This is a genomic window from Halomonas sp. DP8Y7-1 (assembly GCF_019801685.1).
Taxonomy (GTDB): Bacteria; Pseudomonadota; Gammaproteobacteria; order Pseudomonadales; family Halomonadaceae; genus Halomonas; species Halomonas litopenaei_A.
The window spans coordinates 115,343-228,198 of sequence record NZ_JAHVIN010000006.1; the positions used below are offsets into that span (position 1 = coordinate 115,343).

Consider the following 112,856-nt stretch of genomic DNA (forward strand, 5'->3'; position numbering starts at 1 on the left):
TCCCGGGTGCAGAGGCTGTCACCATGCATCAACAGCGTCGGTTCACCGCCAAGCTCGATCCGCTGAGGATCACTCAGCAAGGTGGCACCGGCTCGTTCGGCAAAGTCGCTGCCCAGCAGGAAGTCTCGATTGCCGTGCATCAGGTAGATGCGCGTGCCCCGATCGCTGGCTGCCTTGAGCTGGTCGGCGACCTCGCAGGCGAGGCGGGCATGGCCACTGGGGTCAGCATCCCCCAGCAGCATCAGGTCATCGCCGATCCAGGCGTCGAAGATATCGCCAAGCAGATACAGATCGACGTCGGTGCCGCGATTTTCCTCGAGCCACGCCAAAAATCCACGGGTAATGTCAGGGGCACCGGGGTGCAGATGGAGATCCGAGATCAGAAGTGTCGTCTTGCCCATGGCGTAATCCTTGACCCTCCAGGCCAAGCTTGGGCCTGGAGGGGGCTGAGGTGGGTGTTTAGGCGTCGTCCTTGATATAGGCGCGCTGAATGATCACATCCTCGGCCGGGACGTCAGCGTGCATGCCGCGACGAGTGGTGGAGACACCCTTGATGCGATTGACGACTTCCATGCCCTCGACCACGCGGCCGAAGACGCAGTAGCCCCAGCCTTGCATGTTCTTGCCGGTATGATTCAAGAAATCATTGTCGGCAACGTTGATAAAGAACTGCGCAGTGGCAGAGTGGGGGTCCTGGGTCCGCGCCATGGCGAGGGTGCCGGTCACGTTCTTCAAGCCGTTATCGGCTTCATTTTCGATCGGAGCGTGGGTCTGCTTCTGCTCGAAGTTGCTGTCGAAGCCACCGCCCTGGACCATGAAGCCGTCGATCACGCGATGGAACAGGGTGCCATCATAAAAGCCTTCGCGAACGTACTGCTCGAAGTTGGCAGCGGTTTTCGGCGCTTCGTCGTGGTTGAGCTCGATCGTGATGTCGCCGAAATTGGTCTGCAAGATGATCATTGAGTGGTCCTGTTGGGTGTGTTGTGCCTGTCGGCACCTTTCTCGTTCTCTGCACGGCTTGGCGCCGTGCCCTAGCGTGACGCTATAATAGCGGTTTTGCTTCGCAGCGCGAAGTCGGGGGGCGACCGCTAGCCCCTCAACGCCCGTACACCACCAGAGGTTGATCCATCAACATGACCACCGAGACAAGCAGCGCGCCGAATTTCATTCGCAACCAGATTCGCGAGGAAATCGAGAGCGGACAGTCGCAGAAGATCGTGACGCGCTTTCCCCCGGAGCCCAATGGCTTTCTGCATATCGGCCACGCCAAGTCAATCTGTCTCAATTTCGGGCTCGCGGAGCAATTCGGTGGTGACTGTCATCTGCGCTTTGATGACACCAACCCGGCCAAGGAAGAACAGGCCTATATTGACGCCATCAAGGAAGACGTCAGCTGGCTTGGCTTTCAGTGGGCGGGAGACATTCGCTTCGCCTCTGACTACTTCGATCAGCTGTACGCCTGGGCGCAGTATCTGATCCAGGAAGGCAAGGCCTATGTCGACGATCTGTCACCAGACGAGATTCGCGAATACCGCGGTACGCTGACCGAGGCTGGCCGCCCAAGCCCGTATCGCGACCGCAGTGCCGACGAGAATCTTGATCTGCTGGAGCGTATGCGCCAGGGCGAGTTCGCCGAAGGCGAGAAGGTGTTGCGGGCCAAGATCGACATGGCGTCGCCCAACATCAACCTGCGCGATCCGATCCTCTATCGTATTCGGCATGCCCATCACCACCAGACCGGAGACAAGTGGAAGATCTATCCTTCCTATGACTTCACCCACGGTCAGTCCGATGCCATTGAGGGGATTACGCACTCTGTCTGCACCCTCGAGTTCGAGGACCACCGTCCGCTGTACGAGTGGTTCTTGAATCAGCTGCCAGTGCCGACCAAGCCGCGCCAGATCGAGTTCGCTCGACTCAACCTCAACTACACGCTGACCTCCAAGCGTAAGCTCAAGCTGCTGGTGGACAATGGCATCGTCGAGGGCTGGGACGATCCGCGCATGCCGACCATCTCCGGCATGCGTCGGCGGGGCTATACCCCCGCGTCTTTGCGCAAGTTCTGCGAGATGATCGGGGTGACCCGCGCTGACGGCGGCCTGGTCGATATTGCCATGTTGACCCACGCCATCCGCTCGGATCTCGAGGACAATGCACCTCGCGCCATGTGCGTGCTCAACCCGCTCAAGGTGGTGCTGACGAACGTGGACGAGCACCACGAGGAAGTCTACGAGGTGCCTGGCCACCCCGCCCGTGAAGATATGCCGGTGCGCAAGATCCCGTTTAACCGGGAGCTGTGGATCGACCGCGACGACTTCATGGAAGAGCCGCCCAAGAAGTTCTTCCGTCTGGCGCCCGGGAAGGAAGTCCGCCTGCGCAACAGTTACGTCATACGTTGCGATGAGGTTATCAAGAACGCGGAGGGCGAGATCGAGGAACTGCGCTGCAGTGTTGACTTCGATACCTTGGGCAAGAACCCGGAGGGACGTAAGGTCAAGGGCGTCATCCACTGGGTAAGCGCGCGTCATGGCGTTCCTGTGGAAGTTCGCTTGTACGACAACCTGTTCCTGGTCGAGCAGCCAGACAAGGACAAGGACGCGGATTTCCTCGATCACCTGAACCCAGAGTCGCTGGTGACCGTGAAGGGGATTGGTGAACCGAGCTTGGCCAATGCCGACAATGAAGACCGCTACCAGTTCGAGCGAGTGGGGTACTTCTGCGCCGATCGTCACGACAGCCGTCCAGACCACCTGGTGTTTAACCGCACGGTCGGTCTGAAAGACACCTGGGCCAAGATGCAGAAGAAGGGCTGACATGCAGATCTACAACACGCTGACCCGTACCAAGGAAGTCTTTACACCGATTGAGCCCGGCAAGGTTCGGATGTATGTCTGTGGCATGACGGTGTATGACTTCTGCCATCTTGGCCACGCTCGCGTGATGGTGGCCTTTGACGTCATCAGTCGCTACCTGCGTCATCGTGGCTATGATGTCACCTACGTCCGCAATATCACCGATATCGATGACAAGATCCTGCGTCGCGCCGAGGAGAACGGCGAAAGCATCGGCGAGCTGACCGAGCGCATGATCGATGCCATGCATGAGGACGAGGGCCGCCTGTTCGTTCAGCGTCCTGACCAGGAGCCGCGAGCTACCGGCCATGTTGCCGAGATCATTGCCATGATCGAGGTGCTGATCGACAAGGGCTTTGCTTATGCCCCGGGCAACGGTGATGTCTATTACCGGGTACGCAAGTTCGAGAATTACGGCAAGCTCAACAACCGTAATCTGGATGAGATGCGTTCGGGCGCCCGCGTCGAGGTGGACGAGCACAAGGAAGATCCTCTCGACTTCGTGCTATGGAAAGGGGCCAAACCCGGCGAGGCCAGCTGGACGTCGCCGTGGGGCGAAGGTCGTCCCGGCTGGCACATCGAGTGCTCTGCCATGTCCACCTGCTGCCTGGGCAATACCTTCGACATTCATGGTGGGGGGCCGGACCTGACTTTCCCTCATCACGAGAACGAAATCGCGCAGAGCGAGGCAGCAACCGGCCAGCGTTACGTCAACACCTGGATGCATGCCGGGGCGGTCAGGGTCGATAGCGAGAAGATGTCCAAGTCCCTGGGCAACTTCTTCACGATCCGCGAGGTGCTCGAGCAACACGACCCCGAGGTCGTGCGTTTCCTGTTGGTGGCAAGCCATTACCGCAGTGCCATCAACTATGCGCCCGACGCCCTGGGTGACGCGCGCAAGTCCCTCGAGCGCTTTTATACCGCGCTTGATGGCATCAAGCTTCCTGCAGAAATCGAAGTGGGGCCGGGTGACTATGCCGCGCGGTTTACCGCTGCCATGGATGACGATTTCAACACGCCCGAGGCCCTGTCGGTGCTGTTCGAGCTGGTGCGCGAACTCAATCGTGCCCGCAAGGAGGCGGAGCAGAGCGATGCCAGTACCACGAGCGCAGACGTGGCCGGTCTGGCCCTCGAGTTGAAGCGACTGGGGGGAATACTGGGCCTGTTGACGCAGGAGCCGGCTGCGTTCTTGAAAGGGGGGGCTGTCGATCTGTCTGACGATGAGATCAATGCCCGGATCACTGCGCGCGCCGAGGCGAAGAAGGCTCGCGATTTCGCTGAGGCGGATCGTATCCGCGATGAACTGGCGGCTCAGGGGATCATTCTCAAGGACTCCCGTGAAGGCACCCACTGGGTGGTGGATCGCAGCTGACTGTCGGCCTGGCGACAGTGGCGTCAGGCCGGGCTTCGCGGTGGTAGTGGTACCTGGTGAGGCCAGCTGTCGTCGACCACAAAGATGCGTCGTCCGCTCAACGCGGACGGCGCGTTTTTGTAGGCAGCTTGCCCGCCGCCATCGATGGCAAGAATGTCCTGCTCCACACGGGCAGGGTCATCACACAGCATGACCTGCACGGGAAAGGCGTAGGTGGCGAAGTGGGCGGCCAGGGATCGACTCAGGGTGCTGCGCGGCATCCATTGTGTCGGTGGAGGTGGCGCTAACCAATGGGGCTTGGTCAGGCATGCGCCGAAGCGCAGCGTGTCATGCTGGCGGCATAGCTCGCCCCAGTGACGCCAATGACACCAGATACCCTCGAGAACATGATCGTTCGCCTGTCGAGGAGGCGGCATGTGATGCTGCCATGGGTAAAAAAGCACGCCTGGCATGGCCAGACGGGCCTTGATGGTGTCCTCGACGGGGGGTGGGTTCGGAGCACCGCCTGAATGTCCCGTGCTGCTCGCCAGTGCATCATTCAACAGCTGTCGCCGGTGTGGTGTGGACAGTAGCGCAAGTTGATGACGCTCCAGGTGGGTCAGCTTCAGGGCCAGGCTGTCGAGCCCCCCGGGGCCGATCCATCTGCTGGTGTCATCCTGGCGGCCTGGCCCTTCTGGCAGGCCGAGAAAATACTTGATGGCGACCTCCAGATGGATCAGGCCGCCGGCGGTATCACGGTAGAGCAGGTCCAGCTCGCCAAGGGTCCGGCGGTCCTCTCGAATAGGCACATTGTGTGCCACCAGTTCGGTGCCCGGTGCCGTGGCCAGCAAAAACTGCCAAAGCGCTTCATGATATTGTCCAAGCCGAGGTAATGACCCCAAGTGGGTGTCCGTGGTCGCAATGGGCAGCGGGTCAAGTGCCTGCAACAGCAGCTGGTGGCGGGCTTTGCGGGTGTGAAGGCCCAGCTCGTCAAGGGTCGGGCGGCCACCCCAGCGTGAGCGCACCAGGTCTGGTGCTTCCAGCAACCAGGCCAGATCACGGCCGGTCGGCGTCAGCGAGCTGACCGCACCCGGCTGAGGGGAATGCGGCGTTGAGGATTGGCGGGGCGTGTGTCCCGGCCGATTGGCGCTTGCGGTCTGGCGTGGTGGCATGGTGGACTCACGTTGGCAGAACGTCCTGCAGGCGTTGGGTCATCTCCATATACTTCAGCATACATTCACATGGAATCAGGTGAGAATAATGAAGCGTCCCTTAGTGTCGGCCGCAGTGGTGGCCACGATGTTGAGCTCTGCCGTGGCCACGCAGACCTACGCAGACGATGCTCTGGTGGTGTCGTCCAAGATTGATACCGAAGGGTCCGTTCTTGGCCAGATGATCCTGCAGCGTCTGTCGGCGGCAGGCCTCGAGGTCGAGGATCGACTGCAGCTAGGCGGCACCAGCATCGTGCGTGAGGCGCTGCTCAATGGCGAGATCGACATTTACCCGGAATACACCGGCAATGGTGCCTTCTTTCATGACATGACCGACAGCCCCGTGTGGCACGATGCGCAACAAGCCTACGATACAGTGAAGGCCAAGGATGCCGAGTTGGGCCTGGAATGGCTTACCCCCGCGTCGGCCAACAATACCTATGCGATCAGCGTGCGCGGCGACGTCGCCAGGGAAAACGGACTCGAGACCCTGGAGGACATGGCGAGCTTTATCAATGACGGCGGCGACTACAAGCTGGCCGCCAGTACCGACTTCGTAGAATCTGCCTTCGCCTTGCCTGCCTTCGAAGCGGCCTACGGATTCTCCCTCGACGATGACGACCTGCTGGTGCTTTCCGGTGGTAATACCGCTGCCACCATGCGGGCTGCAGCGCAACAGACCAGCGGTGTCAATTCAGCGATGACCTATGGCACCGATGGGGGCCTGCAGGCGCTGGACCTGGTCGTGATGACGGACACCAAGGGGGTGCAGCCGGTGTATCAGCCAGCTCCGGTGATTCGGCGTGCCGTCCTGGATAACCACCCTGAGATCGCCGAAGCTCTGGCACCCGTATTCGAGTCGCTGAGCCTGGAAACCTTGCAGCGCCTGAATGGGGATGTGGCCGTCAATGGCCTCGATCCTGCCAAGGTGGCAGCAGATTATCTGGCGACCCTCGAGGACTGATCCATTATCACGACAGTGGCAAGCCGCCGTGGCGGCAATATCGTGTTGCTGACATTGATGGCGCTGGGCCTGATCGCATGGTGGAGCTTGCCGGTGGCCAGCAGCGCTCCCAACCGCATCGTCCCGGGTGACGCTGTCTATGCCTGGCAAGTGGCGGGGCCGGCGATGGCTGTGCTGGCGAGTCTTCCCATGGCCTTGGCGGGCTGGGTCGCGCGCCAGCCCGATCCTGGATGGCGTTCACTGGGGCTCGTCCTGCTGGCACTGTTGGGCCTGCCGTTATGGCTAGTGTTGTGCGTTCATCAACTTGTCGACCCGCAGCTGCCACAGGCGCGCTTGGGCATCGGGGCGGGAGCCTGGTGCACGCTGTTCGTGCTGTTGCTGGCGCTGTTGGATCTGAGGACTCGCCAGCGCTGGCCTGCAGGGCTCTATATCGCATGCCTCTGCGTACCGCTGGTTGTCACAGCGCTATGTCTTCCTCTTGGTCTCGATCGTCTCGCCCTGTGGCAGGAGTATCGGGGGCGGGCGGACGACTTCTGGCTAGCGGTGGGGGAACACCTGTTGCTGGTCGGGGCGACGGTGGCGCTTAGCCTGGCATTGGGCGCTGCACTGGCCCTGTTGATGCGTCGCCTTCCAGCGCTGCAGCGCACCGGGTTTGGGGTGCTCAATTTCATGCAGACGATTCCCAGCCTGGCCCTGTTTGGACTGCTGTTAGGGCCCCTGGCCTGGGCCGCGCAGCGTTTTCCGTGGCTGGATCAGCTCGGTATCAGTGGCATCGGTTGGGCGCCGGCCTTGGTGGCTCTGGTGACCTATAGCCTGTTGCCGATGGTGCGTAATACCTTTGTGGCGCTGGAGGGTGTCGATCGTGGAGTGATCGAGGCTGCACGAGGCATGGGCATGAGTCGAGGGCAGATGTTCTGGCAGGTGCGTTTGCCATTGGCGCTGCCGGTGCTGCTCGAAGGCGTGCGGATTACCACGGTGCAGGCTATTGGCCTGACGGCGGTGGCTGCGCTGATCGGTGCCGGCGGGCTTGGACGTTTTATTTTCCAGGGATTGGGGCAAGCGGCGATGGACCTGGTGCTGCTCGGAGCACTTCCCATCCTGGTCATGGCCATGCTCGCCGATGGTGTATTGGGTAATCTTTCACGGCGTCTTGGTCGGGGAGTCACACGATGATCGAACTCATTCATATCACTAAGCGGTTCGATCATACCGTGGCGGTCGATGATGTTTCGCTGAAAATAGACGGCGGTGAGTTTTGCTGTCTGGTGGGGACGTCAGGCTGCGGTAAGTCGACCACGTTGAAGATGATCAATCGATTGATTGAACATAGCGAGGGTGAGATTCACATCGACCAAAAGCCCATTCGCAGTTTTCGCGAGGACGTACTCAGGCGCCGTATTGGCTATGCGATTCAGAGCACTGGGCTGTTTCCTCACTGGACGGTCGCTCGCAATATTGGTCTGGTGCCGCGTCTGCTCAAGTGGCCGAAGTCGCGCATCGATGCTCGGGTAGAGGAGTTGATGTCGTTGCTTGGCCTGTCCATGGCCGGCTACGCCGACAAGTATCCGGACCAGCTGTCCGGGGGACAGGCTCAGCGAGTGGGCGTGGCCAGGGCATTGGCAGCGGACCCGGACATTCTGCTGATGGATGAACCCTTTGGCGCCCTGGATCCGATCACCAGGGAGACACTGCAGCTGGAGCTGCGGGATCTCCAGGCGCGGCTGGGCAAGACCATTGTCTTCGTGACTCACGATATGGATGAGGCGCTGCGGCTGGCGGATCGCCTGGTGGTGATGCATGAAGGCCGCATCGTTCAGCAGGGCCATCCGCTGCAGCTACTGCGCGAGCCTGCCAATGACTTTGTCGCTTCGCTGTTGGGTGGGGAAGACCGTGGTCTCAAAGAGGCTGCGCTGTTGCCCGTCAGCGAGCGAATGGTGCCCCTTGGGGCAGGTGGGGTGGCTCGTGAACGCATCGATCAGACCGCTTCGCTTCGCGAGGCTCTGTCGGTCATGCTGTGGCGGCGAGTCGAGCGGCTGGCGGTTGTCGATGACGACGACATCCCGATCGGTGAGCTTAACTTCCGGCGCCTGGTGGGAGCCCGCCTCAATGACTGATGTCCTGACACGACGTTGGCTGATGCCTTTCGTGTGGTGCGCGCTATTGCTGGTCGGCTGTCTGGCCATGTCCTTGTTCGAACCCGTCTTTCGTTGGCTTGAGCCCGACAGCCGAGACGTGGTTTACGCTCGGGTGGACTTTCTCGTCTTGCTGGGCCGTCATTTGTTGGTGGTGACCATCGCAGCTGCGTTGGCCACGCTGTTGGGCGTGCTAGGCGCGATTGCCGTGACTCGCCCGGCCGGGCGAGAGTTCCTGCCACTGGTCGCGCAAGTGGCATCGCTGGGCCAGACGTTCCCCCCCGTAGCGGTGCTGGCGCTGGCGGTACCGGTACTTGGCTTCGGCACCTTGCCCATCGTGGTGGCGCTGTTGCTTTACGGTTTGTTGCCCATCGTGCGTAACACCCTGGCCGGTATCGAGGGTATCTCACCTTCGGTACTGGAGGCGGCCCGGGGGATGGGCATGACCGGTGGCCAAATCCTACGCCAGGTGGAGCTTCCGCTGGCTGCGCCGGTCATCCTGGCGGGTATTCGCACCTCCGTGACGATCAATATCGCGACGGCAGCCCTGGGAGCCACGGTCGGTTCGAGCAACCTCGGTGATCCCATCATCTCTGGCATCGTGAACGGCAATACGGCTTACATCGTGCAGGGTGCCTTGTTGATCGCACTGCTGGCGTTGGCAGTCGATAGCGTGTTCGCACGACTTTCCTCGCGTTAGACGTTCTACGCTCGTTAGACGTTTCCCTACCGTTCGACGTTCTTCTTCTCCCGCTGGCGCACCGACGGCCTGCCTTGCAGGCTGTTTGGACGGTGCGTCTGTTCGTAGGCTGCCGGAGCTATTGCTGAAGGCTGGGTGGTTACCAGCATGATGTTCTGGCTATCACGCTAGTGACCGCTGTTATCGCCTAGATTTTCGACCAAAGTCGTGGCTAGTCACGTGAATCAGTTTACGTTAACGTCAACAACGTGCGTTGACCCCACTATGGGCGATCCCCTGGTAGGGGGAAGAAATAACGACAACACTGCCCCCATAAGGGGCAAAGGAACAGCGCGATGACAACGACCGCACAAACGCACAGCCCGGACTTCCTGGCTGGCGACGAATACTCGATTGCGACCTATGCCGTTCTTTCTCAGGACGGCACCCTGTACGACGGCGCCGAAGGCCCGGCACTGGAGCGTGACCAGGCATTGCGTATCTATCGTGCCATGCTGGCCACGCGGGTTCTGGACGAGCGTATGTTGGCGGCTCAGCGCCAGGGACGCCTCAGCTTCTACATGCAATGCACCGGAGAAGAAGCCGCTGTCATTGGCAGCGCCGCGGCCCTGGATGACGCCGACATGATCATGGCCCAGTACCGTGAGCAGGGCGCCCTGATGTACCGAGGGTTCAGTTTTGATGAGTTCATGAATCAGCTGTTCGGTAACGAGCTGGACTATGGCAAGGGACGCCAGATGCCGATCCACTATGGGTCGCGCAAGCTGCACTACATGACCATCTCGTCGCCGCTGGCGACTCAGATCCCCCAAGCCACGGGTTTTGCCTATGGGCAAAAGTTGGCCGGCGATGGCCTGTGCACCATTGTCTATTTTGGCGAGGGTGCCGCGTCAGAGGGCGACTTCCACGCAGCCCTAAACATGGCTGCAGTGCATGAAGCGCCGGTCATCTTCTTTTGCCGCAATAACGGCTATGCCATCTCTACCCCATCCGTCGAACAGTTTGCCGCCGATGGGGTGGCACCTCGAGCCCTGGGTTATCGCATGCATGTGATCCGGGTCGATGGCAATGATGTGCTGGCGGTCTACCGGGCCACCGAGCTGGCCAGAAAGATCGCGGTGGAAGACAACAAGCCGGTATTGATCGAAGCCATGACCTACCGTCTGGCGGCCCACAGTTCTTCGGATGATCCCTCCGGCTACCGCTCGCGCAAGGAAGAGGACGCCTGGCGCGCCAAGGATCCGATCCGTCGCATGCAGCTGTGGCTCGAAGCCCAGGGCTGGTGGGACGAAGAGCAGGAGAAGGCGCTGCAGGACGAACTGCGGCGTGAGGTGCTCGACACCATGAAGCGCGCCGAGAAGCGGCCGCCACCTCCCATCGACTCGATGGTCACCGATGTATATGCCGATGTGACGCCTGCCTTGCAGCGTCAGCTTGATGAGTTGAAGCGGCACGTCCGTCGCTATCCCGATGCGTACCCCCGGGGAGCGCGTTCCCTGGATCCTGCGTTAGGCCAGGATGATGACAGCCAGGGAGGAGACTGACATGCCTACCATCAACATGCTGCAGGCCATCAACCAGGCACTCGACATTGCTATGGCCGAAGACGACAACGTGTTGTGCTTCGGCGAGGACGTGGGAGGCTTTGGCGGGGTCTTCCGTGCCACCAGTCATTTGCAGGAAAAGTACGGCAAGGCGCGCTGCTTCAACACCCCGCTGGTCGAGCAGGGGATCATCGGCTTTGCCAACGGTCTCGCTGCCCAGGGCTCGGTGCCAGTGGCCGAAATCCAGTTCGCCGACTACATCTTTCCGGCGTTCGACCAGATAGTGAATGAAACGGCCAAGTTTCGCTTTCGTTCAGGGGACCTGTTCAATGTCGGTGGGATGACCATTCGGACTCCCTACGGCGGCGGCATTTCAGGCGGGCTCTATCACTCCCAGTCCCCTGAGGCTTATTTCGCCCACACCCCGGGGTTAAAGATTGTCGTACCCCGTAATCCCTATGAGGCCAAGGGACTGCTGCTGGCTGCGATCCGGGATCCGGATCCTGTGCTGTTCTTCGAGCCCAAGCGCCTGTATCGCGCCTCGACCGGTGACGTGCCTGAAGGCGATTATCAGCTGCCTATCGGGGAGGCTGAGGTAATCAAGGAGGGAGCCGACGTCACAGTGCTGGGCTGGGGCGCCCAGATGGAGGTCATCGAGCGTGCGGTAGAGATGGCAGAGAAGGAAGGCATCTCCTGTGAGGTCATTGACCTGCGCACCATTCTTCCCTGGGATGAGGACACGGTGGTCGAATCCGTGCTCAAGACCGGCCGGCTGGTGATTACCCATGAGGCGCCTCGCACCGGTGGTTTCGCCGGCGAGATTGCGGCGACGATCCAGGAGCGCTGCTTCCTCTATCTGGAGTCGCCGATTCGACGGGTGACCGGGCTGGATACGCCATTTCCGCTGATCCTGGAGAAAGAGTACCTGCCCGATCACTTGAAGATCTATGAAGCCATCACCGCCTCACTTCACTACTGAGACGGCGCCGGGAGAGTCACGAAATGACGGAATTCAAGCTTCCTGACATCGGCGAAGGGATCGTCGAGTGTGAGGTCATGGAGTGGAAGATCGCCGAGGGCGATCGCATCGAAGAGGATCAGCCGGTCGTCGAGGTCATGACCGACAAGGCGCTGGTGGAGATTACCGCTCCCGAGGCTGGCGTGGTCACTCGCCTGCATGTAACCAAGGGGGAAATGGCGCGTGTTCATGCCCCGCTGTTTGCCTATCAGGGTGACTCGGAGGCTGCTGCTGGCGATGCCAACGAGGCGGGCGGTGATGCGCTCAATGGACAGCAGGACGCGGCCTGCTCCGCAGAGACTGCGCCTTCTGCCACAGCGTCGAACAGACGCCGGGTGGACTTTGTGCTGCCGGACATTGGTGAGGGCATCGTCGAATGTGAGGTGGTCGAATGGCACGTGGCTGTCGGTGACTCGATCTGTGAAGACCAGCGCCTGGTCGACGTCATGACCGACAAGGCTATGGTCGAGATCACCGCCCCCGAGGACGGTGTGGTCGAGGCGCTGTATGCAGAGAAGGGCGACATGGCGAAGGTACATGCGCCGCTGTTCGGGTATCTTGCCGATGGCGTGGAAGAAGGGCCCGCTGGGCCAGCCGCGCAGGCAGCTCCCGCTGACAGCGCCGAGTCCCGGCCCACCGCTGAGGGATCGAGCGCATCAGCAACCATAGCTGGCGCGGCCACTCGCGAGCAGCGCGCTCATGAAACGCGGGGTGCTGGGCGCGGAGCCTTCGGCCGAGTGCCGGCCAGTCCGGCAGTGCGCAGGCTGGTGCGGGAGCACCAACTTCGTCTGGAAGAGGTGCCAGGCAGTGGTCGCGACGGTCGCGTGCTCAAGCATGATGTACTGGCCTTCCTGGAGCAGGGGCAGCAGGTGGACGACCAGCAACAGCGTGACGCTTCGCATCAGCCCGTCCAAGCGGACCGCTCTGAGTCGTCGGCGGTGGAGCGCAGCGAGCCATTGCGCGGCGTGCGTGCAGCCATGGCAAAGCAGATGGTCACGGCGGCCAGCACGGTTCCCCATTTTCAGTATGGGGAGGAGATCGATGTCACTGAGCTTCTGGCGCTGCGTGAGAGGTTGAAACCTGTCGCGGAGAAGCAAGAGATACGGCTGACAGTGATGCCATTCTTCATCAAGGCGCTGGCGCTGGCATTGAAGGACTACCCAATTGTGCAGGCGAGACTTGATGATCAGGTCACCCAGATTCTTTACCCCAGCCAGTGCAATGTGGGCATGGCGGTAGATGGCAAGGCCGGCTTGATGGTACCGAACATCAAGGGTTGTGAACGCCTGACGCTGCTCGAGATTGCCGGTGAGGTGCAGCGACTTACCTCCGCGGCGCGGGAAGGGCGCGTGTCCGCGTCAGATCTCAAGGACGGGACCATCAGTATCTCCAATATTGGCGCGATCGGGGGCACCTATGCGGCGCCTATCATCAACGTACCCGAGTCTGCGATTGTTGCCATCGGCAAGACCCAGTGGCTACCGCGTTTTGATGCCGCGGGTAATGTGACGCGGCGCGCCATCATGACGGCGACCTGGGCGGGCGACCATCGCTTGCTTGACGGTGGCACCATTGCACGCTTCTGCAACGCCTGGAAGGGGTATCTTGAAGCCCCTGAAAGCATGTTGCTGCACCTGGCCTGATCAGGTTCACTGTAGGCTCCCTGGGGCCAGGCGTGAGGCGCGCCTGGCGCCTGGGGTAGGGTGGAGGAAGCACCATGGCCCCAGCACCGCTGCAGCAGTTCTACATTCCGGAAGATCAGTCCATCTACCTGTTGAGTCAGGACGATGCACGCAAGCTGAAGGAATGGGTCGCGCTGTGTCAGCAGCAGCTGGAGCAGCTGGGCTATCGACAGATCGAGCTGATCGGCAAGGGCGCCTACGGGTTTGTCTTCGCCGGCATCAGCGCCGAACAGCACCACTACGTCTTCAAGTTCACCCGGGTAACCTTGCCCCAGCACCTGCAGGACAGGCTGGAGGAGGAAGCCTTCATGCTTGAACAGGTGGTCCATCCCCGAGTGCCTGCCCTGGTGGCCTATCAGCGGGTGCGGCATCAGCCCATCCTGGTGATGGAACGTGCACCAGGACTCAATCTCGAAGAAGTCTCGCTGCAACAAGGGCGCCTGTCGCCGCGTCTGGTGGTACGGATTGCCACTCAGCTGGCCGATATCCTGCGTGAGCTGCGACGGGAGACAACTCCCGCGGGGGCGCCACGGCGGCCAGTCGTGCATGGCGATATCAAACCCTCCAACCTGGTCTTCGATGCCCGCGACGAGACGGTGGCGCTGATCGACTGGGGCTCTTCGGTCTTTGCTCAGCTGGATGCCCGACGCCAGTTTGTCAGCGCCAATGTGATGGAACTGATGTCAGACAACCTGCAGCAGACCAATGCCCGTCTAGGCGACGTCTACTTCATCGGTGAAGAGCAGCTGGGAGGGGCCCTGTCATCGCCGCGATTTGACGAGCAGGGTGCCGCCGGGACCCTTTATGCGCTGGCGTCCGCACAATCCTGTCGGTTTGGTCATCGCGCTATTCCGGCGACCTCGTTGGGTCTTCCGATGGAGTTTGCCAGGACCCTGGATGGCATGCTCGACCCTGACCCAGAGGTCAGGCTCAAGGCGGGTGATCACTTTATCGCCGAGATGCCGCGGATGGGACGCCTGGTCATGCTCGAGCTCCCTTTGCCACAGGAATCACCGCTGGTGCCGGTGTGGAGTCGTCCCGCCCGACGGGAGATTGACACGGTGGTCTACAGCTCACGCAAGGCCTTTCTGCGGGAAGAGGGGGTCGAGGAGACCTTGGCCGACGTCAACGACGTCCAGCTTGACCGCTACTACCGTAACTTCATGCAGGGCATGGGGGAGACAGAGAAGGCGTTTCTGGCAGCGGTCAGCCGGCTGGGCAAATACCCTGTCGTGGGAGGACTCGCCGTTCGTTGGGAAGCGGATGGCGTCTACATCGACTCGTCGCTGAACGTACATGACCCGCAGGTGAAAGTGGCGTTCGTGGCCGCCGTCAACAACATGGTCACGCTGGCGCGCGCGATACACCGCCGGGGCATCTTTAAAAGCTGTCTGTTCAACGCGAGAGACACCTTGCATCTGGAACGCAGCTCTCCCGAACATCCTTTCGTGGTGGACCCGGGGCTTGCCCTGTCCTACGAGGTCAGTGCCGTCCCTGAGCTGGAGGATCGCTCTCGCCTGCACAGCTACTTTGAAGATGGTCCCGATCCTGAAGAGCTACTGGTGTTACCCGACGCCATCATCAGTTCGCTGCAAGCGCTCAATGATATTCATCACACCGGAATGATCATCTTCGAGGTGCTGCCTTCACACCTGAAAATTCATCATCACTACCGATTGCTGGATCCGTCGAGAGAGCAGCAGTTCAGGGACTGTCTGGAAGATATTGTGGATGCGGTGAAACTGATAGAAGGGTTGGGCATCTCAGGATTCATGAAGATGCCGTACAAGGATACCCGGTTCTTCCCCCATGTGGCCCGTCAGCCAGAACGCTACTATCCCCGAGACCCCCGTGCCGCTCTGGCGCGAGCACAAGAGTCCCGGGAAAGGACGACGCTGGCGAAGGGTCAGGCGCCTAGCCCGCTTTCTCGCAGCAGTTGATCAATGGAGCGTTCGGCGCGCTCGCTGCCGGCGCCCTGCTGTGCCAGCTCTGCCTCAAGTACCTCGGCGCCCTCGCTGACCAGACGCTCGATCAGAGCCGCCTTGGTCATGCCCGTGCGCTCTGCCAGTAGGTCCAGGCGAGCCTCCAGCTCCCGTGAAAATCTCAGTAAGTGGGGCATGATGTCTCTCCGGTGGCGACGCAAGCGTCATACATGTTCATGGAAAGCATAGGATTACCCGATGACACTGCGGTGACAAGCCCTAAGGAAACAATGAATGCCTGCACCGCCGATTCGCTGCGTTACGCGCTGCTCGAACTCCCCATCTCTACCGCCTAGGCTCCGGATTCTGCGCTGTGGGCGCCTTTCGCCGCTCAGCTGATGCACGCAGCGCGTCCCTAGCGATGATGGACCTTGCAGCCGCCGCTGTCTTCCTCACCTCCGAGGTAACAGCGCCGGCCCAGTGGGGGGAGTCAGGGTTCAGCTCAGTCCACGTTTGGCCATCACGTCGGTGATGATGGGTACCGGGGTCATCAAATGGTCCCGCATCATCTGTCGCGCTTTCTGCGTGTGTCGTGACAGCACTGCCTCGGTCAGTGCTGCGTGCTCATCGCGTTTGGCGGCCAGGGCCTGGCTCGAGAAAACGGTCTCGCGCAGCCACAGGTGTCGATAGCGCTCTACCTGGTCGAACAGTGCTTCGCGCACCTGCATCAGGTGAGGTGAGTTGCAGCCGGCCACAATGGCACTGTGGTACGCCTTGTGGCGCTTGTCCCACAGATCCAGCAGCTCATCAGAGGAGCTGACGCTTTCCACCTTGGCCAGGGTATGGGCGGTGGCAATGATATTGGCTTCCCAGCGATCATCGCCACGCTGAATGGCCAGTTCGAGCATCAGTCCCTCAAGTTGGGCACGGGCGTCGTAGAGATCTGCCAGCTCCGCCAGGGACATGGGGGCTACGCGATAGCCGCGCTGGCTGATCGCCACCACCAGGCGATCAGCGACCAATTGGGAGAGCGCTTCCCGCAAGGGACCGACGCCCAGCTCATAACGCTCCTTGAGTCCCGCCATGAGGAGTTTTTCCCCGGGCGCGAAGGTGCCCCGAATAATGTCTTGCTTCAGCCAGCGGTAGGCGCTGATGGCGAGGTTCTGCTTGGGTGAGTCTTCCATCTCGTGGCCCGTCCATGTATCACGCCGCCATCTTACCTGAATGGCGCAGCGCTCGACATTCGCCTAAGGCCTTGGGTGTGCCGACGGGTTAGCCATCGCCCCGGGTGTCGTTCAGGGGGGCTGGTTCAGAGTGTCTCAGTCTCGCGGGCGCCGCAGTTCGGACCAGGCCGCAAAGGTGCTGAGAAACACTCGCCCGGTCAGGGCATCGAGGAAGTCGGAATGCTTCAGACGGTCCATGACCGGCCCCTTGACCTCGGCGAGGTGCAGCGTGACCCGTGAGTCCTTGAGCCTGGCGTTGATGGCGTCAAGGCTCTCCAGCGCGGAAGCGTCGATCAGGTTGACGGCGGAACAGATCAGCACGACATCGCTGAGCTCCGGGCGTTGGGTCACCAGCGAGTAGAGCGTGTCCTCCAGATAACGTGCGTTGGCGAAGTACAGGCTCTCATCGACGCGAAACAGCGCCAGGTGACTGACAGTCTCGACCTCGTGACGGGTGACCGAGCGAAAATGCTCGCTGCCGGGGATGCGCCCCACGATAGCGCTATGGGGCTTGCTGGTGCGATACAGGAACAAGGCAATGGACAGGCTGACCCCCGCGATGATGCCGGCCTCGACACCTTCCACCAGGGTCAGCAGCATGGTCACCGCCAACGCTGAAAAGTCGCTGCGTGAGTAGCGCCAGGTCTGACGCAGCAGGGGGATATCTACCAAAGTGAGAATCGCCACGGTGATGGTCGCGGCAAGCGTTGCAATCGGCAGGTGCTCGAGCAGCGGGGTCAATGCCAGGGTCACCGTGCCAATGCCAAGCGCCGCAAACAGGCCAGCCATGGGCGTTCGGGCACCGGACTCCTGGTTGATGACCGTGCGTGACAGTCCTCCCGTGACCGGCATGCCCGCACTGAAGGCAGCGGCCAGATTGGCTGCCCCCAGGCCGATCAATTCCTGGTTGGGTGCGATACGCTCACGGCGCTTGGCGGCCAGCATCTGGGCCATGGAGATCGATTCGACGAAGCCCACCACGCTGATCAGCATGGCGGGTACCAGCAACGCGTGCCATAGCGGCAGATCAATGTTCGGCATGGCGAGGGAGGGTAGACCAGCGGGGATCTGACCTACGGTGTCGACCCCGTAGCGGGCCAGGTCAAGCTGCCAGCTGAGGAGCGTCGTCACTACCACCGCCACCACCGGACCCGCCTTGACCAGCAACCTGGCCAGGCCTTCAGGTAGCCGCAGCGCGGTCAGGGCGGCCACGCCGTATCCGCGCATCAGCCATAGCGACAGCAGGGTCGAGGCGCCTACCGCCAGGGTCGGCCAGTTGATGTGATCCAACTGCTGTACCTGATGGGTGATCAGCGCCAATGCGGTGTAGCCGCCGGCATCAATGCCGAGCAAGTGCGACAGCTGGCTGATCGCGATCAGCAGGCCTGACGCCGACAGAAACCCTCCGATGACCGGGTGGCTCAGGAAATTGGCGAAGAAGCCAAGACGCAGAAAGCCCATCAGCGTGAGCATGAGGCCGGACAGCAGGGCCAGGACCAAGGCGGCTTCGATATACGCGGATGTCCCCTGGGTTGCCACATTGGACAGCGCCGCCCCCGTCATCAGAGCGATGATGGCGACCGGGCCAACGGCGAGAGAGCGACTGGTGCCGAGCACGGCGTAGGCCACCGCCGGCAGCAGGCTGGCGTAGAGTCCGACGACCGCGGGAAGTCCAGCCAAGATGGCATAGGCGAGTGACTGGGGAATCACCATGACAGTGACGATGATCCCTGCCAGGAGGTCGCTCCCACACAGTCGCGGCGTATAGTGTGGCAGCCAGGCCAGGATAGGAATGTAGCGCTTGAGCATGGGCAGATTGACGTCCTGGTCTTGGTGAAGTGGCGGCGTAGCGACTTGTCTGATCGGCCCTCATCGTCCATGGATGTAGGTTACGCCGGAACCCTGGTCCGCCGCATGAACCCCATGTCCAGATGCCGCTTCCAGCGACTGGCGAGTCGTCCGCCCCACCAGTATGACCCGTAGAGAGCCAAGGCCTCGCCATGGCACAGGTTGATGATCGATAGTGCCCGCTTTGGGGGATGGTAACGCTTGAGTGGCTCCTCGGCGAGGCTGGCCAGCAGGTTGTGCGCGAGAATGGGTCCTTGTCGCACGCCGTGCACCCCAAGACGTGGCAGCGGCTGGTCGATGATGGCGGCGCAGTCACCCGCGGCGAACTGGGTGGTGCTGCCGTCGATCCTCAGGTCAGCCGCTACCGCGATGCCGCGTCCCGCTAGAGTGGGGAGGCCCAGATGGGCCAGGTTGTGGGGCGGAGCGAGGCCCCTGGCATCGATGATATCGCTGGCCTCGTCATCGACCAGCGGGGGCAGTGAGGTCGTCTCTGCGCGGGGATGGACCCGCAGCGTGATGGCGCGCCGATCGAGACAGTCACGGACATAGCGCTGTGCGCCCGCGGACGCTTGTGCCAGGGGGCCGTTACCGCGATGGTGCAGGTGAATGGGCAGCGCCATGTCGGCTACCCCGTGCCGGCGGGCTAGCGCCCTGGTCGCGCAGGCGACTTCAATGCCGCTGGCGCCAGCGCCGAGCACGTGAAGGCTCAGAGGCAGATGATGAAAGCGCCGCTCCAGACTGCGCCGACACTGCAACAGGCGCGGTATCGGCTTGACTGGCCAGTAGTGAGGTGAATCTTTCGTCGTCGAATGCACTGGCAGAGGAGCGAGAGGAGCCGAGCCCAGGTTAAGGCTGAGGTAGTCAAAGGATAGCCAGGAGCCATTGCTCAGCCTTCCTCGCTGTTGCTCATGGTCAAGTGCCACGAGCCTGGCACGTATGACGTCCACACCGTTCTGGCGGCAAAGCAGCGCGGGGTCGATACGGTCTTGCGAAGGCCTGTGGTCGCCGGCCAGCACCCCGCTGGCGAGACCTGAATACCAAAACCCACCTGGGTCCACCAAGGTGATGCGAAAACGCTTCAGCAGCGCGTTCTGTCTCAGCAGATAAAGGTGCGCGTGGCCGGCACCGACCAGCAGTAAATGGGGTAGGGGCATGGTAGGCAAGACTCCTGAGTGAGCTCAGATGGTGCGCAGTTGTGGGTACGACGTCAAAGTCTGATGCGAATGACGGCGTCACCCTTGGCCTTTCGGCTGACGGCTATCCCCTTTGATGATCAGTGTTACCTCGGATGAGAGTGCGAGATTGGTGGTCGTGGGCCCTAAGCTCATGACAGGGCACCACGAGCCGTCTTGTGTGGCTAGCCCCTCTCTCGCTGATCCTGTCGATGGACCGGCTCTAAGCAGGCCGCTCTGCTGCTTGCAGTGGACTAACGGAGTTTGTCTCCATGTCAGTCACCTCAGCAATGACACGACCAGGGCGACGTCGGATCATGCTGCTGGTTGTCCTGTGGGCGGCCGGGTTGCTGCTGGCGGTAAGTCCTGCCCCGTCACGCGCCAATGAGGCCGCGGGTGACGCCTCGCTGCTGCTGTTGACGTCCTATCATCAGGGGTATCGCTGGAACGACGATATCGTGGCCAGCGTGGAAGCACGCTTTGCTCACGAGACGGCGACGGCCGGCCGGTTCCAGGTGGAGTATCTTGATGCGCTGCGTCTGCCCGGGCACCTGGCCGATGAAGCGCTGTTGGCGAGACTGCAGCAGGCCAGTCTGGATCCCAGGGGGAGTCTGATTCTCACCGACGACCCGGCCATGGCCTTCTATCTTCGCTATAGAGACGCTCTACCATGGCCCGAAAAGGTGGTGGCATTGGGTTTGAACGATGACCTGCTCAGGGTCGAAGCCGAAGCTGCAGGCGTCAAGTCCTTGAAGTCCTATCCCGTCATGGCCCAGTCCCTGAACATGTTGGTGGATACCTTTGGCGCGCCATTGCACCTGATCTTGCTGGGGGAAAATACGGAGCACGCCTACAACGTCATTGATGACATGACCGAGGTGGTCGGCAGTGTGCGCGATGTCCAGCTGGTGGATGTCATCCACGGCTGGACGCCCGAGCTCGTCCTCGAGCGGCTTGCGCGCAGTCCGCCCGGGACACGGCTTTACATGCAGGGCGGGCGTGACTCCGGTTGGAACGAAGGGCCGGGCAGCACGGCGGAGCGGCTTGAGGCGCTGGCCCGACAGAAGGTACCCGTGTTCTGCCATTTTGCCTTTCAGATGGCGGTGGGGTGCGCCGGTGGCGCCATCCTTGATATCGAGTTCCTGGCCCACGCGGCGGTGGAAGTCGCGCTGACGCCAGCGTTTGAGTTGGTGCCCGCCAGCTCCTCGATCATGGCACAGCGCTATCTTATCCATGCACGCTGGTATCAGCTGTTCGATGGTAAGGAACATGTCGCCTTTCAATGGGTCGGTGTCAGGGGGCGTCTGGAACAGCTGACCCGCGGCTATCAGCAGGCGGTCGTGGGAATGGTGGCGGTCACCCTGACCGGCCTGCTGGTGGCGGTCATGCTGCTGCTGTCTCGCTTTTCATCGCTCAGGCGACGTCGCCGCCTGATGGTGGATGATCGTTTCCAGCTGCCCACGCGCATGGCCCTCGAATCAGACTATCAAGGCCCTCGCTGTGCAGAGATCGAATGGCTATTCCTGCTCGCTGCGCCAGAAGTGATCCGCTATCGGCGGCGCCTGGGCAACATGTGTCTCGAGGCACTGTTACGTTCCAGTCTGGATGCTCTTTCTGCGCACCTGCCCAAGGGCTGGCGCCTGTATATCGGAAAGGATGAGCGCATCATCGGTGCCATACCTGCACACGTTCACGGTCCGGACGTTGAGTCACAGCTCGATAGCTATCTGGCGCTGGTGTGCAAGCGACAGCAGGCGGCGAATGAAAAGGTGTTGCATTGGTATGCCTGTGTGACCCTGGTGCCTGCGCATACCAGTAACCTGAACGCCTGCCTGAGCGCCCTCGATGAGGGCATGCAACGGTTGGAAGCAGAAGGCTGGGTGCGCCCGATACTGCGGGTGGTGGCCGCTGGTCCCTACCAGGAAACCCATCTACGCTGGCTGTGCCGCCAGGTCGGTGTCTTGATCGAAGAACCCGACACCCAGTGGCGGCTGGTGGCTCAACCCAAACTGGCCCCGCCCAACCGCTCCCTGGTGGGGGTCGAGATGCTGATTCGGTGGCGACACCCCGAGGCCGGAGACATACCACCAGCGGACTTCTTGCCGGTCATTTTGATGCTGGGCTTGGCCGAGCGATTCGACCGCTGGGTGATCAAGCAAGCGCTGGACTGGCTCGCTTCATTGGTGGCCCCGACGGAGTGGTTGCACTGTGTCTCCGTCAACGTGCATCTCAGCAGCCTGCTGGCTGAAGACTTCCCTGACTACGTGTCACAGCAGCTGGCGCTACGCGGGATTGCACCCGAATGTCTGGAGCTTGAGTTGGTGGAACATGAAAATGTCGACGATGTCGAGCAGGTGCAGCGTCAGATGCTGGCGCTACGGGAGCGTGGCATTGGCATCGCCTTGGACGACTTTGGCTCAGGCTACACCGCGTTCAACTTGTTGCAGCGACTGCCGTTGACGTCGATCAAGCTGGACTACTCCTTGCTGCATGCCGCACGTCGCTTCGATCAAGCCCGTCAGGCCTATGCGGCCCTGGTCGGGCTTTGTCACCGCATGGAATTGTGCGTGGTGGCCGAGGGTGTCGAGACCATTGAAGATGCCAGTTGGCTGGTGATGCTAGGCGTCCAGGAAGGTCAGGGATACTTCTTTGCTCCGCCAATGGAATTGGGGGAAGTGGCAGACGTGTACGGCACCTGCCTGCAGCGTCCCTCGTCGGTCAACAGGCTAGCCTACCTGGTGGATCGACGGGGCTGAAACAGGCTTGAGCACGAGTAGAGCAATAGTGCGATCCAGATTAACGCGAAAGTCGTCAGCTGCGCCGGCACGATGGGTTCATGGAACACCCATAGCGCAATCAGAAACTGAAGCGTTGGGTTCAGGTACATCAAGAAGCCCAGGGTGCTCAGGGTCAGCCGTCTCGCCGCCCCGGCAAACGCCAGCAAGGGTAGGGCGGTCAACACACCGGAGGCGACCAGCAAGGCAGTCGTGTAGGGGGGAGCCGCAATGAGCTCAGGGGTGAAGTGGCTTGGCTGCAGCGGCAGCAGCAGTAGCGCCAACGGCAGCAGCAGCAGGGTCTCGAGAAACAGCCCCGACAGGCCATCAAAGGCCAGCTGCTTGCGCAGCAAGCCATAGGTGCCAAACGAGGCGGCAAGACTCAGGCTCAGCCAGGGCAACGACCCCAACTGGAACAGCTGAAGTGAGATGGCGGCCACGGCCAGGGCGATGGCGACGCCCTGGACCAGCGTGATCCGCTCTTTCAGGACCAGTACCCCGAGCATCACATTGACCAGCGGCGTCATGAAATAGCCCAGGCTGGCCTGGAGGACCCGATGTGTCTCGACCGAGTAGATGTAAAGCCCCCAGTTAAGCCCGATCAACAGCGCGCAGGCCATCGCTGGCAGCCACTGGCGCGGCGCGTGGCGCAGTCGGGCGATGGCCCCCCAGCGCTTTAGCAGGGTAATGACCAGGGCCAGGAACAGGCACGACCAGATCACGCGATGGGCCAGGATCTCCAGCGCGCTGACCCCATCGAACAAGGCGAAGAACAGGGGGAAGGTGCCCCACATGCCGTAGGCGAGAAGCGCAAAACCGACACCCTGGAGTGATCCGGTAGCGGGGGAGAGTCCTTTCATCGAAAGAGCGTCCATAACACAGGATAGGGATCGATGCAGGGCGTGCATCGGCCAGCCACATTAGCACACTCTTGTCGGCGGCATGGTGGCTTTGGTCTCGGCGGCGATGTCGTTTAGTCTAGGCAGACGAACTTCACTGACGAGATCACCATGTCACAGCTGCGTACCACTCTGGTTCAGTGCGACCTGCGCTGGGAAGACCCCTCCAGCAATTGCCGGATGCTCGAAGACACCTTGGCCGATCTGGGTGGCCGGGAAACCGACATGATTGTGCTTCCCGAGATGTTCGCCACCGGGTTTACCATGAATTCCCGCGACATGGCACAGCCCATGGCAACCAGCGAGGTGGTCCAGTGGCTGCGTGAACAGGCCAAGCAGCGTGACTGTGTGATGACCGGCAGCGTCGCAATAGTGGATGAAGGGCGTTATCTCAACCGTCTGATATGGGCGCAACCCGATGGTGGCCTGCACTGGTATGACAAGCGGCATCTGTTCCGTATGGCGGGCGAACATGAGCGCTATGACATGGGCCGTGAGCGGGTCATCGTTGAGCTCAACGGATTTCGTATCTTGCTGAGCGTCTGCTACGACCTGCGATTCCCGGTCTGGTTGCGGCAGCAGGCAACCCAAGGTGCACCTTTCGAATATGATGCCCTGCTGTGTGTGGCCAACTGGCCAGCACCGCGGCGTCACCCATGGCGCGTACTGCTGCAGGCGCGGGCGGTGGAAAACCTGGCTGCGGTGATCGGGGTCAATCGTGTGGGCGAGGACGCCAAGGGGTTAAGCTATGCCGGAGATTCGATGCTGATTGATGCCAAGGGAGATGCGCTGATCGATGAGCCCCGTGATCGAGCCTTCGTCCGGACCGGTGTGCTCGACAGGGAAGCGCTGTCGGCCTTTCGCGAGAAGTTCCCGGCATGGCAAGATGCCGACGATTTTACCCTTGACCATGAGACCTACTGATGCGCCTTGACCGTTTTCTCAGCGAAACCACCGATCTCACTCGCAGCCTTGCCAAGCGTGCGCTGATGCGCGAGGAGGTCACGGTGAACGGGGAAGTAGAGAAGAAGGCCGCGCGCCAGTTAGCGCAGGATGACAGCGTCAGTTGGCAAGGCCAGCCGCTGGCGCTAGTGGGGTTGCGCTACATCATGATGCACAAGCCTGTTGGCGTAGAGTGTACGGCCAGGAGAGGCCTGTACCCGCGAGCGGTGGACGCCATTGATCTACCCAAGGCAGAACGGCTCCAGCCGGTGGGGCGACTGGATGTCGACACCACCGGGCTATTGTTATTGAGTGATGACGGCCAGTGGTCCCACCGCATCACCTCCCCGCGTCACCGCAGTGGCAAGCGCTACCAGGTGACCTTGGCACGAGACCTGGAAGATCCCGAGCAAGCGATCGAGCAGTTTGCCGAAGGGGTGCTGCTGGATGGGGAGGAGCTTCCCACGCGTCCTGCCACTCTGGTATGCCATGGCCCGCGCCAGGTCGAACTGACCATTGTCGAAGGACGCTACCACCAGGTCCGCCGTATGTTCGCCGCGATCGGCAACCACGTCGAAGCGTTACATCGTCACGCTATTGGAGCACTGACGCTGGATCCTGAGCTCGCTCCGGGTGAATGGCGTGAGCTGACTGACGCGGAGCGAGCCCTGTTTTAAGGGCTGTTAAAGCTGGGAGCGCGCTCACTGAGGGGTGGCCAGAGTGATTCTGGCTCGCCCCGCGTTCTTCGCCTGGTACAGGGCCTTGTCGGCGAGTTCCAGTAGTTCATGGGGATCCTGGGTGGTGGCAGGAAAGCTGGCAATGCCACAGGAGACGGACACCGTGCCCAGGCTGTTTCCTTCATGACGGAAGCTGGCGCTGGCCAGTGCCTCACACATTCGGCGCATGCGGTGTTGAGCATCTTCCGCGGCCGCCCCGGGCAGCAGTACCACGAATTCTTCCCCGCCAAACCGGCACACCACGTCAATGTCACGGAAGCTGTTGGCGAGCATCCTTCCGACTCCTTCCAGCACGCTATCGCCCGCGGCATGGCCATGCTGGTCGTTAAACTTCTTGAAGTGGTCGATATCCAGGATGACCACCGCCAGCGGACTTTGCTTACGTAGTGATATGGCGCTCTCGTGGGCGAATAGCTCCTCGAAGTAGCGCCGGTTATTGAGCCCGGTCAGGTCATCCCGGTAGGACAGGGCCGACAGCTCCTCCTGCAAGGCGATGCTCGACAGCACCAGCGCCAGCCGGCTCACCCCAAGCTCGATAAAGTGATAGGTGCGATCCCAGTATTGTGGTCGACGCACGAGAGGGCCCTGGGGTATCACACAGATCACGCCGAGGCGACGGGGCTGTCGTCCCGGACCGGTGACATCCAGGGGAAAGGTCCAGCGTGGCAGCTCATCAACGGAGGTCCCGTTCACCGGCACGGTGCGTTCGCTGCGCATTTGCTGAAGCAGGTCCTCGAAGTCCGGCAGATCGTCGTCCCCACGTGCCTCCAGCGGTGGAATAGTCGAGCCATCCAGACGCGCTGGAGGGCAGTGGCTGGTGGGCCAGAATAGCTCGAGGTGCATGGTGTCGGGTTCGTCCTGGGGCCGATAGAAAGCCCCGCTCATGGGGGCAAGGATGTCCGGCATGGCCCGTTGGGTAAGGTCGAGCGCCTGCTCAAGGGACGTGCAGGCTTGCAGCGAGTCGATCAAGTTGGCAAGGCGATGCGTCTTGCTGTGCTCGTTGGCGAGCAACCTGGCCCGCTGACGCTCACGCTCGGCGTAGGTCTCGAGCTGTCGGGTGCGTGCCGTGACCTCTTGCTCCAGCTGGTTGTTGAGGTGCTCCAGCTTGCGCTGCGAGCGTGCGTAGTGGCGTGCCGCGATGACCACCATGGCGAAGATGAAGGCCAGCGCACCAAGGTGCACAGGAACGCTCACCCAGGACACAAAACCGTGGGCCACGACCATATCGATAACGGTGACCATGCTGAAGATGGCATAGCTGGCGACGATCAGGCGCTGGTTGCCATCGAAGGTCCTGCGGTACCTGAACAGCCAGCGTGACATGTAGGCGAGGGCGGCCAGCAGGAGGATATCGAAGACTGGAAACGTGGTGGGTAGGGTGACGATGTCCAGCATGGCCAGTGCGGGTGCTCCGGCTGCATAGCCGACGAGACACAGCCACAGTCGGCGAAGGCCCCTGCGCGGGATCTGCGGGAACCAGTGCTCCAGGATCAGCGCCATGGCGATTGGCAACGAGAAGTAGGCCAAGGCGGCCACATAATCCCACGCCAGCGGCGCAAATAGCAGTAGCTGGCTGGCATCACTTTCCGCCAGCACCATGGAGCCCGCCGCCAGCGAGAATAGCCCGATACTGCCAAGTCGCCAGCGCTCGGGTTGCGTCAGGATCAGGATCAGCGCGAGCAGAGCAAGGATCAGACAGCTGAGGGCGATGATGATCTCCCCACGTGTCTCCGACAGGATGGTAGGGAGAACATCGGCCCTCTCCATCAACACCACCTTGCCCCACAGGCCGATATCCTTGTAGGTCGACTTGATTCTGAGATACAGCATCTTGTCAGCGACCGGCGTTGGCAGGTCGATGACGTGCCAGGTCCAGCCGGCGAATTCCCCGGCGGCCCCACCCTCCAGTGAGCCATGGCGATAGATCTGCAAGCCGTCGACGTAGGCTTCCCCCACCAGGTTCAAGCTCGAGATGAACAGGACCGGCTGATGCCAGGCACCGTCAGGTAGCTGATGGCGAATCCATAGGCTGTTGTTGTGGCCGCGCCCCGGCGGATTACCGACACCCGACAGGGGTTGCCAGGAGGTATCAGCTTCATCTAGCCAGACGAGGCGTCCGCTGCTGTCTCGAGGAGAGTCGCCCCAACGGTATTCCCATTGGCTATTGAGCGCCAACGCGTCGCTGAGTGCCTGCCCACTGGCGAGCCACCCGACGGCGAAGAGGAGAACAAGACAAAGGCGGCGCATGGCAGGACCTGTAACGGCTGATCCGGCCAGTATAGAACGAGGTATCCTCTGGTTCACTTGATGAGGCTGACATTCCCATTAACGCTTTTTTACGCTTCTAGCTTTTTATACCGTTATCTTGTTTCGTGGCAGCAAACGTAACGGAGCTTTTCCCTTCAAACGTTGGCAAGTCGACCGTTACAGCAAGCGATGATGCTGCGGTCTATCCCAGGATGGAGCAGGGCACTACGCTATCACCGTTGAACGGCCCCCGTGGGGTGGTACGGCGACATCATGGCAAGCGAGTGCCGGCCGTCATTGACGCTCGTTACCGTCCGTTACTGACGTTCGTTACCGTCGGCCGTTCCTGACGCTCGTTACTTAGGGTCGTCACCCGTTGAGAGTCCGGCGGCGTCCACCAGGGCACGAGTATAGGCACTGCTCGGGCGGGAGAGAATGTCGGCACAAGGGCCTTCTTCGACCACCTTTCCCTCCTTGAGTACCATGACGCGATGCGCCATGGCTCGCACTACTGCCAGGTCATGACTGATGAACAGGTAGCTCAAGCCATGTCGCTCCTGAAGTTGTCGCAACAGATCAATCAATTGCTTCTGAACGGTTCGGTCCAGCGCCGACGTGGGTTCATCCAGCACTATCAAACGAGGCTCCAGGATGATGGCTCTGGCCACGGCAATACGCTGGCGCTGGCCTCCCGAGAATTCATGGGGGTAACGTCGCGCTACGTCTTGCGGCAGTTCGACCTCCCGTAGCGTTCGGCGAACCCGCTCGGCAACTTCTGTCGGGGAAAGCTCGGGGTGATGGTAGCGCAGCCCCTCACTGACGATGTCGGCCACCGGCATGCGGGGTGACAGGGAACCATAGGGGTCCTGAAACACCATCTGCAGCTGGCGACGCTGCTTGCGCAGGGCGTTGCCGCTCAGCTGATCAAGCCGCTGGTCATCGAACTGGATGGACCCGCTACTGCGGGTAAGCCTTAGCAGGGCGCTCGCCAGAGTGGTCTTGCCCGAACCCGACTCGCCAACGATGCCCAGGGTTTCACCCTCGGCAATTTCGAGGTCCAGCGGCGCTACCGCCTGAAATCCTGGCCGCGCCCGTTGCAGCAGCCGCCGCGGGCGCTCGAAGGTAACGCTGAGCCCTTCTGCACGCATCAGCAGGCTGGCATCTGCTGCGGTGGGGGCAGGCTGTCCCTCGGGCTCTGCCTCCAGCAGTTCTCTTGCATGTTGGCTACGGGGAGCGCTGAAGACCTCGTCGACATCGCCGGTTTCCTGGGCCACGCCTCGGTGCATGACACAGACGCGATCGGCATGGCGTTTCACCAGATTCAAGTCATGGGTAATGAACAGCATGCCCATGCCATGGCGATCGCGAAGCTCAGCCAACAGTGTAAGGACATCCTGCTGCACGGTGACATCCAGCGCCGTGGTAGGCTCATCGGCAATCAACAGCTGTGGCTCGTTGGCGATGGCCATGGCGATCATCACCCGTTGGCGCTGCCCCCCGGAGAGTTGATGGGGCCAGGCGTCGAGTAGCTCTTCCGCACGGGGCAGCTGTACCTGTTCGAGTAGTTGATGACAGCGAGCACGTGCCGCACGTCCCTTGATGCCCTGGTGCAATCTCAAGGTTTCGGCCAGCTGGCGACCAATCGTGTGCAGCGGATTGAGTGACGTCATCGGCTCCTGGAAGACGAAGCCGACTCTGTTGCCTAGCAGGCCTTGCCATTGCGCCCGTGTAAGCCCGCTGAGATCGGCCTGCTCAAGGAAGCGCCCCCCAGAGACGCTGGCATTATCGGAGAGCAGATTGAAGGCGCCGAGTGCGCTGACCGACTTGCCTGAGCCAGACTCCCCGACCAGCGCCAGGGTTTCCCCGCGCCTGACCTCCAGGGACAGCTCATTGACGACATTATGTCCGTCGAAGTCGATGCTGAGGCGATCGAGGGTCAGTAGCGTATCGCTGCTCATGTCTCGCTTCCTTGGGCTGTTCCGCTGCTTGTCGAAGAGGGCACGTGGCGGGGATCGAAGGCATCACGGATGCCCTCACCGATAAACACCAGCAATGACAGCATGATGGCGAGCGTCAGAAAGGCGGTAATGCCAAGCCAGGGAGCCTGGAGATTGTTCTTACCTTGCGCGACCAGCTCGCCCAGGGAAGGGGAGCCCGGTGGCAAGCCAAAGCCCAGGAAATCCAGTGCTGTCAGGGTGGTGATGGCACCGGTGAACAGGAATGGGATGAAGGTCAGGGTGGCGACCATGGCATTGGGCAGGACATGCCGCCACATGATCAGATGCGACGGTAGCCCCATGGCCTTTGCCGCCCTGACATATTCGAGATTGCGCGCACGCAGGAATTCCGCTCGCACGATATCCACCAGGCCGAGCCACGAGAACAGCAGCATGATCCCCAGCAGCCACCACAGGTTCGGTTCGACCAGGCTCGCCAGGATGATCAACAGGAACAGTACGGGCAGCCCAGACCAGATTTCGGTCAGGCGTTGGCCTACCAGGTCGACCTTGCCTCCAAAGTAGCCCTGCACCCCGCCTGCCAGCACGCCTAGCACCAGGGAGCCCAAGGTCAGCACCAGGGCAAAGATGACCGATAGGCGGAAGCCATAGATGACGCGAGCCAGCACGTCCCGCCCCTGGTCATCGGTGCCTAGCCAGTGGCGGGCATCGGGCGGCGAGGGGGCTGGGTGGGTCAGCGCCATATCCAGGGTGTCATAGGAGTAGGGGATGGGGGCCCACAGGATCCAGCCGTCCGCCTCGATGGCGTCCCGGGTAAACGCATCGCGATAGTCGGCGGGGGTAGGCAGGAAGCCACCAAAGGCAGTGTCGGGGTAATCCACGGCCAACGGGAAATACCATTCCTGCTGGTACTTCACCAGCAACGGCTTGTCATTGGCTACCAACTCCGCGCCAAGGCTCAGGACGAACAGCAATCCAAAGACCCACAGCGACCACCAGGCGCGGCGCTGGTGACGAAATACGCTGAGTCGGCGTCGGGTGATGGGGGATAGCGTCGGCACGGTCAGGACTCCCGAGTGTCGAAGTCGATGCGAGGGTCCACCCAGACATAGGTCAGGTCGGACACCAGCTTTAACAGGAGGCCTATCAGGGTATACAGATACAAGGTGCCGAAGATGACCGGGTAGTCACGTTGCATCACGGCCTCAAAGCCGAGCAGCCCCAGGCCGTTCAAGGAAAAGATCACCTCGATCAGCAGCGAGCCGGTGAAGAAGATGCCAATCAGGGCGGCAGGCATGCCGGCGATGATGATCAGCATGGCGTTACGAAAGACGTGACCGTACAGCACCCTGCGGTCCCCAGCTCCCTTGGCTCTGGCCGTCAGCACGTACTGCCGATGAATCTCATCGAGAAAGCTGTTCTTGGTCAACATGGTCAGGGTGGCAAAGCTGCCGATGGCCGAGGCGCTGACCGGCAGGATAATGTGCCAGAGATAGTCCTTTACCTTGTCCCAGGTTCCCAGCTCCGCGAAATCCGGTGAGGTCAGCCCGCGCAGCGGGAAGACATCGAAGTAGCTGCCGCCCGCGAACAGCACGATCAACAGGATGGCGAACAGGAACCCCGGAATGGCATATCCCACGATGACCAGCCCCGATGTCCAGACATCGAAGGCGGAGCCGTGTTTCAGCGCCTTGCGTACCCCCAGGGGGATGGAAATGAGATAGACCAGCAGCGTCGTCCACAGACCGAGCGATATCGACACCGGCAGACGCTCCAGCATCAGTGTGGTGACCGCTTCGCCGCGGAAGAAGCTCTCGCCGAAGTCGAAGGTGGCGTAGTCCACCATCATGTCGAAGAAGCGCTCATGGGCGGGCTTGTCGAAGCCGAACTGCTGTTCGAGTTGAGCAATGAACTGCTCGGGCACCCCGCGGCTACCGCGTGACTCTCCGCTGGTCAGTGTCTCGCCACCTCCGCCTTGCAGACGTGTGCTGGCCTCGCTGGAGAAGCCCTCGAAACGGGCCAGAATTTGATCGATGGGGCCGCCGGGGGCGGCCTGAACGATCATGAAATTGAGCAGCATGATCCCCAGCAGGGTGGGAATCATCAACAACAGTCGGCGCAGTATGTAGGCACCCACGGCACTTCCTTGCAGAACAGGTTCTCGTCATGCTGCCACGGTGATGCGTTGAGCGTCACTCAGCAACTCGCCCGAATCAACGTCAGCGCCCCCTTTATGCCGCCTTCATGCTGGGCTTCCAGCGGACGGTATCTCGCCAGCCCTTCAGCGGCTGCGTTGGCGGGCCTCGACGGCCTCTTCGCGCTCGCCATCGACCCACCAGGCGCTGAGATCGAGCGTGTACTCGGGAAAGGGCTCCTGCCAGGCGAACTTGTCCCACAGCGCGATACGGTGTGCGGCCAGGTGAAACTGCGGAACCACATAGAACCCCCAGCGCAACACCCGGTCGAGGGCATGCGCGGCCGTATCCAGTGCCTCGCGCGATTCCGCGGCGATAAGACGATCCACGAGGGCATCGATGACCGGATCCTTCAATCCGATGAGGTTGCGACTCTGGGGGCGGTCTGCGTACTCGCTTCCCCAGAACTCGCGCTGTTCATTGCCGGGACTCAGGGACTGTGGATAGCTGCCCACCACCATGTCGAAATCGAAGTTGCGTAGGCGGTTGAGGTACTGATTGACATCCACCGTGCGAATGTTGCCCTGGATGCCCAGCCTTGCAAGATTGCGCAGCAACGGCTGAGCAATGCGCTCGAACTGGGTGCTGTAGAGCAGGATTTCGATGTTGAGAGGTTCCCCGGTCTGCGCATTGATCATCGTGCCATCTCGGGCTTCGAAGCCGGCTTCGGTCAACAGCTGAAGGGCATGAGCGAGACGTGGGCGTAAGGCCTCGGGTTGCTCCATGGGCAATGGCTGGGTGAAGACCTGCTCGGGTAGCTGGTCACGAAAGGGCTCCAGCAAGGCAAGCTCCTGGGCGGAAGGCAGGCCACTGGCTTCCATCTCGGAATTCTCGAAGTAGCTGTCGGTGCGCTCGTATGCCCCATAGAACAGATTCTGATTCAGCCATGGAAAGTCGAAGCCCATGGTGATGGCCTCGCGCACGCGCACGTCCTGAAACTTGTCCTTGCGCAGATTCATCACGTAGGCCTGCATGCCCGCTGGCTGGCCATCGTGCACCTGCAGCTGTTTGACAAACCCTTCCTTGAGCGCAGGAAACTCGTAGGCGGTCGCCCAGTTGCTGGCGGAGTTCTCCAGTCGAAAGTCGAGGTTACCGGCCTTGAAGGCTTCCAGCGCCACCGTCTGGTCGCGATAGTAGTCAAACACCAGTCGCTGGATATTGTGGCGGCCCACGTTGACCGGAACCTGCCACCCCCAGTAGTCATCGACCCGCTCATAGACGATTCGGCGGCCAGGATCTACCTCGGCGATACGATAGGGCCCCGATCCCAGTAAGGCGTCGCGGGTGACGGCCTCGAAATCACGGTCTTGCCAGAAGTGCTCAGGCAGGATCGGCATCTGCCCCAGGATCAGCGGCAGCTCTCGACTCTCGCTGTCTCCAAGTTCAAAGCGGATAGTATCGCGATCAACCGCGGTCACGCTGGTAACGTCGCTGTAGTAGGCGCGATAGAACGGCTGTCCCTGGGTGGTCAGCGTCTGGAAACTGAAGACAACATCGTCGGCATCAACCGGTTCACCGTCATGAAAACGCGCTTCCGGGCGCAAGTCGAATTCGACCCAGCGCCGATCCGGATCGAGCCTGATGCCTTCGGCCAGCAGCCCATACATGGTGAAAGGTTCACCAGGGTTCGACTCCAGCAGGGTGTCATATATCTGGGTAAGCCCCGAGGCGGGAGTGCCGCGCACGATAAAGGGATTGGTCGAGTCGAAGCTGCCCTGAGCAGCACGAACCAGGCTGCCTCCATGGGGAGCATCGGGGTTGGCATGGGGCAGGTGGTCAAAGTCAGCCGGCAGTGCCGGCTCACCGAACAGAGGTAGGGCATGCACCGTGGGAACGGTTGATACGTCTGCGGCCGCACAATGTCCGGCCAGCAGCACGCTCGCGAGGCTCACGCCAATCGCCACCTGTCGCATCGCGCTGAAATCCTTGTCCTGAGGGACGCCAGAATGGCGTCCGCCTTATCTTCCGGAAAGTGTCAGTTGCTGGCCCGGTTGTAAAGCCTGCGGATTATCGATGCCATTCCATTGGGCAAGGTCACGAGGTGACACAGAGTAGAGCATGGCGATGCGCGTGAGGGTCTCGCCGCTCTCGACCACATGGGTGTCTGCCGAGTCTGCGCTGGCCACCTGAACATCGTTGATGTTGGTGAGGGCGCTGCGCAGGGTCGCTGCGCTCTCGGCAGGGACCAGAATTTGACGGGTGTGGCGAGGATTGACGTTGCGTGACTTCAGCCCAGGGTTCAGCTCGGCCAGCTCGCTTGTGGTCACGCCGGCGAGGGCGGCGGCCTTGCTGAGCGAGATGGGAGCTGTCACCGAGACCTTGGCGAAGGCCGCGGAGCCGCTGATGTCAGGTAACGTCACGCCGTAGCGCTCGGGGTTATCGATGATACGAGAAATCGCAATCAGCTTGGGAACGTAGGCCATCGTTTCGGCGGGAAGATTGAGGTCCCAGTAGTCTCCGGCCAGGCCTCTTGCCTGCGCGGCGCGGCGGGCATTGTTGACCGTGCCAGCGCCAGCGTTGTAGGCAGCCAGAGACAGCATCAGATCGCCTTCGTACCACTGATCGGCCTGCATCTCGATGTAGTCCAGGGCGGCGCGAGTCGATGCCACGACGTCGTTGCGGCCATCCCAGGCACCGTTGCGCTTCAGCCCCAGCGCGTCGCCTGTACGCGGCATGATTTGCCACAGTCCAGCGGCGCCAAAGTGGCTGCGTGCCTTGGGATCAAAGGAGCTTTCCACGAACGGGATCAAGGCGATCTCGCCGGGGAGGCCGCGGGATTCCACCTGTTGGGTGATCCAGGCTAGCCACGGACGGGCGCGTTCGGTGATCTCGGCAACGTTGTGGGGACTTTTCTGGTAGTAGTCGATCCACTCCTGCACACGCGCATTGACGGCCACATCGTTCCACTGAAAATCTCCGCGCAGGCTGGTCCAGGCATCCTGCGGTTCCAGTTCCAGCGCGTCCCAGAAGTGGGTGGTCAAATGCTGGTGCGCCGCAGCGCCGCCCTGGGCGGCCGCAGTGCTGCCGGGGCCGCTGTTATAGGGCAGTGCTCCACCGGGTGGGAGCGGTGAGGCTTGCGAGGTATAGGCACCGGCCATCAACGAGCCAAGGAGCGCCAGACTACTGGCCGCACCAAGAAGTCGTCTACGGGTCGTGTGAAATGTCATGCGTAAGAGTTCTCCCGGTTCATGAAAGGGTTCACGAACCTGTCATGGGGCGATGTACATGGAACGCCTAGTTGATGGCGACCTTAGAAGTCATCCTTCCAGGCTCTCAACGTGGCAAAGGTGGCGTCCGTGCTGTCGGTCGACCCATGAGCTGATGCAGCGCGCTTGACATCCTCATCATCGCAACGAAGGAAAGGATTGATACGGCGCTCACGTTCCATCGTTGTTGGCAGCGTGGGTCGGTCCAGTTCACGTGCTTTCTGACAGTCGGTCAGGGCACGGGCAACCTCGGGGTTGCCTGGATTGGCCGCCTGCGCAAAGGCAAGGTTGGCCAGGGTGTATTCGTGGGCCGAGAATACCAGGGTTTCGGCTGGTAGCGTATTCAGCCGCTCGAGGGAGCGCAGCATCTGTTCGGGGGATCCTTCGAACAATCTGCCACAGCCACCGCTGAACAAGGTGTCTCCACAAAACAGCAGAGAGGGGATGCCAGCGGTGAAGAAAGCGATGTGGTCGAGGGTGTGCCCTGGAACCGCCATCACCTCGAACAGGCGCCCCATCACGCGTAGTTCATCACCATCACCGACGATCTCGGTAATGCCCTCGACCGTGGGAGCGTCCGAGTCTGACGCTCTGGGTCCGACCACACTCGGTGAGTAGCGCTCGACCAGTTCGGCGATGCCGCCTGTATGGTCATGGTGGTGATGGGTCACCAGGATGCATCCCAGCGTCAGGTTTTCCCGTTCGAGCAGCTGAATGACGGGCTCGGCGTCGCCTGGATCGACCACGCAGACCTCTTGACTCGAATCCTGGCGCAGTAGCCAGATATAGTTGTCGCTAAAGGCAGGAATCGGTGTCACGCTTAGCATGGTCGTCAGGTTCCTTCGAAAGCCGCAGAGTCGATAGCCACTGGATTTAATGCCGCAGGCGCACACGTCTAGTTAGCTTGCAGGCGCTCTGCTAGTGGCGACAGGCGGCAGCTGATGTCTTCAGTAAACTTCGCTTTTCGCCCTGCAAAATCAGACACTTTGGAGGCACGAGTCCACTATGTCAAATGCGTCGGAGCCGATGGAGCTCGCGCGCCTGATACGGCACGCTCGACGCTACTGGTCCAGTGACAGTGGTCAAGCTGTCCGCCGTTGCGAGAGGGCCTGTCTGGGTCCTCTGGCGGAGCGCTGGTGCGGCCAGCATGGCCTCGAGCTATCTCTGGCCGAACCTTTGGTCGACATGACCGCCGTGCGTCACTGGATACGATGGTCTCCGACCAGGGAGTTGGCGGAAAGTTCCAGCACGCTGATATGCCTGCCCGAGCGCCTCCCGCTACCCGATGGGGCCGTTGATCTAGTAGTGCTCAATCATCTACTCGAGGTCGTGGCCCATCCTCATCAATTGCTGCAGGAGGCCGTGCGTGTATTGGCGCCGCAGGGCAGGCTGGTGCTGCTCGGGTGGTCTCCCTTGTCGGTGTCCGGGCTGATGAGGCTCAGCCCACGGCAGCGACGCCATCTGCCAGGTCAGGGACACTGGCGAACACCGGGTACGCTCAGGGACTGGCTGGAGTTTGTCGATGTCGAGATCGACCGGTTAGACTACTGCCGCTTTCGTCTGCCGGGGTTGTCCGGGCGCAACACCATGCTGGAAACCCTGGGTCGGCGCTATAACCTGCCGATGGGCGACTGCTACATCATTCAGGCGCGCTGTCGCTCTCAGTTGGCGTGCACACAAGGACGGCGGCCGCTGTTTGGCCTGCAGGTCGGTGGTGCTCACCTGGGTACCACCTGTCTGGAGCCTAGCGTCCGACAACATCAGAAGCAGAAAAAAGGGTGAAATGCGTTGACCACACCGGACTCACTCCCTGTCGTCACTATTTATACGGACGGAGGGTGTCGAGGTAACCCAGGGCCAGGAGGGTGGGGCGCGCTGCTCGAGAGTGGCGACCATCGCAAGGAGCTCAAGGGCGCCGAGCATGACACCACCAATAATCGAATGGAGCTGACCGCCGCGATACGCGCCCTCGGCGTGTTGAAGCGGGAATGCCGAGTCGCGCTGTGGACAGACTCAGAATACCTGCGCAAGGGCATTACCGAGTGGATTCACGGGTGGATCAAGCGTGGCTGGAAGACAGCTGCCAAGCAACCGGTCAAGAATGCTGATCTCTGGCGCGAGCTCTACGCCCAAACCCAGCGTCATCAGATCGAGTGGCACTGGGTCAAGGGGCACAGCGGCCACCCAGGCAATGAAGCTGCCGACAGGCTGGTCAACGAAGCCATCGACGACTTGTTGAGCGGCGCCTGACCCCACAGGCGCTGGCGTTACCACATTCAGGAAATCCCCATGCGACAGATAGTGCTGGATACTGAGACCACCGGTATCGAGACCCGCGATGGTCACCGAATGATTGAGATCGGTGCGGTGGAGATGATCAATCGTCGCCTCACCGGTAACACCTATCATCAGTACATCAATCCAGAACGTGATATCGATGCTGAAGCCATCGGGATTCACGGTATCACCAATGAGCGAGTCGCCAACGAGCCGGTCTTCGCCGACGTGGCAGCCGAGTTCTGGGACTTCATACGGGGGGCTGAATTGGTTATCCATAACGCACCCTTCGACGTGGGCTTCATCGATCATGAATTCTCGCTGCTGAAGGCGACTCGGCCCGATCTCTATCCTGGTCCGGTCAGGCAGCATTGCGGCGTGCTGGATACCCTTATGATGGCGCGGGAGCTGCATCCCGGCCAACGCAACAGCCTGGATGCGCTGTGCAAGCGCTATGACATCGACAACGGTCACCGGGTGCTTCACGGCGCCTTGCTTGACGCTGAGATTCTGGCCGACGTCTATCTAGCAATGACGGGCGGCCAGACCGCGCTGACGCTGGATGCCGGAGATGACAAGGATCAGCAGGCGGCAGTTCCGGGTGAGTTGTCAGTGCGCCGCTTGTCACTGGATGCAGGGCGGCTGACGGTGATTCGTCCCGATGAGGATGAGCAGCAGGCGCACCTGGCGAAGCTCGACGCCGTGAGGTCCAAGGCGGGCCAGTGTCATTGGGATCACTTGGCACCGGAGTATGCTGGCCTAGGTCAGCCCAAGGAGGAGAGTCACTGATGCTACGTCGGGAGCTGCCGCAGGGAATAGCGCGCGGCCGAGTGATCAGGCTGTCGGAAGGACGCATCGCCCCTGGCGTCGACGATACGCCACTGGGGCTGGTTCAGGACTGGGACGACCAGGTGCAACCCCTTTGCTGGTGGAACGACGACCCGATTGGACTGCGTCTGGAATCCGAGCCAGGGGATGACTGGATCGACGGCCGTGGATGGTTGGCTCAGTTACCCGAATCATGGTTCGCCCTCGTGTCGACCGCGCTTCAGGTGGGGGCCTGGATGGCCAACCACCGCTACTGCGGGCGCTGCGGCCAGGCCGCCACGCGGCTCGAGCACGAATTTGCGATGCACTGCTACCATTGCGGTCATCGCAACTATCCTCGTATTTCACCGTGTATCATTACCCTGGTGACCCATGGTGAGTCGCTGCTGCTGGCTCGCAGTCCCAGGTTTCCCCCTGGGCGATATTCCACTCTGGCGGGATTCATCGAGCCCGGCGAATCTGCCGAGCAGGCCGTGCATCGTGAAGTGCATGAAGAGGTCGGTATCTCGTTGGGACGGCTACGTTACATTCGCAGTCAGGCGTGGCCATTTCCGCATTCTTTGATGCTTGGCTATCTAGTGGAAGCCTCGACCCGAAGAATCCGGATTGATGGCCATGAAATTCAGGATGCCGCCTGGTTTACACCGCGCACACTACCCCAGCTTCCCCCTCTCTACTCGATTTCCCGCGAACTGATAGAGCTGCACCTGGCTGAGGTGCGCGACGGCCGGGGTGGTTAGGGCCTGAGCCACTTGGCGGATGAACTCATTGAGGGGTGAACGGCTTGAGAAATGAACGGCTTTAGGGATGAGCTGTGTAAGCGCCTGTCAGTCCAGGTCGGCGTCGAAGAACGACAGTCGCGCAGAGCGGCCAGCAGCTTGTCTGCTGGCCGCGGGCTATCAGCTCGGGAACAGGTCGGTAAGCCGTGTCGCCAGCATGATGTTGCCGGTTGCCTTTAGTTTACCGGTCATGAAGGCCGTCATGCCGTTGATGTTGCCTTGCATGATTCCCTTGAGCGTCTCACTGCTCATGCTCAGGCTGACAGAAGGGTCGTCATGCTCGCCTTGCTGGATATCCAGCGCGCCATCATCGATGACCACGTAGTAGTCTTCGACATCGCTGAAATGGAACTGGAAGACTTCGTTCATGCCCTTGGCAGCATCCGGGTTGAAGCGAGAGCGCAGGGACTCGAGGGTGGTTGACATGTTGCATCCTGGGGTCTGGGAATCTGTACGGAAGCGTATTTCAAACGGATGTTTTAATCAAGGTCGAGATTGTCGTTGCCGAGCATGCTGGTGGTTGTAAAGCATGATTCTGTCTGTTCGGCCTCGTCTCACGTTATAAGTGTCGCAGGAGGATGTCATGGAAGAGTGGTTGGGTGAATTGGTGACGTTTTTTGTTCAGTTGCTGCTGGTCGCGCTGGTTGTCATGGGAGCGATTGCGCTTGGATCACGCGGCCAGAGGAGCGAAGGGCGAGAGCAGCTGCAGATTGTCGACTTGGGCCAGCGCCAGCGCCGGCTGCGGGCGAGGCTTGTTCAGGCCATGTCGCCCAAGCGCCGCCGGGGGCTCTGGCCCTTCAAGACGTCATCGGACGAGACGAAAGAGGCAGGCCAAGGTGACGATAGCAGGTCTACTGCCTGGGTCCTGGACTTTCACGGTAATCTCAAGGCCAGTGGGGTCGACCGCCTGGCCAGGGAGGTCTCACTGCTGATCGATACTGCCCGTGAGGGGGATGATGTCATCGTTCGTATCGAGAGCCCTGGCGGAGTGGTCCATGCCTACGGGCAAGCTGCTGCAGAGCTGGACAGGCTCAATGCTGCGGGTCTCAATACCACGGTATGTGTCGACAAGGTGGCCGCCAGTGGCGGGTATCTGATGGCCTGCAACGCCAAGCGCATTATCGTGGCACCTTTCGCCGTCATCGGTTCCATTGGTGTCGTGGCACAGGTTCCTAACGTCCATCGACTGTTGAAGCGCCATGACATCGACGTCGAGCTGTTTACCGCCGGTCGCTACAAAAGAACGGTGACGGTGTTAGGCGAAAATACCGATGAGGGACGAGACAAGCTTCAGCAGGATCTCGAGAATATTCACGAGAGGTTCAAGTCCTACGTAGCTGAGCGTCGTACCCATGTGGATATTGAAGCCGTATCCACTGGCGAGGTCTGGTATGGCGAGGAAGCCGTGGCGAAGGGGTTGGCAGATGAAGTGGCGACCAGCGAAGCCTATCTCGCTCAGGTGATGTCCGAACGGCGGGTCTTTAGCGTCAAGCTGTCGTCAGTGCCGACGCTAGCTCAGCGGCTAGGCTTTTCCTCTTCTGCTGTGGTGGACAAGGCCCTTGATAGAGTAGAAGAGCGCCTGGACGCATCCCGCTGGGAGCATCGTTAAAGGGTATTGCTGGAAGGAGACGAGTAACACCCGCCTGCACAAGGCTTGAGTTTTTCGCCACGCTCTGCGTGACAGCGTTGGTCCTCAAGCCTTGTAGCGATACTCAAGACGGTTGGCATCCTGCCTTTTGTCCGTCTCGATCTGACGGCCATCAATCGTCATTGGCGGCGTTCATCTTGACGATCGCGGCGATCATGATGCTCGCACTTTCACCATTGAGTGAGTAGTAGATGGTCTGAGAGGAGCGCCGCGTAGTGACCAGTTCCGCGCGCCTTAAAATGGCCAGATGTTGCGATAGGGCGGATTGGCTGAGGCTAAGTCGTTGATTAAGCTCCGTGACGGAGAGTTCGTGTCCTTCCAGCAGGCAGAGAATTCGTAACCGGTTGTCGTTGGCAATCGCCTTGAGCAGGCCGCTGGCCCTATCGACCACGGCGTCTCCTCCCTCAAGCAGACGACCGGCAACACGTTGTTGGCTGTTCATCAGCACTCTCCACTGCAATGGTGACTGATCATATCGACACCCGGCGCTGGCTTGCGGTCCAGCAGGTTCTGGACGGGTGGGGCGTTGCAAGAGGTTGCAGTGTTTCGCATAAATGTCTTGTCACCCTGATTAAGTGAGCGCGGATGATCAGCGTTGCCATCCCGCTCCCGCTTGGGGCTGCAACACAAGCCCATAGACGTTTTCGCTGTATGCCTGGGGTGCTCTGAACCTAGGTTGCTTCAGGCCTGGGTTGCTCCAGGCTTATGTCGCTCCAGGACGGCTCGCCTTTCAGTGCGTCAGTGATTAAGAAACTCCTCAATTATAGCGCATTGTAGGAGTAAACGCGTCTTAAACGCTTGTTTGTGACCGCTACAGCAGAATTAGCAAATTATTGTCTCGTTAAGTAACCATAGCCTTCGTGTTGTTACCGATATTGACTAAAGAGAATCGATTCGCAACGGGCGCTAACAGACGCTGTTTCATCGTCGTGTGGTGGGGGCGCAGGCGGCCTCCAGGCTGGCTGCCGCGTGGCATGCATGGCATGGCCATGGCGATGTGCGTATAATCCTGCACCCGGCATAAGAGCGCGCGGCAGGCACTTTTGGGGTGTTTGCGTCTCGGGTCTACCTCGGTTTCCCCGAGCAGGGCCTACGTTTGCTGCCTCTCAACACCCTCATGCGCGACGTCTGTCGTCATGACTCGATCACCAGGGTTCCCTCACCCCTTACCAAAAAGGTTCGCTATGTTGACGCTTACGACCGATCAGCGCCGTCGATTGCTGGCACTTATGGTGGCTTTTCATATTGCCGTCATTGCCGCCAGCAACTACCTCGTGCAGTTGCCCTTCACGGTATTTGGCTTGCATACCACCTGGGGCGCCTTCAGTTTTCCCTTCATCTTTCTCGCCACGGACCTGACGGTAAGGCTGTTCGGTAAGGAGCCCGCTCGGGCGATCATCTTGCGGGTCATGCTGCCAGCCCTGGTGATCTCCTATCTGGTGTCGGTGATTTTTCCCAAGGGAAGCTACGTGGGCATGGCTGCCTTCGATGAGGTCAACCTCCTTGTCGCGCGTATTGCGCTTGCCAGTTTTATGGCATATCTGCTCGGCCAGCTGCTGGACGTGCAGGTGTTTGATCGCTTACGGCGCTTGGGCGCCTGGTGGGTAGCCCCAGCAGCTTCCACGCTGCTCGGTAATCTTGTCGATACGCTGGCGTTTTTCGCCATTGCCTTCCATGCGGGGCCTGATCCCTTCATGGCTTTGCACTGGCCGGAAATTGCGGCAGTGGACTACGCCATCAAGCTGGCCATCAGTCTGGCGTTCTTCCTGCCCCTTTACGGGGTGTTGCTCAAGACGCTGACTCAGCGCCTGATCGTCGCCACGGGCAGTGCCGACCGCTGGCCGGAGCGCGCAGCAGATCGGCGTGGCTAGTGGTACGGCCAAGTCAGCCTTGCGGCGCTGGTGCGACGGGGTAAGCTTTGTGCTTACCCCATTTCTTTCCCCCATCGCGGGTGGGGGCTGATCCTAGAATTGCGCAAGAGAAGGAGTTGCAGACATGGCGGTTGCCCTTGAAGTAGCTGACAGCGGTGGGCCGGGAGTGCCCCTGGTGATTGTGCATGGCCTGCTAGGTAGCGCCGACAACTGGCGCTCCCACGTCAAGCACTGGTCGCAACAGCGCCGTGTCATCGCGGTCGATCTTCGCAACCATGGGCGCTCTCCCCACGCAGACGGCATGAGTTACGAGGACATGGCAGAGGACCTGGCCGACGTCATCACGGGATCAGGGGCCGACAAGGTCCACCTGCTGGGGCATTCCATGGGTGGCAAGGTGGTCATGTCTCTTGCTCGCCTGTATCCGGATCTTGTCGCGTCCCTGATGGTGGCCGATATTGCGCCGGTAGCCTACGAGCACCGACATGACAGTGTGTTCGCGGCGCTACGTGCGGTGGAGGCGTCTGCCCCCAAGGACCGCCGAGAAGCTGATGAGCTGATGGCTGCGCATGTGGAGGACAAGCCAACCCGCATGTTCTTGGCGACCAACCTCGTTCGGGGGGAAGGCAATGTACTTTGCCTAAGGGTCAATCTGGATGCCATCGAGGGAAGTTACGAAGACATCATGGCCGAACCCGCCGGTCAGGGTCCCATTCGAGTGCCTTCCATCGTCATTCGCGGTAGTCGCTCGGACTATGTGGCTGACGCCAGGTTGGCGGCGGTTCGTGAAGTGCTGCCGGAGGCTTCGCTGGAAACCCTTGACGCCGGACATTGGCTGCATACCGAGAAGGCCAAGGAATTCCAGCAGTGCATCGATCGCTTTCTTGAACCATTAGCCTAGTCAGTCTAACAGCGACAGGTGCCGCGATAACGGCCAACGCCAGGCGGATAAAAGGCACTCGGTCATTTCGTGGCGCTTGCGGCCGGGCTTGGGGCTTGGGGCTCGTGGCTTAGGGCTCTGGGCTCTGGGCTCTGACCCAGGTTCAGCCTGGGTCGCGGCCAAGGCGAGACACTGGGGTTATCTCCTTCACTATGCCTTGGTCGTGCAGGTAGCGTTCCACGCGCCGATAGCGACCGTGATCCATGGCCGCCGGGCGGAGGCTGAGTCGGCGCCTGATGTCGGGCCACGCGGCGGCATTTGCTGCGCTGTCCATGGTCGGTTGCTGTTGCACCATGATGTCCCACGCCTCGGTGGGATGTTCGATGATCCAGCGAGTGGCTTCCTCAATCGAGTCAATGAATCTACGAATGGCATCCTGCTGTGACTGATAGTGTTCCTGGTTGGCCACCAGGATGAGCCCATCGTGAATTGGTATGCCCAAGGAGGCTGCCGACATGACTCGCGTCGCCACTCCCAGGTCACCCAATTCGCGTGGTAGCGAGATGCCGTGGCCGCCAACGACCGCATCAACCCAGTTTTCGCTCATGGCGCGAATGATGCTGAAATGCACGTCCTTCGCTTCCACATGTGACAGGTTCAATCCCTCCTGCTGCAGAATGGCTCTAAGCAGGACATCCTTGTCGGATTGCTGGGCGTAGCCGACCCGATGATCGATCAATGACAGCGCTGAGGCGGCGTTGATGTCGTCACGCACGACGAGCGCCGCGAGGGGAAGCTCCACCAGCGTAGCGACCCTCATAATAGGGCGCCCGTCATCGACGGCGGCATGCAGGCTGAGTTGATCTGTCAGGGCAAGATCTGCCTGTGAGGCAGCGACCAGCTTGGCCGCCACGTCCGGATCTGCTGGCGTCTTGAGATGAACGTCAAGTCCGCGGCGCCGGAACAGTCCCTTGTGTTGCGCCACGAGCAGCGCGGCGTGCTGCGGACCCGGGGTCCATTCGAGAATGACGTTGAGAGTGGTCACGGGCGGGGGAGCGATGGGGTCTGCCGGCGCCGCGGTGATCGATGGCGCGATGGCCCGTGACGGCGTATCCACGCTTGGTCCTGTGGGCAGGCCTTCATAGGCTGCCGCGGGATCATGTCGCTCGGCACCGGACGCACTGTTGTTGGCGTGTTCGGCAGCGGGCGGGGTATCCGTGGGGTCGTCCTGAGCGCTGGCGGTGCTCTCGTCGAGCTGTTCTTCCTGCTGCTCTTGCTGCTGCGCTTCCTGCTCCCCAGCATCGTTTTCACCCTGCGGCTGGGTCGCCGTGGCGGCCTCGCTGCTGTCGACTGCGACGGCAGCATCGGTTGAGCCCTGCTCGTCAGCCGGACAGGAAGCGCTAATAAAGCCCAGTGTCAAAGCAGTGGCCATGAGCCAGCCTAGACGATGGCGCCAGGGCATTGACTTCGCCATCAAGTGTCTCCCGTGGATCAGGCGTTCGTACCAGCGGGCTAGTGTATACAACGGTAATTTCACCTACCAGCGGCATCCATCAACATCTTGATGGATCAGCGTTTGACCCGCATGAGATACTGTGGTCGAACTTTGCAAGGGACTCGCATGGACTCCATCAATAGCCTTTTTCTGTTATGTGGCACCTTGATCGCGTTGAGCGTGCTGGCGAGCCGACTCTCCGCGTTGGCGGGGGTGCCTCTTCTGGTGCTCTTTCTTGGGCTGGGCATGCTGGCGGGCGAGGATGGCCTGCTTGGCATCGACTTTGACAACTATTCCCTAGCCTTCGTCATTGGTCACCTGGCGCTGGCGATGATTCTTCTCGATGGCGGTCTTCGCACCCGGCTGAAGACCTTTCGAGTGGGCTTCCGGCCGGCCTTGGGATTGGCCACCGCAGGCGTGTTCATCACCAGCGGTCTGGTGGGGCTGTTGGCGATGTGGGTGTTCGACCTGTCGCTGCTGCAGGGGCTTCTTGTCGGAGCCATCGTCGGGTCGACGGACGCTGCTGCGGTGTTTTCCATGCTCAGCGGGCGTGGCCTGAATCTCAATGAGCGTGTTGGTGCGACCCTTGAGATCGAGTCCGGCACCAACGATCCCATGGCGATCTTTCTGACACTGGTGTTGATCGAAGCGCTGGTGGGGGACCTGGGTGGCCCGCTGGACATGCTGCTGTTCTTTATCCAGCAGTTCGCCGTCGCCATTGCACTGGGTCTCGGCGCGGGCTGGCTGATCGGTAGATTGCTGCGCTACCTTGACCTGGCTCCTGGCCTCTACTCGCTGCTGGCCCTGGCCCTGGGATTCTGTGTCTTCGGCCTGACCAGTGCTCTTGGAGGAAGCGGCTTCCTGGCTATCTATCTGGCGGGCCTGATGATCGGTAATCAGCCCGGTCGTCATCTCAACTTCATCTTGCCAGTACACGACGGGCTGGCATGGTTGAGTCAAATAGGTCTGTTTCTGGTGCTGGGGCTTCTGGTTACGCCGTCGGCGCTGTTCGACGTCCTGTTACCCGCATCGGTAGTGGCGCTGGCGTTGATCTTCGTGGCTCGGCCATTGGCGGTGATTCTCACGCTCAAGCCGTTCTTTCATTTTCGCTGGCGTGAGGTCGGCTTTATCTCCTGGGTGGGGTTGCGCGGCGCGGTGCCTATCGTGCTGGCCATCTTTCCCGTCATTGGCGGCGTCGAGCGGGCGGACCTTTACTTCAATGTGGCCTTTGCGGTGGTATTGCTATCGCTGTTGATTCAGGGTGGGACCTTGCCGTGGATGGCCAAGCGGATGAAGGTCATGGTGCCTGACAGCGCAACGCCCAATCATCGCGGCCCGCTTGGCATCTTGCCGGAAAACGACTTCGAGATGTTTGTCTACAAGGTCGAGAACTCTGATCTTGAAGACATCCCGATTCGCTTGCTGCGCTTTCCCTCGGGCTCATTGATTTCGGCGCTGTTTCGTCAGCACGTGATGTTGCATCCCAAAGGCAGTACCCAGCTGCGCATGGACGACATCATCTGTGTCATCGGCAAGAGCGATGACCTGCCTGCGCTGAATCGTCTGTTCAATGGCGACGCGAAGCATCGCCAGCAGCGAGCCTTTTTCGGGACCTTTACGCTGGATGCTGAGGCGCGCATGGGTGACGTGGCCGACGCTTACGGATTGACCCTGAGCCCTGGCGAAGCGTCGTTGACGCTAGGGGAGTTTCTGGGGCTGCGGTTGGGCGGTCATCCTGTCGTGGGCGATGACGTCGACTGGCACGGTATCCAGTGGGTGGTCAGTGACATGGAGGGAAACCATATCACCAAGGTGGGGCTGCGCCTGTACTAGGGCTTGTACGGAAAGTGCCTGCGCTTGGTGATACGGCGTTAAAACATCGGTCTAAATGCTCATTTACACCTCGTAAACTGCGCTTTCTCACCGATGTTTGCCTTGTTTCACCTTCGCTCGTCGACTTGTCGGACAAAACCTGGCGAATAGCCTGCAGCTGGATGGTGAGCAGGCGTCCGAATCATGTTGTCAGAGCCTTGGAGCAATGGGGCGTCGTCCCTGGGAGGCGTGTGGAGAGATGGTCATGCTCAGACGACTATTGCTGTTGTTGCTGCTGGTGGTGCTGAGCGGCTGCGACGAAACGCCGGCTGGTCGCAGCCAGCTGGCTCTTGTGCCGGGTTTCGTCATGAGCGATATGGGCAGGCAGGCCTTTGATCAGCTTCGCCATGAGCTTCCTCTGGATCAGGACGTGTCGCGTAAGGCGCTGGTCCAGTGCATCAGCGCAGCCCTCATCAAGTCAGCTCGCCTGGAATATCCAGAGGTGGAGACACCCGAGGACTGGCAGGTGGTGATCTTCGACTCCCCTTCACCCAATGCGTTTGCCTTGCCGGGTGGGCGTATTGGGGTCAACACGGGTTTGTTTGAAGTCGCGCAGTCCCCGGACCAGCTGGCCGCCGTCATTGCACATGAAATCGCCCACGTGCTGGCTAAGCATGGTAACGAGCGGTTGACTCAGCAGCTAGGCATCAAGGCGGTGCTGTTGGTGGTGGGTCTGATCAGCGAGGGCGATGTCGGCCAGGAGCCGCTGATGGAAGCTCTGGGGATCGGCAGTCAGCTAGGCATTGCGCTGCCTTTCAGCCGGGTGCATGAGTCAGAAGCAGACCTGATGGGGCTTGCGATCATGGCACGCGCTGGGTTTGATCCTGGCGCCAGCATCACCTTGTGGCGCAATATGGCGGCGCTTGGCGGCAGTCAACCGCCTGAGATCCTGTCCACGCATCCCGGCCATCAGTCCCGCATCAGTGGGCTAAGAGAGCATATGGCCGCTGCCAAGAGACAGTATCAAGAGGCGGTACCATCTCGGTGTTCTGCTCGGCCGCTATAGTGCCACCTCTATATCCTTTCTCTTTGCCTGACAGCTCTGGCATGGGCCCCACGTGGTCTGGCGGGTCTCGTTGCCTGTAGCGATCCTGGGCTGGTCGGCGGTGGCCATACCGCGCCAATAGGGCGCTCTTTACGCTTTATCGTCAGGGCGGTTGGGTAGCCTGTCCTCGAAGGCAAGGGCGGCTGCTGCCGACCGCGCCGCGTCCTGGCTGTCATGGCGTGAGATAACCTGGCGTGTCGCTCCTGGTGATGAGTCGGAGAAGGCGACGACGGCCCACCGGGTACGTTTGAGCGCCTTGGTCTGGTAGCTCTCGACGCGAAAGTGCTTCATGGGAAACTCTGCTCTTTTTGCGAAGGCGCGCAGTCTACGTGCTGTAAGCCATCAGCATGGTCAAAAGTTTACTGAGCCTTCAACGATGATGTCACGCGCCGTATGCTGAGTAATGATTAGGGTATTCATTAAGCGATATCTTATTGAGCAATAAGAGTATGACGGAACGAAAAGGTTCAGTCCGTCCGCATCATTTGCCCCCAGGGGGCGCGGCGCTTCAGCAGTCGGACCGCTCATCCCCTGGCATCTGCTAATGCCTAGTCTGCTAATGATATCACGTCAGTGCGGTTGCCAGGCGCAGCGCTTGGGAGCGCTATAGGCAGCTGCTGCTCAAACGGCGGGCGTCAACCTGAGTGCCGGCTCAATGGTCGAAGATGAGGGCAGAGACACCGACAAGAAACAACAACAATAAGCAAAGTGGGAAGGGATAAGGGAGAAGAGAGATGAGAGTAGCGGTTAAAGACAAAAGAAAAGCGCGGTACACAGCTGAATGCTAGGCGGGTTGGTTCGAGCTTCATCGGTATGGTGAGAGAGGGGTTGATCGTGCTGACGATCCAGGTGGGTATACCATCACGAAAACGCCGAATCTGCAGGACAGATTCGGCGTTTGACAATTCGAGGTGGCGGAGGGACAGGGATTCGAACCCTGGAAGGGCGTTAACCCTTGCCGGTTTTCAAGACCGGTGCATTCAACCGCTCTGCCATCCCTCCGGCTCACGGCGATGTACTTTACCAGCTTTTCTTCTCACGTCAACAGTTGTGTGCGATCAATGTGTTACGGCTTACCCGAGGAGCCCTCGTCAGCCAGGTCATTAATCTTTAGCCCAGGCGATTGGCAAGGGGGAAACTGCGCAAGAAATGTGCAGCTAAGCAATTTTTTGTCGCCAATAGGAAACGCTGTTCGAGCCAAGTGTGGCGGGGATGCAGCGCCATTCAGGTGAATTCCCTTCGTTGAAACCGCGCAGGTGGACGTCTTGCGCCGGGAACCTCCCATGGGCATGCTGTGTCGAATGCATGTCCACAAACAGGGAGCTACGGATACATGGCTTATCAAGAGTCACAGGTGAGTCGTCAGACCCAGACGCAGGTAGCTGCGACCAATAAGGTCTTGCGCAATACCTACGGCTTGCTGGCGATGACACTGCTGTTCTCTGCGGTGACAGCGGGGGCGGCAGTGGCCCTCGGCGTTCAGCAGATGAACATTCTGGTGTTCTTCATTGGCGCATACGGCCTGATGTTCCTGGTTCACAAGACCGCTAACTCCGTCATGGGGCTATTGGCGACGTTCGCCTTCACCGGCTTCATGGGCTTCACCCTTGGTCCTATTCTCAGCGCCTACCTGACGCTGTCGAATGGCCCTGAACTGATCATGACCGCGCTGGGCATGACCGGTTTGACCTTCTTCGGTCTGTCGGCGGTCGCGCTGATCACCCGCAAGGACTTCAGCTTCCTGGCCAACTTCATGATGGCGGGTGCCATCGTGCTGATCCTGGCCATGGTTGCCGCGCTGATCTTCAACATTCCTTCGCTGTCCCTGATGGTCTCTGCGGGCTTTGTCCTGTTCTCCTCGGCAGCGATCCTGTATCAAACCAGCGAGATCGTTCATCGGGCCGGTGAAACCAACTATATCCTCGCTACCATTACCCTGTACGTCTCGATCTACAACCTGTTCATCAGCCTGCTGTCACTGCTGGGCGTCGTCAGCCAGGATTGATCCAGACGGGACGGAATGGCACAAGTATCGTAGAATGGTGGCCCCGCTCATGCGGGGCCATTTTTTTGTGCTGGCTCCGTGTCGCCATAGACCCGATGCCAGTGGTTGATGACGCTGTCCAGGGGTAGAGACATATGCGCTACGCCATCCTGTTGCTGGGTGCGCCTTACAGCTCTCAGGCAGCCCATAGTGCACTGCGTTTCGCCCAGGCGGTGATAGCGCGTGGTCACCGCCTGGAAGCCGTGTTCTTCTACGCTGATGGCGTTCACAATGCGGCGAGCCTGGCGACCCCGCCCCAGGACGAGCCGCAGATTGTCGATGGCTGGGTAGATCTTCAGCGTGACCATGAGGTAAGGCTCGAGGTGTGCATTGCGGCGGCTCTTCGACGCGGCATCATCGATGCCGCTGAGGCGGCGCGACATGGCAAGGACGGGCACAGCCTTGCGCCACCTTTCACGCTCACCGGACTGGGGCAGCTGATCGACCTTGGTGTTGACTGTGACCGTCTGATCACCTTCGGCGCATGACGCGACCGGAGTCACGGCCAGGGACAAACCCGGAGGAGTGGGTATGACGGTAACGACGTCAGTCGACGAGGGGGCAGCGGGAGAACTGCTGGTGATTCTTCGCCATGGTCCTCATTCAGGTATCGCGCTGAAGGAAGGGCTTGATGCTGCTCTGGTGGCTGCCGCCTTTGGGCGCCGTGTATCGCTTCTGTTCATGGGCAGTGGCGTGGCCGCCTTGATGCCAGGTCAGGGCAAAGGCCCGCTGGACCAGAAGGGAACTCTGCCGACGCTGGACATGCTCGAGATGTATGACATCGATCGGTGCTATGCCGACAGTGCCAGTCTGGAAGCCCTCGACATGTCGGCAGACGCGCTGGTCATCGACGTCACCGCTGTCGACAGTGGCGGTGTCGCTCAGTTGATGGCATGCCATTCGCTGGTAATGACGTTCTGAGGCCTGCGAGGCGTTCACTGTCTATGGACGACGGAAGCGATCCTGCTGGTTGAGTCACGGCTCATCTATTGCACCCATCGACTTCACCCATCTATTGCACCATTGCCATTTGTCGCCCGTGTGGAGCAAGAATGATTCTGCATACCCTCAATCGCTCGCCGCTAGATTCGTCAGTCTACCTTCAGGCGTTGGCCGCCATGACCGAGGCAGATTGCCTGTTGCTCATAGAGGATGGTGTCCTGGGGAGCCTGCCAGCCCAGGCTGGGCGCTGGCCTCAGCTCACTGGCAGACTGTTCGCGCTGCAAGAGGATCTGGCGTCGCGAGGTCTCGTCGATGCCTGTTTCGATAGCATCACCGTCATTGATATCCAGGAGTTTGTCGCCTTGACGGAGCAGGCCACCAAGGTGGTGAGCTGGTACTGAGTCAGTAAGCCTGGTGATAACCAGCTGCCATCCCTGGCGATTCGCGGGGTTTATGCTCGCTGTCAGTGCCCCCACCTATTGTTATCTAGCGCCATACAGGCATGGCGTTCAGTATTCACCGTCATCAGCGTCGTCCAGCAGGAGAGCGTCATCATGGCAACGACACAGACCGCTGAGGAACTCAACCTTGGCACGGGCACCATCGGACTCGATCCCGAAGGCTACCTTGTTGATCTTAACGATTGGACCCCTGAAGTCGCCGAGGCGCTGGCAGGGCGGGAGGGCCTGGTGCTTACCGAGGAGCATTGGGAGATCCTCCACGTGCTGCGGGAGTTCTACGGACGCTACGAGCAGTCGCCAGCCATGCGCCCCCTGGTAAAGGCGGTGGGCAAGGCCCTTGGCCAGGACAAGGCTAGCTCGATCTATCTCATGCGGTTATTTCCGGGCAGTCCGCCGAAGCTAGGCGCCCGCCTTGCTGGATTGCCTAAACCGACCAATTGCCTCTAGGCTCGGCTGTGAATTTCCTGGCTCATGGCTGGCTGGCCCGCGAGGGCAGTGACGGTTTTCTCCTCGGCAACTTGATTGCCGACGGCGTCAAGGGGACCGACCTGTCTGCGTGGCCAGCGCCAGTCGCGGAAGGCGTGCTCCATCATCGCCAGGTTGATGCCTTTGTCGATCATCACCCCCGAGTCGCTGCCGCACGGGCTCGTGCGCCAGCAGGTGGGCGTCGCGTTGCCGGTATTGCGCTGGACATGATGTGGGACCACTTTCTCGCTGATGAGCTGGGCGGCGATCAGTGGCGCGAGCGGGATGAGCTGATTGATCGCTGCTACAGACTGTTCGAGCGGCATGGTGCGCCGCAGCGGCTGGCCCAGATGGTGCCCGTGATGGTGCGTGAGGACTGGTTGCGGCGCTATTCCAGCCTGGCGTTCACCACCCGCGCGATTGCCGGCATTGGTACGCGTTTATCGGGTCCCAATCGGCTGGCGGAACTGGTGCCGCACCTGGAGCAGGATTACGACGTCCTGCGGGAAGACTTCGCCATCCTGTGGCGGGATACCCGTCGCCACTGGGAAGTCTCCCCACGTCTCTCATGACGTTCGTAGCCACAGGCACTCGACAGCATCTCCAGGGCTTATCTCGGTGTGCGGTGGAATGACGGCCAAGGCGTCGGCATTGATGCAGGAAGATAGAACGCCTGAGTTCTGGTCGTCGAAGGCTTTCGCCGCAATGCCAGTCTGACGGAAGTCGAGGGAAACCCTCATGTAGTGCTGGCGTGGCCCCGTGCTGGTGCTGAAATCGCTTTGTGCCCAAAGGCGCGGTAGCTCAGCCATTTGCTGGCAACCCTGCATGCTGCCGAGCAGTGGGCGCAAGAATAGCCAGGCACCGACGTAGCTGGAGACTGGATTGCCAGGCAGACCTACAAAGCGTGTCGCATGTCCTGTTGCATTCGGCAACTGGCCCAACGCCAGGGGTTTGCCAGGGCGAATGGCGAGGCGCCATAGATCCAGGTGACCCAGCTGTTCCAGGGCTGCCTTGACATGGTCTTCCTCGCCTACGCTGACCCCACCCGTAGACACCACCAGATCGGCCATCGCGGCAGCTTCAGACAGACACGCGCGAGTACCCTCGGCAGTGTCTGGCACGCTGCGGGTCAGTACCACCTCGGCACCGAACTGCTGCAGCAAGCTGAGTAGCATGGCACGATTGGAGTTGTAGATCTGACCGGGGGCTAGCGTCTTGCCCGGGTCAATGATCTCGTCACCGGTCGACAGCAGGGCGACACGGGGTCGGCGGTGGACAGCCACCTCGACGATGCCTTGGCCTGCCAGGTGCCCCAGGGCAGCGGCATCCAGGCGCGTGCCCGCCGCCAGCAGGGTGTCGCCACTGGTGACATCACGCCCTTGCCTGCGCACGTTGTCGCCGGCAGGAATCGTCGCTGGCATGATCGCGATGTTGCCGTCACGCTCCACCTTTTCCTGCATCACGACGCAGTCCGCGCCCTGTGGCAGCACGCCACCGGTAAAGATGCGTGCACAGGTGCCTCGTTCAAGCTTCGCCGTGGGCGATCCTGCCGCCATCCTCAGCGCCACGGGTAGACGCCGGCCGGCATCCTCATGATGCAGGGCATAGCCGTCCATGGCGCTGTTGTCGAAAGGCGGTACGTCCAGCACGGCCTTGACGTCCCTGGCCAGCACTCGGCCGTCGGCGACGTCGCAGCTGACGGACTCCTCGGGGAGGGCCTTTACGCCCTCCAGCAGGGTGTCCAGGGCGTCCTGCATCGGTGCCAGCCTGCTCGACGGCTCAATGGTCATGCTGTCCGCGCTCCGCAATCACGAGATTGGCAAAATTGCAGGGCTTGTGGCGACTGTCCAGCTGTTCGGCAAGGATGCCATCCCAGGCGGTGCGGCAAGCCCCTGTAGAACCAGGGAGGCAGAAAATGACCGTGCGATTGGCCATGCCGCCCAGGCAGCGGCTCTGGACGGTAGAACTTCCAATCTCCTGCCACGACAGCTGGCGGAAGAGTTCGCCGAAGCCTTCAATTCGCTTGTCGAGCAGTACACTGACGGCCTCTGGCGTCGAATCACGGCCGGTAAACCCGGTGCCGCCCGTGGTCAGCACCACTTGAACCTCCGGGTCCGCGATCCACTGGGACAGCACCGCACGAATACGATAGATATCGTCGATGACGATCTGCTTGTCGGCCAGCTGGTGACCGGCATCTTCCAGGCGCTGGACCAATGCCTGTCCACTGCGATCGGTCGCTTCATCTCGGCTATCGGAGACGGTGAGGACGGCGATCTTCAATCCGATCATGGCATCGTGGCTCATGAGCTCGGGCTCTCCTTGCTCTGCTGCTTGTCACGCTTGGTCTGCTGGCGTGCCTCGAAGGCGGCCATCTGCTCTGGCGTGGCCTTTGCCTGGTAGAGTTCCTTCCATTCGCTGTAGGGCATCCCGTAGACGTACTCGCGGGCGCTTTCATAGTCGATGGTTTCACCGCGCTCATCGGCGGCTGCTACCAGCCACTTGGAAAGGCAGTTGCGACAGAAGTCTGCCAGGATCATCAGATCGATGTTCTGGACGTCCTTGTTGTCATCAAGGTGCTTCAGGAGACGACGGAAGGCTGCCGCTTCCACTTCAGTGCGCGTGTGTTCATCGAGATGTTGCATGAGGTTCTCCAGAAAATATGTCGAGCACAAAGCCGGATGCCATGATGGTAACGCCAAGCCCGCCCGCAAGAAACACGTCGCCCCGAACATGAGTCGGGGCGACGTGTGAAGCGATGTGCAGCTTTGACCGTCACTGCGATGGACAATAGCCCTTGATGATCACGAGGGTGAGGACGAGGAGGGGGCGCTGTCGGCCTGATCGTCGTGGGGCTGTGCCGCTGGTGCTTCACCGGCCTGATCCTTGACCTCCTCGTACCACAAGTTGTGGTGCTGCTTGGCCCATGTCTCGTCGACGTATCCCGTTGTCATGCCTTCCAACGCACCTTCTGTGCCGAGGGTGCCAATGTAGATATGGCCGAAGGAAACGGCGGTCAGAATCAGTGCACCTACGGCGTGAATGATGTTGGCCCACTGCATCGTGTCGCGGCTCTGATCGAAGTTCGGGAAGTCCAGCACCAGTCCGCTGGCAAAGACCACCATGCCCGCCGTCGCCAGCATCCAGAACCACGCCTTCTCCCCGCCATTGGCGAAGCCCGCATCCGGATGCTTGTCCCCGATCATGCCGCCCCCCTGCTTGAACCACTCGATATCATGGCGCTTGATCCAGTTGTGCTTCAGGAATTTCGCCAGCACGAAGATCAGCAGGATGCCGAAGAAGGGGCCGATATAGTTGTGCAGGAACTTGGTGCCACTGATCATGGCCGCCCATACCGCATCCCCGAACAAGGGCTTGAACACAAACTTGCCATACAGAATGTTGAGCCCGGTCAGCGCTAGAATCAGGAACAGGGTGGCCAAGGTCCAATGCAGTGCTCGGCTTAAGACCGACCAGCGCAACAGCTTGCGACCGGTGCGCGGTTCATCGAGCTGGCTGCGCCCCACGATCAGATAGAAGATCGTGATCATGACCAGCATACCGCCCACCGCCACCAGCCCGAATGGCGATACCCATTTGTTGCGCCATTGACGCCAGGTCTCACCACTCTGGTTGATCAGGCTGTAGGTGGAATCATGGCGAGTATCGATGAAGGACTCACCATCCTTCACCTGTCGCCAGGTATCTGCGTCAGCGGCGGGCACGGCGACCGCAATCTCCGCATTGGGGTCGGCAGCCAGTGCAGCGCTACCAAAGGCCAGGGCGACCAGCAGGAGTAAACCGGGCAGGGCTATTCCTGGAAGGGCTATCGCCAGCAGTGGCAAGCGAAACCCCTGGCCCAGCCGGCTCAAGACATCACGCATGTTCATGGGGCCTCCTCACTGGTCTTGAGTCGCATCGTAGGCCATTGCGTCGATCGCCGAGGGCGACCCGTTGCCGATAGCGGACCAGGCGCCGTCCTTGTGGCCGCGACGGACGACCCGCTCGCGGAAGATATCCGCTACGGTCTGGGCATCACCGGCCAGCAGAGCCTTGGTAGAGCACATTTCAGCGCACAGCGGCAGCTTGCCTTCCGCAATACGGTTGGCGCCGTACTTCTCGTACTCTTCTTCCGGGCTGTCCGCGGGACCACCAGCGCAGAACGTGCATTTGTCCATCTTGCCGCGTTCGCCGAAGGCATCCTGCTGAGGGAACTGGGGGGCGCCGAAAGGACAGGCGTAAAGGCAATAGCCGCAGCCGATGCACAGGTCCTTGTCGTGCAGGACGATGCCGTCATCTGTCTTGTAGAAGCAGTCGGTGGGGCAGACGGCCATGCAGGGGGCGTCATCGCAGTGCATGCAGGCCACCGAGATGGAGACTTCGGAGGGTTCACCATCATTCAGGGTGACCACGCGCCGGCGCTGGATTCCCCACTCGACCTCGTTGGCATTCTTGCAGGCGGTAACGCAGCCGTTGCACTCGATGCAGCGCTCTGCGTCACACATGAATTTCATTTGGGCCATCTTGCAACTCCTGGTTTCCCGGAGGTCGGGACGGGCTGTTCACCGGTCCCGATCTCTTGTTCGATTCGACGGTTCAGCTCGCGAGCTCGATACGACACAGCGTGCACTTGGTTTCCTGCATCTGGGTCACCGAGTCATAGCCGTATGTCGTTGCCGTATTCACCGCCTCGCCGATCACGTAGGGGACCGTGCCTTCCGGGTAGCGGTCGGCCAGACTTTCTCCCTGGAACACGCCACCGAAGTGGAACGGCATGAAGACCACTTCCCTGGCCACCCGCGGCGTGACCATGGCCTTGACCTTGATGCGTCCACCTTCTGCACCTTCGACCCAGACCATGTTGCCGTCCTGGATGCCCAGGTCATTGGCCAGGGCAGGGTTGATCTCGACGAACATCTCCTGTTGCAACTCGGCCAGCCACGACATCGAGCGGGTTTCCTCGCCGCCACCTTCGTATTCGACCAGACGTCCAGACGTCATGATGATGGGGTACTTCTGACTGGCGTCGTTTTCCTGAATGCTCTGGTAGAGCGTCGGCAGGCGATAATGGGAGGCCACGTCCTCCCAGGTGGGATAGTCCTTGACCAGGTCACGTCGCGAGGTATAGAGCGGTTCACGATGCTTGGGAATCGGGTCGGGGAAGGTCCACACATTGCAGCGCGCCTTGGCATTGCCGAAGGGGGCGCACTCGTGGGCGATAGCGACACGCTGGATGCCGCCGGACAGATCCGTCTTCCAGTTCCTGCCCTCTGCAGCCTGCTTTTCCTCTGGGGTCAGCTCGTCCCACCAGCCCAGGTCCTTGAGCATGTCGGCACTGAATTCAGGATAGCCATCCTCGAGATCAGACCCGGCGCTGAAGGAGTTGTCAGCCAGAATAGGGGTGCCTTCATGCTCGATACCGAAGCGAGCCCGGAAGGTCAGCCCCCCCTGGGATACCGGCTTGCTGGTGTCATACAGAATCGGAGTGCCTGGATGGCCAAGTTCTGGCGTGCCCCAGCACGGCCAAGGCAGGCCGTAGTAATCGCCGTCAGCCGGCCCACCTTCGGCACGCAAGTCACGGAAACTGAAGGTGTGCCAGTTCTGCTGGTGGGCCTTCAGCCGCTCTGGGCTTTGGCCGGTATAGCCAACGGTCCACATCCCGCGGTTGAATTCTCGGGTGATGTCCTCGATCAGTGGCTCATCGCCGTTGACCTGGATGTTCTTGAACAGCTCGTCGGCAAAGCCAAGACGTTGGCTAAGCAGATACATGATGGCGTGGTCGGGCTTGGCTTCGAACGCGGGTTCCACCACACGGTCACGCCACTGCACAGAGCGGTTGGTGGCCGTCACGCTACCATAGCTTTCGAACTGGGTGGCGGCCGGCAGCAGATAGACACCGTCGGTGCGGTCATGCATGACGCCAGCCACAGTGGGATAAGGATCGACGATGACCATCATCTCCAGCTTCTGCATGGCCTTCTGCATCTCGGTGCCACGCGTCTGGGAGTTGACGGCATGTCCCCAGTAGAACATCGCCTTGAGGCTGGTGCGCTGCGAAATATCGGCATCGTCCTCAAGCACGCCATCAATCCAGCGAGACACCGTGATCCCGCTGGAATTCATCGGGTAGCCGTCGGCGTACTCGGTCTGGTCGAAACGGCTCTTGAGCCACTCGTAGTCCAGCCCCCAGATCTGGGCCCAGTGTTGCCACGCGCCCTCGGCGAGACCGTAGTAGCCGGGCAGCGAGTGGGACATCAGTCCCAGGTCGGTAGCGCCCTGAACATTGTCATGGCCACGGAAAATGTTTGCACCACCACCTGACTTGCCGATATTGCCCAGGGCGAGCTCGAGAATGCAGTAGGCGCGAGTATTGTTGTTGCCGGTGGTGTGCTGGGTGCCTCCCATGCACCAGACGATGCAACCCGGGCGGTTGTCAGCCAATGTCCTTGCGGTATCCCGCATGACATTTTCGGGCACGCCGGTGATTCGCTCTACCTCGCTGGGCGGGAAGTTGGCCACTTCATTGCGCACCTCGTCCATGGCATAGACGCGCTGCTCAATGTACTGACGGTCTTCCCAGCCGTTTTCGAAGATATGCCACAGCAGTCCCCAGATAAAGGCCACGTCAGAGCCGGGACGAATCCGCACGTAGTGATCGGCCTTCGCTGCGGTGCGGGTGAAGCGAGGATCCACCACAATGATTTCGGCCTGGCTGCGCTCCTTGGCGAGCAGCACGTGCTGCATGGCCACGGGATGCGCTTCACTGGGATTGGAGCCGATGAACAGGATCGAACGACTGTTCTGGAGGTCATTGAGCGAGTTGGTCATCGCCCCGTAGCCCCAGGTATTGGCAACGCCCGCCACCGTCGTGGAGTGGCAGATACGGGCCTGGTGATCGGTGTTGTTGGTGCCCGCCAGCGCCGCAAACTTGCGCATCAAGTAGGCTTGTTCATTGCTGAACTTTGCAGATCCCAGCCAGTAGATGCTATCTGGCCCATGCTGATCCGTCAGTTCCAGCACCTTGGCGCCGATCTCGTCGATGGCCTCATCCCAGGACAGCCGCTGCCATTCGCCGGCGACCAGTTTCATGGGGTATTTCAGGCGTCGCGTCGAGTGGCCATGCTGACGCAACGAGGCACCCTTGGCGCAGTGGGCGCCGCGATTGATCGGATGGTCGAAGGCCGGTTCCTGGTGGGTCCAGACGCCTTCCTGAACCTCTGCATAGACGCCGCAGCCGACGGAGCAGTGTGAACATATCGTCCGGCGTGTCTCTACCGGTGCGTCGCTGTACGGGGTTTTCTCGGCGGCTTCGGAGCGACGCATCATCGGGCTGCCAAGTAGACCGAGGCCGGCAACACCGCCGGTGGCGGCTCCACTGCGCTTGAGGAACTGTCGCCGCGAGATACCCAGCCCGGATGCCTTGGGAGTGTGAGAGGTGCGTGTCAGACGCATAGCAGGATCTCCTGGGTATCAGTCGCGTAGAGAGTCATAGAAAGCACGCACGTGCTCTGTCTCCCGGTAATTGCCGGAAGACGCTGGGTCACGCTTGGCCGATGAGGCGTCGGCGTTGTCCTCTGCTGTCGCCTGAGCCGTCTGGCTGACCACGACCGCTGCCCCGGCAGCGGCAATCGTGCCCCCGCCAAGCACCTTCAGGAAGCGACGTCGTTGTGTATCGGGGGTAGCACTCATGCTTGATCTCCTGCTCCTTGGGGCTGGCGACGAACGTCTGGTGTTGCCATGCCGAGGGTCTGGGATGAGGGGTGGGGCGTAGCCTGCAACTGACTGCCTTCGCGTTCGAAGAAGAGTGACGCCAGCGCGCCGATGGCGGCATAGAAGGGCGATGCCACGGCGGCGAGATCCCGTGCACAGTCAGTGGCCCAGGGCGCCAGGTGGCGATGGAAGAAACCGGCCTCGTGGGGATGGCTTTCCGCCACCAGCATGGCCATGACTTCGCACAGGGCGGCCAGGTGGTCCTCGGGCTCACTCACGTCGGGAGAACGTTCCAGGTTAAGCGTGCGCAGCTCCTGGCGCAGGGCGACCAATGGCGCTTCCATCAAGCCGCCTTCACGATAGTAGGAGGCGTAAGGCAGCACATCGCCCTGGATGACGCCGACCAGGTGAACGAAGTGAGCGCGTTTCAGCCCTTCGCTGGTACTGTCCGCGGCGGCATTCGCCAGGCGCTGCCAGGCCTGGGCGAAACGTATGTCGTCTGTCGATGTCTCGAGAGAAGCCAGCCATTCACGCAGTGCGTTGTCGGGTGGCGTTCTCAGCAAGGCGGCGAGCAGGGCATAGATGTCCGCTCTGAGGGCCCGGGCCTCATCGTCCTGCCCGGGCGAGATATCGGTGGGCGAGTGTTGAGCCGTCATACCTTGAGCTGAGCCTCCGGGTTGGTCGCCATCTCCTGCCATACATCCTTGACGCGGCAGTCCTGACACATCTCCAGACGGCGTGCCTGATCACCGCTGAAGTACGGATGCTGGGCGAGCTTTTGCTGAATGGCCTCGATGGTGCCGCGATTGGCGAACGCGGTGCCGCAGGAGATGCAGTGAAAGGGGCTGTCTTCGTGGCACACGCGCCAGTCCGCTCGCGCTGAGCTGGCGAAGAATCCGGGCTGCAGCGTGATGGCAGATTCAGGACAGCTCTTTGCGCATAGACCGCACTGCACACAGTCGGCCTCACGAAAGTCGAGCCTAGGTGTGTCCCCGCCCGCGGCGAGCGCGTCCGTGGGACAGCTGGCGACGCAGCCCATGCACAGGGTGCAGGCATCGCTATTGACGTCGATGCCCCCGAAAGGGCTGCCGCCTGGCATGCTGTGTCGCTGGCCATCCTGCTCGCCATGGAGCGCCAGGTGCTCCAGCACTCGGTTGAGGCGTCGGCGCTTGCCCTGCTCGTCATCGCCGTCACTGTCGGCGTCGTCGTCAAGGCGGCTCAGGCGGGTGGGCAATCCCGCATGGCGGGGCAAAGCATCGCTGCTGAGCGGGTCGCTGGCGGCAAAACGCTGGAGTCGCTGTTCAGAATGTCCAAGTGCCGCGAGCAGTCCGCGAGCCTGAGCCAGCTGATCCTCCAGATGAGCGGCGAGGCGCGGCGGCATGGAGGGGTAGTCGACAATGCGGACTTCACACGCTCCCGCGGCGATCAGCGATAGCCAGTGGTCAGCACCGGCGGCGCCAAGATCTTCCAGGGCCACGTCGATCACGTGAGGCGCGTCAGGTTGTTGATGATCGGTGTAGTCGGCCTGGACGAAGCGCACGACCGGCGACGTGCCGCCAGCGTTGTGATACCCATCGAGCCACGCCAGCAAGGTGTCCTGCTGACGTAGGCTGTGAGGCTGGCGAAACTCGATGGCTCCGGTGGGGCATGCGCTGGAACAGCTACCTACGCCCTGGCACAGCTGAGGGTCAATCTCGATGTGCGCGCCAATCCTTCCAGGAACACTGTGGATAGCATCGGCTGGGCAAACCTCCAGGCAGCGAGTACAGCCTTCAAAGCCACGTGTGGAGTGGGCGCAGCGATCGTTATGAATCTGGAAGTAGCGAGGCTTCTCGAAGTCCCCAACCCAGTCAGCCAGACCATCAATGAGGGTGTCGCGCTGCTCCCCCGCAACAGGGGCGTGAAAGTAGCCGGGAGGAGGAAGCTCTCGAGGCAGGCTGGGCTCTGCACATAGGTCGATGACCAGGTCGTGGCCGTCACGTTCCAGTAGCGCCTTGGCCAGGTTGATAGGCCCATCGGGCGTCGGCAGCCACAACCTGAAGTTGCCCAGGTAGCCCTCGAGGTGCAGGTCCGCAGGGTGTTTGCCCAGCAGTGGTTGCACGAAGACGCGCAGATCGGCATGGGCACGCAGATCAGCATGGGTCGTGAGCGCTTGATGTCCGGCGTCGGTGACGACCAGCGTCAGGCTGGCCAGGGATGATGAGTCTCCCTGGCGGTCCAGCAGGGCGGTCAGGGCACGGCTGTCACCGATGGCCAGCACATGGCCATGACTCTGATAGCCGACGGAGGAGGCTGCCAGGTTGACTGGCCATGAGCTGGCGGCAAGTGCGCGCTCACGGGCTTTCCGGTTGACCTCCTGGTCTACCGGTATCGTCGCAATTCTTTGGTTCATGCTGTTCCACGGTCGAGAACGTATTGGTCGTTATCATTTTTTTCTTATGTGTCTAGGACTCAGTGTGAGCGGTCAATCTCAAATTCGCCAACCGCCCTTGGTCGAAGACGTGGGCCAAACGTTGATGAGGTCAGGGTTGAGGTGTATCTCCCGAGAGGTCCTGGTCGTCGCCCCTCGCTGTGTCTTCGCTGAGCGTCTCGCAGTGAGACTTACTGCATGCTGAGGTAGACTCCTCCCGGCCTGTGCGTGGGCGAGAAGGAGTGGCACCACCCTCGTTGGTAGCTTGGTCCTGCGCATGCCCAGCGGCGTCTTTCTCGGCGATGCCGTGGTCAAAAGCCTGCTGGTCGCCAGCCTCTTGATCAGTTCTGTTCTGACTAGCTCTGTCTTGACCAACGCTGTCGGCATCGGCATCGGCATCGGTATCGAGAGTCCGATCGTCAGTCGCGTCGTCGACGTTATCCCACCAGCGGCGCAAGCGCTGGGCGGTTTCCTTGGCCAGCGGTGTCAGGCGCTGTCGGAAGTCATCGTCGTAGTCGTCCAGACCGTCGCGAATGCCGTAGCGCTCGGCACTGAAAAGCTGCCGCAGGGCACGCTGCTTCAAGGCTTTGTCGATGCCTGGCTCAAGATAGGCGCGTATATCACTGCCTGGAACCAACGTCTCTGGATCGGGCAGGGCGGTGGCGTCAGCGCCAGCAGCAGACTCGCTGGCGTCGCCCTCTGCAGCTTTCGTCGGTTGCGCTTGCGCTGGGCTTGGCACAGCGGCGTGCCCGGGAGCGTGCATACGATCACTGGGGACATCTTCCGGCTCGTTGCCAGCCGCAATGCCGGCCGCCGTGCCGGCCCCAATGGTTCGCTGCGTCTCATCCATGGACGCTGAGTGGTCAGGCGCTGCGTGATCATCCAGCTTGCGCTGAGACCAACGCGACAGGCGGCTCATGCAGAGTTCTCCCGGGCACGGCCTGCGCCCTTGCGCTTCTTCTTGCGCCCCTCTGCCGGCGCTTCGCCATGGGCTGCCAGATAGGCCTCGACCCAGGCTTGCAGGGCCAAGGGCATGGGTGTGGCGAGCACTCGGTGTTCACCGTCCATCCAGTTGGCAGCGACATCCTGGCTCGCGGTGACCGCGTCGGGCTTGGGAGGCAGGTCACTGTGGCCAGCGCGAACGAACAGGCGTGGTGTCTGGGACTCGAGGTTGAAGCGGTAGGCGGCACGCTCGGTCATGCTCAGCACCAGCGTCAGCACCCAGGGACCGCTGTTTCCGGGTTCAAGGCCGGTGATTTCCCAGTTGCGATGGCGAAAGCCTTTGACCATACGGTCGTGGTGACCAAGGTCAAGGCTGAGTTGTCGCCTGTTGGACGTCTCAGTCATGGTGTATTGTCTCCGTGCGGCATCCTTGCCTCTGGGGAACGACAGTATCAGCGAACGCTCATTCAATGATACCCAACATGCATTATGCCGTTAACAGGCATTTGATTCACGCCCTTACGATGGCTGCCACCGACCTCCAGGAGTCTGCATGTCATTCAGCAAGCCCAGCAGCCAGCATCAGGTCCAGCATAAGGTCCAGAGAAGCTACGCGCAGTTGCCTGCGACGCTCGAGATCGAGGTTGTCGATGAATTTGGTCATCCCCGTCGCCAGGCGATCGCCGCAGAGCGAGCCTTGACGGTGTACCTCAATCGACGGGAGATCGTCACCCTGATGTCCCTTGGTGCCGACCCTGAGGCCTTGGTGGTGGGGTATCTACGCAATCAGGGCTTGATACAGCGGCGTGAGGACCTGGACGCTGTCATGGTGGACTGGGAGGTAGAGGCTGCGGCCGTGGTGACGCGAGAGGAGCCTGACGATCTTGAGCAGCGCCTTGGCCAGCGTACCGTTACCACTGGCTGTGGCCAGGGCACGGTGTTCGGCCGCCTGCTGGATCAGACCTCGATGGCAGCACTGTCTCGTGAGCCGGTACGTCAATCGGTGATCTACGCCTTGCTGGAGGCACTAGGGGCCTATAACGACACCTACCGCAGTGCGGGCGCGGTACATGGCTGTGCGGTGTGCCGCCAGCAGGAGGTGCTGGACTTCGTCGAGGATGTGGGGCGCCACAACGCCGTGGATACTCTGGCCGGGCGTGAGTGGTTAACGCCGGGGGATGGGCAGGTACCCGACATCTTCTACACCACCGGGCGACTGACCTCCGAGATGGTGCTCAAAGTGGCGCAGATGGGCATTTCGATACTGGTATCCCGCTCAGGCGTTACCCAGAAAGGCGTCGAGCTTGCCGAGAGGTTTGGGGTGCTGCTGATTGCCCGCGCCAAGGGCCGCAAACTGCAGATCATCCATGGGCGAGAGCGGTTTATCCATGATGCCAAGCCTGCACCCCGCCCTGGGGATCTGCAGCGACGCCAATAGGACGGATGCCCGGAGGCGTTGAGGTCATATTGTCATCTGGTGCCTGGCCATTTCCGCCTAGCTGGTGTTGCTAGCCTACCGCTTCTCGTCGTGTACAGACCGACAGGACCGTGGCGTCTTCCTTGCTGGTAGAGACCAGTGCATGGCCCATGTCGCTGTCAAAGTAGATGCTGTCCCCCTCGGCCAACGCCAGCGGCTCATAGAACTCAGAGTAGAGCAGGACTTCTCCGTCCAGCACCATCAAGAACTCTTCGCCGTCATGACGTACCCACTCGGAAAACTCGTCGAACCGACGCGCCCGCACGATCGTCTTGAACGGGATCATTCGCTTCTGGGCCAGTTCGCAGCTGAGCAGCTCGTGCTCGTAGGTCGGCGTTGGGTGGCGCTGACCATCGCCGCGACGGGTCATATCGCGTCGGCCCATGGTGCGCGACTGCTGGCGTGGGGGTGACAGCAGTTGTGGCAAGTCGATGCCAAGCCCACCGATCAGTTTCTGTACGGCGGTGAAGGTCGGGGATATCTGATCATTTTCGATCTTGGAAAGCGTCGAGCGGGCCAGCCCCGTGCGCTGGCTGACATCTTCCAACGTCCATTGGTTGGCAAGGCGTATTTCCTTGAGCCGCTCACCCAGACGGAGGGGTTCAACGAAGGCCTTGCGGCCGGAGGCAATCTCGAGCGCTGCCTCCTGATCGGTATGTTGCGCCATGGCGGTGTTCACGATAGGAAATCTGATTTCCTTTAGGCTAACACAGCCCCCGCCTGTTTCGCTTCTGCCTGTTGTACCCGTAAGACGCCGTTCTTAAGCCACAGCCTGTAAGTCATAGCCCGTAAGTCATGGCCCCGTGAGAGGGAGGGAGGCGCGCCGTCAGGTGGCGGCGGAAGGTGAGTAGGCCAGTCCCAGCAGGGCGCGCATATGGGCTTCAGCGCATCTGCCGAGAGCGATGAGGTCGTAGCCTCCTTCAAGCACTGAGACGACGCGCCCTTCACAATGTTGGCGCGCTATGGCGAGTATGCCCTGGGTAATCCAGTGGTAATCCTGATCGTCCAGGCATAGCTCGGCCATGGGATCGTCGCGATGGGCGTCAAAGCCCGCCGAGATGATCACCAGTTCGGGCTTGAAACGGTCCAGCGCAGGCCACCAGTCACGCTCTATGGCAGCTCGAAACTCAAGACTCTGTGTGCCGGCAGGCAGTGGCGTGTGCACCACATTGGGGTAGGGAGTGTCGAGATACCGCCAGGGATAGAAGGGCGACTGAAAGCTGGTACAGATCAGGGTATCGGGATCATTCTTGAAGATATCGATAGTGCCATTGCACTGGTGCACGTCGAAATCGAGGATGGCGATGCGCTGCACGCCATGGGCCGCTCGGGCGTGGGCCGCACCGACGGCGACGTTGTTGTAGAAGCAGAAACCCATGGCTTCATCGGCTTCGGCGTGGTGTCCTGGCGGTCGCACCGCGCAGAACACGTTATCAGCCTTGCCCTTGAGGACCTGGTCCACGCCCTTGACGACCGCCCCAGCCGCAAAGCTTGCTGCCTGCAGGCTGTCGGGGTTCATCAAGGTGTCGGCGTCCAGGTGGGCGTGGCCAGCGTCAGGCAGAGCGGCGTCGAGGCGCGCCAGGTAGGCAGTGCCATGCACGCGCTCAAGCTGTTCCCGGGTGACCTCGCGAGCATCGGCCTGCATGGCATGCTGCAGCACACCTGCACGCATCAGCTGAGCTCTGATGGCATCCAGTCGCAGCGGGCTCTCCGGGTGCTCTGGTCCCATGTCGTGGCGCTGGCACTGCGGATGGGTCAAGTAGGCTGTAATCATGCGAGGCTCCGGCGGTCATGGCGCCACCTTAAGGGTGAGACGGCCTGGGAAGACAGTCACCAATGGTCGAACGCGCCCACCGTGGCGACACCCCTTGACGTGACACCCAAGGGTGGACGCGCGGAGGGCACCGCGCCACACTCCACCACTATTGGCTTGGGTGGCACGCCAGGTGCCACCCATCGGGGTACGATTCGCCCAGGAGGTCTTGCCGTGAGCACCCAGTTTTTGCGCCGTTTTTTCGATCCCGCGTCGATAGCCGTCGTGGGCGCCTCCGAGAAGACGCACTCCACGGGAGGCCAGGTCATTCGCAACCTTCTCGATGGGGGATACACCGGTAAACTCTGGGCGGTCAATGCCAAGGGCTACGCCAGCGTGCATGGGGTCACCTGTGTCGCGCGGACATCGCAGTTACCCGAGATCGTCGATCTGGCGATTCTGTGCACTCCGGTCAATAGCTTGCCGAAGCTGCTTTCCCGCCTTGGCGAGAGTGGCGTACGGGCTGCGCTGGTGCTGTCCGGAGGCAGCCAACTGGATGATGAGCATAGCGGCAAGTCCTCGCTTCGCCAGCGCATGCTCGATGCTGCCAGGGCCTCCGGTATTCGCGTGCTGGGACCTGAATGCATGGGGCTGATCGTGCCCGGAAGGCACCTCAATGCCTCCTATTCGAGCCACACGGTTCCCAGGGGCAAGGTCGCCTATCTCGGGCAGTCCGGCATGCTGGCCAACGCCATGATCGACTGGGCTGCGGGGCGAGGTATTGGCTTTTCACACTTGCTGACGCTGGGTGAAAGCATCGATGTGATGCTTCCTGACCTGATTGACTACATCAATCAGAACTCGCCGACCCAGGCGATATTGCTGCACCTGGAGCGAGTGCATGATGCCCAGCACTTCATGACCGCCGTGCGAGATGCGTCGCGCAGTCGCCTGGTCCTGGCCATCAAGAGTGGTCGCACGGCGCAAAGTGACATGAGTGGACTGCCACCGACACCGGGTATCACCCATCGCGATCAGGTCTTCGATGCGGCCTTTGCCCGGGCGGGGGTGGTCAGGGTCAACGATTCCGATGAGCTTTATGATGCGCTGGAAACCCTGTCGCGGATGCGCCCTCTCAAAGGGGATCGGCTGGCGATCGTTTCCAATGGGTTAGGCCCGGCCATGCTCGCCATCGACAAGCTGATTAGCTCCGGCGGTCGCCTGGCCGAGTTCGAGGATGATACCCAACGCGCGCTGCGCGAACAGGACCTGGATATCAGCAAGCCAGGTGAAAATCCGGTGGACCTGGGAGGCAATGCCACCCCAGAGCGGTTTGTGGCAGCGCTGGAGGTGGTGGCAGCAGATCCCAACGTCGATGCGGTGCTGGTGGTTCATGCCCCCACACGCCTGGCGCCTTCCCGGGCCACCGCCGAAGCGCTGATTGGTGGAAGGCGGCGTTTCCCGCGCAATCTGCTGACCAGTTGGATGGGCTTCGAACAGGCTGTCGACGCCCGTCATCTCTGTCATGAAGCCGGTATCCCCACTTACCTGTCTCCTGAGAAGGCGGTCAAGGCATTCATGCACATGGTGGACTATCAGAGAGTCCAATCGCTATTGCAGCAGACGCCGCCAAGTCTTCCCATTTCCACTGCAGCAGAGGTACGCCAGCGCTGTCATCAGCTGATCGATCGGGTGCTGGCCGAGGGCAGGGAAAGTCTTGCCCATAGCGAGACGGCCGAGGTGCTCAAGGCCTATGGCCTGCCGGTGGCCAAGAGCCTCTATCCCGACAGCACCGATAACGCGGCGCAATTGTCCCGAGCCATGGAGGGGCCCTTTGCCCTGAAGGTGGTACATGATGGCAACAGTCGGCCATTCCGCTACCGCCAGCATCCTCACAAACTGTCGGCTGGCTTGATTCAGGACATCGCCTCACCTGCGGACGTCGCAGCCGCCATGGATCGTCTCAGCGAGAAAGTGTCCGAGAAGTTCCCGGGTTTTCAGGTGCGCGAGTTCTGTCTCCAGCCCATGCAGCGGGGCAAGCATTCCATGCAGCTGTGTGCCGGGATCACTCGCGATCCGGTGTTCGGCCCGCTCATCGTCTTTGGCATCGGCGGTTACAAGGTGAATATTCTGGCCGACCGACAGGTATCGCTGCCGCCGCTCAACATGACCTTGGCGGCCGACATGGTAGGCCGCACCCATGCCTACCGGCTGATTCGTGAGCACTCAAGCGATCCCGAACGTGACATGCAGCGTCTTTGCCAGGTGCTGGTGACGCTGTCGCAGATGGCAACCGACCTGCCCAGGTTGCGGGGGCTAGAGATCAACCCCTTGCTGCTAAACCGTGATGGCATGGTGGCGGTGGATTTCGCCATGGACCTGGGGCAGCCCGCGCGATTTGCCATCATGCCCTACCCGGAGGAGTTGCGAGAATCGGTCACACTACGCAATGGATGGGAAGTGGAGTTTCGCCCCATCCGTGCCGAGGACGCGCCGCTGATCACCGAGTTCCATCGTCAGCTGTCGGAAGAGAGTATTCGCTTTCGCTACTTCCATAACAAGACCGACCTGAGCCAAGGCGACCTGTCACGCCTGGCCCATATCAACTACGACCGCCAGATGGCCTTTATCGCAGAGCGTCTGTGCGAGGATGGCAGCAAGGAAATGTTGGGGGTGGTGCGCGTGTGGAATGACCCCGACAACATTCGCACCGAATTTTCTATCATCATTCGAGATGATCTTCAGGGGCTGGGTATTGGCAGTCGGCTGATGGAGAAGATGATCCGCTACTGCAAGGGTGTCGGTACCCTGGAAATGTTCGGCAAGATCATGATCGACAATCATCCCATGCGGGCGCTGATGAAACACCTGGGGTTCCGTCAACGCTTCAACATGGAGGAGCAGGTGGTGGATGCCGTTCTGCGACTCAACGAGCCCACCAGTGACTGGCAGCGGCACCGCCTGGAACGGCCGGTGGAATGATCACGCCGCCACCGGCGCAGCATCCATCCATGCGCCGGTGGGCCTGAGTTCTCAAGAAGGGTTGCTCTACAGGTTCTTGTCGACAGACTCTCTTCGACAGATGCTTACTAGAGCAGCCTGCTTTCTCTACGGAGCCAGGCGAGCCACCTCCCAGCTATCATCGCGGCGGTGATAGCGCACGCGATCATGCAGGCGACTGGGTTGCCCTTGCCAGAATTCGATCATCTCCGGTACGACGCGATAGCCGCCCCAATGTACGGGTCGAGGAATGTCCTGATCTTCGTAGGCTTTTTCGAAGCGTTGCTGGCGCTGTTCGATCCAGCCGCGGTCAGGAATCACCACGCTTTGTGTCGCGATCCAGGCACCAAGCTGGCTGCCCCGGGGCCGACTGGAGAAGTAGTCGTCCGATTCTTCTTCCGCCACGCGCTCGACGTGTCCTTCCACCCGTACCTGACGTGCCAGAGAGGGCCACCAGAAGGTCAGTGCGGCATGGGGAACATTGGCCAGCTCGCTGCCCTTATGGCTGTGGTAATTGGTGTAGAACACCATGCCGTTGGCATCGATGCCCTTGAGCAGCACAATCCGCGCATGGGGCAGTCCCTGACTATCTACCGTAGATAGCGTCATGGCATTGGCGTCCTGGGGTTCGCTATCCAGCGCGAGGGCAAACCACTCGTCGAACAAGGTGAAGGGGTCGTTCGGTACGCTGCCTTCGTCGAGAATACCGCCTTCATAGTCGCGTCGGATGTCCGCAATATCACGGGTCATGAGTGTCTCCAGTGGTATCCAATTAAGCAGTGAACGTGAGTTGTGTTCGGCTGGCCGCTACCAGAATCATCGCATCCACGAAAGTCGCTGTCGCCTTGCCAAGTCATCGTTTAGGCAACGCACACCCAGGCCGTCGGGTTGCATCACTCCAACGGCCAACCAAGACGCATGGGGAGATGCCAACTGGTTCAAGCTTGGCGTAGCTGGCGCGAACGAAAGCGGGCGTAGGCGGTACAGCCGGCAAACAATACCAGCGCCACCACAGCCTCCAGGATGCCGCGACCACCCAGCCCTGGCAGGCTTGCGACCATGACTCCTTGAGCAAAGTACAGCAGGCTGACAAAGGCAAGCCAGGCGTGTCCACGCGGTCGCCGCGCAAGGATGGAAGGCAGAAAGAGGATCAACGGCAGGACGAAGGCGATCATCGGCCCGAATCGATTGCCGTCGGCCTCTACGGAAAACCCTCGATAGATCATCATGGCCAGCAGTGCGATAAACCCTACCAGCACTACCTGGCGTGCTCTCGTGGTGAGCTGATCTAGGCCCTTGCGTCGTTCCAGTTCCTCGAGCCAGGCCCTCATGATGCCGCCTTACGGGCAGCCGAGAGCGCCAGCGTCAACCTGGCGATTCGTTCGCCTTGGGCAAAGGCGAGTTCGCGCTCGTGTTCATCCAGCGGACGATCGCTGCGGACCCCAGCGAGGTGGCTGACACCGTAGGGGGTGCCGCCGCCTTGAGTGCGGGTGAGAGCCGTCTCACTGTAGGGCAGGCCTGCGTAAACCATGCCATGGTGCAGCAGCGGCACGAGCATGGTCATCAGCGTGGTTTCTTGCCCACCGTGGAGGCTGGAGGTGGAGGTGAAGGCGGTGGCCGGCTTGTCGATCAGTGCACCGGACAGCCATAACTCGCTGGTGCTGTCGAGAAAGTGCTTGAGCGGCGCAGCCATGTTGCCAAACCGCGTAGGACTGCCGATAGCAAGGCCGCTGGCATTGCGCAGATCATCGAGTTCGGCGTAGATAGCACCTTCCTCGGGAATCTCAGGATCTACCGCCTCACAGGTGGGCGACACCGGAGGAACCGTGCGGATCCTTGCGTCCACTCCCGCGACCGACTCCACGCCGGCGGCAATCCGCTCTGCCAGAGCGCGCGTTGCGCCCTGGCGTGAATAGTAGAGGACCAGTACGTAGGGCAAATCCGACATGCGGTTTCCTATTGAGTTGACCAGTAAACGGCGTTGAGAGCAGGGCGTTCACCCCATGAAAAAGGCGGAGATCAATGGCCGCGCAGTGCTAGAACAGGCGTTTGATGTCTTCGGGTGGTCGTCCGATCACGGCACGCTGTCCGTCATCGAGAATCGGCCGTTGGAGGATACGCGGATGAGCCTGAATCGCCGCAATAACCTGTTCCGGGTCGTCACGATCGGCGCCCAGCGTTTTCCACTCGGTTTCGTTGGTGCGGACCAGGTCCCTAGGAGAGCCATCCAGACGCGCGATCAGCTCGCGCAGCTCCTGGCCGTTCAGGGGATCGTCCAGATAACGCCGGACCTGCGCCTCTATCCCGGCCTCCTCGAGCAGGGCAAGGGCTTCACGCGACTTGGAACAGCGCGGGTTATGCAGCAGGACGAGAGTGGCCATGACAGCTCCGACGGCAGGAGAAAGGGCTCACATTGTAATGCCCCGGCACCGGGCCCCACAACGCTGTGCGTATCCCGCACCGAAGGACCTGGGCGATGAGATGGGTGAGCGCATCGTCTCGACGAACTTGCGTGTCAGTGTGGATCCAGGCGCAAGTAGACCCAGGCCGGCGTACCATTGGCCAGCGCCACCCTGACCCGCTCGTAGCGCTGGCCCAGCCGCTCGTAGCGATCGAGGGCGCGTAATTCGTCGCCGTCGACCTGTAACAGCTGACCAGGCACGTAGGCCTGTGGCGCGGGCTCAAGGTCCAGGCCAACCCGCTCAAACCCACGCAATAGTGCAGGACTTGTCTCAAGGTCGTCACCGGTAATCAGCCATCGCACCCACGGCCAGCGTAGGGTGCCGTAAACAAAGACCCGATGTTCATCCGCCAAGTCGAGCTCTGAACGAGCCGAACTGACGGTTGTCGCTTGCGCTGGTGGCGTGTAGCCAAGTGGGCTCTTGTAGGTGTACCACAGCCAGCCAAGGCCGAGGATGCCGGCCATGACCAGAGCAAGGCACAGACGAGGGATCCAGCGTGACAGCAACGACATAAGCAGTGACCGCAAAGGGATGAGCGTTGGCACTGTAGCGTGGCCAGGAAGCCGTGCACAACGTTCTGCACGGGAAGAAGACGCCTGGCGCCGACGATGGCAGGGCGTTTGCACGACAGTCTATCGATGATCGTCTTCGGCTTGCTAGGATAAAGACCCGATGACGAGGAGGTGCCCCATGACCGATTCCTTCCATGCCAGCGGAACTGACCATGGCCATGACGATATCGACTTCAAGACCATGATGGGGGATGTCCAGCCACTGCGCCGCAGCCAGAATCGTGCCGATGCAGGTCATCGGCCAGCAGCACCCACCGAGTCACAGATTGCCAGGCGGCGCCATGCCCTGAGTGGCAACGACGGCGCGGACGGTTTGAGTGACGACTTCGTTGATCTGGTGCCTCCCTATGATCCGCTTGAGTTTCGGCGAGATGGCATTCAGATTGGCGTGATGGAGCGCTTGCGCCAGGGGGGCTACCCGGTACAGGCCAGCCTGCATCTATTGCGCAGACCGTTGTACGAGTGCCGTGCCAGCCTGCCGCAGTTTATCCGCGATGCTTACGCTGCTGATCTTCGCTCCGTACTCATCGTTCACGGGCGCAGCCGAGAGATCGATGGCGCGGCCAATGTGCTGCGATCCTGTCTCGCCAAGTGGCTACCTACGCTGGAGGAGGTTCACGCCTTTGTTTCTGCGCAAGAGGGGGATGGGGGATTGGGCGCTACCTGGGTGATGCTACGCAAGAGCGAGCGTGCGCGATCGGCCAACCGGGAACGCCAGCAAAAACGTCGGGGCTAGTTCTGGTGCTTAGTGTCTCGTCCTTAGTCCTCAGTCCTTAGCCCCTAGTGTCCAGTACCTCTCGGCGGGGACTTGCTGCCAATCCTGACGGTGACAAGCAACTTCTACGTCAATAAGCTTCACCAAACAACAGCGCCGCCCCATCGGGCGGCGCTGTTGTCTTGAATCATAGGTGACAGCAGATCAGTGCCGGCACATCAGCGGTTCAATGCTCCTGCGTCGTTTGACGTATCAGGCGACGGCGGTGTCACGCTGGCGCTCACGCGCTTCACGCTGGCGGCGAAGGAACATCGGTTCCGGGTTGTCGATAGACACCTGGTAGTGGCGGGAAAAGATGGTCAAGGCATTCAGCGCATCCTCGACGATCTGATCTTCGCGCAGGGAGAAGGCATCGAAGCCACAGCGAGCCATATAGGACAGCTGGTCGATGAGTACATCGCCGACAGCGCGAATTTCCCCGCTGATACCGTACCGTTCCCGCAGCACGCGCGCGAGGGTGTAGCCGCGACCATCGGTGAACTTGGGAAAGTCGATGGCGATCAGTGGCGCCTTGCGCAGCTCGGCCACGGTATCGTCATCCAGTACTGTATCGCTTGGCAACCAGGGGGCCAGGTCGTCGCGACGCTCAGCGGCGAGCCAGATGTCCAGGCGCACGATGCTGCTGGGCTGGTCGGCAGAGGCTTCGTCTTCCAGGCGAACCCAGGTGTCCTCAGCCAGTCGACGCTCCTTGATGAGCGGACGCTGTGGCGTGTCCTGGAGGGTGGCTTCAGTCTGCATAGACAAACTCCTTGAAGGGTTTCAGGCCGATACGGCGATAGGTGTCGATAAAGGTTTCGTCGGGCTGACGCTCGCCAACATACACCTTGAGCACCTTGTCGATGACGTCCGGCACGTCTTCACGGAAGAACGAGGGGCCAAGGATCTTGCCCAATGACGCTTCGTTGCCCTGGCTGCCACCGAGCGAGATCTGGTAGTACTCCTCGCCTTTCTTGTCGACGCCAAGAATACCGATATGGCCAACGTGATGGTGACCGCAGGCGTTCATGCAGCCGGATATATTGAGGTCCAGCGGGCCGAGGTCATACAGGAAGTCGAGGCTTTCAAAGCGTTCCTGGATGGCTTGAGCCACCGGAATTGACTTGGCGTTGGCCAGGGCGCAGTAGTCACCGCCAGGGCAGCAGATCAGATCGGCCAGGGTGCCCACGGTGGGGTTGGCCAAGCCAAGCGCTTCCAGCTTGTGCCACAGCTCCTCAATCTGGTCCACGGCCACGTCGGACAGCACCAGGTTCTGCTCGTGGGTCACACGCAGTTCGCCGAAGCTGTAATCGTCAGCCAGATCGGCGATCTGTGCCATCTGCTCTGAGGTGACGTCACCAGGCGACTGTCCGCTGCGCTTGAGAGACAGCGTGACGGCCTTGTACCCAGGCACCTTGTGATCGGTCACATTGTTGGTCACGAAACGGGCAAAGGCGCGGTTGTCCCGGCGCAACGCTTCGAAGGCCTCGATGGCCGATGCGTCCACGTCACGGCGGGGCGGATCGACAAAATGAGCGGCCATGTCGTCCACTGCCTGCTGATTGAGGGTCTGCACGCCGTCCTTCAGGTGCGCCCATTCTTCCTCGACCCGACGGCGCATTTCGTCGACGCCCAGGGCCTTGGTCAGAATCTTGATGCGCGCCTTGAACTTATTGTCCCGGCGACCGAACTGGTTATACACCCGCAGTACCGCTTCCAGGTAGGTCAACAGATGCTGCCAAGGCAGGTCTTCGCAGAGCGTCTCGCCAATCATCGGGGTACGCCCCAGGCCGCCACCGACAAGGACCTTGATGCGCACGTCCCCGGCGTCGTTGCGCCACAGCTTGAGGCCGATGTCGTGCACCTGAATGGCAGCACGGTCCTGGGCAGCGCCGGTCACCGCGATCTTGAACTTACGCGGCAGGTAGTAGAATTCCGGGTGGAAGGTCGACCACTGACGAATCAGCTCGCACCAAGGCCGCGGATCCACTTCTTCGTCCCCGGCGATGCCGGAGAACTGGTCGGTGGTGGTGTTGCGGATGTCGTTGCCGCTGGTCTGGATGGCGTGCATCTGCACACTGGCGAGTTCCGCCAGCATGTCAGGCACGTCTTCCAGCTTCGGCCAGTTGAGCTGAAGGTTGGTACGCGTCGTGAAATGCCCATAGCCACGATCATAGCGAGCAGCCAGCTCACCGAGCTTGCGCAGCTGGTAAGAGGCCAGCATGCCGTAGGGAATCGCGATGCGCAGCATGGGCGCGTAACGCTGCACGTACAGACCGTTCTGCACCCGAATCGGGAGGAATTCTTCCTCGCTGATCTTGCCTTCGAGATAGCGACGCATCTGGTCACGGAACTGTGCGACGCGTTCGTCGACCAGGGTCTGGTCATGATTGTCGTAGCGATACATTCTGCGCTTTCCTGCAGCCAGGGAATGACGGGACGTTGCGGGTTACTCTACCTGCACGCCATTATGCGATAAAAGAATAAATATTTATAGTTTGGGTGAAAATAGTAATAAGAGGCTTGTCAGCATACCCTCATACCGCCAGTTGTTGCCATCGGCGACGTTGCCAAATGATGGCAAAGCATAGTGAATTGAGGGCGCGATAGCCGAGCTGGCACCACCATACCGCCAATAGGCCGGCACCTTCATGGACGCCAAACCACCAGGCCAGCGGCAAGAACACCAGCCATTGGCACGCCAGGGTCAGCTGCATGACCGTGCGATTGGCGCCGGCACCCAGCAATGCCTGGGTGAACACCAGGGCGACGGCGTCAATCACGATCATCATGGCGGTCAACCGCAACGGGGCAACCCCGAGCGTGATCAGGTCGGGCTCATGCAGGAACAGGCCTAGGACGGCGTGGGGAATCGTTAACATGGGGAGGGCCAGAAGGGCGAGCAGTAGCCAGGCCACCCTGACCGTGTCCCAGCCCCAGCGATGGGCCTTTTCCGGCGAGGCATTGCCCAGCGCTTCCCCCACTAGACTCATCGCCGCCATGCCCAGGCCAACACCCGGCAGAATCAACAGTAGCGACAGGTTGACCAGAACATGGCCGACCGCGACGCTGGCGGTATCGATCTGGCCAAGAATCCAGAACAGCACGGCGTAGCCGGCCGCAAACCAAAGCTGCTGAAAGGAGTGTGGGGTGGCGAGGCGAAGCGTCGTTGCCAGTGTCCTGGGGCAGGGGCGACGGGGCGTTCCCGCGCGGCGGCTGAGCCAGGCCCAGATGCCGAGACCGACGAACAGCGACAGGCTGCTGCCCAGGCCAGCGCCACTCACGCCCATGGCCGGTAGTCCCCAATAGCCAAAGATGAGTCCGACGCTTGCCACCAGGTTGACCGCCTGCATGATCAGCATGATGCGCAGGTACAGCCCGGTCTGCTGGATACCGTTCCAGTAGCCTCGGTAGCAGAAGATCATGGCCACCGGCAGCAACGCTATCACCCGCCAGCGAAAGTAGCTCACGGCGAGAGCAGAGACGGCGCCATCATCATTCAGCCAACCGATGAGGGTTGGGGCCTGCCATAGACACAGCAGCATGAGAGGCAGACCAAGCAGGGCGGCCAGCGCCAGTCCAGATACCAGGGGTTCGGCACGAGGATCGCGTGCTCCAGCGCTGACATCCGCCTCTCCGTGACGCCTGGCAACCTGGGCCTGGACTCCGGAGGACAGCCCAAACAGGCAGGCCGTGACCATGAACATGGCATACCCTCCCACCCCTGCGGCGGCCAGTTCCGTCTCGCCCAGCCGCCCTATCAGAGCGGCGTCCACCAGATTCATCAGGCTCTGGCTAAGCATGCCCGCCATGATGGGGAGCGCCAGCCGCAGGATCATGTTCCAGCGGCTGAGCTCTGGCAGCAGCTTGCAGGGTGACGCCACGCGCATCAGGTGTCGTAGGACAGCACGGGCGAGAGCCAGCGCTCCATCTCGTCCAGCGCCATGCCCTTGCGGGTCGCCAGTGTCTCTACCTGGTCCCGGGTGATCTTGCCGGTAGAGAAGTACTTTGACTGCGGGTGCGAGAAGTACCAGCCGGATACCGCTGCGGCGGGCCACATGGCGAAGCTTTCGGTCAGCTCGAGTCCACTGTTGGCGGGGGCATCAAGCAAGCGGAACAGGGTGGCTTTCTCGGTATGGTCCGGGCAGGCAGGGTAGCCAGGGGCCGGTCGAATACCCTGGTATTTCTCGGCAATCAGCGCTTCGTTGTCCAGCTGCTCTTCCGGTACGTAGGCCCAGAACTCCTTGCGCACCCGCTCATGCATCAGTTCGGCGAAGGCTTCCGCAAGGCGGTCGGCCAGGGCCTGAACCATGATGGCGTTGTAGTCATCACCGCGGGCCTTGTACTCGTTGGACAGGGCCTCGACGCCATGCCCCGCGGTGACGGCGAAGCCACCGATCCAGTCAGGCGTGCCGCTGTCCTTGGGGGCGACAAAGTCTGCCAGGCTATAGCAGACCCCCTCGCGGTTCTTGGTGGTCTGTTGGCGAATGTGATGCAGTCGTTCGATCACCTCGCTGCGGCTGTCATCGGCGTAGACCTCGATGACATCATCATCCACCGTATTGGCCGGCCACAGGCCAATCACGCCGCGGGCCTTGATGCGCCCCTCGTCGATCAACTTGCGCAGCATGACTTGAGCCTCGTCGAACAGCTGGCGTGCAGCCTCGCCGACGATCTCATCGTCCAGGATCTTCGGGAACTTGCCGACCAGCTCCCAGCTCATGAAGAAAGGCGTCCAGTCAATCCGTGCGACCAGCTCGTCAAGATCATAGTCGTCGAAGACCTTGAGGCCGGTGAAGGTCGGTGCCGGGGGTGTGTATCCCTGCCAGTCCAGAACAGGCTTGCGGGCGCAGGCGTCACGGTAGGAAAGGTCCGCTGCCTTGGGGCGGCGCTTGGCGTTGCGCTCGCGTACCTTTTCATACTCCTCACGCACTTCCTTGACGTAACTTTCCTTGAGGCCCGGAGAAAGCAGGCGGCCTGCAACACCCACGGCGCGCGAGGCGTCGGTCACGTAGATGACGGGTTCATCATACTGGGGCTCGATCTTGACCGCGGTGTGGGCCTTCGACGTGGTCGCGCCCCCGATCAGCAGCGGCAGCGAAAAGCCCTGTCGCTGCATTTCCTTGGCCACGTGCACCATCTCGTCCAGGGACGGCGTGATCAGTCCGGACAAGCCAATGATATCGGCGTTCTCCTCACGGGCCGTCTTCAGGATCTTGTCGGCAGGCACCATGACGCCAAGGTCGATAACCTCATAGTTGTTGCACTGAAGCACCACACCGACGATGTTCTTGCCGATGTCGTGGACGTCGCCCTTCACCGTGGCCATGACGATCTTGCCCTTGGCCTGGGTGTCCTCGCTCTTCTCCGCTTCGATATAGGGGATCAGATAGGCGACGGCCTGCTTCATGACTCGCGCCGACTTGACCACCTGGGGCAGAAACATCTTACCCGCGCCGAACAGGTCGCCCACCACGTTCATGCCGTCCATCAGCGGCCCTTCGATGACCTCGATAGGGCGGCTGGCTCTCTGGCGGGCCAGCTCCGTGTCCTCTTCAATGAAGGCAGTGATGCCTTTCACCAACGCGTGTTCAATGCGTTTTTCCACTTCCCAGCTGCGCCACTCCAGATCCTCCTTCTTGTCGCCGCTGGAGCCATCGCCGCGGTACTGATCGGCAATATCGAGGAGGCGTTCAGTGCTGTCGTCACGGCGGTTGAGGACAACGTCCTCGACCGCTTCACGCAGGGCTTCGGGCAGGTCGTCATACACCGCCAGCTGCCCCGCGTTGACGATCCCCATGGTCAGGCCCGCGCGAATGGCGTGGTACAGAAAGACCGAGTGGATGGCCTCGCGCACGGGATTGTTACCGCGAAACGAGAAGGACACATTGGATACGCCGCCGGAGACCATGGCATGGGGCAGATGTTCACGAATCCAGCGGGTGGCCTCGATGAAATCGACGGCGTAGTTGTTGTGCTCCTCGATGCCGGTGGCAATGGCAAAGATGTTGGGGTCGAAGATGATGTCTTCAGCAGGAAAGCCGATGTCATGGACGAGCACGTTGTAGGCTCGCTGACAGATCTCCGTTTTGCGCGCGAAGGTGTCCGCCTGGCCGGTTTCATCGAACGCCATGACGACGACCGCGGCGCCATGCCGGCGACACTCGGTGGCCTGGTGGCGGAAAGCGTCTTCGCCTTCCTTGAGCGAGATCGAGTTGACCACTGCCTTGCCTTGAATGCACTTCAGGCCCGCTTCGATGATGTCCCACTTGGAGGAGTCGACCATGATCGGCACGCGAGCAATGTCCGGCTCCCCGGCGATCAGGTTGAGGAAGCGCACCATGGCATCCTTGGACTCGAGCATGCCCTCGTCCATGTTGATATCGATCACCTGGGCGCCGTTCTCGACCTGCTCAAGTGCCACCTCGAGCGCAGTGGTGTAGTCCTCTTCCTTGATCAGGCGCTTGAAGCGCGCCGAGCCGGTGACGTTGGTGCGCTCACCGACGTTCACAAACAGCGAGTCATGTTCGATGTTGAACGGCTCGAGGCCTGACAGGCGGCAGGCGCGGCTGCGCTGTGGAATCTGACGCGGCGTCAGGTCTTTGATAGCACGGTGGATCGCCGCAATGTGTTCCGGTGTGGAGCCACAGCAGCCGCCGATGATATTCACCAGGCCGCTGCGTGCGAACTCGGCCACGATGGCGGCCATCTCCTCAGGCGTCTGGTCGTATTCGCCAAATTCGTTGGGCAGGCCAGCGTTGGGGTGAGCCGAGACAAAGGTGTCGGCCTTGGTGGACAGCTCCTCAATGTACGGCCGCAGCTCTTCGGCCCCCAGGGCGCAATTGAGGCCAACGGTCAGCGGCTGGGCGTGGCGCACGGAGTTCCAGAATGCCTCGGTCGTCTGCCCTGACAAGGTGCGGCCTGACGCGTCGGTGATGGTGCCCGAGATCATTACCGGCAGGCGCTGGCCGGTTTCGTCGAAGATCTCCTCCAGCGCGTAGATCGCGGCCTTGGCGTTCAGGGTATCGAAGATCGTTTCGATCATGATCAGATCGGCGCCACCGTCGATCAATGCCAGAGCCGCTTCGCGGTAGTTGTCGCGCAGAGCATCGAAAGTCACGTTTCGCTTGGCGGGGTCATTCACGTCTGGAGACAGGGACGCCGTCCGCGACGTCGGGCCCAGTACACCGGCGACATAGCGAGCTACCCCAGTGTCCGCCTCGACCTCATCACACACCTGGCGGGCCAGGCGAGCCGCTTCGCGGTTGAGCTCGGGCACCAGGGCTTCCATGCCATAGTCGGACTGCGACAGGCGGGTCGCATTGAAGGTATTCGTCTCGAGAATATCGGCGCCGGCCAGCAGGTAGTCGCGGTGAATCCGCGATACCAGGTCCGGGCAGGTCAGGACCAGCAGATCGTTATTACCCTTGACGTCCGAGGGCCAGTCCTTGAAACGCTCTCCACGAAACTCTTCTTCGCTCAGCGCTGCATTCTGCAGCATGGTTCCCATGCCACCATCCAGCATGAGGATGCGCTGGGAAAGGCTGTCGACGAGGCGGGCGGTCTGAGCGGTTGGTGCGGCTACGGCCATGGGAAGGTGGGTCTCCAGCTGGACGCTAGTCAGGTCGACTGACGCAGAATTTTTTATATGCCACCGCTTGCGTTGGCGTGGCTCGGCCCCCATGTGATTGGCGCAGACATGGCAAGTCGCCGGGGGATCCGTTCGAAAGGCGCACATCTTACCAAAGCGCTGGCCGTGGCGGCAGGGGCAATGGCGCTGTTGTCGCGATGCCGGATCCGTTCACCGTTGCGAGACATTCTTGAGTGTTTTACTCGGGATTGAGTCTGGGCCAGCTTGGGCTTACCATGCAGTCATCCAACCCGCAGTGGCCACGAGCCTTGAGTCAAGGCGGGGCGAACCAGTGAGAGAGCCATGAGCGAGAACATCCAGATCACCGACAGCGCACAGGATTACCTGGCCGAACTGCTCGAGAAGCAGAACGTCGACGGTATTGCGGTGCGGATTTTTATCACCCAGCCGGGTACCCCCTACGCAGAAACGTGTCTGGCCTACTGTCGTCCGGGCGAGGAAGAGCCCAGTGACGAGCGGCTTGAGCTCGACAAGATCGCCGTCTACCTGGACGCCAACAGCATTCCGTTCCTGGAGGAGGCCGTTGTCGACTTCAATGCGGATCGCATGGGTGGGCAGCTGACGATCAAGGCGCCCAACGCCAAGATGCCGAAGGTCAATGCCGACAGCCCGCTCGAGGATCGTATCAATTACATCCTGTACAGCGAGATCAACCCGGGCCTGGCCGCCCATGGTGGCGAGATCAAGCTGATCCAGCTGACCGACGATCAGGTGGCCGTACTGGCCTTCGGTGGCGGCTGCCAGGGCTGTGCCGCGGTCGACCTGACGCTAAAGGAAGGGGTCGAAAAGACCTTGATGGAGCGGATTCCCGAGCTTGCCGGTATCCGTGACGTCACCGATCACACCGATACCACCAACGCCTATTATCGGTAAGCTACGGTCAGTCGGTGGCTGCTCTGCCTTTTCGATGACCGATCACCGCAGCAAAAAGCGCCGCTCTCTGGAGCGGCGCTTTTTTTATGGAGCGCAGGGTTTTATGGAGCGCAGGGCGCGTCAGCTGTCGCGGCCTGGGTCTCGCTTGAGCTTGGATTCATCGTTTGGTGAGGCGGCATCTTGCTCTCGCTGCTGCCGAGCCAGCGCCCAGATCTTCTCGTCGAGCTTTTCTTCCAGTCCCTTCAGTCGCTCTGTGTGGCTCGCTATCAGGCGACGCTGCTCCTCGATGCGTTCGTTGAGCAAATCCACTTCATGTCCGCGTGCGCGTAGCGCCTCTTCCGAACGAGATCGCTCCAGCTGCGTTTCTCGATGCCGCTTTTCCTCCTCCGCAAGCTCTCCGCGCAGGGCGTGTAGCTGCTGTTGTAGCGTGTCGTGGCGCTGCTCGGCCTGCTTCAAGCGCTGGGCATGGGATTTCTCCAGCGCCTGTCGCTCCCGACGGGCTTCGTCCAGCATCGCCATCAGGCGTGCCTCAGCCGCTTCGTGACGCTGTTCTTCCTGGGCGAGCTTCTCGCGCTGCTGTTGCTGCTGCTCCTCCAGCGCACGCTGGAATTCCCTTGCTTCCTGCTCCTTGTCCTGTTGCAGGCGCTCGAGTTGATCCTGTTGCTGGCTACGGCGCTCGCGCTCCTTGGTCAGCAGCTCCTCCACTCCCTGCTTTGCCGATGTCAGGTGAGCCGCCTCACTGGCAGCCTCCTGCAGGCGCGCTTCCACCGAGGAAAGGTGGGCAGCAAGGGCGCTCTCGCGCTGCTCCGCGTCTTCCGCGCGACGGTGGGCGGTAGCGACCTTCTCCAGTGCCGCCTCGACGTTACGGTCAGCTTCCTGGCGGTAATGGGCGAGGTTCTCGGCTGCCGCTTCCTGTGCCTTGGTCCATAACTCTTCTGCCAGTGACACGAGTTCTGCGGGCATCCCCTGAGGCGGTGGCACATCACGCCGCTCCTCACGCCGAGACCGCCATTCGCGCAGATGCTCGCTGATGGTGGTGAAGCTGCCAGTCCCAAGCACTTCGCGGATCTTCTGAACGCTAGGGGCTTCCTGCTGCTTCAGCAGAGTGTCCACCGCTCGCTGTACGTCGTCGTAGGTAATCCCTGTGCGGGCCATCGGGGTCTCCTTGAGCGGGCATGTTAGCGCCAGCGGCAGATCATGCCTGAATGCGGGGGTGCTGACTACGATCCAGTGTGTCCATTGGCCACGGCGGCGACCGCGCGCCATCGCCCCAGCGCTGTGCATGTGACGATCTTAGTGTAATTACACTACATACGTAAACGTAATAATATTTATGATAAGGCATAAAAAATCAAGATTACGCGCCTTATCTTGAATAATTGATGCTGTAGGGGCAGCATGGAAGGGGCAGGGATGGTGTTCAATCCATGGTGGTGACGGGCTTTATCAATGGCAGATAACGACAGATCTAGCGGAGGTGGTATGGCTGCCTGGCGCGCGGAGTCTTCTCAGTGGCTGGCCGCGCGAGAGGCTGATCGCCCAGGCGCGCTGATCGAGGCTAAAGACGACTGGGAGGCCGTCACCTGCTGGTTGCAGGAGTACGCGGCAAGCCCGCAAACCCTCAGGGCCTACCGACGGGAGGCTGAGCGGCTGCTGCTGTGGCTGGCCGAGCGCCAGCAGGTCCTCGCGGGTTTGCGTCGCGCCGACATCGACGAGTTCGAACGATTCTTGGCCAACCCGATGCCTGCAGAGCACTGGGTTGGGCCGACCAGGCCGCGCCAAGACCCACGCTGGAGGCCCTTTCGCGGGCCTCTGTCACCGTCGAGTCGGCGCCAGAGCCTGGTGATCCTGCAGGGCATGATGGCCTGGCTGGTGGAGGCCGGTTGGCTGTCGCGCAATCCGTTTCGATTGATGCGCGACAAGCGGCGCAGGCTCAATAATGGCCAGCGCAGGATCGAACGCTATCTGGAGCATGCGTTATGGGACTGGCTATGGTCCTGGGCGAGTCGCCCGCTGCCTTTACTGGCGACGCAGCGCATGCGCTACCTTTGGTCCAGACGCAGGCTGATACTGGGCTTTGGCTATCTATTGGCGCCGCGCATCAGCGAGATGAGCGCCGCGCGCTTTGATGACATCGTGTCGAGAGAGGGGCGATGGTGGTGGCAGGTCGTCGGCAAGGGGCAGAAGTTCGCCCAGATTCCGGTACCACCAGACATGCAGGAGCTGTTGGAGGAAGCCCGCTCGCTCTATGGAGTGACAGATGCCTTGGGCGCAGCGCGAGGTCCGATCCTGCGTCGACTTGATGGCCAGACACCGCTGGGCGACAACCAGCTGTATCGGATGATTCGCCAGACCTTTCGCGAGGCAGCAGAGGCGCTGGAAGAGGAGGGCGGTGAGGCGCGCTACGTTGCCCAACTGCGCGAGGCTACGCCACACTGGCTGAGGCATACCGGGCTGACCCATCAGGCCCAGGCCGGGGTGGAGCTGCGCTACCTGGCTGAGACTGCGCGCCATTCACGCCTGGATACAACGGCGATCTACCTTCACTCGGAAGATGAAGAGTGGCACCGTCAGCAGTCCCTGCACCGATTGACGCGTTAGCCAGGGCCAGGCGTCTGGCTGGGATTTCAGGGGCTGGGTTCTACGAGGACTGGTTTCAGGAACAACCTGACAGAACGGTTTCAGGGCCTGAAATGGCCGCGCTTACGCGCGAGATAGCGATCGGCGTGCTCGGTCAGTGCCTTGACGTCTGACTTGTAGCCGCGATCTAGCTGGTAGGCAGCCACGGCAAGTGCCAGGGTGGCAGCCAGCATGATCAGCATGGCGATGTGAAAGGTCATTACTTATCCCTCCAGGTCAGCAGGGCCTTTGCATAGGATGCCACGAGTGCGAGCCCGAAGCCAATACAGGCACCCCATAGCGGCTTTGCGGTGTTGGCCACGACCAGGGTGGCATGACTGTGCTTGTCGGCAAAGAACAGAGCGATCAAGGACAAGGCACCCACTGTGGTGCCAGCTCGGTCCGCCAGGTCAAGCAAATTGGTCAGGATGGCCGCACGCTTGGCCCGTCGCTGGGCGGCCAGGTGCGCGATGATGTCTTCCAGTTGCTGCGATGTCAGCCCCCGTTCGTGCGCAGGCGTTTCCTTGCCAGCCAAGGCATGGCGCGAGCGAGCGTCTTCCAGGTAGCGGTCAAGTTGCTTCTCGAGAGCGGCAAGCCGACGGTCGCGGGGCTGTCGTTTTCCCGGTCCTTCGGGAGGGTGTTCTGCCATATAGACTCCGTGGCGGCGCTAAAGCCCAGTTCTAAAATGCCCAGTTCTGAGAAGCCCGGTTCTAAAAGCCCAGCTCCTGAAACCGGGCCGCTAACACCTCGTTGCCAGAACGGGTGGCGAATACCTGGCCGTTGTAACCGGTCGTCATGCCCGATGTATCACGACCGAGACATCAAATCGACGCATCACATCGGGTCACCAATTCGTGGCGAGGTACCCGATGTTACCGACAAGGGAACATGGTCGAGCGTTTCCGAGCCTGGCTCATCGCTGGGGGTAAAGCGGATACAGTCTAGCACGCTCGCTGTCGTCTTCATGTCCGCGGTAGGTCGTCATGTTCACAGTAGAAGGGCGGCCGCGGGAGGGACGACGCCGGGGGCGTGGTGAAGGTATACTGGCGCGAGCTATTTCAGGGAGTTTCCATGACCACTACCGCGGAACAAGCCCAGCAGGAGCTGCTGGAAGAATTCGAGTTGTTCGACAACTGGATGGATCGCTATCAGTACATCATCGACATGGGCAAGGCGCTGCCGCCCTTTGCCGAAGAAGACAAGCGGGATGAGCTAAAGATCCAGGGCTGTCAGTCAAATGTGTGGATGCGCCACGAGCGTCAGGGCGACCTGCTGCACTTCGCTGCCGTTTCGGATGCGGCTATCGTGTCCGGGCTGATTGCGGTGCTGCTGCGGATTTACAATGAACGCACGCCATCCGACATCCTTGCTACCAGTCCTCATTTTCTCAAGGATCTGGGGCTCGACAAGCACCTGTCGCCGACCCGCAGTAACGGACTCAATGCGATGCTGCAGAGGATTTATCGCGTCGCCGAGCAAGAGGCGGCGTAACGGTCCGGCAAGGTCGAGCGCTAGAGATACACGAAAGTTGTCGCTCCGCGGGGCTTGGGCTTGGCAGAGTCAAGGGAGTGTTGCGTAGGCCCGCCGAGCGCCGCGACTCGTCTGGGCGGGCATTTATGCAGTGTCTCCCTATTGGTTCCGCTAAGGGCGAGGCCGAAAATTATCGTCCAGCTCAGGATCATCGCGACATAGCTGTTCACTGGGCCCGCCCGGCACGGGATCGATGCCCCCTTCGGCACCGGGATGACAGCGAAGTATGCGTTTCACTGCCATCCACCCACCCCGCAGTGGGCCATGCACGACGATGGCTTCCTGGCTGTAGTGAGAGCAGCTCGGCCAGTAGCGACAGCGTGGCCCCAGCACCGGGCTGATCACCGTCTGATAGACACGGATGACACCAAGCAGTGGCAGTGTCAGCCAGCGCTTGATCCCCTGTTGACGGGGAAGTGCTGGCTGTTCAGGTGTCTGCTGCAAAGGAGCCGAGGGGGAGGCGTCTGCATGCTCCTCGCCACAGCGACAGCCTGCATGATGCTGTAGAAGGGGCGGCGGCGGAGCAGGGCGGGCGCCATGCTGTGCCGGAGTGCCAGTCTCGCCCGTGTGAGGGTCGACCCGGTCACCATCGCTCACCTGGGCAGTGCTTGATTGACTGCCACGGCGTGCATCACTTCTTGTTGTAGAGCTCATTGGGGTCCATCAGCGGGGCGCTGGTGATGCGCGCTTGCTGGTCCTCCAGTCCCACGTAGAAGCAGCTACGACGTCCGGTGTGACAGGCAGGTCCGGTCTGATCGACCTGAAGCAGCAGGGTGTCGCCATCGCAATCCAGCGAAGCGCTTCTCAAATGCTGCTGTTGCCCGGAGGTCTCTCCCTTGCGCCACAGTTTGCTGCGCGAGCGTGAGTAATAGCACACGCGCCCGGTGCTCAGGGTTTCCTGCAGGGCTTCGCGGTTCATCCACGCCATCATCAGCACTTCGCCGCTATCGTGCTGCTGGGCAATGGCAGGCAGCAGCCCGTCCCCATTGAAACGCACGTGGTTCAGCACCTCTTCGAGGGAGTGGCAGCTGTCCTTGGGTTCGCTCTCGAGGCGTTTCATGAAATCGCTCATGGGGCTCCGTTGTCGGTGGAATGGGTAGAGGTTCCGTTGTGGGCTGAGCTGTCGTCGCCGCGGGATTGGCACTGCTGGCACAGGCCATGAAGCTCGATGGTCTGACGCTGTACCTTGAAGCCCAAGGATCGAGCCCGTGCGGACAACTCCTCATTGATATCGTCCAGATGCAGTTCTTCCACGAGCCCGCACTGACGGCAGATCAGCAGTTGAAAGCGATGAGCATGCTCAGGACACGGGCATGCCACATAGGCATTGGAAGACTCGATGCGGTGGACCAGCCCCTGTTCGATCAGAAACTCCAGAGCACGATAGACCGTCGGCGGCCGCGCGGCCGCATGGTCCTTGGCCAGCCGGTCCAGAAGATCATAAGCCTTCAGTCCACCGCAGGCGTCGGCGATAAGCTCGAGCACGCGGCGACGAATCGGCGTGAAGCGTACACCACGTCGGGCGCAGTGTTCTTCAGCCTGTTGCAGCAGGGCGGTATCGGTCATGGGGGCCTAAAAATGCAAATCCAGATGTCAGTCTACCTGCTGGCTCAGGTGCGAGCCAGCAAGCAGGCGGGTCAGATGGCTTCGGCGGGGCTGTCCTGCAGCTCTCCTTGGCGAGCAAAATGGTGCTGGGCGAAGGCGACCCGTTCGGCTGCATTGCGCGACGTTGTCTGTGCCTCGATCAGGTCAAGGCGACGACGCAACCCCTCACCGTTGGCCATCTGAATGGCCAGGCCTGGTCTCGCGTTGAGCTCAAGCAGCATCGGCCCGCGATCTCGGTCGAGCACCATATCGGTACCCAAGTAGCCAAGCCCGGTCATTTCAAAGCAGCCGGAGGCCAGTTCCAGCAAGGTGGTCCAGCCGGCGATTTGAAGGCTGGCCAGCTCGTGCCCGGTGTCGGGATGGTCTGTGCGCGCGCGGTCAAACTGGACGCCGCGAACAGCTCGTCCGCTGGCGATATCGATGCCGACACCCACTGCCCCCTGGTGGAGGTTAGCCTTACCATCAGAAGCAGCAGTGGACAGGCGCATCATCGCCATGACGGGATATCCCTGAAACACAATGACGCGAATATCCGGCACACCTTCATAGGTGTAAGCCGCGAAGGAAGTGTCGAAGTTGATCAGCGCCTCGACCAGCGCCACATCGGGTGCGCCGCCGAGGGAGTAAAGACCGGAGAGGATGTTCGAGACGTGCCTCTCGATGTCCTCGATATCGAGCTCGGCGCCGCTTGGCTTGATGAAATGCCGGCCTTCGACACGTTCGATCACCAGGATGCCCTTGCCGCCGCTGCCCTTGGCCGGCTTGATGACGAAGCCATTATGGCCCGCCAGCATGTCGCCAATCCGCTTGACGCCGAACTGGGTAGACACCGTGCCGATCAACTCGGGGGTGGTGATGCCATACTCCTGAGCGAGCAGTTTGGTCTTGAGCTTGTCGTCCACCAGGGGGTAAAGCTTGCGGCTATTGTATCGGCCGATATACCGGATGTTGCGCCGGTTCATACCGATTATACCCTTGGCCCTCAGCTTGCCTGGGCTGGTCCAATCACGCATGAATCAGTCCTCCGTCACCGGCTTGAAGCGCCGGAGTTCGAGCAGGCGATAGCCGGTGTAGTTGCCCAGCAGCAGGATGAAGGCCATCAGGATCAGCTGCAGCCCGAGGAAGTTGAAGGTGATGTGGCGAATCCAGGGATTGTTCATGGCCAGGTAAGCCAGCACCGCTGTCAGCAGACTGCCACCACCCTGAATCAGTACCTGCTTGGGGCCTTCTTCCTCCCACAGGATGGACATTCTTTCGATGGTCCAGGACAGAATGATCATCGGGAAGAAGGTGATCGTGAGACCGGCATTAAGCCCGAATCGATAGGACAAGACCGTGAAGATGGAGATGATGGCGATGACCGTTATGATCACCGCCGTCACCCTCGCCACCAGCAATAGATTCAGGTGCGACAGGTAGCTACGAATCACCAGGCCTACCGCTACCACCAGCAGGAAGCCAATCAGGCCGGTCAGCAGGGATGTCTGGATAAAGGCCAGGGCAATCAGCACGGGCATGAAGGTGCCCGAGGTCTTGATTCCCACCAGTACCCGCAGCAGCACCACCACCAGAGCGCCGATGGGAATCAGCAGGATGGTCTGGAACAGCGCCTGTTCTTCCAACGGCAGGCTGTGGATCGAGAAGTTGAGCAGGGTGTCGCTATCTTCCGCCAGCTGGCTTCTTACCGCTGCCGCAGCGGGCTGATTGCGGACGAGCATGGAGAAGGAAATCCGCGAGTCGCTGCCGCCTTCCACTTCCAGAACAGCGTTGCCGGCGCTTTCCCACATCAGCAGGTTGTCGGGTTTGCCCTGTTCACCGGTGGCAGGGTTGAACAGGGCGCGCTGGTCACCGTCGTAGACTTCGATCCAGGAAGTCAGACTCTGGCGGCGGCGTCCGCTCTCGAGCATCAGGCCGTTGACTTCACGCGCGGCAACTCCCGCCTGGTTGAGCAAGCGGACGGCGAGGGGGACACGATCAAACTGAGTCAGCAGCAGACGGGCGTTCTCGCCCTGACGGTTGTCTGCAAATTCGCTCAGCAGTTCCCGGGCGAAGGTGAAGGCATCCGAGGAGCGGTCCCAGGCACGGTCGATGACCTGCTGGGCGGCAGTATCGTAGGGCCGTTGCCACGCCACATCGCTGACGGGCGGGGGCGGAGGCGGCTCTGATGCCTTGCGTCCGCCTTCGGTCACCAGGACCTGGGCCGTGTAATAGAGACGCTGGTCACCGCTGGCTTCACGGGTGGACCATTCCGCACGGCGCGCGCCATCCTGCTGCAGGAAAGCAAGCCCGTAGCCCGGGGACGCGGTGTGTTCAGTCAGCACCCGGAAACCCGGTTGGGAGGAGGGCAGAGCCATGTCCACCTTGGCCGGCTTGCCATCGCCATCAAAGGTGACCTGAGCCTCAATTTCCCAGACCTGGCGCTGTTCACCCGGGGTCCATGGCACCTCGAATTCCACGTGGCGATGGATGCTTGTAGCGATGCCGACCACCATCAGCAGGGCGACGATCAGATAAAAGGGCAATCTGGACATGGGTCTTCCTTAAACGGGAGCGAAAGGCCAGCCAGCTGAGGGCTGGCACACAGCGTTCGGTCAGGGCTGTTCCTGATCATCACGATCGGCCGCTTCTTCATCAGCGGCTTCGCTGGCGGATTCCCCTCCTGGGAATTCGGGGCGGTCGTGCAGGTAGTGGCGAGCCACATCAATAACGGCAATGTCGAGCAGGAATCGCCGCCCAAGCAGCACCGGGTAGCTCAGGTGGGTACGGTCATTGAGGGTGAACTCAACTTGTTCACGAATGGGACCAAGGGTCATCAGCAGGCTGACCACCGGACGACTTTCCTCACCATTGGCCTGAACGATGGTGACATTGCGCTTGACCGGTGCTTCGATCCACTTGTCTCGCACCGACTCGACCACAGAGTCCTTGTCGTTCAGCCCAAGCTTGAAACGAACCCACTCATCACCATCTCGTTCGAAGGTGGTGACATCGGTGGCGGACAGCGACGAGGTGTTGGCCCCGGAGTCGATTCTCGCCTTCAGATACGTGCCGACATTGGGCAAACCGACCCACTCGCTGCGCCCGAGCAGCTCCTTGTTGTCGATGCCAGACTCGGTAGAGGCCTCACACTGGGCAACCTGAACATTGGCCTGTGAGGTGTCTCGGTCCAATGCCTCAAGGTCACTGCGGACGCCGCGTAGCAGACTGCCGACTTCACGGATATCGGCGGTCATGCGCAGGTCCTGGGCGCGCTGGGCGCTCAGCACATCCTCGGTAATGTTGCACTGGCCGGCCAGGCGGGTTTCCAGCCGCTGCATTTCAGCGTGAAATTCTGCCGGCGTAAGAGGCTCGGGGGGCGGTTGTGTATCGACCGGTGCCAGAGCACAGCCTCCCAGCATGACAGCGGCGGCCAGAGGAATCATACAGGTCGGTCGAAGAGGCATGACGCTAGCGTCCTTGTATCGGCATCGGCAAAAAGGTTTGGCTGACGGCCTGCGCCGCTAATGACGCATCCGAATGAACCAAATTGAAGGGATGATAAGGAGCGATGCCTGCGCTGTCCATGCTGGCACATGGGCGAAAGGAGGATTCAAGTCCCGCTGGGTGCGTGGTTGGTGAAGGCGAGACGCACTGGCGGCGTCGCGGGAAGGTCGCAGGAGCGAAGTCCGTGCGTCATATCCAGCCCAGCACGGGCGTCCTCGCACCATGGAAGTGAACATAGCTACCGACCAAGCCGTCAGCAACGCTCGCTATATCAGCACTCTATGGTAAATATTGTGCCAATTGTCGGTTTCAGCTCTCGTTCAGAACCAGGATCACTGAGCGATATTCGCGCTGTCTTGTCGGCTCAGTGATGCCGGGTTCATACTCAATTGGCTTCTACAGCACTGTCAGGCCCCTTCATGCCGAGGAAACCATCCTGGTGTGGTGCGGATGATGTGCCATAACTTATTGGGGATTGCATTCCTGGCAGGGTCTTGTGACATATCCATGGCCTTGCGGATGTGGAATTCGTCGCCTGCCTTGGCCAGCTCCACCCAATCCGGAGTGACGGCCAGCCCTCTGCCCACAGCCACCAGGGGCAGACCCAGTGCCAAAGCATCGCGCGCCTGCTGTGCCGTATAGATCTCTCCTGCAGCGAGCAACGGCACTCGGTCGGCCACGCGGTCGATAATGATCTCCGCGTTGGTTCTGCCACCGCTGACGCTATCCTGGGGTGTACTCGACAGCACCTTCTTTAGGGAGACATGCAGATAGTCGACTTGTTCTTCTACCAGCTGATCCATGAGTGCACAGGCATCGGTGATGCGTAAGGCTCCTTCATCCGCTTCCTCGGGAGAGAATCGGTAGCCGAGTAAAAAAGGGCGCTGTGCGTGTAAGGATATGACGCGCTTAACCTCCCGTACGACTTCCAATGGAAACCGCATACGGTTTTCCAGCGAGCCGCCCCATTCGTCGTTACGCTGGTTGAACCGCGGCGAAAAAAAGTTCTGGATAAGAAACCCGTGCGCGCCATGCAACTCAATACCATCGAAGCCGGCGTCGATGGCTCGCCGTGTGGCTTCTCCAAAGGCGCGAATGACCTCCCGGATTTCTTCATGGTCGAGTGCACGGCTACTGATGTCTCCTGAATTGAAGGGCCCAGGCGTGGCCCGCCCTGCGCTGGCACTGACCAGATCGCCGTCCGGGATCAAATGAGGCACCGCCTTGTTGCCCGCGTGGAAGATCTGTAGAACGGCGTGTGCGCCGCCACTCTTGGCCGCGTCTGCAAGCCTGCGCAGACTGGGGATGAAACGGTCGTCATACGCCGCAAATTCGTCAGTAAAGCCTATGCCGCTTCTTTGCACATGGGTACAGCCCGTGATCACCATGCCCACGCCCTGAGCTCGGGCACGGTACCAGGCCAGCTCCTGATCGGAGATGGTCTCGTCGTCGTTGGACGACCAGGTGGTCATGGGTGCCATCACCACTCGGTTGCGCAGCGTCACGCCTCTGGCGAAGGAAAAGGAACGGAACAGGGTATCGGTAGAAGACATTCTCGTTAACTCACTTGATGTTTTAAAACCACTCATCGTCGATGGCCTGGAGCATCTCTTCGGGCGGTAGCTGTTGCGTCATGCGCCCGCGCAGTACAGAGCGGTGTTCGAAGGACGCTGCGCCGTGCTCCATCACCTTGGCCCTGAACGCAGCGATCTGGTCGTCCCCGAAGTTGCTGTTGAAGGTGTTGAATAACACAACATGTTGGCCATCGAAGCGGTGGTGTTCGACGAAGGCCCAGATCGGCGGCGCAGGGCTATAGAACCACACGGGTGAGCCGAGCCAGACGGTGGAAAATGGCCTGAGGTCAATGGTGCTCGGGCTTATGTCGGGCAGGTTGCCGGGATCGTTGCGGCGCGCCTTGGCGTCCCAGGCTGAATGGCCCAAACCCCTCAGCCCTAGCTCGTATTCCGGCACTTCAAGAGCGTAGATGTTGGCATCGAGCCGTTTGGCCACCTGGCGTGCGGCCAGCGCTGTGTTACCCGAGCGTGAGAAATACACCACGGCAGTGCTCGTCAGCTTGGGTTCCACTGGTGCGGTGTAAGGCACCATGGTGCTCACCTGCCGTGCCTGGTGGCTTTCGATGCTGGTGACGCCCACAAAGAAGCCCAGCACCGCCAGGCCCACCATAGAGAAGATCATGAGACCCCACTGAAAGAAGATCATGCCTTAGAAGTCTGTCGTATTGGTCAGGTGCTCGAACCCGCGCATTTCCTCGATACGCGCGATAAGAGAGGGCATCACGTAGTCCATCGCATCGTTGCCGATCAACAGCTGCCTTGGCGGGTTGTCCAAGGCCACCAGTTGCATGACGACCTGGGCCAACTTGACCGGGTCGCCTTGTTGCTGGCCATCTGCCGCAGCCAAGTCCCGACTACTGCCGTATGGCTTGTAGTCGGCGATCGGGTTTTCGCCATGGATGGCGGAGCGGTCGTTCAAGAACTCTGTACGGAAGAATCCCGGCTCGATGGCCGTGACCTGGATGCCCAGCGGTGCCACTTCATCCGCTAGGGCCAGCGTCATACCTTCTACGGCGAACTTTGATGCTGAATAAAACGTGGCGTTGGCGGTCGCCTTGACGCCTGCAATCGATGAGGTGTTGAGGATGCGGCCGCTCTGCTGTGCCCGCATCACAGGCAGTACGGCTCGCAAGACATTAGCCATTCCGAAGACGTTGGTGGCAAACTGCGCTTCAATCTGTGCTGCGGTGGCTTCCTCGAAGCGGCCCAGCAAGCAAAACCCTGCGTTGTTGACCAGCACATCTATGCGGCCAAAGTGGTGCATGGTGGTATCCACGGCGGCCTCAGCCTGTGCCTCGCTAGTGACATCCAATTCCAGCAGTTTGATACGGTCCCGTGGGGCGTCGGCGAATACCTCAAGCAGTTTATCCAACGTGCGTCCGGTAGCAGCAACCTTATCGCCTTGCTGCAAGGCGGCTTTGACAATTTCGACGCCCATGCCGCGGGTGGCGCCGGTGACGAACCAGGTACGGCTCATGATGTGTCCCCTTTACTAGATGGAAAAACCCGATGGGAAGTGTTCGTTAGCGCAGACCATCGCAAAAGCCGCCGGCGGCAAACGTGAGAGCACAACAGATCGCCCGGCGTGCACATCCTTCCCCTACGCTCTCGACCATGGCGCCGATACAAGCCTTCATCGGAGGGAAGGGTGATGATGGTTGGCGCCCGTTGGGATTACATGAAGTAGGGCTTGTCGCCGTCGGTATGAGCCTTGTTAACGCCCAGGTTGGCGGCGACGTGACGTGCTGGCGAGTCGATGACCTTTACGATCAGGTCCGCCACGCTATTGCGTGACACCACGGTGCCCTTGAACGGCTCGTCTCTGTCGGTCAGCTCGTAGTCCACCTCGTCCTCATCCGTCAGCCAGGCGGGACGCAGAATGGTGTAATCCAGTCCCGAGGACTCGATAGCATCGGCGGCACGGCGGAAGGGCTTCAGGTCTTCACCGATGATGGCGTTGTTCCATTCGCCGAACTTGCCGGGCACCTCGTCATAAATACCTAGCGCCAGTACAAAAACCAGCCGTCTGACGCCTGTGGCCTGCATGGCGGCGATGACACTCTGGGCCTGTCTGTCCAGGTCTTCGCCGGTAAGGTTGGCATAGACAATATCCTGGCCAGCCATGGCGCTTTTCAGCAGCTTCTTGTCCAGTACGTTGCCGATGACGACCTTGGCGTTGGCGGGCTCGTTGCCCGTGAGTTTTCTGGGATCGCGCAGCAGCAGTGTCTGGCTGATGTTCTGTTCGTTGGCCAATGCCTTGACCACCCATTTGGAGATCTGGCCGTTGGCGCCAAGGATGAGGACGTTTTGCATGATGGGTTTCCTGTTTCGGGTTCAATTGCTGAAGGTAAGGTTCGAAGCCCAGCCATGCTCAGGTGTCGGCGAAGCGTGGCCGTTTCCATGCCTGGAGCCCTGCAAGCCACGCGCGCGGAGGAGAAGGAGAAGAAGGGCCCCGCCGCATGAGGCTCGCGCGGCGGGGCTGGGGCGAGACGGCGCAGACGCTTATTCGCCAGCCACGTGCTGCTTAAGGAACGGCAGCATCTGCTCCATCGCCAGCGCAACCGGTTCGGCCTGGTCGTAGAGGTCGTAATGCGACCAGCCCTGCAGCGACACCAGTTGGCGGTCTTTCGAGGCGGTGGCGCGGCCATATGCCTCCATTCCGTCGCAATAGGCACCGAATGCACCCGCCTTCTGGCCGATCACAACCATCATCGGCTGGTTCATCAGGGTCTCCGAAAAGTTGAAGGCGTCCCAGGCCAGCGTCTGCTGAGCGTGGCTGAACAGCATCCGAGTCCAACCGCCAGGCTGCTGCCCGCGCGGGGTCTTGTAATAGTCGGTGGCCTCGAACACGTCGATCTCGGTCAGCCCTGCTGCGGTGGCCGCCTCGGGGCTGGCGGGCAGAAGTTCGTTGACTTGCAATTCACCACCAAGGGCTTCCTTGGTGCGCTGCGCGGCCATGGCATCCAGCGCGCCCAGCGGGTTGTATTGGCTGAAGCCCTCGCGGAACAGGCGGCCGATATTGACCGGCGTGATGCCCACTACGGCTTTGATCCGCTTTTCTGTCAGCGTGGCGTTGAGGATGTAGCCGCCGCCTCCGCAAATGCCGATGCCGCCGATGCGCTCCGCATCGACGTAAGGCAGCGTCACCGCATAGTCGATGACATGGCTGACATCCGCGACACGCTGCGACGGGCTTTCGATCCAACGCGGTGCGCCGCCGGACTCACCCTGGTAACTGGCGTCAAAGGCGATGACAACAAAGCCCTGTTCGGCCAACGCCTTGCCGTACACCGCGCTGGAGGTCTGCTCCTTGCAGCTGCCGAAGGGGTGCACGCTGATAATTGTCGGGTACTTCTTGTTTCGGTCGAAGCCGGGCGGTGTCAGGATCAGGGTGGCGATGTCCCATGCCATGTCTGGGTTCCTGAAGGTCACGCGCTCAGTGGTTGTCGATCGTGCTGTCATGGTTGCCTGCTCCGGTTCAGAGGCATGGATTTACTTCAGCCTGGCCGTGAAGAACGGGGCCAGTTGCGACACGGCCTCATCTACGTACCGGGGTACGTCGTACAGCGACATGTGATTGGCACCCTCGACGACGTGCATCTGCTTGTCCTGGCTGGCGGCACGTACCAGCAGGTCGTCGCTCATCCACTTGCTGCCGGCTACACTGCCAGCCACGGCCAGGATCGGCTGGGTCAGGAAAGCCTCGGCCTTGTGGTAGGCGTCGTAGGTGATGATCTGGTTGAGGTTGCGGGTCAGCGCGAAGCCGGGGGCGTTCGGATGCTCGCTGCGCGGGGTGTGGTAATACTCCCAGGCTTCGCGCAGCTCGGCGTTGGGCGCGTCTTCTTCCTTCATCGGGGCTAGCGGGATGGTGGCGTATTCGTTCGCGCTCGCGTCGCTGCTGCGCGCGTTGGAGCCGAATTCCAGCAGGCTTACAGCGTCGGCATCCTCGACGGTATTTTCCCAGCCGTTACGGAACATCTGGCCGATGTTCACGGCGCTGACCATTCCCAGCGCTTTGATACGGCGGTCGTTGATGGCGGCGTTGGCGCTGTAGCCCGCGCCGGCGCAGATGCCCATGGCGCCGATCTTGTCCTGATCCACATAGGGCAGTGTGGTCAGGTAGTCAATCACGGCGCTCACGTCTTCGGTGCTGATATAGGGATTTTCCAACTGGCGTGGCTCACCGGTGCTTTCTCCCTGGTAGGAGCGGTCGAAGGCAATGGTGATGAGGCCATTTTCGGCCAGCTTGCGGGCATACAGGCCGGCGGTCTGCTCCTTTACGCCGCCACCAGGGTGCGAGACCACTACGGCTGCATAGGTCTTGCCCTCATCAAAGTCGGCGGGGTAGTAAGTGTTAGCAGCGAGAGTGATGCCTTGGCCGTTGAGGGTCGGGATACTGACGTTTTTCATGGTGAGGCTCCTATCGGGATCATCAGGTGTGTACCGCTCAATACCGACAAGATTAGGAGCTCTACTGTTTTTGATAAACGGCTCTATAATGACATGACTGTTAAGTCATGGTTACCAATATGCCCTTGGATCCCACGCAATACCCGGGACTGGTGTGGTTCTTCCACATTGCCCGCCATCGCAGCTTCACCAAGGCCGCCACCGAGATGGAAGTGTCGCGTGCCGCGCTGTCCCAGCAGCTCAAGACTCTGGAGCAGCAGCTGAACGTTCGCCTGTTGAATCGAACCACTAGGAACATGTCATTGACTGAAGAAGGGCAGCGACTTTATGACTCGCTGAAGCCAGCTCTGGGGTCCATTGAGCGGGCCGTCTCAGAAGTGGGCGAGGCCCAGGCGGAGCCGTCGGGGGTCATCCGGATCAATACATCCCGGGTCGCGTCCCGACTGTTGCTGGAACCTCGAATGGACGAATTTCTCGCTCGCTACCCAAAGTTGCGCCTGGAGCTCGTCATGAACGATGGCTTTTCCAACATCGTCTCCGAAGGGATGGATGCCGGATTGCGTCTCGGGGAGAGCTTGGATGAGCATATGGTGGCTGTGCCGGTGACGCCGCCGATCGAGATGGCCATCGTTGCCTCTCCCGAGTACATCAAGCGGCATGGTATCCCGACGACGCCAGCCGATCTCGTCCAGCACAACTGTCTGGGTTATCGATTCGCGTCAAGCGGTGCGATCGATCGTTGGGGCTTTACCTCACCAGAGCCAGACGGGCGAAGCCTGGTGTTTGAACCCAAAGGAAACGTGATCTTCAATGATGACGACAGCATGTTGAATGCTGCAGTTAGAGGGGTCGGCTTGGTGAAGCACCTGGATCTGTGCGTCCGTCAGCAGCTGTCGGACGGAACCTTGGTTCGGGTACTGCAGCCGTGGTGTCAGCCTTTTTCCGGGTTCTATCTGTACGTGCCATCGCGAGCGCACATGCCTGCCAAGATCCGAGCACTGATTGATTTCCTGGTAGACCAGCGATCGAGCTTCGAGCGGAAGTGATCGCGTGCAAAGAATCTCTTGGCATTGATTCCTGATGAAGGACGGGCCAGGGTAGGGCTCAGTGCTGTGTCGCCATTTGCAGGCCATTCGCTGGCTTAAAGGCGATGCCTGAGCTCAAGGTATGCCACCAGTCCTGGTATCTCTGGATCAAGCGTTTTCGGGTCAGGGCTATCCAGGTCGATGCTTTGCACATCTCCCTTTACACTGCTTATTTAACATAATATAGATTATGCGAACTGCCATGGTACATGGCTCACTGATGGCGGTCCCACCCGTTATTCCCTATATTTGCTGTACGACACCTCTACAAGGATCTTTGCAATGTACAGTAAAATCCGATGGGTCCCCGGGCTGGCCGTGCTTCTGATATTGGTGAGTTGCGCCAATGTCGACGTCGCACGCTACGCTGGAACGACGCCGCGGCTCGATATCGCCGAGTACTTCGACGGCCAGACGCGAGCCTGGGGCATGGTCCAAGACTACGGCGGCGAGGTGCAGCGACGCTTCACCGTCGACATTGAAGGTCGCGTCGACGGCGATACCCTGACCCTGGATGAGCGATTCACCTACGCGGACGGTGAAACCGACCGTCGGGTGTGGACCTTCGAGCGAGGTGACGGTGGACGCTGGCAAGGCCGTGCCAGCGACGTCGAGGGCGTTGTCATGGCACGTCAGGCGGGTCACGCCTTCCACATGCGCTACCCACTCGAGGTTCGTGTCGGCGAGCGGGACATCACCTTCACCATGGATGACTGGATGTACCTGCAGCCAGACGGTCGACTGATCAATCGCACCACCATGTCAAAGTTCGGTGTGACGCTCGGTGAAGTCACCCTGGTGTTCGAGCGTACTCCCTAACCCTCCTACTTTTTTTCCTTGAACTGCTGGTAGGTCTCGCGGGCGCGCTCCAGATGTCGTGCCATGGCGGCTCTAGCAGCATCAGGCTGGCGTGACAGGATCGCGTCAAGCACGTCCTGATGCTCCGCCTCCACGCGCTTTAGATAGGTCACGCTGGATTCGGCATTGACTTCGCTGGACGCGAGTTTCGAGCGCGGAATGGCGCTCAGATCCAGCTGTTCCAGCGCCTGGGGGAAAAACGGGTTGTGCGTCGCCTGAGCGATGGCATGGTGAAAGTCGAAATCCTCGTTGCGTGCCTGACTGTGCTGTTGGCGCGCCTTGACGAAGGCTTGGTGAGATTCTTTAAGCCGATCGACATCCGCCAGCTCATGGCGCTCGGCGGCCAATGCCGCCGCCGCAGGCTCAAGGTTCAAGCGCAGTTCAAGCACGTGCAGGATATCTTCTACGGTGGTCGGCCTGATGCGCTTCGCTGGCATGGCTTCTGCGGGCGCCTGGCGAATAACGGTGGTGCCAACCCCACGCCTGGCCTCGACCAGGCCCAGGGACTTCAGATGGGCCACCGCTTCACGGATCACCGTGCGGCTGACGCCAAAGGAGTCGCACAGACCGCTCTCCGTGGGCAGTTTTTCCCCTACAGAGATGGTGCCAGCGGTGATCAACCCCTCCAGTTGGTCGGCCACATTCATGGAAAGGCTGCCCTCACGGGTCAGCTTCTTGACGTTGAGCGGTACCGGTTCCGTTCGGGGTACAGGCTTGGCTGCCATGGTCGATTCCTCTTCAGTGCGCATGCAGGACGCACGTCTTTCCGCAAAGCGTCATTGTAACAGGGTGTTGACGGCGGGTCTTTTAGGCGATCACCGCCGACATTCCTCATTACTTGGTACAGGGTCGCCCGCCTTGGCGATGCGCCACTGTGCCCATTGGTTCAATCATCCGGGTGGCCCTGGGCGGTAAATTTGCCGCCCTGAAAGCGCACGGCAGGGTCGTTCGGGTCCAGGCGCCCTTCCCTTGCCTCCGTCTGGGCTCTCCAGGGCTCCGAGCTGTCCTTGGGTACCCAGCCCAAGAATCCCGCCTCGCGGTTGTCCCACCATTGCTCGGCGTTGTTGGATGCGCCATACACCACGGTATAACCGAGCTTGGGTGCAACGAAGGCGCGCTCCAATAATGCCACGAAGTCGTCGACGCTCATCCAGGTCGCCAGCATTCGAGTGTCGGCCGGTTCTGGAAAGCAGGAGCCGATCCGCACGGCGAGGGTTTCCACCCCGAATTTGTCAAAATACAGACTGGCCAGGTCCTCGCCGAAGCACTTTGACACCCCATACAAAGAGTCCGGTTTGTGCGGAACCCGGGCATCCAGACGTTCGGTGCGTGGATAGAAGCCGATGGCATGATTGGAGCTGGCGAAGACAATGCGCGAGCACTGCTGCTGCCGAGCCGCCTCGTAGAGATGATAGGTACCCATGATGTTGGCGGGCAGAATCTCCTGCCAGGAGCGCTCTACCGAAACGCCACCGAGGTGAAGAATGCCGTCGCAGCCGTCGACCAGGCGCATGACCGCAGCACCATCAGCGAGGTCTGCCCGCACGACCTCCTCGTTATCTGCCGTTGACCCGCCTGGTAGTTCCGCCACGTCGGACAGCCGAACGTGGCGAGCAAGACGGCCCAGGTGCGGTCGCAGGGCCTGGCCCAGTCCACCCGCTGCGCCGGTTACCAGTAGTCGATTCAGCATGTCAGTCTCCTTGATCTGTACGCCCGTTGAATCTCTCGACTGCTATCTCTATCCCGGCCAGGCTGAGCGTGCTGATGCTTATGCTCATTCACGGCTCGGGCCATCCACCGTTGCTCTGCCGACAAGCCTGTTCTCAAGCTATTCAGCTGGCAAACCCATACAGCGTTGCCGGGTTGTCGACGAGGATCTTCTGACGCTGCGCTTGTGTTGCCCATCTCAACAGAATATCCAGCTGGTCAGGGTCGTCCGGGTATTGCTCCCGTGGCACGCCGACATGTGGCCAGTTGCTGCCCCACAGGATTCGCTCTGGCGCGTGGGCGATCACCCGTCGAGCAATCGCGCCCACGTCCTCGTAGTGGGGTCCTCCGGTCACGCTCGATTCGTAGCCGGCGCAGATCTTGAACCAGGCATTGCCCCGATCCAGCAATCGCAGAATCGCGTCTACGCGGCGGTCATCAGCGGGAACTGGATCCATGAACTTGCCGATATGGTCAATGATGTACGGGCAGTCGATGCCTTGTAAGGTTGGCAAGTGCTGGTCCAGCTCTCGGCCATTGAATTGCACCATCAAGTGCCAACCTAGTGGACGGATCAGCGGCTCGATCTGCTTGAGTTGAGCGATCGGCACGGCGCCACCGGGCAAGTTCATGATCCTGGCACCACGGATGCCTCGCGCGTGCCACTGCTCCAGGGTGCTCATCGAGGTATCGGGGGGCACCACGGCCACACCGCGGGCGCTATCAAGGCCGAGCTGGTCGAGGGAGCTCAGCAAGGCGCCATTGTCGAACTGGTAAGCGTTGGACTGGGTGACGACCACACGGTCCAGTCCCATCCAGCGTTGATAGCGGCGCAAGTCGTCGACCGTCGCCAGTTCCTTGATCGGCGGTCCGCCTGGCTGACCTTCAAAGCCCTCGAGATATAGGTGCACGTGGCAGTCGGTAGCACCTGCCGGGGCTACCAGCCGAGGGTGGCGTCCCTCGAGTGGGCGGGTGTTGGCCGGAATCACAGGTTTGTCTCCTTGAGGGCGAAACGTGTCAGGGCGTCGCGATCGATGTCGATGCCAAGCCCAGGACCATCGGGAATCGATACCCAGCCGGCATCATGCTCCAAGGGCTTAAGCACCACGGCTTGCCGAAAGGGGTTGTGGGTACGGTCAAACTCCATGATGGGCTCGATAGGCTCCCGTCTCGGCGGGTTGGGTGGCAGCGCGGCCATGGCCTGAAGGCTGGCGGCAATACACACTGCAGTACCCCACACATGGGGAATCAGCCGCACGCCGTGCAGCGCGGCCATGTCCACCACCCGGCGCATTTCGGTGAAGCCCCCTACCCCACAAATATCCGGCTGGCAGATGTCGATGGCCCGACTGGCGAGCGGCTCTTGCATGGCATAGCGGCCGTGCCAGTTTTCACCACTTGCCACCGGCAGCGGCTGACCTTCACGCACCGCGCGATATGTCGCTACCTGCTCCGGCAGTACCGGCTCCTCGAACCAGTCCACCCCGAAGGCCGCCGCCTGACGTCCCACTTCAAGTGCTTCGAGCAGATCGTAACCGTGGTTGGCGTCGATCATCAGGCGACGGCGAGGACCGATGGCTTCCCGCACCGCAGCGATGACCCGCAGGTCCTCTTCGACGTTGAAGCCAATCTTGATCTTGACCCCGTTAAAGCCTTCCGCCGCATAGCCGGCGACCTCTGCCGCGATATCGCTGACGCGATCGACGCCGTCACGGCGAAAGGATCCAGTGGCGTAGGCCTCTACACGCTCTCTGAAGCGGCCTCCCAGCAACTCGGCAATGCTGGCCCCATAGTGCTTGCCCTTGATATCCCACAAGGCGATGTCGATGCCGCTGAGCGCGGTCATGGTTAGTCCACGCTGGCCTTGATCGCGCAACCGGTTGTACAGCTCGAGCCAGCGCTTTTCATGCTCGAGGGGGTTGGTGCCGATGAGGGACGAAGCATAGGTGGCCACCACCCCAGCGTTGGCCTGGGCCGGTCCCAGGCATTCGCCCCACCCTACGGTGCCATCATCACAGGTGATCTCGACCAGGCAGTGCTGGCGGCGCTCGAAGCGCATGGAGGCACTTTCGAAGGCCTGGTCAAGGGGATGATCCAGTAGATGGGTCTGTACCTTGGCTATCTTCATGGGCGATGCTCCGACGTCTTCGGCAGTGGGTCTAGGGGCGTTCATTGCAGCCAGTTGGGTAGCGCCATGGACAGTGCCGGTACATAGGTCACCAGCATCAGCGCAGCAAACAACGCCAGATAGAACGGCCAGATGGTACGTACGGTCTGCTCGATCTTGATCTTGCCCACCACACTGCCGACGAATAGACAGGCGCCTACCGGTGGCGTGCACAGGCCGAGGCCAAGGTTCATCATCATCATGATGCCGAACTGGATCGGATCCATGCCGAACTGGGTGGCGATGGGCAGAAAAATCGGTGTACAGATCAAAATCAGTGCGGCCATGTCCATGATCATGCCCAGAGCCAGCAGGATCAGATTGAGCATCAGCAGAATGGCGATGGGATTGTCACTGATGCCCAGCAGCGCCTCGGTGAGCAGCTCCGGTACGCTGTACAGGGCGAGCAGATAGGAAAATGCTGACGCGCAGCCCACCAGAATCATCACCAGCGCGGTGGTTCGCACCGACTGGTAGACAGCCTGCTTAAAGGAGGCCCAGTTGAGCTCGCGATAGACCAGTGCGGTGATGACGATGGCGTAGATCGCACCGAAGGCACCGGACTCGGTCACCGTCAGCACCCCGGAGAGTACGCCGCCGACGATGATCACCGCCGTCAGAAGTCCTGGCAGTGCCGCCGCAAGGCTGACCACCAGCGCCTGCCAGCCGGGGAAAGGCTCGCCCTGATACCCTCGTTTCACCGCAACCAGATAGGCAGCCAAGGCCAGTAGCGCGCACATCACGATGCCCGGCACGATGCCCGCCATGAACAGCTGGGTGATGGACAGACCGCCACCGGCCGCCACGGCATACAGAATCATGTTGTGACTGGGGGGGATGACGACGCCGGCCACCGACGAGGTGACGGTGACATTGACCGCATAGTCTGCGTCATACCCCTTTTCCTTCATGACCGGAATCAGAATGGAGCCCAGCGCCGAGGTGTCGGCCACCGCAGACCCTGAAATGCCACCGAACAGCATCGATGAGGTGACGTTAACCACCCCCAGTCCGCCTCGCACACGCCCCACCGCAGCAGAGGCGAGCCTGACCAGACGTTGGGAAATTCCCCCATGCAGCATCAGTTCGCCGGCGAAAATAAAGAACGGAATCGCCAGCAGGGAAAATACCGAGATACCAGAGAGAATCCGCTGGAACGCGACAAACAGCGGCAGGCCCTCGTAGAGGAAGCCGCCTACGGCAGCTAACCCAACCGCAAAGGCAACGGGAGCACCCACCGCAAGCCCGAGTGCGAACAGCCCAAAGACGATCGCCAGTCCCATGTTCAGGTCTCCTGTGTGGATGTCGGGTGGCCAGCGAGCCGCCGGACAATGTTGACCAGGGCGAATAGCGACATCAGCACGCCGCAGATCACCAAGGGGGCCGCACGCCAGCTTTCAGAAAGCCCGAGCATGGGAATCGGCCGGGCCAGGTTGGTCATCATCAACAGCCAGCCCTGCCACGCCATGAAACCGCCAAAGGCCAGCACAAACAGGTCAGCAAGATGGTGCATCAGGGTCTTTATCGGTCCGGGCATGGCATCCCTGAGCAGATCGATGGACAGATGAGCGTTGTGGCGAACCCCCGCTGCGGTGCCAAGGCACGTGATGTACACCACGCACAGCAAGGCGGATTGCTCCACCCAGGTGGGCGTGTCATTGAGGATGTAGCGACCAAACACCAACCAGCCGAAGGTGATGATCAAAAACACCAGCAAGACCCCTGCCACCATGATGCAGCCGTGGGCCAGGCTATCCAGCAGCCGGTCCAGCGTATCCGGCGGCTGCCGCTGATAGCGAATGGAGCGGGATTCAGGCGACGCCGGCGGAAAGGCCCCGCGGCGCGTCGACGTTGACCCTTCCGAGGCGCTGGGTACTGGCTCCGCCGAAGACGATTGATGGGGTGCTTTCACACAGATACCTCCCTGCCGGCCCCATGCAGGGGCCGGCCTAGCCTGATCGCAGAGGAAACACGGCGTCATCGCCCGAGCGCATGAGTTGTTGCGTTGCGCGGTGCTCGAACACCTCACCTATGCCGCATGGGCTCCGAGTTCTTGGCTTCCGGAGCCTTACGTGTCATTGCGCTCGGCTGATGTCGTCAGTGCTTCCTTCGGCTGACGATGTCAGCGCGTCCGTGAGGTTAGTCGGCCTGCGCCGCGCGAATGTCATCGACCAGAGATGCAAGGTCGGGGTTATCGCTCAGGAAGCCGTCATAGACCGGTTCCATCAGCGTCTGGAAGGCCGCCTTGTCGGGCACTTCATTGATTTCGACGCCGGCATCAAGCGCCTTTTGACGGCTGGCCTCGGTGCGCTGGGCCCACAGCTCCCGTTGCTCGCTGGTGGCGATGGCCGCTGCCTCCCTGATGGCCGCTTGATCGTCGGCCGAGAGCTGCTCCCAGCTACTTCTGGCCACGCACAGGCACTCTGGAATCACCAGGTGATTGGTCAGTGAGTAATAGCGGGCTACCTCGTAATGACCGCTGGACTCATAGGAGGGGAAATTGTTTTCCGCACCATCGATTACACCCGTGGTCAGCGACTGATAGACCTCCCCGTAGGCCATCGGCGTGGCATTACCGCCAAGAGCGTCGATCATCTCCACGTACAGGTCGTTGTTCATCACCCGCACCTTCATGCCCTTGACATCATCAGGGGTCTGCACCGGATGATCGGTGTTGTAGAGGCTGCGTGATCCGGCGCCAAACCAGCCAATAGCGATCAAGCCTTGTTCTTCCATGGCAGCAGCGAAGCGGTCACCGATCTCGCCGTCCATCAGCTCATACATGGCCTCTTCGCTTTCAAAGATGAACGGCAGTGACAGCACATTGGCCGCAGGCACCATGGGCCCCATCGGTCCCATGTTGAAATTGCCGAAGTCCAGCGCTCCATTGCGCGTCTGCTCTATGGCGTCGGGCTGATCTCCCAATACGGCATTGTGGTAGACCTTGGGGGTGATCCTGCCGTCGGTCTTGTCATCGACCTGCTTGGCAAAGGTCTCGAGCGCAATACTATTGGGATACTCCGGTGGGTGAATGTTCCATCCCCGCCACTGTTCCGCCATGGCGGGGGTAGCAACAAGTCCCACGCTGGCAGTAACGGCAGCAAGGATGGCGGCGTTGGTGGCATGACGTGCAGAAGACATGGCGAGACCTCGTATCGACGTTATTGCTGTTGTTGTCATCTCTGGCGCCCGGAGGAATGCCCCTACCCTGCGGCTCCCCCGTCTGGCGCCAGGCTCACACCTGATCTTGTTATATTATGTATGACAAAGTAGTGTCTTGAGCATCCAGATCGCAAGTCGCAAATAACATCTTTTGACTAAAGTGCAAGGTCTTCCCGTGAGCCAGCAACGGGACATATGAGCGCAAGTGTTATCTCGGCGAGTTACGGAGCCTGGGCGAGTCCAAGCTGCAGCGCGCCGATGCCAGACACCACCAGTGACCTTTGGTGGGCAGCGGAAACACGCAAGGTGTCAATAGTTGTAAATCCGCAATTCCAGAGCCGATATGGGCACGGCCTGACCTGAGCCTGGCGCTCGCAGGCAGGAACGCCCTGGTGTCATGTGGTGCTCGGTAAGTGACGCGGCTACCACCATTGGCATGTGCAACAGTTTCTGGACCGCCGCATGTCTCAAGCGGCCTTCCAGACATGCACAAGGGCCCTAGAAGGCCCAGGCGGCGGACAAGGAGACGGTATCGCCGTCAAAGCGGTTTTCCGAGGACACGTCGTGAAGCCACTTGCCGATCAGCGTGACCGGTGTCTGCCCCAGGGAAACGCTCTTCATGAAGGCCGGCCCCACCCCTGCTCCACTACTGCGAAAGCCATCATCCAGACGGTCGGGCACCGGCCCGGAGTCCGACTCCAGCTGCTCGTAGACATAACCGGCTACGCCAAGGCCGAAACCCGGCGTCACATATTTGGCGGCCAACACATCCAGGTGAAATTCGTCCCCGGTCGTATAATCGGTGGCATCGTTCTCGAAGTTGAACAGGATGCCAGCCGTCAGTGACAGGTCCCAGCCGCTTGCCGGTAGCCAGCTATAGGTGATTGTCGGGTCGATGGCCCAATAGTGGCGCCCCAGATTGATGCGATCATCTTCGTCGTAGCGTCCCACCGGGATATTCACTCCCACCGCTGCGGTGGTGTGATGCGCGCCGTTGGCCCAATTCAACGCAATGGGCACCAGGTACGGGTCACCGAAGCCATCATTGCTGCCCGTGCTGAAGCGCTCTTGCCCGGCAAATTCGGCGTTGAGATCTACGCTGACATCAAACACATAGGGAATGTTGATGCCAGCAATGTAGGTAGCCCCCAGCCATTCCACGTCTGTGACCCAGGTCAGCTTCAGCAGGTTGAACCACAGGGTCTGCTCAAGGCCCGCATCCAGTCTACCGCCCAAAGGTCTGGCACCGATCTCCCCTTCGTAACGCACCAGATCATTGCGCGCGTAGACGCCGGGCGGCGGTGCAAGCCCGGCAGCAAAATCGTTATAGGCCCCGGGAACATAGATACTGCTTGCGCCCTCTGAAGCGTGGGCGGAGGCCGCGATCGAAAGGAGCAACGGGGCTGCGAACACCGATAGCCAAGGACGGGACGGGCGCCCTTCCAGACGGGGGTAGCGGTAGTCGGCAGCAAGACAACGGGCAGGCATGGTCAGCGCTTCCATCAGATGGTGTGAAGCAAAGTATAGGGGGGCTGCCCAACTTTTTGGCACAATTTGCAAATTGCCTGACGTAGCGACGGATCCAACGAGACGTCGTGGCCGCATTGGCAGCGACGTCAGTGACGGCGTCTTGTATCAATCTGCGCCAACGTTGGCATGTCAAAACGACAGCGGCGCCCACCAGGGGCGCCGCTGTTGTGCTTGGCTGTTATGGCCATCACACCGTTCAGTCATCGGCCGGAGCGTAGGAGCCATCCTCGCGATGCACTTCCTTGCCGGTCAGTCCCGGTGTGAAGACACAGGCCAGGTGCATGGTCTTGCTGGCCCGCAGCAGGTGCTCGTCATGCTGGTCCAGGATATAGATATCACCTGGCTTGATCGGCCAGATCTTGCCGTCGGCCAGAGTCTCGACCTCTCCTTCTCCTTCGATGCAGTAGACCGCCTCGAAGTGATGCTTGTAATGGATGTGAGTCTCGGTGCCTTCGAAGATACGCGTGATATGGAACGAGCACTGACCGCCATCATCGGCGAGCATCAGTCGGGTGCTGTCCCAGTTACCGTTTTCTGCCTTGACCAGGCGATCGGTTTGACGTGCTTCTTCCAAGTTACGAACGATCATTGAACACTCCATTGTCAGGGGATTTCGACAGGCCATGGTGCACCATCCCTCGGGACGTTGGTGCCACCATGACCCTCGATCTTATCAGGCCGTGGCTATCTCAGGGCTAAGCCAGGATTAGCCGGTCCTGAGGATCTCAGCTAAGCGCCTCGTGGGTACTGCGCTCGAGGATATCGAGGCCTTCGAGCAAGTCTTCATCGGTGATGGTCAGCGGGCAGAGGCACTTCACCACTTCACCGTCTTGGCCACTGGTCTCGATGACCAGGCCGTTTTCAAAGGCCTTGGCGGTAATCTTGTCTGCCACTTCACCGTTTTGAACGTCGATGCCACGCATCAGTCCGCGGCCCCGCTCCGACGCGGTGTAACCCTTGTCATTCAGCCAGGCGGCAATCTTCTGGAAGCGTTCCTCGACGATGCGTGCCTTGCGCTGGACATCACGCTCGAAGGTATCGTCGCTCCAGTACTTGCGCATGGCTGCTGCAGCGGTCACGAAGGCCAGGTTGAAGCCACGGAAGGTACCGTTGTACTGGCCGGGCTTCCACTTGTCGAGTTCGGGACGCATCAAGACGTGGGCAAATGGCAGGCCGAACGCGGACAGCGACTTGGAGTTGGTCACGATGTCCGGTGTGATACCCGCATGTTCAAAGCTGAAGAACTTGCCGGTGCGGCCGCAGCCCGCCTGGATATCATCAATGATCAAGAGGATATCGTGGTCGCGGCAAATCTTTTCGAGTCGCTTGAGCCACTCGAGCCCGGCGACGTTGATACCGCCCTCACCCTGAACGGTTTCCACAATCACGCCCGCAGGCACGTCCAGGCCGCCGGACTTGTCACCGAGGAGCTTTTCAAAGTAATCCAGCGTATCTGTCTCTCTGCCCATGTAGCCATCAAACGGCAGGAAGGATGCGCCCTGGGTCGGGATGCCGCCGGTGGCTTCACGGAACTTACGATTACCGGTGGTGGCAAGCGCCCCCATGGTGACGCCGTGGAAGCCATTGGTGAAGGTCACGATGTTGTGACGTCCCTTGGCCACGCGGGCCAGACGAATGGCCGCTTCCACCGCATTGGTGCCGGTCGGACCAGGCAGGTGGACCTTGTAGTCAAGACCACGCGGCTTGAGGATCACCTCTTCGAGGGTCTCGAGATAGTCGCGCTTGGCGGCCGTCCAGAAGTCGAGACCGTGAATGATGCCGTCGGTGGCCAGGTAGTCGACCAGCGCCTGCTTGAGGTGCGGGTTGTTGTGCCCGTAGTTGAGGGTACCTGCACCGGCAAGAAAGTCGATGTACTCGCGACCGGTCTCATCTGTCAGGCGAGCATTCTGCGCCTTGGTGAATACGACCGGAAAGGAACGAGAATAGGTACGAACGTCGGATTCCATGCGTTCGAGGATCTGGGTCTGCATTGGTGACCTCCTGTCGGGTTCGTAAGCAGTGAATCTGAATGAGGAGAGAATGGCGAAGCGTCGGTACACGCCTCGCCATCAAGTGATGGAGCTAGATGCGTGTGGTATCGAACGGACCGATGCGCACGAGGTTTTCGGGATCGTGCTCACCACCTAGCTGGTCAGTGGAGAAATACTCGCGACTGTTAAGCGGGGCCTGCCAGCGATCTGCCAAGCGTCGAAACAATCCCCACGAGGCCTGGTTATCAGGCGTGATGGTGGTCTCGAGGTGGTGTACCTCGGTGAATTCTGGTCGCGTCAGAATGGCCTCGACCAAGCGCCGTGCCAGTCCGGTTCCGCGGGCCTTCTCGCCCACCGCTACCTGCCACAGGAAGTAGGTGTCCGGGGCATTGCTTTTCACGTAGCCAGAGACGAAGCCGACGATTTCCCCTTCCTCGTTGGTGGCAACCGCACAACTGTCACGGAACTGGGTCGCCAGCAGCAGATAGGCGTAGGCGGAATTGACGTCCAGCGGAGGGCACGACTTGACCAGCTCGTAAATCCCCCAACCGTCTTCGGGATTGGACTTGCGAATAAACAGCGGCGCCTCTTCGTGCCCGACCACTGCATCTGCCACGGTGGGCTTGGCGAGGTCGGCGGAAGGTGTGAAGGGCTCAGTGCTTGCAGTCATGTTCGTTATGCTTCGCTGTAGCGAATTTGGACAGCCATTATAACAGTCGATTATGACATTTCAAAATCTGGATTATTCTTAAGCCTCAGAATCATAACAAAATGTTATGCGAGCGCCGTAGCGCCCGTGGTTGGGCGCCTTGGTACCGGCAGTAGCCGCCAACGCTTGCCAGCGACTCGAACGTCAGCCGAGGCCCCCGTTCTTGAGGTGCGTATCGACACTCCTGGATCATGAAATACGTACCTAAATGAGTATAGAAGGCGCTTGACGAACGGCCAGCTTCCGTTTTTCTCATCGCCTCAGCAACGCCAACTGCTGTGAAATCCGCCACAACCTGTCACTAACTTCGCGGATTCGCGCTCCCGCTATGGGCAATGTCTGAAAGTGCGCAGCTCCTCGCTGCGTCACGGTTTCACAATGCTTAGGATCCTTCTCATCCAGGGCCTCGTGTCTATGGCTCCGTGTTTCGTGTTTATAGCTCCGTGTTTATGGCCCCGTGCGCTGTCAGGGAGGATCTCGCATGCCGTTGTTGTCGCGTTCATGTCGCTTGGGAAATGTCCACTGGGTGGGCTGTGTCCTCGTAGATGACGGTAAGGCGGGAGGGCACTGACATGTGGATGCCTCCCTCCTCCGGTCAGCCGCCTTCTGGCACTTCCGATAACTCTGACGCTTCTGATCACCCTGGCACGAATGCTCCTTTCTCCTCCCGCCGCTTACATGATCTGTTGGCCGCCTTTGACGTCCCCCTGACCCAGGACCACCGGCTGCTCAAGCTTCAGCTATCCGGTCATTCCTCATCCCGCCATGCTCTGATTCCCCATCGCCTGGTCGGGGAGGAAGTGCTGTCGCGTCCCTATCGCTATCGCCTGGACGTGATCGCTCAGCGTGGTGATTTCGAACTCAAGTCGTTGATCGCCCAACCCGCCACGCTGGAGATTCGCCAGGCCGACGGGAGATACCGCCAGCTTTCCGGACTGGTGGAATCCGCCGCCCTGCTCGGTGAAGACGGCGGCGTCTTCTACTACCAGCTCGAGCTGGTACCCTGGCTGGCGATGCTCAGCCTTGGCCTCGACAGCCGCATCTTTCAGGACAAGACGGTGGTCGAGATCATCGAGACGGTGTTCGACGGGCACACTGTGGCCAAGGGGGGCTATCGCTTCGACCTGCGCCGGGACTACCCCGCCCGCAGCTATTGCGTGCAGTACCGGGAGAGCGACTACCACTTCGTCAACCGCCTGATGGAACAGGAAGGTCTGTTCTACTATTTCGAGCACCACCCCTTTACCAATGCGTCCTCCGACAGCGCCAGGGGCGCAGGCGAGGTCAGCCACCGCCTGGTGATCACCGACGATGTGATGACCTGCCCCGCTGTCGCCCCCCAGACCATTCGCTTTCATCGCCAGGCAGCGACCGAGGCCGAGGACGCCATCACCCAGTGGGGCGGCATGCGGGTCCAGCAGCCGACGCGGGTCAGCCTGACCACCTTCGACTACAAGCACCCGCGGCGCGATACCACCAACGCTCAGCACACCATCCGCGCTCAGGGCAATTTGCCTGCCAATGAGGTCTATGACTTTCCCGGCGAGTACTACTATGCGGCCCATGGTCGGGGGGAGCGCCTTGGCGTCAACCGCCTCGAGGCGCTGGAATCCCGCGCCAAGCGCTTCTTTGGTGCCGGTGGCGCTCGCCAGCTGCAGGTCGGCGGCCATTTCACCCTGACCCAGCACCACCAGCATGACCAAGGTGATGCCAGCGAACGCGAGTTTCTGGTGCTGGCGCTGAAGCTGTACGCCGAGAACGCCCTGCCGGTGTCGGCTCACCTCTCTACCCTGCCGGGCAGTTTGCAGCAGGGGCTGACGGACGCCCGTCGCGCCCACGGCCTGGAAGACGACAGCCTTCACCGCGATGACTATCAGCGCGCCGGCACCGGCCACTTTCTGGTCGACTTCGAGGCCCAGCGCCGGCTCCTGCCCTACCGCTCGACCCTGGACCACCCCCGGCCCGTCGTGGGCGGGCCCCAGACCGCCATCGTGGTCGGTCCTGAAGGGGAAGAGATCCACACCGACCGGCTCAACCGGGTCAAGGTGCAGTTTCATTGGGACCGTGAAGGCACCCATAACGACCAGTCGAGTTGCTGGGTGCGTGTCGCCTCACCCAATGCCAGCGCCGGCTGGGGCGGGGTGTTCGTGCCGCGCATCGGTCAGGAGGTCATCGTCGACTTCCTCGAGGGCGACCCGGATCGTCCGCTGATCACCGGGCGCCTCTACAACGGTGACGAACGACCCGAGTGGCACTCCAACGGCCTGCTGTCCGGCCTCAAGTCGAAGACCTACCGGGGTGGCAAGTACAACGAGCTGGTGTTTGACGATGCCACCGATCAGGAGCGAGTGCGGCTCAATTCCGAACATGCCAAGAGCCAACTCAACTTGGGCTATCTGATTCACCAGCAGGGCAATACGCGCGGCGACTTTCGCGGTACCGGCTTTGAGCTGCGCACCGACGCCTATGGCGCCGTACGCGCCAACGAGGGCCTGCTGCTGACCAGTTGGGGCCAATTGGGGGCAGGCGGTGAACAGCTCGACCTGTCACCGGCCTGGCGTGAACTGCAAGCCGCCTGGCAGCTTGCCGATACGCTAAGCGACAGCGCCGTTGACCATCAGGCCGAACCGCTGGCAAGCCTCAATGATCTGTACAAGGCCAGCGACGATGCTCAGGGGCGCCATGGCCGACCCGCCAGCACCAACAAAGACCGCTTCGATGGCAGCAGCGCACAGAGTGCAAGCCAAGGCGGCCAGGGTGAGGCCGGCAGCCTCAAGGCGCCCTGGCTGCATCTGGCCTCCCCTGCCGGTATCGCCGCCAGCACGCCGCAGTCGACGCACTTGGTGCAAGGCAAGTCGCTCAGCATCACCAGCGGTGAAGACATCAACCTGGCGGCCGGGCGTAGCCTGATCGGCTCGCTGTCCGAGAAACTCTCGCTGTTTGTCCAGCGCGCCGGCATCAAGCTGTTCGCCGCCCAGGGCAAGGTCGATGTCCAGGCCCAGTCTGATGAGATGGCCCTGACCGCCGAGAAGAAGGTCACCATCACCTCCACCGAGGACGCCGTTCACATCGCCGCTGCCGAAGAGATTCTGCTCACCAGCGGCGGGGGCTATATCCGCCTCAAGGGCGGCGATATCGAGATTCATGCGCCGGGGCTGATCGACGTCAAGGGCGGGCAGCACCTGTTTGGGGGGCCTGCGAGTCTCAGCTATCCCCTCGATCAACTGCCAAGAAAGGCCATTTGCTATAGCTGTTTGCTGGATGCAGCAACCCAGCACAGCACCTATCTACGCCGCTGACATTATCACCATCGACAAGGAGGTCTGGGTGTACCCAACCTATATGCAGGCAGACCCCCTGCTGCTCAAGATACTCGCCAAGGCGCACGCGGAAGCTCTGGTCGGCTACGTGCTGGTCGATATGTCGATATCGTCATCCACCCAGCGCTTCGTGCTGAACCTGCATGACCAGGAGCGAACCCGCAGTCTGTTTCAGGCAACGCCAGAGGGTGCATTTGTCCATATCGCACCTCACCTGATTGCCTGGAACGATCTTGCTGCCACCGAGCGGGACCACCTTATTGCCCTGGACCAACACACCCAGGCACTTTCCTGGCTATGGGTCGATACCGATGGCGCACG

At 60.8% G+C, this 112,856-nt stretch carries 105 protein-coding genes and 1 tRNA gene (2 of these 106 running past the window's edge); 38 read left to right on the forward strand and 68 right to left on the reverse strand.

The annotated features are described in order from the left end of the window. Both KUV41_RS09725 and KUV41_RS09730 read right to left on the reverse strand, forming a co-directional pair. Positions 1-401, reverse strand: partial view of a UDP-2,3-diacylglucosamine diphosphatase gene (locus KUV41_RS09725; protein WP_222485861.1) — the 5' portion only. 379 nt of this gene lie to the left of the window's left edge; only the first 401 of its 780 coding nucleotides appear in the window; its start codon is at positions 399-401; its stop codon lies off the left edge, out of view. A gap of 58 nt (positions 402-459) precedes the next feature. Beyond that, complete coding sequence (locus KUV41_RS09730; RefSeq protein WP_206939037.1) at positions 460-960, reverse strand: peptidylprolyl isomerase; 501 nt, start codon at positions 958-960, stop codon at positions 460-462. Positions 961-1,133: 173 nt separating this feature from the next. On the opposite strand from KUV41_RS09730, the gene KUV41_RS09735 reads away from it, so the two are divergent. Next, positions 1,134-2,813: a glutamine--tRNA ligase/YqeY domain fusion protein gene (locus tag KUV41_RS09735; RefSeq protein WP_222483308.1), complete on the forward strand. Its 1,680-nt coding sequence runs from the start codon at positions 1,134-1,136 to the stop codon at positions 2,811-2,813. 1 nt (position 2,814) lies between these two features. After that, complete coding sequence (cysS, locus tag KUV41_RS09740) at positions 2,815-4,224, forward strand: cysteine--tRNA ligase (protein ID WP_222485863.1); 1,410 nt, start codon at positions 2,815-2,817, stop codon at positions 4,222-4,224. A 23-nt stretch (positions 4,225-4,247) separates the two neighbouring features. Here cysS and KUV41_RS09745 read toward each other — a convergent pair whose 3' ends face one another. Continuing rightward, a complete protein-coding gene (locus tag KUV41_RS09745; RefSeq protein WP_222485865.1) occupies positions 4,248-5,375 on the reverse strand; it encodes a DUF1853 family protein in 1,128 nt (375 codons plus the stop codon). 88 nt (positions 5,376-5,463) lie between these two features. Here KUV41_RS09745 and KUV41_RS09750 point away from each other — a divergent pair, with 88 nt between their 5' ends. From KUV41_RS09750 to KUV41_RS09785, 8 genes are all read left to right on the forward strand, one after another. Continuing rightward, a complete protein-coding gene (locus KUV41_RS09750) occupies positions 5,464-6,378 on the forward strand; it encodes a glycine betaine ABC transporter substrate-binding protein (RefSeq protein ID WP_222485867.1) in 915 nt (304 codons plus the stop codon). A gap of 42 nt (positions 6,379-6,420) precedes the next feature. Next, a complete protein-coding gene (locus tag KUV41_RS09755) occupies positions 6,421-7,551 on the forward strand; it encodes an ABC transporter permease (protein ID WP_315900572.1) in 1,131 nt (376 codons plus the stop codon). Beyond that, entirely contained in the window at positions 7,548-8,492 is a 945-nt protein-coding gene (locus tag KUV41_RS09760) for an ABC transporter ATP-binding protein (protein WP_222485869.1), read from the forward strand. Before KUV41_RS09755 ends, KUV41_RS09760 begins: the two co-directional genes overlap by 4 nt. After that, positions 8,485-9,210, forward strand: coding sequence for an ABC transporter permease (locus KUV41_RS09765; RefSeq protein WP_206939025.1), 726 nt, complete (start codon positions 8,485-8,487; stop codon positions 9,208-9,210). The genes KUV41_RS09760 and KUV41_RS09765 overlap by 8 nt, the downstream gene beginning before the upstream one ends. A gap of 335 nt (positions 9,211-9,545) precedes the next feature. Continuing rightward, a complete protein-coding gene (locus tag KUV41_RS09770; protein ID WP_206939022.1) occupies positions 9,546-10,754 on the forward strand; it encodes a thiamine pyrophosphate-dependent dehydrogenase E1 component subunit alpha in 1,209 nt (402 codons plus the stop codon). Between the two features lies 1 nt (position 10,755). Beyond that, positions 10,756-11,733 carry an alpha-ketoacid dehydrogenase subunit beta gene (locus tag KUV41_RS09775; protein ID WP_206939020.1) on the forward strand — a complete coding sequence of 326 codons (978 nt, stop codon included), beginning with the start codon at positions 10,756-10,758 and terminating at the stop codon, positions 11,731-11,733. Between the two features lie 23 nt (positions 11,734-11,756). After that, on the forward strand, positions 11,757-13,415 hold the full coding sequence (locus KUV41_RS09780; RefSeq protein ID WP_222485871.1) for a dihydrolipoyllysine-residue acetyltransferase: 1,659 nt from the start codon (positions 11,757-11,759) through the stop codon (positions 13,413-13,415). 74 nt (positions 13,416-13,489) lie between these two features. Beyond that, the gene (locus tag KUV41_RS09785; protein ID WP_222485873.1) at positions 13,490-15,394 is read left to right on the forward strand and encodes a protein kinase domain-containing protein; all 1,905 of its coding nucleotides are present in this window, start codon (positions 13,490-13,492) and stop codon (positions 15,392-15,394) included. On the opposite strand, the gene KUV41_RS09790 is transcribed toward KUV41_RS09785, so the two are convergent. The 4 genes from KUV41_RS09790 to KUV41_RS09805 form a co-directional block, all read right to left on the reverse strand. After that, on the reverse strand, positions 15,361-15,573 hold the full coding sequence (locus tag KUV41_RS09790; protein ID WP_222238538.1) for a hypothetical protein: 213 nt from the start codon (positions 15,571-15,573) through the stop codon (positions 15,361-15,363). The two genes, KUV41_RS09785 and KUV41_RS09790, sit on opposite strands and share 34 nt — an antisense overlap. 300 nt (positions 15,574-15,873) lie before the next feature. Continuing rightward, positions 15,874-16,560: a DNA-binding transcriptional regulator CsiR gene (gene csiR / locus KUV41_RS09795; protein WP_206939004.1), complete on the reverse strand. Its 687-nt coding sequence runs from the start codon at positions 16,558-16,560 to the stop codon at positions 15,874-15,876. 135 nt (positions 16,561-16,695) lie between these two features. After that, positions 16,696-18,408 carry a SulP family inorganic anion transporter gene (locus KUV41_RS09800; protein ID WP_222485875.1) on the reverse strand — a complete coding sequence of 571 codons (1,713 nt, stop codon included), beginning with the start codon at positions 18,406-18,408 and terminating at the stop codon, positions 16,696-16,698. An 80-nt stretch (positions 18,409-18,488) separates the two neighbouring features. Further along, positions 18,489-19,601 (reverse strand): NAD(P)/FAD-dependent oxidoreductase, encoded by a 1,113-nt coding sequence (locus KUV41_RS09805; protein ID WP_222485876.1) that lies wholly within the window; start codon positions 19,599-19,601, stop codon positions 18,489-18,491. Positions 19,602-19,891: 290 nt separating this feature from the next. Between KUV41_RS09805 and KUV41_RS09810 the strand changes: the two genes are divergently transcribed. Next, a complete protein-coding gene (locus tag KUV41_RS09810; protein WP_222485878.1) occupies positions 19,892-22,375 on the forward strand; it encodes an EAL domain-containing protein in 2,484 nt (827 codons plus the stop codon). Here the strand turns inward: KUV41_RS09810 and rarD are convergent. Next, positions 22,351-23,253: an EamA family transporter RarD gene (gene rarD / locus KUV41_RS09815; RefSeq protein WP_222238530.1), complete on the reverse strand. Its 903-nt coding sequence runs from the start codon at positions 23,251-23,253 to the stop codon at positions 22,351-22,353. The genes KUV41_RS09810 and rarD overlap by 25 nt on opposite strands. 150 nt (positions 23,254-23,403) lie before the next feature. Between rarD and KUV41_RS09820 the strand changes: the two genes are divergently transcribed. Together KUV41_RS09820 and KUV41_RS09825 are read left to right on the forward strand one after the other, a co-directional pair. Next, positions 23,404-24,216 carry an amidohydrolase gene (locus tag KUV41_RS09820; RefSeq protein ID WP_206938995.1) on the forward strand — a complete coding sequence of 271 codons (813 nt, stop codon included), beginning with the start codon at positions 23,404-23,406 and terminating at the stop codon, positions 24,214-24,216. Beyond that, the gene (locus tag KUV41_RS09825) at positions 24,216-24,911 is read left to right on the forward strand and encodes a pseudouridine synthase (protein ID WP_206938990.1); all 696 of its coding nucleotides are present in this window, start codon (positions 24,216-24,218) and stop codon (positions 24,909-24,911) included. The genes KUV41_RS09820 and KUV41_RS09825 overlap by 1 nt, the downstream gene beginning before the upstream one ends. A 24-nt stretch (positions 24,912-24,935) precedes the next feature. Here the strand turns inward: KUV41_RS09825 and KUV41_RS09830 are convergent, their stop codons facing one another. From KUV41_RS09830 to gloB, 7 genes are all read right to left on the reverse strand, one after another. Further along, positions 24,936-27,218: a GGDEF domain-containing protein gene (locus KUV41_RS09830; protein WP_222485880.1), complete on the reverse strand. Its 2,283-nt coding sequence runs from the start codon at positions 27,216-27,218 to the stop codon at positions 24,936-24,938. A 356-nt stretch (positions 27,219-27,574) separates the two neighbouring features. Beyond that, the gene (locus KUV41_RS09835; RefSeq protein WP_222485882.1) at positions 27,575-29,176 is read right to left on the reverse strand and encodes an ABC transporter ATP-binding protein; all 1,602 of its coding nucleotides are present in this window, start codon (positions 29,174-29,176) and stop codon (positions 27,575-27,577) included. Then, positions 29,173-30,237 (reverse strand): ABC transporter permease, encoded by a 1,065-nt coding sequence (locus tag KUV41_RS09840; protein ID WP_409995523.1) that lies wholly within the window; start codon positions 30,235-30,237, stop codon positions 29,173-29,175. The genes KUV41_RS09835 and KUV41_RS09840 overlap by 4 nt, the downstream gene beginning before the upstream one ends. 2 nt (positions 30,238-30,239) lie before the next feature. Further along, positions 30,240-31,313 (reverse strand): microcin C ABC transporter permease YejB, encoded by a 1,074-nt coding sequence (locus KUV41_RS09845; protein ID WP_222485884.1) that lies wholly within the window; start codon positions 31,311-31,313, stop codon positions 30,240-30,242. Between the two features lie 144 nt (positions 31,314-31,457). Further along, the gene (locus KUV41_RS09850; protein WP_222485886.1) at positions 31,458-33,284 is read right to left on the reverse strand and encodes an extracellular solute-binding protein; all 1,827 of its coding nucleotides are present in this window, start codon (positions 33,282-33,284) and stop codon (positions 31,458-31,460) included. Between the two features lie 45 nt (positions 33,285-33,329). After that, complete coding sequence (locus KUV41_RS09855; protein ID WP_222485888.1) at positions 33,330-34,538, reverse strand: transglycosylase SLT domain-containing protein; 1,209 nt, start codon at positions 34,536-34,538, stop codon at positions 33,330-33,332. A gap of 83 nt (positions 34,539-34,621) precedes the next feature. After that, the gene (gene gloB / locus KUV41_RS09860; RefSeq protein ID WP_222485890.1) at positions 34,622-35,404 is read right to left on the reverse strand and encodes a hydroxyacylglutathione hydrolase; all 783 of its coding nucleotides are present in this window, start codon (positions 35,402-35,404) and stop codon (positions 34,622-34,624) included. A gap of 178 nt (positions 35,405-35,582) precedes the next feature. On the opposite strand from gloB, the gene KUV41_RS09865 reads away from it, so the two are divergent. The 4 genes from KUV41_RS09865 to nudC are packed head-to-tail and all read left to right on the forward strand — an operon-like array spanning position 35,583 to position 38,422. Continuing rightward, complete coding sequence (locus KUV41_RS09865; RefSeq protein WP_261395995.1) at positions 35,583-36,359, forward strand: class I SAM-dependent methyltransferase; 777 nt, start codon at positions 35,583-35,585, stop codon at positions 36,357-36,359. A 6-nt stretch (positions 36,360-36,365) separates the two neighbouring features. Then, positions 36,366-36,827, forward strand: a complete 462-nt coding sequence (rnhA, locus tag KUV41_RS09870; protein ID WP_206938954.1) for a ribonuclease HI — start codon at positions 36,366-36,368, stop codon at positions 36,825-36,827. A gap of 39 nt (positions 36,828-36,866) precedes the next feature. Next, entirely contained in the window at positions 36,867-37,643 is a 777-nt protein-coding gene (gene dnaQ / locus KUV41_RS09875; RefSeq protein ID WP_222485892.1) for a DNA polymerase III subunit epsilon, read from the forward strand. After that, entirely contained in the window at positions 37,643-38,422 is a 780-nt protein-coding gene (gene nudC, locus KUV41_RS09880; protein ID WP_222485894.1) for an NAD(+) diphosphatase, read from the forward strand. Before dnaQ ends, nudC begins: the two co-directional genes overlap by 1 nt. A 159-nt stretch (positions 38,423-38,581) precedes the next feature. Here nudC and KUV41_RS09885 read toward each other — a convergent pair whose 3' ends face one another. Then, positions 38,582-38,887 (reverse strand): SCP2 sterol-binding domain-containing protein, encoded by a 306-nt coding sequence (locus KUV41_RS09885; RefSeq protein ID WP_222163780.1) that lies wholly within the window; start codon positions 38,885-38,887, stop codon positions 38,582-38,584. Between the two features lie 157 nt (positions 38,888-39,044). Here KUV41_RS09885 and sohB point away from each other — a divergent pair, with 157 nt between their 5' ends. Further along, the gene (gene sohB / locus KUV41_RS09890; protein ID WP_222485895.1) at positions 39,045-40,070 is read left to right on the forward strand and encodes a protease SohB; all 1,026 of its coding nucleotides are present in this window, start codon (positions 39,045-39,047) and stop codon (positions 40,068-40,070) included. A 151-nt stretch (positions 40,071-40,221) separates the two neighbouring features. On the opposite strand, the gene KUV41_RS09895 is transcribed toward sohB, so the two are convergent. Then, positions 40,222-40,551 carry an ArsR/SmtB family transcription factor gene (locus tag KUV41_RS09895; RefSeq protein ID WP_206938942.1) on the reverse strand — a complete coding sequence of 110 codons (330 nt, stop codon included), beginning with the start codon at positions 40,549-40,551 and terminating at the stop codon, positions 40,222-40,224. A gap of 742 nt (positions 40,552-41,293) precedes the next feature. Between KUV41_RS09895 and KUV41_RS09900 the strand changes: the two genes are divergently transcribed. Then, positions 41,294-41,980: a 7-cyano-7-deazaguanine/7-aminomethyl-7-deazaguanine transporter gene (locus KUV41_RS09900; protein WP_222485897.1), complete on the forward strand. Its 687-nt coding sequence runs from the start codon at positions 41,294-41,296 to the stop codon at positions 41,978-41,980. 124 nt (positions 41,981-42,104) lie between these two features. Further along, complete coding sequence (locus KUV41_RS09905; protein WP_222483287.1) at positions 42,105-42,881, forward strand: alpha/beta fold hydrolase; 777 nt, start codon at positions 42,105-42,107, stop codon at positions 42,879-42,881. A 142-nt stretch (positions 42,882-43,023) separates the two neighbouring features. On the opposite strand, the gene KUV41_RS09910 is transcribed toward KUV41_RS09905, so the two are convergent. Beyond that, positions 43,024-44,334, reverse strand: coding sequence for an ABC transporter substrate-binding protein (locus KUV41_RS09910; protein WP_222485899.1), 1,311 nt, complete (start codon positions 44,332-44,334; stop codon positions 43,024-43,026). Between the two features lie 147 nt (positions 44,335-44,481). On the opposite strand from KUV41_RS09910, the gene KUV41_RS09915 reads away from it, so the two are divergent. After that, the gene (locus KUV41_RS09915; protein ID WP_206938927.1) at positions 44,482-46,188 is read left to right on the forward strand and encodes a potassium/proton antiporter; all 1,707 of its coding nucleotides are present in this window, start codon (positions 44,482-44,484) and stop codon (positions 46,186-46,188) included. 244 nt (positions 46,189-46,432) lie between these two features. After that, positions 46,433-47,233 carry a M48 family metallopeptidase gene (locus KUV41_RS09920; protein WP_222485901.1) on the forward strand — a complete coding sequence of 267 codons (801 nt, stop codon included), beginning with the start codon at positions 46,433-46,435 and terminating at the stop codon, positions 47,231-47,233. Positions 47,234-47,362: 129 nt separating this feature from the next. Here the strand turns inward: KUV41_RS09920 and KUV41_RS09925 are convergent, their stop codons facing one another. Together KUV41_RS09925 and KUV41_RS09930 are read right to left on the reverse strand one after the other, a co-directional pair. Next, positions 47,363-47,563 carry a hypothetical protein gene (locus KUV41_RS09925; protein WP_222485903.1) on the reverse strand — a complete coding sequence of 67 codons (201 nt, stop codon included), beginning with the start codon at positions 47,561-47,563 and terminating at the stop codon, positions 47,363-47,365. 621 nt (positions 47,564-48,184) lie between these two features. Then, positions 48,185-48,274 (reverse strand) — tRNA-Ser (locus KUV41_RS09930). A 331-nt stretch (positions 48,275-48,605) separates the two neighbouring features. On the opposite strand from KUV41_RS09930, the gene KUV41_RS09935 reads away from it, so the two are divergent. The 6 genes from KUV41_RS09935 (at position 48,606) to KUV41_RS09960 (ending at position 51,756) form a co-directional block, all read left to right on the forward strand. After that, positions 48,606-49,277 carry a Bax inhibitor-1/YccA family protein gene (locus KUV41_RS09935; RefSeq protein WP_222485905.1) on the forward strand — a complete coding sequence of 224 codons (672 nt, stop codon included), beginning with the start codon at positions 48,606-48,608 and terminating at the stop codon, positions 49,275-49,277. Between the two features lie 134 nt (positions 49,278-49,411). After that, positions 49,412-49,804 (forward strand): sulfurtransferase complex subunit TusD, encoded by a 393-nt coding sequence (gene tusD, locus KUV41_RS09940; RefSeq protein ID WP_222163787.1) that lies wholly within the window; start codon positions 49,412-49,414, stop codon positions 49,802-49,804. Positions 49,805-49,847: 43 nt separating this feature from the next. Then, a complete protein-coding gene (locus KUV41_RS09945) occupies positions 49,848-50,237 on the forward strand; it encodes a DsrE family protein (protein WP_206938897.1) in 390 nt (129 codons plus the stop codon). Between the two features lie 131 nt (positions 50,238-50,368). Further along, positions 50,369-50,659 (forward strand): sulfurtransferase complex subunit TusB, encoded by a 291-nt coding sequence (gene tusB / locus KUV41_RS09950; protein ID WP_222485907.1) that lies wholly within the window; start codon positions 50,369-50,371, stop codon positions 50,657-50,659. Between the two features lie 153 nt (positions 50,660-50,812). Further along, positions 50,813-51,166, forward strand: coding sequence for a TusE/DsrC/DsvC family sulfur relay protein (locus tag KUV41_RS09955; protein WP_206938885.1), 354 nt, complete (start codon positions 50,813-50,815; stop codon positions 51,164-51,166). A gap of 8 nt (positions 51,167-51,174) precedes the next feature. Beyond that, entirely contained in the window at positions 51,175-51,756 is a 582-nt protein-coding gene (locus KUV41_RS09960; RefSeq protein ID WP_222485909.1) for an ACP phosphodiesterase, read from the forward strand. On the opposite strand, the gene glp is transcribed toward KUV41_RS09960, so the two are convergent. The 11 genes from glp to KUV41_RS10015 all read right to left on the reverse strand — a co-directional run bounded on the left by glp (position 51,751) and on the right by KUV41_RS10015 (position 62,651). Next, the gene (gene glp, locus KUV41_RS09965) at positions 51,751-52,974 is read right to left on the reverse strand and encodes a gephyrin-like molybdotransferase Glp (protein WP_222485911.1); all 1,224 of its coding nucleotides are present in this window, start codon (positions 52,972-52,974) and stop codon (positions 51,751-51,753) included. The genes KUV41_RS09960 and glp overlap by 6 nt on opposite strands. Next, complete coding sequence (moaB, locus tag KUV41_RS09970) at positions 52,964-53,491, reverse strand: molybdenum cofactor biosynthesis protein B (RefSeq protein WP_206938882.1); 528 nt, start codon at positions 53,489-53,491, stop codon at positions 52,964-52,966. The genes glp and moaB overlap by 11 nt, the downstream gene beginning before the upstream one ends. Continuing rightward, a complete protein-coding gene (locus tag KUV41_RS09975) occupies positions 53,488-53,829 on the reverse strand; it encodes a DUF1244 domain-containing protein (protein WP_206938875.1) in 342 nt (113 codons plus the stop codon). The genes moaB and KUV41_RS09975 overlap by 4 nt, the downstream gene beginning before the upstream one ends. Positions 53,830-53,988: 159 nt before the next feature. After that, positions 53,989-55,074, reverse strand: coding sequence for a formate dehydrogenase subunit gamma (locus tag KUV41_RS09980; RefSeq protein ID WP_222485913.1), 1,086 nt, complete (start codon positions 55,072-55,074; stop codon positions 53,989-53,991). A 9-nt stretch (positions 55,075-55,083) separates the two neighbouring features. Continuing rightward, complete coding sequence (gene fdh3B / locus KUV41_RS09985) at positions 55,084-55,707, reverse strand: formate dehydrogenase FDH3 subunit beta (RefSeq protein ID WP_206938871.1); 624 nt, start codon at positions 55,705-55,707, stop codon at positions 55,084-55,086. A gap of 73 nt (positions 55,708-55,780) precedes the next feature. Then, the gene (locus KUV41_RS09990) at positions 55,781-58,636 is read right to left on the reverse strand and encodes a formate dehydrogenase subunit alpha (protein ID WP_222485915.1); all 2,856 of its coding nucleotides are present in this window, start codon (positions 58,634-58,636) and stop codon (positions 55,781-55,783) included. A gap of 18 nt (positions 58,637-58,654) precedes the next feature. After that, a complete protein-coding gene (locus KUV41_RS09995) occupies positions 58,655-58,873 on the reverse strand; it encodes a twin-arginine translocation signal domain-containing protein (protein ID WP_206938867.1) in 219 nt (72 codons plus the stop codon). Then, positions 58,870-59,550, reverse strand: a complete 681-nt coding sequence (locus KUV41_RS10000; RefSeq protein WP_206938850.1) for a molecular chaperone — start codon at positions 59,548-59,550, stop codon at positions 58,870-58,872. The genes KUV41_RS09995 and KUV41_RS10000 overlap by 4 nt, the downstream gene beginning before the upstream one ends. After that, positions 59,547-61,286, reverse strand: a complete 1,740-nt coding sequence (locus KUV41_RS10005) for a 4Fe-4S binding protein (protein WP_222483280.1) — start codon at positions 61,284-61,286, stop codon at positions 59,547-59,549. The genes KUV41_RS10000 and KUV41_RS10005 overlap by 4 nt, the downstream gene beginning before the upstream one ends. A gap of 130 nt (positions 61,287-61,416) precedes the next feature. Next, positions 61,417-62,223, reverse strand: coding sequence for a DUF3306 domain-containing protein (locus KUV41_RS10010; RefSeq protein WP_222485917.1), 807 nt, complete (start codon positions 62,221-62,223; stop codon positions 61,417-61,419). Continuing rightward, on the reverse strand, positions 62,220-62,651 hold the full coding sequence (locus KUV41_RS10015; protein WP_315900573.1) for a DUF3305 domain-containing protein: 432 nt from the start codon (positions 62,649-62,651) through the stop codon (positions 62,220-62,222). Before KUV41_RS10015 ends, KUV41_RS10010 begins: the two co-directional genes overlap by 4 nt. Positions 62,652-62,799: 148 nt before the next feature. On the opposite strand from KUV41_RS10015, the gene KUV41_RS10020 reads away from it, so the two are divergent. Beyond that, positions 62,800-63,684, forward strand: coding sequence for a formate dehydrogenase accessory sulfurtransferase FdhD (locus tag KUV41_RS10020; protein ID WP_222483278.1), 885 nt, complete (start codon positions 62,800-62,802; stop codon positions 63,682-63,684). Between the two features lie 70 nt (positions 63,685-63,754). Here KUV41_RS10020 and KUV41_RS10025 read toward each other — a convergent pair whose 3' ends face one another. Further along, positions 63,755-64,390, reverse strand: coding sequence for a helix-turn-helix domain-containing protein (locus KUV41_RS10025; protein WP_222483277.1), 636 nt, complete (start codon positions 64,388-64,390; stop codon positions 63,755-63,757). A gap of 159 nt (positions 64,391-64,549) precedes the next feature. Then, on the reverse strand, positions 64,550-65,497 hold the full coding sequence (locus tag KUV41_RS10030) for a histone deacetylase family protein (protein ID WP_222483276.1): 948 nt from the start codon (positions 65,495-65,497) through the stop codon (positions 64,550-64,552). A gap of 213 nt (positions 65,498-65,710) precedes the next feature. Between KUV41_RS10030 and KUV41_RS10035 the strand changes: the two genes are divergently transcribed. Then, positions 65,711-68,458, forward strand: coding sequence for a bifunctional acetate--CoA ligase family protein/GNAT family N-acetyltransferase (locus tag KUV41_RS10035; RefSeq protein WP_222483275.1), 2,748 nt, complete (start codon positions 65,711-65,713; stop codon positions 68,456-68,458). A 126-nt stretch (positions 68,459-68,584) separates the two neighbouring features. Here the strand turns inward: KUV41_RS10035 and pdxH are convergent, their stop codons facing one another. The 5 genes from pdxH to KUV41_RS10060 form a co-directional block, all read right to left on the reverse strand. Further along, positions 68,585-69,226, reverse strand: a complete 642-nt coding sequence (pdxH, locus tag KUV41_RS10040; RefSeq protein ID WP_222485918.1) for a pyridoxamine 5'-phosphate oxidase — start codon at positions 69,224-69,226, stop codon at positions 68,585-68,587. Positions 69,227-69,414: 188 nt separating this feature from the next. Continuing rightward, entirely contained in the window at positions 69,415-69,807 is a 393-nt protein-coding gene (locus tag KUV41_RS10045) for a DUF2069 domain-containing protein (protein WP_222485921.1), read from the reverse strand. Beyond that, positions 69,804-70,424, reverse strand: coding sequence for an NAD(P)H:quinone oxidoreductase (wrbA, locus tag KUV41_RS10050; RefSeq protein WP_222485923.1), 621 nt, complete (start codon positions 70,422-70,424; stop codon positions 69,804-69,806). The genes KUV41_RS10045 and wrbA overlap by 4 nt, the downstream gene beginning before the upstream one ends. Positions 70,425-70,512: 88 nt before the next feature. Beyond that, on the reverse strand, positions 70,513-70,857 hold the full coding sequence (gene arsC / locus KUV41_RS10055) for an arsenate reductase (glutaredoxin) (protein WP_206938822.1): 345 nt from the start codon (positions 70,855-70,857) through the stop codon (positions 70,513-70,515). Positions 70,858-70,991: 134 nt separating this feature from the next. Next, positions 70,992-71,450, reverse strand: coding sequence for a gamma-glutamylcyclotransferase family protein (locus KUV41_RS10060; protein WP_206938820.1), 459 nt, complete (start codon positions 71,448-71,450; stop codon positions 70,992-70,994). A gap of 178 nt (positions 71,451-71,628) precedes the next feature. On the opposite strand from KUV41_RS10060, the gene smrA reads away from it, so the two are divergent. Next, positions 71,629-72,246, forward strand: a complete 618-nt coding sequence (gene smrA, locus KUV41_RS10065) for a DNA endonuclease SmrA (RefSeq protein WP_206938818.1) — start codon at positions 71,629-71,631, stop codon at positions 72,244-72,246. Between the two features lie 231 nt (positions 72,247-72,477). Here the strand turns inward: smrA and KUV41_RS10070 are convergent, their stop codons facing one another. The 4 genes from KUV41_RS10070 to metH all read right to left on the reverse strand — a co-directional run bounded on the left by KUV41_RS10070 (position 72,478) and on the right by metH (position 79,852). Next, positions 72,478-73,023, reverse strand: a complete 546-nt coding sequence (locus KUV41_RS10070) for a DUF934 domain-containing protein (RefSeq protein ID WP_222485925.1) — start codon at positions 73,021-73,023, stop codon at positions 72,478-72,480. Next, positions 73,013-74,668 (reverse strand): nitrite/sulfite reductase, encoded by a 1,656-nt coding sequence (locus tag KUV41_RS10075; RefSeq protein WP_222485927.1) that lies wholly within the window; start codon positions 74,666-74,668, stop codon positions 73,013-73,015. The genes KUV41_RS10070 and KUV41_RS10075 overlap by 11 nt, the downstream gene beginning before the upstream one ends. 130 nt (positions 74,669-74,798) lie before the next feature. Further along, positions 74,799-76,127: an MATE family efflux transporter gene (locus KUV41_RS10080; protein WP_409995795.1), complete on the reverse strand. Its 1,329-nt coding sequence runs from the start codon at positions 76,125-76,127 to the stop codon at positions 74,799-74,801. A gap of 23 nt (positions 76,128-76,150) precedes the next feature. Next, on the reverse strand, positions 76,151-79,852 hold the full coding sequence (gene metH, locus KUV41_RS10085; protein ID WP_222485929.1) for a methionine synthase: 3,702 nt from the start codon (positions 79,850-79,852) through the stop codon (positions 76,151-76,153). A 342-nt stretch (positions 79,853-80,194) separates the two neighbouring features. On the opposite strand from metH, the gene nfuA reads away from it, so the two are divergent. Next, the gene (gene nfuA, locus KUV41_RS10090; protein ID WP_206938806.1) at positions 80,195-80,785 is read left to right on the forward strand and encodes a Fe-S biogenesis protein NfuA; all 591 of its coding nucleotides are present in this window, start codon (positions 80,195-80,197) and stop codon (positions 80,783-80,785) included. 120 nt (positions 80,786-80,905) lie between these two features. Here nfuA and KUV41_RS10095 read toward each other — a convergent pair whose 3' ends face one another. Beyond that, positions 80,906-81,940, reverse strand: coding sequence for a DNA-binding protein (locus KUV41_RS10095; protein ID WP_222485931.1), 1,035 nt, complete (start codon positions 81,938-81,940; stop codon positions 80,906-80,908). A 327-nt stretch (positions 81,941-82,267) separates the two neighbouring features. Here KUV41_RS10095 and KUV41_RS10100 point away from each other — a divergent pair, with 327 nt between their 5' ends. Next, positions 82,268-83,386 (forward strand): tyrosine-type recombinase/integrase, encoded by a 1,119-nt coding sequence (locus tag KUV41_RS10100; RefSeq protein ID WP_222485933.1) that lies wholly within the window; start codon positions 82,268-82,270, stop codon positions 83,384-83,386. An 80-nt stretch (positions 83,387-83,466) separates the two neighbouring features. Here the strand turns inward: KUV41_RS10100 and KUV41_RS10105 are convergent, their stop codons facing one another. Together KUV41_RS10105 and KUV41_RS10110 are read right to left on the reverse strand one after the other, a co-directional pair. Further along, positions 83,467-83,625, reverse strand: coding sequence for a hypothetical protein (locus KUV41_RS10105; protein ID WP_206938775.1), 159 nt, complete (start codon positions 83,623-83,625; stop codon positions 83,467-83,469). Further along, complete coding sequence (locus KUV41_RS10110) at positions 83,625-84,053, reverse strand: hypothetical protein (protein ID WP_222485935.1); 429 nt, start codon at positions 84,051-84,053, stop codon at positions 83,625-83,627. The genes KUV41_RS10105 and KUV41_RS10110 overlap by 1 nt, the downstream gene beginning before the upstream one ends. A gap of 422 nt (positions 84,054-84,475) precedes the next feature. Between KUV41_RS10110 and KUV41_RS10115 the strand changes: the two genes are divergently transcribed. Beyond that, a complete protein-coding gene (locus tag KUV41_RS10115) occupies positions 84,476-84,895 on the forward strand; it encodes a SufE family protein (protein WP_206938771.1) in 420 nt (139 codons plus the stop codon). A 150-nt stretch (positions 84,896-85,045) separates the two neighbouring features. Here the strand turns inward: KUV41_RS10115 and yidD are convergent, their stop codons facing one another. The 12 genes from yidD to KUV41_RS10175 all read right to left on the reverse strand — a co-directional run bounded on the left by yidD (position 85,046) and on the right by KUV41_RS10175 (position 96,006). Continuing rightward, complete coding sequence (yidD, locus tag KUV41_RS19525) at positions 85,046-85,333, reverse strand: membrane protein insertion efficiency factor YidD (protein WP_224907756.1); 288 nt, start codon at positions 85,331-85,333, stop codon at positions 85,046-85,048. A 232-nt stretch (positions 85,334-85,565) separates the two neighbouring features. Beyond that, the gene (gene hisI / locus KUV41_RS10125; RefSeq protein WP_206938761.1) at positions 85,566-86,006 is read right to left on the reverse strand and encodes a phosphoribosyl-AMP cyclohydrolase; all 441 of its coding nucleotides are present in this window, start codon (positions 86,004-86,006) and stop codon (positions 85,566-85,568) included. Further along, complete coding sequence (locus tag KUV41_RS10130) at positions 86,003-86,500, reverse strand: transcriptional repressor (RefSeq protein WP_206938751.1); 498 nt, start codon at positions 86,498-86,500, stop codon at positions 86,003-86,005. Before KUV41_RS10130 ends, hisI begins: the two co-directional genes overlap by 4 nt. Before the next feature lie 71 nt (positions 86,501-86,571). Then, positions 86,572-87,552 carry an alpha-L-glutamate ligase-like protein gene (locus KUV41_RS10135; RefSeq protein WP_222485939.1) on the reverse strand — a complete coding sequence of 327 codons (981 nt, stop codon included), beginning with the start codon at positions 87,550-87,552 and terminating at the stop codon, positions 86,572-86,574. Between the two features lie 3 nt (positions 87,553-87,555). Then, positions 87,556-89,070 carry an inactive transglutaminase family protein gene (locus KUV41_RS10140; RefSeq protein ID WP_206938748.1) on the reverse strand — a complete coding sequence of 505 codons (1,515 nt, stop codon included), beginning with the start codon at positions 89,068-89,070 and terminating at the stop codon, positions 87,556-87,558. A 60-nt stretch (positions 89,071-89,130) separates the two neighbouring features. Then, complete coding sequence (locus KUV41_RS10145) at positions 89,131-89,982, reverse strand: ATP-dependent zinc protease (RefSeq protein WP_206938746.1); 852 nt, start codon at positions 89,980-89,982, stop codon at positions 89,131-89,133. 447 nt (positions 89,983-90,429) lie between these two features. Further along, positions 90,430-91,575: an NADH-dependent flavin oxidoreductase gene (locus KUV41_RS10150; RefSeq protein WP_222485941.1), complete on the reverse strand. Its 1,146-nt coding sequence runs from the start codon at positions 91,573-91,575 to the stop codon at positions 90,430-90,432. Positions 91,576-91,597: 22 nt separating this feature from the next. Beyond that, a complete protein-coding gene (locus KUV41_RS10155; RefSeq protein ID WP_222485943.1) occupies positions 91,598-92,218 on the reverse strand; it encodes a flavodoxin family protein in 621 nt (206 codons plus the stop codon). 27 nt (positions 92,219-92,245) lie between these two features. Then, positions 92,246-93,073, reverse strand: coding sequence for an SDR family NAD(P)-dependent oxidoreductase (locus KUV41_RS10160; protein ID WP_222485944.1), 828 nt, complete (start codon positions 93,071-93,073; stop codon positions 92,246-92,248). A gap of 197 nt (positions 93,074-93,270) precedes the next feature. Further along, complete coding sequence (locus tag KUV41_RS10165) at positions 93,271-93,909, reverse strand: SDR family oxidoreductase (RefSeq protein WP_222485946.1); 639 nt, start codon at positions 93,907-93,909, stop codon at positions 93,271-93,273. A gap of 189 nt (positions 93,910-94,098) precedes the next feature. Continuing rightward, positions 94,099-95,007, reverse strand: a complete 909-nt coding sequence (locus tag KUV41_RS10170) for an alpha/beta hydrolase (protein ID WP_222485948.1) — start codon at positions 95,005-95,007, stop codon at positions 94,099-94,101. An 81-nt stretch (positions 95,008-95,088) separates the two neighbouring features. Then, the gene (locus KUV41_RS10175) at positions 95,089-96,006 is read right to left on the reverse strand and encodes an alpha/beta hydrolase (protein WP_222483261.1); all 918 of its coding nucleotides are present in this window, start codon (positions 96,004-96,006) and stop codon (positions 95,089-95,091) included. A 107-nt stretch (positions 96,007-96,113) separates the two neighbouring features. Between KUV41_RS10175 and KUV41_RS10180 the strand changes: the two genes are divergently transcribed. Both KUV41_RS10180 and KUV41_RS10185 read left to right on the forward strand, forming a co-directional pair. Then, the gene (locus KUV41_RS10180; RefSeq protein WP_222483260.1) at positions 96,114-97,052 is read left to right on the forward strand and encodes a LysR family transcriptional regulator; all 939 of its coding nucleotides are present in this window, start codon (positions 96,114-96,116) and stop codon (positions 97,050-97,052) included. 321 nt (positions 97,053-97,373) lie between these two features. Beyond that, positions 97,374-97,910, forward strand: coding sequence for a DUF3833 domain-containing protein (locus KUV41_RS10185; RefSeq protein WP_222485950.1), 537 nt, complete (start codon positions 97,374-97,376; stop codon positions 97,908-97,910). A 5-nt stretch (positions 97,911-97,915) separates the two neighbouring features. On the opposite strand, the gene KUV41_RS10190 is transcribed toward KUV41_RS10185, so the two are convergent. From KUV41_RS10190 to ectA, 11 genes are all read right to left on the reverse strand, one after another. Then, positions 97,916-98,674 (reverse strand): FadR/GntR family transcriptional regulator, encoded by a 759-nt coding sequence (locus KUV41_RS10190; protein ID WP_206938736.1) that lies wholly within the window; start codon positions 98,672-98,674, stop codon positions 97,916-97,918. A gap of 161 nt (positions 98,675-98,835) precedes the next feature. Then, on the reverse strand, positions 98,836-99,639 hold the full coding sequence (locus tag KUV41_RS10195; RefSeq protein ID WP_206938735.1) for an NAD-dependent epimerase/dehydratase family protein: 804 nt from the start codon (positions 99,637-99,639) through the stop codon (positions 98,836-98,838). A 142-nt stretch (positions 99,640-99,781) separates the two neighbouring features. After that, positions 99,782-100,645, reverse strand: coding sequence for an amidohydrolase family protein (locus KUV41_RS10200; RefSeq protein WP_222485952.1), 864 nt, complete (start codon positions 100,643-100,645; stop codon positions 99,782-99,784). Further along, complete coding sequence (locus tag KUV41_RS10205; protein WP_222485954.1) at positions 100,642-101,784, reverse strand: mandelate racemase/muconate lactonizing enzyme family protein; 1,143 nt, start codon at positions 101,782-101,784, stop codon at positions 100,642-100,644. Before KUV41_RS10205 ends, KUV41_RS10200 begins: the two co-directional genes overlap by 4 nt. A gap of 41 nt (positions 101,785-101,825) precedes the next feature. Beyond that, entirely contained in the window at positions 101,826-103,106 is a 1,281-nt protein-coding gene (locus tag KUV41_RS10210) for a TRAP transporter large permease (protein ID WP_206938731.1), read from the reverse strand. A gap of 2 nt (positions 103,107-103,108) precedes the next feature. Further along, complete coding sequence (locus KUV41_RS10215) at positions 103,109-103,735, reverse strand: TRAP transporter small permease (protein ID WP_315900574.1); 627 nt, start codon at positions 103,733-103,735, stop codon at positions 103,109-103,111. A gap of 227 nt (positions 103,736-103,962) precedes the next feature. Beyond that, positions 103,963-104,964 carry a TRAP transporter substrate-binding protein gene (locus KUV41_RS10220; protein WP_222485956.1) on the reverse strand — a complete coding sequence of 334 codons (1,002 nt, stop codon included), beginning with the start codon at positions 104,962-104,964 and terminating at the stop codon, positions 103,963-103,965. Positions 104,965-105,483: 519 nt separating this feature from the next. Continuing rightward, on the reverse strand, positions 105,484-106,473 hold the full coding sequence (locus KUV41_RS10225) for a transporter (RefSeq protein WP_222163816.1): 990 nt from the start codon (positions 106,471-106,473) through the stop codon (positions 105,484-105,486). A 238-nt stretch (positions 106,474-106,711) separates the two neighbouring features. Then, on the reverse strand, positions 106,712-107,104 hold the full coding sequence (locus tag KUV41_RS10230; protein ID WP_206938725.1) for an ectoine synthase: 393 nt from the start codon (positions 107,102-107,104) through the stop codon (positions 106,712-106,714). Positions 107,105-107,240: 136 nt separating this feature from the next. Further along, entirely contained in the window at positions 107,241-108,506 is a 1,266-nt protein-coding gene (gene ectB / locus KUV41_RS10235; RefSeq protein WP_222485958.1) for a diaminobutyrate--2-oxoglutarate transaminase, read from the reverse strand. A 91-nt stretch (positions 108,507-108,597) separates the two neighbouring features. Further along, a complete protein-coding gene (gene ectA, locus KUV41_RS10240; RefSeq protein ID WP_222163818.1) occupies positions 108,598-109,176 on the reverse strand; it encodes a diaminobutyrate acetyltransferase in 579 nt (192 codons plus the stop codon). Positions 109,177-109,787: 611 nt separating this feature from the next. On the opposite strand from ectA, the gene KUV41_RS10245 reads away from it, so the two are divergent. Further along, on the forward strand, positions 109,788-112,514 hold the full coding sequence (locus KUV41_RS10245) for a type VI secretion system Vgr family protein (protein WP_261395996.1): 2,727 nt from the start codon (positions 109,788-109,790) through the stop codon (positions 112,512-112,514). Between the two features lie 28 nt (positions 112,515-112,542). After that, positions 112,543-112,856, forward strand: partial view of a DUF4123 domain-containing protein gene (locus KUV41_RS10250; protein WP_222485960.1) — the 5' portion only. 223 nt of this gene lie beyond the right edge of the window; 314 of the gene's 537 nt are visible here — the first part of the coding sequence; it begins with the start codon at positions 112,543-112,545; its stop codon lies beyond the right edge, outside the window.

What these genes read in the sequence shown, in the direction of transcription:
- KUV41_RS09730 (WP_206939037.1), bottom strand. Translation starts at nt 960, where the DNA reads ATGATCATCTTGCAGACCAATTTCGGCGACATCACGATCGAGCTCAAC.
- KUV41_RS09735 (WP_222483308.1), top strand. Translation starts at nt 1,134, where the DNA reads ATGACCACCGAGACAAGCAGCGCGCCGAATTTCATTCGCAACCAGATT.
- cysS (WP_222485863.1), top strand. Translation starts at nt 2,815, where the DNA reads ATGCAGATCTACAACACGCTGACCCGTACCAAGGAAGTCTTTACACCG.
- KUV41_RS09745 (WP_222485865.1), bottom strand. Translation starts at nt 5,375, where the DNA reads ATGCCACCACGCCAGACCGCAAGCGCCAATCGGCCGGGACACACGCCC.
- KUV41_RS09750 (WP_222485867.1), top strand. Translation starts at nt 5,464, where the DNA reads ATGAAGCGTCCCTTAGTGTCGGCCGCAGTGGTGGCCACGATGTTGAGC.
- KUV41_RS09760 (WP_222485869.1), top strand. Translation starts at nt 7,548, where the DNA reads ATGATCGAACTCATTCATATCACTAAGCGGTTCGATCATACCGTGGCG.
- KUV41_RS09765 (WP_206939025.1), top strand. Translation starts at nt 8,485, where the DNA reads ATGACTGATGTCCTGACACGACGTTGGCTGATGCCTTTCGTGTGGTGC.
- KUV41_RS09770 (WP_206939022.1), top strand. Translation starts at nt 9,546, where the DNA reads ATGACAACGACCGCACAAACGCACAGCCCGGACTTCCTGGCTGGCGAC.
- KUV41_RS09775 (WP_206939020.1), top strand. Translation starts at nt 10,756, where the DNA reads ATGCCTACCATCAACATGCTGCAGGCCATCAACCAGGCACTCGACATT.
- KUV41_RS09780 (WP_222485871.1), top strand. Translation starts at nt 11,757, where the DNA reads ATGACGGAATTCAAGCTTCCTGACATCGGCGAAGGGATCGTCGAGTGT.
- KUV41_RS09785 (WP_222485873.1), top strand. Translation starts at nt 13,490, where the DNA reads ATGGCCCCAGCACCGCTGCAGCAGTTCTACATTCCGGAAGATCAGTCC.
- KUV41_RS09790 (WP_222238538.1), bottom strand. Translation starts at nt 15,573, where the DNA reads ATGCCCCACTTACTGAGATTTTCACGGGAGCTGGAGGCTCGCCTGGAC.
- csiR (WP_206939004.1), bottom strand. Translation starts at nt 16,560, where the DNA reads ATGGAAGACTCACCCAAGCAGAACCTCGCCATCAGCGCCTACCGCTGG.
- KUV41_RS09800 (WP_222485875.1), bottom strand. Translation starts at nt 18,408, where the DNA reads ATGCTCAAGCGCTACATTCCTATCCTGGCCTGGCTGCCACACTATACG.
- KUV41_RS09805 (WP_222485876.1), bottom strand. Translation starts at nt 19,601, where the DNA reads ATGCCCCTACCCCATTTACTGCTGGTCGGTGCCGGCCACGCGCACCTT.
- KUV41_RS09810 (WP_222485878.1), top strand. Translation starts at nt 19,892, where the DNA reads ATGTCAGTCACCTCAGCAATGACACGACCAGGGCGACGTCGGATCATG.
- rarD (WP_222238530.1), bottom strand. Translation starts at nt 23,253, where the DNA reads ATGAAAGGACTCTCCCCCGCTACCGGATCACTCCAGGGTGTCGGTTTT.
- KUV41_RS09820 (WP_206938995.1), top strand. Translation starts at nt 23,404, where the DNA reads ATGTCACAGCTGCGTACCACTCTGGTTCAGTGCGACCTGCGCTGGGAA.
- KUV41_RS09825 (WP_206938990.1), top strand. Translation starts at nt 24,216, where the DNA reads ATGCGCCTTGACCGTTTTCTCAGCGAAACCACCGATCTCACTCGCAGC.
- KUV41_RS09830 (WP_222485880.1), bottom strand. Translation starts at nt 27,218, where the DNA reads ATGCGCCGCCTTTGTCTTGTTCTCCTCTTCGCCGTCGGGTGGCTCGCC.
- KUV41_RS09835 (WP_222485882.1), bottom strand. Translation starts at nt 29,176, where the DNA reads ATGAGCAGCGATACGCTACTGACCCTCGATCGCCTCAGCATCGACTTC.
- KUV41_RS09850 (WP_222485886.1), bottom strand. Translation starts at nt 33,284, where the DNA reads ATGCGACAGGTGGCGATTGGCGTGAGCCTCGCGAGCGTGCTGCTGGCC.
- KUV41_RS09855 (WP_222485888.1), bottom strand. Translation starts at nt 34,538, where the DNA reads ATGACATTTCACACGACCCGTAGACGACTTCTTGGTGCGGCCAGTAGT.
- gloB (WP_222485890.1), bottom strand. Translation starts at nt 35,404, where the DNA reads ATGCTAAGCGTGACACCGATTCCTGCCTTTAGCGACAACTATATCTGG.
- KUV41_RS09865 (WP_261395995.1), top strand. Translation starts at nt 35,583, where the DNA reads ATGTCAAATGCGTCGGAGCCGATGGAGCTCGCGCGCCTGATACGGCAC.
- dnaQ (WP_222485892.1), top strand. Translation starts at nt 36,867, where the DNA reads ATGCGACAGATAGTGCTGGATACTGAGACCACCGGTATCGAGACCCGC.
- nudC (WP_222485894.1), top strand. Translation starts at nt 37,643, where the DNA reads ATGCTACGTCGGGAGCTGCCGCAGGGAATAGCGCGCGGCCGAGTGATC.
- KUV41_RS09885 (WP_222163780.1), bottom strand. Translation starts at nt 38,887, where the DNA reads ATGTCAACCACCCTCGAGTCCCTGCGCTCTCGCTTCAACCCGGATGCT.
- sohB (WP_222485895.1), top strand. Translation starts at nt 39,045, where the DNA reads ATGGAAGAGTGGTTGGGTGAATTGGTGACGTTTTTTGTTCAGTTGCTG.
- KUV41_RS09895 (WP_206938942.1), bottom strand. Translation starts at nt 40,551, where the DNA reads ATGAACAGCCAACAACGTGTTGCCGGTCGTCTGCTTGAGGGAGGAGAC.
- KUV41_RS09900 (WP_222485897.1), top strand. Translation starts at nt 41,294, where the DNA reads ATGTTGACGCTTACGACCGATCAGCGCCGTCGATTGCTGGCACTTATG.
- KUV41_RS09905 (WP_222483287.1), top strand. Translation starts at nt 42,105, where the DNA reads ATGGCGGTTGCCCTTGAAGTAGCTGACAGCGGTGGGCCGGGAGTGCCC.
- KUV41_RS09910 (WP_222485899.1), bottom strand. Translation starts at nt 44,334, where the DNA reads ATGGCGAAGTCAATGCCCTGGCGCCATCGTCTAGGCTGGCTCATGGCC.
- KUV41_RS09915 (WP_206938927.1), top strand. Translation starts at nt 44,482, where the DNA reads ATGGACTCCATCAATAGCCTTTTTCTGTTATGTGGCACCTTGATCGCG.
- KUV41_RS09920 (WP_222485901.1), top strand. Translation starts at nt 46,433, where the DNA reads ATGCTCAGACGACTATTGCTGTTGTTGCTGCTGGTGGTGCTGAGCGGC.
- KUV41_RS09925 (WP_222485903.1), bottom strand. Translation starts at nt 47,563, where the DNA reads ATGAAGCACTTTCGCGTCGAGAGCTACCAGACCAAGGCGCTCAAACGT.
- KUV41_RS09935 (WP_222485905.1), top strand. Translation starts at nt 48,606, where the DNA reads ATGGCTTATCAAGAGTCACAGGTGAGTCGTCAGACCCAGACGCAGGTA.
- tusD (WP_222163787.1), top strand. Translation starts at nt 49,412, where the DNA reads ATGCGCTACGCCATCCTGTTGCTGGGTGCGCCTTACAGCTCTCAGGCA.
- KUV41_RS09945 (WP_206938897.1), top strand. Translation starts at nt 49,848, where the DNA reads ATGACGGTAACGACGTCAGTCGACGAGGGGGCAGCGGGAGAACTGCTG.
- tusB (WP_222485907.1), top strand. Translation starts at nt 50,369, where the DNA reads ATGATTCTGCATACCCTCAATCGCTCGCCGCTAGATTCGTCAGTCTAC.
- KUV41_RS09955 (WP_206938885.1), top strand. Translation starts at nt 50,813, where the DNA reads ATGGCAACGACACAGACCGCTGAGGAACTCAACCTTGGCACGGGCACC.
- glp (WP_222485911.1), bottom strand. Translation starts at nt 52,974, where the DNA reads ATGACCATTGAGCCGTCGAGCAGGCTGGCACCGATGCAGGACGCCCTG.
- moaB (WP_206938882.1), bottom strand. Translation starts at nt 53,491, where the DNA reads ATGAGCCACGATGCCATGATCGGATTGAAGATCGCCGTCCTCACCGTC.
- KUV41_RS09975 (WP_206938875.1), bottom strand. Translation starts at nt 53,829, where the DNA reads ATGCAACATCTCGATGAACACACGCGCACTGAAGTGGAAGCGGCAGCC.
- KUV41_RS09980 (WP_222485913.1), bottom strand. Translation starts at nt 55,074, where the DNA reads ATGAACATGCGTGATGTCTTGAGCCGGCTGGGCCAGGGGTTTCGCTTG.
- fdh3B (WP_206938871.1), bottom strand. Translation starts at nt 55,707, where the DNA reads ATGGCCCAAATGAAATTCATGTGTGACGCAGAGCGCTGCATCGAGTGC.
- KUV41_RS09990 (WP_222485915.1), bottom strand. Translation starts at nt 58,636, where the DNA reads ATGCGTCTGACACGCACCTCTCACACTCCCAAGGCATCCGGGCTGGGT.
- KUV41_RS09995 (WP_206938867.1), bottom strand. Translation starts at nt 58,873, where the DNA reads ATGAGTGCTACCCCCGATACACAACGACGTCGCTTCCTGAAGGTGCTT.
- KUV41_RS10000 (WP_206938850.1), bottom strand. Translation starts at nt 59,550, where the DNA reads ATGACGGCTCAACACTCGCCCACCGATATCTCGCCCGGGCAGGACGAT.
- KUV41_RS10005 (WP_222483280.1), bottom strand. Translation starts at nt 61,286, where the DNA reads ATGAACCAAAGAATTGCGACGATACCGGTAGACCAGGAGGTCAACCGG.
- KUV41_RS10010 (WP_222485917.1), bottom strand. Translation starts at nt 62,223, where the DNA reads ATGAGCCGCCTGTCGCGTTGGTCTCAGCGCAAGCTGGATGATCACGCA.
- KUV41_RS10015 (WP_315900573.1), bottom strand. Translation starts at nt 62,651, where the DNA reads ATGACTGAGACGTCCAACAGGCGACAACTCAGCCTTGACCTTGGTCAC.
- KUV41_RS10020 (WP_222483278.1), top strand. Translation starts at nt 62,800, where the DNA reads ATGTCATTCAGCAAGCCCAGCAGCCAGCATCAGGTCCAGCATAAGGTC.
- KUV41_RS10025 (WP_222483277.1), bottom strand. Translation starts at nt 64,390, where the DNA reads ATGGCGCAACATACCGATCAGGAGGCAGCGCTCGAGATTGCCTCCGGC.
- KUV41_RS10030 (WP_222483276.1), bottom strand. Translation starts at nt 65,497, where the DNA reads ATGATTACAGCCTACTTGACCCATCCGCAGTGCCAGCGCCACGACATG.
- pdxH (WP_222485918.1), bottom strand. Translation starts at nt 69,226, where the DNA reads ATGACCCGTGATATTGCGGACATCCGACGCGACTATGAAGGCGGTATT.
- KUV41_RS10045 (WP_222485921.1), bottom strand. Translation starts at nt 69,807, where the DNA reads ATGAGGGCCTGGCTCGAGGAACTGGAACGACGCAAGGGCCTAGATCAG.
- wrbA (WP_222485923.1), bottom strand. Translation starts at nt 70,424, where the DNA reads ATGTCGGATTTGCCCTACGTACTGGTCCTCTACTATTCACGCCAGGGC.
- arsC (WP_206938822.1), bottom strand. Translation starts at nt 70,857, where the DNA reads ATGGCCACTCTCGTCCTGCTGCATAACCCGCGCTGTTCCAAGTCGCGT.
- KUV41_RS10060 (WP_206938820.1), bottom strand. Translation starts at nt 71,450, where the DNA reads ATGTCGTTGCTGTCACGCTGGATCCCTCGTCTGTGCCTTGCTCTGGTC.
- smrA (WP_206938818.1), top strand. Translation starts at nt 71,629, where the DNA reads ATGACCGATTCCTTCCATGCCAGCGGAACTGACCATGGCCATGACGAT.
- KUV41_RS10070 (WP_222485925.1), bottom strand. Translation starts at nt 73,023, where the DNA reads ATGCAGACTGAAGCCACCCTCCAGGACACGCCACAGCGTCCGCTCATC.
- KUV41_RS10075 (WP_222485927.1), bottom strand. Translation starts at nt 74,668, where the DNA reads ATGTATCGCTACGACAATCATGACCAGACCCTGGTCGACGAACGCGTC.
- metH (WP_222485929.1), bottom strand. Translation starts at nt 79,852, where the DNA reads ATGGCCGTAGCCGCACCAACCGCTCAGACCGCCCGCCTCGTCGACAGC.
- nfuA (WP_206938806.1), top strand. Translation starts at nt 80,195, where the DNA reads ATGAGCGAGAACATCCAGATCACCGACAGCGCACAGGATTACCTGGCC.
- KUV41_RS10095 (WP_222485931.1), bottom strand. Translation starts at nt 81,940, where the DNA reads ATGGCCCGCACAGGGATTACCTACGACGACGTACAGCGAGCGGTGGAC.
- KUV41_RS10100 (WP_222485933.1), top strand. Translation starts at nt 82,268, where the DNA reads ATGGCTGCCTGGCGCGCGGAGTCTTCTCAGTGGCTGGCCGCGCGAGAG.
- KUV41_RS10105 (WP_206938775.1), bottom strand. Translation starts at nt 83,625, where the DNA reads ATGACCTTTCACATCGCCATGCTGATCATGCTGGCTGCCACCCTGGCA.
- KUV41_RS10110 (WP_222485935.1), bottom strand. Translation starts at nt 84,053, where the DNA reads ATGGCAGAACACCCTCCCGAAGGACCGGGAAAACGACAGCCCCGCGAC.
- KUV41_RS10115 (WP_206938771.1), top strand. Translation starts at nt 84,476, where the DNA reads ATGACCACTACCGCGGAACAAGCCCAGCAGGAGCTGCTGGAAGAATTC.
- hisI (WP_206938761.1), bottom strand. Translation starts at nt 86,006, where the DNA reads ATGAGCGATTTCATGAAACGCCTCGAGAGCGAACCCAAGGACAGCTGC.
- KUV41_RS10130 (WP_206938751.1), bottom strand. Translation starts at nt 86,500, where the DNA reads ATGACCGATACCGCCCTGCTGCAACAGGCTGAAGAACACTGCGCCCGA.
- KUV41_RS10135 (WP_222485939.1), bottom strand. Translation starts at nt 87,552, where the DNA reads ATGCGTGATTGGACCAGCCCAGGCAAGCTGAGGGCCAAGGGTATAATC.
- KUV41_RS10140 (WP_206938748.1), bottom strand. Translation starts at nt 89,070, where the DNA reads ATGTCCAGATTGCCCTTTTATCTGATCGTCGCCCTGCTGATGGTGGTC.
- KUV41_RS10145 (WP_206938746.1), bottom strand. Translation starts at nt 89,982, where the DNA reads ATGCCTCTTCGACCGACCTGTATGATTCCTCTGGCCGCCGCTGTCATG.
- KUV41_RS10150 (WP_222485941.1), bottom strand. Translation starts at nt 91,575, where the DNA reads ATGTCTTCTACCGATACCCTGTTCCGTTCCTTTTCCTTCGCCAGAGGC.
- KUV41_RS10155 (WP_222485943.1), bottom strand. Translation starts at nt 92,218, where the DNA reads ATGATCTTCTCTATGGTGGGCCTGGCGGTGCTGGGCTTCTTTGTGGGC.
- KUV41_RS10160 (WP_222485944.1), bottom strand. Translation starts at nt 93,073, where the DNA reads ATGAGCCGTACCTGGTTCGTCACCGGCGCCACCCGCGGCATGGGCGTC.
- KUV41_RS10165 (WP_222485946.1), bottom strand. Translation starts at nt 93,909, where the DNA reads ATGCAAAACGTCCTCATCCTTGGCGCCAACGGCCAGATCTCCAAATGG.
- KUV41_RS10170 (WP_222485948.1), bottom strand. Translation starts at nt 95,007, where the DNA reads ATGGCATGGGACATCGCCACCCTGATCCTGACACCGCCCGGCTTCGAC.
- KUV41_RS10175 (WP_222483261.1), bottom strand. Translation starts at nt 96,006, where the DNA reads ATGAAAAACGTCAGTATCCCGACCCTCAACGGCCAAGGCATCACTCTC.
- KUV41_RS10180 (WP_222483260.1), top strand. Translation starts at nt 96,114, where the DNA reads ATGGTTACCAATATGCCCTTGGATCCCACGCAATACCCGGGACTGGTG.
- KUV41_RS10185 (WP_222485950.1), top strand. Translation starts at nt 97,374, where the DNA reads ATGTACAGTAAAATCCGATGGGTCCCCGGGCTGGCCGTGCTTCTGATA.
- KUV41_RS10190 (WP_206938736.1), bottom strand. Translation starts at nt 98,674, where the DNA reads ATGGCAGCCAAGCCTGTACCCCGAACGGAACCGGTACCGCTCAACGTC.
- KUV41_RS10195 (WP_206938735.1), bottom strand. Translation starts at nt 99,639, where the DNA reads ATGCTGAATCGACTACTGGTAACCGGCGCAGCGGGTGGACTGGGCCAG.
- KUV41_RS10205 (WP_222485954.1), bottom strand. Translation starts at nt 101,784, where the DNA reads ATGAAGATAGCCAAGGTACAGACCCATCTACTGGATCATCCCCTTGAC.
- KUV41_RS10210 (WP_206938731.1), bottom strand. Translation starts at nt 103,106, where the DNA reads ATGGGACTGGCGATCGTCTTTGGGCTGTTCGCACTCGGGCTTGCGGTG.
- KUV41_RS10220 (WP_222485956.1), bottom strand. Translation starts at nt 104,964, where the DNA reads ATGTCTTCTGCACGTCATGCCACCAACGCCGCCATCCTTGCTGCCGTT.
- KUV41_RS10225 (WP_222163816.1), bottom strand. Translation starts at nt 106,473, where the DNA reads ATGCCTGCCCGTTGTCTTGCTGCCGACTACCGCTACCCCCGTCTGGAA.
- KUV41_RS10230 (WP_206938725.1), bottom strand. Translation starts at nt 107,104, where the DNA reads ATGATCGTTCGTAACTTGGAAGAAGCACGTCAAACCGATCGCCTGGTC.
- ectB (WP_222485958.1), bottom strand. Translation starts at nt 108,506, where the DNA reads ATGCAGACCCAGATCCTCGAACGCATGGAATCCGACGTTCGTACCTAT.
- ectA (WP_222163818.1), bottom strand. Translation starts at nt 109,176, where the DNA reads ATGACTGCAAGCACTGAGCCCTTCACACCTTCCGCCGACCTCGCCAAG.
- KUV41_RS10245 (WP_261395996.1), top strand. Translation starts at nt 109,788, where the DNA reads ATGTGGATGCCTCCCTCCTCCGGTCAGCCGCCTTCTGGCACTTCCGAT.